Annotated in this window: 94 protein-coding genes, 2 tRNA genes and 1 other RNA gene; 2 read left to right on the plus strand and 95 right to left on the minus strand. The window is 47.2% G+C overall.

What is annotated here, in order from left to right:
- The 56 genes from LZ11_RS05955 to yfmF form a co-directional block, all read right to left on the minus strand.
- Positions 1 to 218 (minus strand): helix-turn-helix domain-containing protein (locus LZ11_RS05955; RefSeq protein ID WP_148866989.1); only part of this gene is annotated, 218 nt, incomplete at its 3' end.
- A gap of 187 nt (positions 219 to 405) precedes the next feature.
- Positions 406 to 1,047 carry a TraR/DksA C4-type zinc finger protein gene (locus tag LZ11_RS05960; protein WP_148866990.1) on the minus strand — a complete coding sequence of 214 codons (642 nt, stop codon included), beginning with the start codon at positions 1,045 to 1,047 and terminating at the stop codon, positions 406 to 408.
- 18 nt (positions 1,048 to 1,065) lie between these two features.
- On the minus strand, positions 1,066 to 1,362 hold the full coding sequence (locus tag LZ11_RS05965; RefSeq protein ID WP_148866991.1) for a DUF5665 domain-containing protein: 297 nt from the start codon (positions 1,360 to 1,362) through the stop codon (positions 1,066 to 1,068).
- Positions 1,363 to 1,383: 21 nt separating this feature from the next.
- Entirely contained in the window at positions 1,384 to 2,112 is a 729-nt protein-coding gene (locus LZ11_RS05970; protein ID WP_342782597.1) for a 5'-methylthioadenosine/adenosylhomocysteine nucleosidase, read from the minus strand.
- Positions 2,113 to 2,140: 28 nt separating this feature from the next.
- Entirely contained in the window at positions 2,141 to 2,395 is a 255-nt protein-coding gene (locus LZ11_RS05975; RefSeq protein ID WP_148866993.1) for a TM1266 family iron-only hydrogenase system putative regulator, read from the minus strand.
- On the minus strand, positions 2,346 to 2,993 hold the full coding sequence (locus LZ11_RS05980; protein ID WP_148866994.1) for a DivIVA domain-containing protein: 648 nt from the start codon (positions 2,991 to 2,993) through the stop codon (positions 2,346 to 2,348). Before LZ11_RS05980 ends, LZ11_RS05975 begins: the two co-directional genes overlap by 50 nt.
- 23 nt (positions 2,994 to 3,016) lie before the next feature.
- The gene (locus LZ11_RS05985; protein ID WP_222927202.1) at positions 3,017 to 3,298 is read right to left on the minus strand and encodes a YggT family protein; all 282 of its coding nucleotides are present in this window, start codon (positions 3,296 to 3,298) and stop codon (positions 3,017 to 3,019) included.
- A 20-nt stretch (positions 3,299 to 3,318) separates the two neighbouring features.
- Positions 3,319 to 3,750, minus strand: coding sequence for a cell division protein SepF (locus tag LZ11_RS05990; protein ID WP_148866995.1), 432 nt, complete (start codon positions 3,748 to 3,750; stop codon positions 3,319 to 3,321).
- 20 nt (positions 3,751 to 3,770) lie between these two features.
- Positions 3,771 to 4,460 (minus strand): YggS family pyridoxal phosphate-dependent enzyme, encoded by a 690-nt coding sequence (locus tag LZ11_RS05995; protein ID WP_148866996.1) that lies wholly within the window; start codon positions 4,458 to 4,460, stop codon positions 3,771 to 3,773.
- On the minus strand, positions 4,436 to 5,644 hold the full coding sequence (locus LZ11_RS06000) for a biotin/lipoyl attachment domain-containing protein (protein ID WP_246110732.1): 1,209 nt from the start codon (positions 5,642 to 5,644) through the stop codon (positions 4,436 to 4,438). The genes LZ11_RS05995 and LZ11_RS06000 overlap by 25 nt, the downstream gene beginning before the upstream one ends.
- Positions 5,645 to 5,727: 83 nt before the next feature.
- Entirely contained in the window at positions 5,728 to 7,143 is a 1,416-nt protein-coding gene (locus LZ11_RS06005) for an MATE family efflux transporter (RefSeq protein ID WP_148866998.1), read from the minus strand.
- Between the two features lie 72 nt (positions 7,144 to 7,215).
- A tRNA-Pro gene (locus LZ11_RS06010) sits at positions 7,216 to 7,292 on the minus strand.
- Between the two features lie 80 nt (positions 7,293 to 7,372).
- On the minus strand, positions 7,373 to 8,266 hold the full coding sequence (thrB, locus tag LZ11_RS06015) for a homoserine kinase (RefSeq protein WP_148866999.1): 894 nt from the start codon (positions 8,264 to 8,266) through the stop codon (positions 7,373 to 7,375).
- Between the two features lie 13 nt (positions 8,267 to 8,279).
- Positions 8,280 to 9,338: a threonine synthase gene (thrC, locus tag LZ11_RS06020; RefSeq protein WP_148867000.1), complete on the minus strand. Its 1,059-nt coding sequence runs from the start codon at positions 9,336 to 9,338 to the stop codon at positions 8,280 to 8,282.
- Entirely contained in the window at positions 9,335 to 10,609 is a 1,275-nt protein-coding gene (locus LZ11_RS06025) for a homoserine dehydrogenase (RefSeq protein ID WP_148867001.1), read from the minus strand. Before LZ11_RS06025 ends, thrC begins: the two co-directional genes overlap by 4 nt.
- Before the next feature lie 25 nt (positions 10,610 to 10,634).
- Entirely contained in the window at positions 10,635 to 11,081 is a 447-nt protein-coding gene (locus LZ11_RS06030; RefSeq protein WP_148867077.1) for an ACT domain-containing protein, read from the minus strand.
- Positions 11,082 to 11,248: 167 nt separating this feature from the next.
- Positions 11,249 to 12,727, minus strand: a complete 1,479-nt coding sequence (gene spoIVA, locus LZ11_RS06035; RefSeq protein WP_148867002.1) for a stage IV sporulation protein A — start codon at positions 12,725 to 12,727, stop codon at positions 11,249 to 11,251.
- Between the two features lie 158 nt (positions 12,728 to 12,885).
- Positions 12,886 to 13,932 carry an NAD(P)H-dependent glycerol-3-phosphate dehydrogenase gene (locus tag LZ11_RS06040; RefSeq protein WP_148867003.1) on the minus strand — a complete coding sequence of 349 codons (1,047 nt, stop codon included), beginning with the start codon at positions 13,930 to 13,932 and terminating at the stop codon, positions 12,886 to 12,888.
- A 17-nt stretch (positions 13,933 to 13,949) separates the two neighbouring features.
- Entirely contained in the window at positions 13,950 to 15,269 is a 1,320-nt protein-coding gene (der, locus tag LZ11_RS06045) for a ribosome biogenesis GTPase Der (RefSeq protein WP_148867004.1), read from the minus strand.
- Complete coding sequence (locus LZ11_RS06050) at positions 15,266 to 16,591, minus strand: DUF512 domain-containing protein (protein WP_148867005.1); 1,326 nt, start codon at positions 16,589 to 16,591, stop codon at positions 15,266 to 15,268. Before LZ11_RS06050 ends, der begins: the two co-directional genes overlap by 4 nt.
- A 77-nt stretch (positions 16,592 to 16,668) precedes the next feature.
- Complete coding sequence (locus LZ11_RS06055) at positions 16,669 to 17,139, minus strand: DUF3189 family protein (RefSeq protein WP_148867006.1); 471 nt, start codon at positions 17,137 to 17,139, stop codon at positions 16,669 to 16,671.
- A gap of 12 nt (positions 17,140 to 17,151) precedes the next feature.
- Entirely contained in the window at positions 17,152 to 17,598 is a 447-nt protein-coding gene (locus LZ11_RS06060) for a DUF3189 family protein (RefSeq protein WP_170240312.1), read from the minus strand.
- A gap of 13 nt (positions 17,599 to 17,611) precedes the next feature.
- Positions 17,612 to 17,806, minus strand: a complete 195-nt coding sequence (locus tag LZ11_RS06065; RefSeq protein ID WP_148867008.1) for a capping complex subunit for YIEGIA — start codon at positions 17,804 to 17,806, stop codon at positions 17,612 to 17,614.
- 9 nt (positions 17,807 to 17,815) lie between these two features.
- Entirely contained in the window at positions 17,816 to 18,709 is an 894-nt protein-coding gene (locus LZ11_RS06070) for a YIEGIA family protein (RefSeq protein ID WP_148867009.1), read from the minus strand.
- Between the two features lie 3 nt (positions 18,710 to 18,712).
- Entirely contained in the window at positions 18,713 to 19,882 is a 1,170-nt protein-coding gene (spoIIP, locus tag LZ11_RS06075; RefSeq protein ID WP_148867010.1) for a stage II sporulation protein P, read from the minus strand.
- The gene (locus LZ11_RS06080; RefSeq protein ID WP_148867011.1) at positions 19,869 to 20,540 is read right to left on the minus strand and encodes a DUF1614 domain-containing protein; all 672 of its coding nucleotides are present in this window, start codon (positions 20,538 to 20,540) and stop codon (positions 19,869 to 19,871) included. The genes spoIIP and LZ11_RS06080 overlap by 14 nt, the downstream gene beginning before the upstream one ends.
- A gap of 99 nt (positions 20,541 to 20,639) precedes the next feature.
- Positions 20,640 to 21,302 carry a phosphate signaling complex protein PhoU gene (phoU, locus tag LZ11_RS06085; RefSeq protein ID WP_148867012.1) on the minus strand — a complete coding sequence of 221 codons (663 nt, stop codon included), beginning with the start codon at positions 21,300 to 21,302 and terminating at the stop codon, positions 20,640 to 20,642.
- Between the two features lie 16 nt (positions 21,303 to 21,318).
- Positions 21,319 to 22,074, minus strand: coding sequence for a phosphate ABC transporter ATP-binding protein PstB (pstB, locus tag LZ11_RS06090; RefSeq protein WP_148867013.1), 756 nt, complete (start codon positions 22,072 to 22,074; stop codon positions 21,319 to 21,321).
- Between the two features lie 91 nt (positions 22,075 to 22,165).
- Positions 22,166 to 23,896 carry a two-component system histidine kinase PnpS gene (pnpS, locus tag LZ11_RS06095; protein ID WP_148867014.1) on the minus strand — a complete coding sequence of 577 codons (1,731 nt, stop codon included), beginning with the start codon at positions 23,894 to 23,896 and terminating at the stop codon, positions 22,166 to 22,168.
- A 5-nt stretch (positions 23,897 to 23,901) separates the two neighbouring features.
- On the minus strand, positions 23,902 to 24,600 hold the full coding sequence (locus LZ11_RS06100) for a response regulator transcription factor (RefSeq protein ID WP_148867015.1): 699 nt from the start codon (positions 24,598 to 24,600) through the stop codon (positions 23,902 to 23,904).
- Between the two features lie 11 nt (positions 24,601 to 24,611).
- Entirely contained in the window at positions 24,612 to 25,424 is an 813-nt protein-coding gene (gene pgeF, locus LZ11_RS06105; RefSeq protein ID WP_222927203.1) for a peptidoglycan editing factor PgeF, read from the minus strand.
- Positions 25,425 to 25,434: 10 nt separating this feature from the next.
- The gene (locus LZ11_RS06110; protein WP_148867016.1) at positions 25,435 to 27,135 is read right to left on the minus strand and encodes a radical SAM protein; all 1,701 of its coding nucleotides are present in this window, start codon (positions 27,133 to 27,135) and stop codon (positions 25,435 to 25,437) included.
- A 76-nt stretch (positions 27,136 to 27,211) separates the two neighbouring features.
- Positions 27,212 to 27,472: a YlmC/YmxH family sporulation protein gene (locus LZ11_RS06115; protein WP_148867017.1), complete on the minus strand. Its 261-nt coding sequence runs from the start codon at positions 27,470 to 27,472 to the stop codon at positions 27,212 to 27,214.
- Positions 27,473 to 27,610: 138 nt separating this feature from the next.
- Positions 27,611 to 27,796, minus strand: a complete 186-nt coding sequence (locus LZ11_RS06120; protein WP_148867018.1) for a hypothetical protein — start codon at positions 27,794 to 27,796, stop codon at positions 27,611 to 27,613.
- Positions 27,797 to 27,812: 16 nt separating this feature from the next.
- On the minus strand, positions 27,813 to 28,586 hold the full coding sequence (gene sigG / locus LZ11_RS06125; protein ID WP_148867019.1) for an RNA polymerase sporulation sigma factor SigG: 774 nt from the start codon (positions 28,584 to 28,586) through the stop codon (positions 27,813 to 27,815).
- A gap of 76 nt (positions 28,587 to 28,662) precedes the next feature.
- A complete protein-coding gene (sigE, locus tag LZ11_RS06130; protein WP_148867020.1) occupies positions 28,663 to 29,382 on the minus strand; it encodes an RNA polymerase sporulation sigma factor SigE in 720 nt (239 codons plus the stop codon).
- Between the two features lie 24 nt (positions 29,383 to 29,406).
- Positions 29,407 to 30,306, minus strand: a complete 900-nt coding sequence (gene spoIIGA / locus LZ11_RS06135) for a sigma-E processing peptidase SpoIIGA (protein WP_148867021.1) — start codon at positions 30,304 to 30,306, stop codon at positions 29,407 to 29,409.
- 143 nt (positions 30,307 to 30,449) lie between these two features.
- Positions 30,450 to 31,478 (minus strand): cell division protein FtsZ, encoded by a 1,029-nt coding sequence (gene ftsZ, locus LZ11_RS06140; RefSeq protein WP_425473435.1) that lies wholly within the window; start codon positions 31,476 to 31,478, stop codon positions 30,450 to 30,452.
- Between the two features lie 43 nt (positions 31,479 to 31,521).
- On the minus strand, positions 31,522 to 32,739 hold the full coding sequence (ftsA, locus tag LZ11_RS06145; protein ID WP_148867023.1) for a cell division protein FtsA: 1,218 nt from the start codon (positions 32,737 to 32,739) through the stop codon (positions 31,522 to 31,524).
- A 90-nt stretch (positions 32,740 to 32,829) separates the two neighbouring features.
- Complete coding sequence (locus tag LZ11_RS06150) at positions 32,830 to 33,174, minus strand: small basic family protein (protein ID WP_148867024.1); 345 nt, start codon at positions 33,172 to 33,174, stop codon at positions 32,830 to 32,832.
- A gap of 1 nt (position 33,175) precedes the next feature.
- Entirely contained in the window at positions 33,176 to 33,904 is a 729-nt protein-coding gene (locus tag LZ11_RS06155) for a DUF881 domain-containing protein (RefSeq protein WP_187695058.1), read from the minus strand.
- A gap of 25 nt (positions 33,905 to 33,929) precedes the next feature.
- Positions 33,930 to 34,595, minus strand: a complete 666-nt coding sequence (locus tag LZ11_RS06160; protein WP_170240313.1) for a cell division protein FtsQ/DivIB — start codon at positions 34,593 to 34,595, stop codon at positions 33,930 to 33,932.
- 135 nt (positions 34,596 to 34,730) lie between these two features.
- The gene (murA, locus tag LZ11_RS06165) at positions 34,731 to 35,993 is read right to left on the minus strand and encodes a UDP-N-acetylglucosamine 1-carboxyvinyltransferase (protein ID WP_148867026.1); all 1,263 of its coding nucleotides are present in this window, start codon (positions 35,991 to 35,993) and stop codon (positions 34,731 to 34,733) included.
- A gap of 26 nt (positions 35,994 to 36,019) precedes the next feature.
- Positions 36,020 to 37,396, minus strand: a complete 1,377-nt coding sequence (gene murC / locus LZ11_RS06170; RefSeq protein WP_148867027.1) for a UDP-N-acetylmuramate--L-alanine ligase — start codon at positions 37,394 to 37,396, stop codon at positions 36,020 to 36,022.
- A gap of 167 nt (positions 37,397 to 37,563) precedes the next feature.
- Complete coding sequence (gene murG, locus LZ11_RS06175) at positions 37,564 to 38,676, minus strand: undecaprenyldiphospho-muramoylpentapeptide beta-N-acetylglucosaminyltransferase (protein ID WP_148867028.1); 1,113 nt, start codon at positions 38,674 to 38,676, stop codon at positions 37,564 to 37,566.
- Position 38,677: 1 nt separating this feature from the next.
- Positions 38,678 to 39,778, minus strand: coding sequence for a stage V sporulation protein E (gene spoVE / locus LZ11_RS06180; protein ID WP_148867029.1), 1,101 nt, complete (start codon positions 39,776 to 39,778; stop codon positions 38,678 to 38,680).
- A 15-nt stretch (positions 39,779 to 39,793) separates the two neighbouring features.
- Positions 39,794 to 41,152: a UDP-N-acetylmuramoyl-L-alanine--D-glutamate ligase gene (gene murD, locus LZ11_RS06185; protein WP_148867030.1), complete on the minus strand. Its 1,359-nt coding sequence runs from the start codon at positions 41,150 to 41,152 to the stop codon at positions 39,794 to 39,796.
- Between the two features lie 17 nt (positions 41,153 to 41,169).
- On the minus strand, positions 41,170 to 42,138 hold the full coding sequence (gene mraY / locus LZ11_RS06190; protein ID WP_148867031.1) for a phospho-N-acetylmuramoyl-pentapeptide-transferase: 969 nt from the start codon (positions 42,136 to 42,138) through the stop codon (positions 41,170 to 41,172).
- Positions 42,139 to 42,140: 2 nt separating this feature from the next.
- On the minus strand, positions 42,141 to 43,526 hold the full coding sequence (locus tag LZ11_RS06195) for a UDP-N-acetylmuramoyl-tripeptide--D-alanyl-D-alanine ligase (protein WP_148867032.1): 1,386 nt from the start codon (positions 43,524 to 43,526) through the stop codon (positions 42,141 to 42,143).
- The gene (locus tag LZ11_RS06200; protein ID WP_148867033.1) at positions 43,523 to 44,980 is read right to left on the minus strand and encodes a UDP-N-acetylmuramoyl-L-alanyl-D-glutamate--2,6-diaminopimelate ligase; all 1,458 of its coding nucleotides are present in this window, start codon (positions 44,978 to 44,980) and stop codon (positions 43,523 to 43,525) included. Before LZ11_RS06200 ends, LZ11_RS06195 begins: the two co-directional genes overlap by 4 nt.
- Before the next feature lie 120 nt (positions 44,981 to 45,100).
- Positions 45,101 to 47,185: a stage V sporulation protein D gene (locus LZ11_RS06205; RefSeq protein WP_148867034.1), complete on the minus strand. Its 2,085-nt coding sequence runs from the start codon at positions 47,183 to 47,185 to the stop codon at positions 45,101 to 45,103.
- 26 nt (positions 47,186 to 47,211) lie between these two features.
- Positions 47,212 to 47,571, minus strand: a complete 360-nt coding sequence (locus tag LZ11_RS06210; protein ID WP_170240314.1) for a cell division protein FtsL — start codon at positions 47,569 to 47,571, stop codon at positions 47,212 to 47,214.
- A 17-nt stretch (positions 47,572 to 47,588) separates the two neighbouring features.
- Positions 47,589 to 48,530, minus strand: coding sequence for a 16S rRNA (cytosine(1402)-N(4))-methyltransferase RsmH (rsmH, locus tag LZ11_RS06215; protein WP_148867036.1), 942 nt, complete (start codon positions 48,528 to 48,530; stop codon positions 47,589 to 47,591).
- 10 nt (positions 48,531 to 48,540) lie between these two features.
- On the minus strand, positions 48,541 to 48,972 hold the full coding sequence (mraZ, locus tag LZ11_RS06220; protein WP_148867037.1) for a division/cell wall cluster transcriptional repressor MraZ: 432 nt from the start codon (positions 48,970 to 48,972) through the stop codon (positions 48,541 to 48,543).
- 165 nt (positions 48,973 to 49,137) lie between these two features.
- Positions 49,138 to 50,409 (minus strand): EF-P 5-aminopentanol modification-associated protein YfmH, encoded by a 1,272-nt coding sequence (yfmH, locus tag LZ11_RS06225; RefSeq protein ID WP_148867038.1) that lies wholly within the window; start codon positions 50,407 to 50,409, stop codon positions 49,138 to 49,140.
- 17 nt (positions 50,410 to 50,426) lie between these two features.
- Complete coding sequence (yfmF, locus tag LZ11_RS06230; protein WP_246110730.1) at positions 50,427 to 51,695, minus strand: EF-P 5-aminopentanol modification-associated protein YfmF; 1,269 nt, start codon at positions 51,693 to 51,695, stop codon at positions 50,427 to 50,429.
- A 174-nt stretch (positions 51,696 to 51,869) separates the two neighbouring features.
- On the opposite strand from yfmF, the gene LZ11_RS06235 reads away from it, so the two are divergent.
- Positions 51,870 to 51,946, plus strand: a tRNA-Pro gene (locus LZ11_RS06235).
- A gap of 297 nt (positions 51,947 to 52,243) precedes the next feature.
- On the opposite strand, the gene LZ11_RS06240 is transcribed toward LZ11_RS06235, so the two are convergent.
- The 3 genes from LZ11_RS06240 to scfB form a co-directional block, all read right to left on the minus strand.
- Positions 52,244 to 53,626 carry an aspartate aminotransferase family protein gene (locus LZ11_RS06240; protein WP_148867040.1) on the minus strand — a complete coding sequence of 461 codons (1,383 nt, stop codon included), beginning with the start codon at positions 53,624 to 53,626 and terminating at the stop codon, positions 52,244 to 52,246.
- A gap of 111 nt (positions 53,627 to 53,737) precedes the next feature.
- The gene (locus LZ11_RS06245; RefSeq protein WP_148867041.1) at positions 53,738 to 53,905 is read right to left on the minus strand and encodes an aspartyl-phosphate phosphatase Spo0E family protein; all 168 of its coding nucleotides are present in this window, start codon (positions 53,903 to 53,905) and stop codon (positions 53,738 to 53,740) included.
- 207 nt (positions 53,906 to 54,112) lie between these two features.
- Positions 54,113 to 55,504, minus strand: a complete 1,392-nt coding sequence (gene scfB, locus LZ11_RS06250) for a thioether cross-link-forming SCIFF peptide maturase (RefSeq protein WP_148867042.1) — start codon at positions 55,502 to 55,504, stop codon at positions 54,113 to 54,115.
- 134 nt (positions 55,505 to 55,638) lie between these two features.
- Between scfB and LZ11_RS06255 the strand changes: the two genes are divergently transcribed.
- Positions 55,639 to 55,884, plus strand: coding sequence for an FmdB family zinc ribbon protein (locus LZ11_RS06255; RefSeq protein ID WP_170240315.1), 246 nt, complete (start codon positions 55,639 to 55,641; stop codon positions 55,882 to 55,884).
- Between the two features lie 106 nt (positions 55,885 to 55,990).
- Here LZ11_RS06255 and rnpB read toward each other — a convergent pair.
- The 36 genes from rnpB to LZ11_RS06435 all read right to left on the minus strand — a co-directional run.
- An RNA gene (gene rnpB / locus LZ11_RS06260) (RNase P RNA component class A) lies at positions 55,991 to 56,342 on the minus strand.
- 39 nt (positions 56,343 to 56,381) lie between these two features.
- Entirely contained in the window at positions 56,382 to 56,810 is a 429-nt protein-coding gene (locus LZ11_RS06265) for a ribonuclease HI family protein (protein ID WP_148867044.1), read from the minus strand.
- 16 nt (positions 56,811 to 56,826) lie between these two features.
- A complete protein-coding gene (locus LZ11_RS06270) occupies positions 56,827 to 57,534 on the minus strand; it encodes a zinc ribbon domain-containing protein (RefSeq protein WP_148867045.1) in 708 nt (235 codons plus the stop codon).
- Positions 57,535 to 57,563: 29 nt separating this feature from the next.
- On the minus strand, positions 57,564 to 58,676 hold the full coding sequence (locus LZ11_RS06275; RefSeq protein WP_222927204.1) for a Nif3-like dinuclear metal center hexameric protein: 1,113 nt from the start codon (positions 58,674 to 58,676) through the stop codon (positions 57,564 to 57,566).
- Entirely contained in the window at positions 58,603 to 59,358 is a 756-nt protein-coding gene (locus LZ11_RS06280) for a tRNA (adenine(22)-N(1))-methyltransferase (RefSeq protein ID WP_148867047.1), read from the minus strand. The genes LZ11_RS06275 and LZ11_RS06280 overlap by 74 nt, the downstream gene beginning before the upstream one ends.
- A 50-nt stretch (positions 59,359 to 59,408) precedes the next feature.
- The gene (gene rpoD, locus LZ11_RS06285; RefSeq protein ID WP_281282717.1) at positions 59,409 to 60,608 is read right to left on the minus strand and encodes an RNA polymerase sigma factor RpoD; all 1,200 of its coding nucleotides are present in this window, start codon (positions 60,606 to 60,608) and stop codon (positions 59,409 to 59,411) included.
- Complete coding sequence (gene dnaG, locus LZ11_RS06290) at positions 60,605 to 62,443, minus strand: DNA primase (RefSeq protein WP_148867048.1); 1,839 nt, start codon at positions 62,441 to 62,443, stop codon at positions 60,605 to 60,607. Before dnaG ends, rpoD begins: the two co-directional genes overlap by 4 nt.
- Positions 62,444 to 62,615: 172 nt before the next feature.
- Positions 62,616 to 63,623 (minus strand): deoxyguanosinetriphosphate triphosphohydrolase, encoded by a 1,008-nt coding sequence (locus tag LZ11_RS06295; RefSeq protein ID WP_148867049.1) that lies wholly within the window; start codon positions 63,621 to 63,623, stop codon positions 62,616 to 62,618.
- Between the two features lie 101 nt (positions 63,624 to 63,724).
- Positions 63,725 to 66,328, minus strand: coding sequence for a pyruvate, phosphate dikinase (gene ppdK, locus LZ11_RS06300; RefSeq protein WP_246110734.1), 2,604 nt, complete (start codon positions 66,326 to 66,328; stop codon positions 63,725 to 63,727).
- 38 nt (positions 66,329 to 66,366) lie between these two features.
- A complete protein-coding gene (locus tag LZ11_RS06305) occupies positions 66,367 to 67,191 on the minus strand; it encodes a pyruvate, water dikinase regulatory protein (protein WP_148867051.1) in 825 nt (274 codons plus the stop codon).
- Positions 67,192 to 67,205: 14 nt separating this feature from the next.
- The gene (ccpN, locus tag LZ11_RS06310; protein WP_148867052.1) at positions 67,206 to 67,817 is read right to left on the minus strand and encodes a transcriptional regulator CcpN; all 612 of its coding nucleotides are present in this window, start codon (positions 67,815 to 67,817) and stop codon (positions 67,206 to 67,208) included.
- 122 nt (positions 67,818 to 67,939) lie between these two features.
- Entirely contained in the window at positions 67,940 to 68,536 is a 597-nt protein-coding gene (locus tag LZ11_RS06315; protein WP_170240316.1) for a stage II sporulation protein M, read from the minus strand.
- Between the two features lie 13 nt (positions 68,537 to 68,549).
- Positions 68,550 to 69,305, minus strand: a complete 756-nt coding sequence (gene recO / locus LZ11_RS06320; RefSeq protein WP_148867054.1) for a DNA repair protein RecO — start codon at positions 69,303 to 69,305, stop codon at positions 68,550 to 68,552.
- 64 nt (positions 69,306 to 69,369) lie between these two features.
- Positions 69,370 to 70,425 carry a DUF3048 domain-containing protein gene (locus LZ11_RS06325; protein ID WP_148867055.1) on the minus strand — a complete coding sequence of 352 codons (1,056 nt, stop codon included), beginning with the start codon at positions 70,423 to 70,425 and terminating at the stop codon, positions 69,370 to 69,372.
- A gap of 25 nt (positions 70,426 to 70,450) precedes the next feature.
- Positions 70,451 to 70,846 (minus strand): diacylglycerol kinase, encoded by a 396-nt coding sequence (locus LZ11_RS06330; protein ID WP_148867056.1) that lies wholly within the window; start codon positions 70,844 to 70,846, stop codon positions 70,451 to 70,453.
- A complete protein-coding gene (gene ybeY / locus LZ11_RS06335) occupies positions 70,843 to 71,331 on the minus strand; it encodes an rRNA maturation RNase YbeY (RefSeq protein WP_148867057.1) in 489 nt (162 codons plus the stop codon). Before ybeY ends, LZ11_RS06330 begins: the two co-directional genes overlap by 4 nt.
- Positions 71,332 to 71,333: 2 nt before the next feature.
- A complete protein-coding gene (locus tag LZ11_RS06340; protein WP_246110731.1) occupies positions 71,334 to 73,319 on the minus strand; it encodes an HD family phosphohydrolase in 1,986 nt (661 codons plus the stop codon).
- A gap of 123 nt (positions 73,320 to 73,442) precedes the next feature.
- Positions 73,443 to 74,369 (minus strand): PhoH family protein, encoded by a 927-nt coding sequence (locus LZ11_RS06345; protein WP_148867081.1) that lies wholly within the window; start codon positions 74,367 to 74,369, stop codon positions 73,443 to 73,445.
- Positions 74,370 to 74,443: 74 nt separating this feature from the next.
- Positions 74,444 to 75,634 carry a sporulation protein YqfD gene (gene yqfD / locus LZ11_RS06350; RefSeq protein ID WP_148867059.1) on the minus strand — a complete coding sequence of 397 codons (1,191 nt, stop codon included), beginning with the start codon at positions 75,632 to 75,634 and terminating at the stop codon, positions 74,444 to 74,446.
- A 16-nt stretch (positions 75,635 to 75,650) separates the two neighbouring features.
- A complete protein-coding gene (gene yqfC / locus LZ11_RS06355; RefSeq protein WP_148867060.1) occupies positions 75,651 to 75,932 on the minus strand; it encodes a sporulation protein YqfC in 282 nt (93 codons plus the stop codon).
- A gap of 108 nt (positions 75,933 to 76,040) precedes the next feature.
- The gene (locus LZ11_RS06360) at positions 76,041 to 76,484 is read right to left on the minus strand and encodes a GatB/YqeY domain-containing protein (protein ID WP_148867061.1); all 444 of its coding nucleotides are present in this window, start codon (positions 76,482 to 76,484) and stop codon (positions 76,041 to 76,043) included.
- A gap of 21 nt (positions 76,485 to 76,505) precedes the next feature.
- Entirely contained in the window at positions 76,506 to 76,682 is a 177-nt protein-coding gene (rpsU, locus tag LZ11_RS06365) for a 30S ribosomal protein S21 (RefSeq protein WP_148867062.1), read from the minus strand.
- Positions 76,683 to 76,750: 68 nt separating this feature from the next.
- Positions 76,751 to 77,092: a histidine triad nucleotide-binding protein gene (locus LZ11_RS06370; protein WP_148867063.1), complete on the minus strand. Its 342-nt coding sequence runs from the start codon at positions 77,090 to 77,092 to the stop codon at positions 76,751 to 76,753.
- A gap of 89 nt (positions 77,093 to 77,181) precedes the next feature.
- Positions 77,182 to 78,486, minus strand: a complete 1,305-nt coding sequence (gene mtaB, locus LZ11_RS06375) for a tRNA (N(6)-L-threonylcarbamoyladenosine(37)-C(2))-methylthiotransferase MtaB (RefSeq protein WP_148867064.1) — start codon at positions 78,484 to 78,486, stop codon at positions 77,182 to 77,184.
- Positions 78,479 to 79,249 (minus strand): 16S rRNA (uracil(1498)-N(3))-methyltransferase, encoded by a 771-nt coding sequence (locus LZ11_RS06380; RefSeq protein WP_148867065.1) that lies wholly within the window; start codon positions 79,247 to 79,249, stop codon positions 78,479 to 78,481. Before LZ11_RS06380 ends, mtaB begins: the two co-directional genes overlap by 8 nt.
- A gap of 12 nt (positions 79,250 to 79,261) precedes the next feature.
- The gene (prmA, locus tag LZ11_RS06385; RefSeq protein WP_148867066.1) at positions 79,262 to 80,206 is read right to left on the minus strand and encodes a 50S ribosomal protein L11 methyltransferase; all 945 of its coding nucleotides are present in this window, start codon (positions 80,204 to 80,206) and stop codon (positions 79,262 to 79,264) included.
- Positions 80,207 to 80,222: 16 nt separating this feature from the next.
- Positions 80,223 to 81,371 carry a molecular chaperone DnaJ gene (gene dnaJ, locus LZ11_RS06390; RefSeq protein WP_148867067.1) on the minus strand — a complete coding sequence of 383 codons (1,149 nt, stop codon included), beginning with the start codon at positions 81,369 to 81,371 and terminating at the stop codon, positions 80,223 to 80,225.
- Positions 81,372 to 81,414: 43 nt separating this feature from the next.
- Complete coding sequence (dnaK, locus tag LZ11_RS06395) at positions 81,415 to 83,271, minus strand: molecular chaperone DnaK (RefSeq protein WP_148867068.1); 1,857 nt, start codon at positions 83,269 to 83,271, stop codon at positions 81,415 to 81,417.
- Positions 83,272 to 83,286: 15 nt separating this feature from the next.
- Positions 83,287 to 83,856: a nucleotide exchange factor GrpE gene (gene grpE, locus LZ11_RS06400; RefSeq protein WP_148867069.1), complete on the minus strand. Its 570-nt coding sequence runs from the start codon at positions 83,854 to 83,856 to the stop codon at positions 83,287 to 83,289.
- Positions 83,857 to 83,871: 15 nt separating this feature from the next.
- Positions 83,872 to 85,458 carry a TCP-1/cpn60 chaperonin family protein gene (locus LZ11_RS06405; RefSeq protein WP_148867070.1) on the minus strand — a complete coding sequence of 529 codons (1,587 nt, stop codon included), beginning with the start codon at positions 85,456 to 85,458 and terminating at the stop codon, positions 83,872 to 83,874.
- Between the two features lie 17 nt (positions 85,459 to 85,475).
- A complete protein-coding gene (hrcA, locus tag LZ11_RS06410; protein WP_148867071.1) occupies positions 85,476 to 86,507 on the minus strand; it encodes a heat-inducible transcriptional repressor HrcA in 1,032 nt (343 codons plus the stop codon).
- A gap of 153 nt (positions 86,508 to 86,660) precedes the next feature.
- Positions 86,661 to 87,530, minus strand: coding sequence for an RluA family pseudouridine synthase (locus LZ11_RS06415; protein WP_148867072.1), 870 nt, complete (start codon positions 87,528 to 87,530; stop codon positions 86,661 to 86,663).
- Positions 87,531 to 87,576: 46 nt separating this feature from the next.
- Positions 87,577 to 88,725, minus strand: a complete 1,149-nt coding sequence (gene hemW, locus LZ11_RS06420; RefSeq protein WP_148867073.1) for a radical SAM family heme chaperone HemW — start codon at positions 88,723 to 88,725, stop codon at positions 87,577 to 87,579.
- 5 nt (positions 88,726 to 88,730) lie between these two features.
- Entirely contained in the window at positions 88,731 to 90,533 is a 1,803-nt protein-coding gene (gene lepA / locus LZ11_RS06425) for a translation elongation factor 4 (protein ID WP_148867074.1), read from the minus strand.
- 41 nt (positions 90,534 to 90,574) lie between these two features.
- Positions 90,575 to 90,928 (minus strand): hypothetical protein, encoded by a 354-nt coding sequence (locus tag LZ11_RS06430; protein ID WP_148867075.1) that lies wholly within the window; start codon positions 90,926 to 90,928, stop codon positions 90,575 to 90,577.
- Positions 90,929 to 91,056: 128 nt separating this feature from the next.
- Positions 91,057 to 91,340, minus strand: a 284-nt coding sequence (locus tag LZ11_RS06435; protein ID WP_187695059.1) for a transposase, incomplete at its 5' end; no start/stop codon positions are given.

A 91,340-nucleotide genomic window follows, 5' to 3' on the forward strand; every position in this document is an offset into this window, starting at 1 on the left:
GGGAAGTAAGTGCTGTATGTAGTTAGATCTGTGCGAAGTTGAGTCGTTGTACCACGCTTGATTTCGCGGTAAATAGTACTGCGATGACGGCCGAGTTTTTTAGCGATTTGAGTTGGTGAGAAACCTTCTTTGAGCAGGGCACAAATTTTACCTCTTTCGTAGGGTGTAAGGTGTTTAAAAGTGGGTGGTGATGTGGTATACTCTTTAGTAAGAACCATAGCTGAAACCCTCCATATGTGTTAGTTTTTTGTCAACCAACATCATATCGGGTTTCATGCTATGGTTCAACTTTTTTTACTGTCGCATTTAATTTTACAATTAACCGATGATTTTTGTACTAGCTTTTGCAAAAAAAGACTGTCGACAGTTACTTTGTCGACAGTCTGAAATACCCAAAACGGGTATTTATCTTCCCAACTCATTTTTATCATCCTCGCCGGGATCTTCCTCATCGATTATCTCATCTGCCCAGTCAACTATTCCCCTCTTTTCATTTCCGTCAGTGTAAACCTCGGTGTAATCCACCGATCCCGGCTCGTCCTGCGGACTGTTGGCCGTGCCGTACCTGGCTACGTCCTGCCAGGCGTCTTCACCGTCGTACTCGTTCTGGTCTGTACCGTCGAGAAAACTCCTCCCAAAAGGATACATCAGCACTTCTTCCTCTACAGGTCTGAACCTCCTCTCAAAAGTTTTTTCATCCTCGTTATTGCAGCGGGCGCACAGGGAGGCATACGGCACTACCTCCAGGCGGTCCTCTTCTATAGGATTACCGCAGTTCTCGCAGACACCGTAACTACCTTCCTCGATTTTTTCCAGCGCCCTGTTGACTTTCATTAACATCCTTTCCGTGTTATCCCTCAACCCCAGATCCTTTTCCCTCTCAAAGGTTTCCGCCGCGAGGTCCGAAGTGTGATTATCATATGAAGACAGCTCCCCCACCGATTCCTTCAACGGATCCGATCCTCTCCTGACGATTGTTGACATTTGGTCTTCCAATTCCCGCTTAAAATCCTGTAATTTACGCTTGTAGTACTCCAAGTTCTTCAAGGGTTATCCTCCTTAAAGTTATTTTACGGAAAGTTCGTCCTGCACTATTCTCACCAATTCTGCGATAAAGTCACCTATAACGGGGAGCTTCAAGATGACAACGCGCTGCAGGATGTATAAAACAAAAGCGCCCAGAAAGGTAAACCCCACCGCCGTTCCGAACCCTCTGGCTACTCCTGCTAAAAAATTTATATAAAGCAATCTTTTGGGGTTGCGCAGCACCTCCAGGTATTCCGCCAGGTTGAGTTTTTCGATCCTTATTGACAGCTCATCGATTTTTTGGCTCAACTCGCGGAAGAGCCTTCCCTCTTCCATAATAGTACCCCTTAATCTAATTTAACCATCTGCAACCGTTTTATACTCCTTTATATAATTTATGATCCCCAGGACTATACCGGAAGAATTCCTGGCCGCTTCATCCGCAAACGTCTCGTATACACTCACTGCCTTACCGTCAGCCCTATCCGAGATAGACCTGATTATCAAAAAGGGAACCTTATTCAAATAGCACACCTGGCCTATAGCTCCACCTTCCATTTCAACACATGCGCCGTCAAAGAAGGACCTTAGAAATTTAACTTTCTCCTCGCTGGTGATAAACTGGTCCCCGGTCAGGATTCTCCCCGTAAGTACCCTCCTGCCTTTTACCAGCTTCCGTGCTACTTCCCGGGCGATTCCTGCCAGGGTTGCGTCGGCGGAAAAAACTTTAACCCCCAGGTTCGGAATTTCACCGAGCTCGTGTCCGAAAGCCGTCCCGTCCACATCGTGCTGAACCACGTCGCTGGAAATTACTATATCGCCTATGTCCAGGTCTTCCCGCAAAGCTCCCGCCACACCGGTGCAAATTATTGCACTAGGGGCAAAATAGTCTATCATCACCTGGGTGCAGACCGCCGCATTGACCTTGCCTACGCCGCTTTTTACGACCACCGTGTCCTTACCTTTCAGCGTCCCCGAAAAAAAGGTTATAGACGCTTTGGTCATGGTTTTTTTATCCTGTAGCTTTTCACAGAATAGGGCTATCTCCCTATCCAAAGCCCCGATTATTCCTATTATAACCATCATCCTTTCCGGTCCGATTTAAGACATTGGCTTAGGCTGTTACAGCAGACTTCACCTTTACTCCCGGCACTCTCCCCAGCTGGCCCGTAAGAGCCCCGAGTTCGTCGGTAGTAGCATCCACTATAAGGGCTATAACCGAAATGCCTCTTTCCCTATAAGGGATCCCCATTCTTCCAATTATCAATTCACTGAACCTGGAAAGTATCTCATTCACCCTAACGGCTGATTTTTCTCTTTCAAACACTATTATCCCCACTACCGAAAGTCTCTTCCCCCCAGTCGTCATTACCGGCTTCACCCCTTAACTCCGCGATCTTTTCAGCCTCAGGATTTTTGGGAATTCCCTCCCCTACGGTCCCCTCATCTTCAAAGTCCCGGCCTGCGGCCGCCTGCTCTATGTATTCCCCGGCCTCGTCAGCCCGTTCCTCGACACCCTCGTCGAGAACCATGGTATTGATCATATCGATCTGTGACTGGAGAAAATTAAGAAATCTCGTCTTGAAAAGCAGAAACTGCCGCTTTATCTCTTCATATTGGTCGTTTATCGCATTGTATCTCGCTTCAGCCCTGCCGATCATCTCCACCGCTTTCGATCGGGCTCCTTTTAATATAAGTTCCTTCTCTTTTTCCGCGTTTCTCCTGAGATCTTCGGCAGCTTTTTCGGCGAGTATTATTGCTTTTTTAAGGGTGGATTCCAGGTCCTGGTATTCCCGAAGCTTTTCTCTTAAAAATTTGATCTCTTCTTTTAAATCCTGATTTTCCCTGTACATTTTCTCATAGCTTTGGGTCACCTTTTCCAGGAAGTCCTTAACCTCCTCTTCGCTGTACCCCCTGAAGGACTTCCGGAATTCTTTTTTCTGGATGTCAAGCGGAGTCAAGATCATCCAGTATCATCTCCTATCTAATTTCAATAAATTATTTGAATTAAAAGACTTATAATCAGTCTCTGGGCGATATCCAGCGAGAAAAGGGCCAGCAGGGGCGAAAAATCCAGATAGTACCCTCCTGCCGGCGGTAGAAACCTAAAAACCAATCTCCTGAAAGGCTCAAGCACCGGTTCCGTTACCCGGTATATAAATCTGTAAACGGGAGAGTAATGGGTACCGGGTATCCATGACATGAAAACCCTGATGAATATCAAAAACTCTATGAATCTAAAAAATAACTCTATTGCCCTGATGAGTAACAAAACAGTTCCTCCTTTTTAACTTACCGCACCGTAAAAAGCGGCTTTTCTCTGCCAGTTTCACCCTCGTCCATGTTGAGGCCCGAAATGTCCACGTTATTTGGGGCAAAAACAAAAGTACCGCTGCCAACCTTTTTGACAGTGCCGTCCAGAACAAAAACGCTGCCGCTTAAAAAATCCAGAATGCGCCTCGCGGCTTCCTTATCCAGGCCCTCCAGATTGACTATAACCGCTCTGCGGCTTTTCAGCTCTTCTGAAATTTCCCGGACTTCATCAAAGCATGAAGGTTTGAAGACCACCACTCTGTTCTTTGGTGCCTGGTGAATGTTAATGATTCTGCCCCTTTCAGGTCTCACAGGTATATGGAGGGATTCCTCCGGTTGATGCACCGCAGGGTCTTCGTCCTCGATTCCAAGAAAATAGAGTATTTTGTTGAACAACCTGTTGTTGGCCATCTCTTAACCTCCCCTTTGCGCTAGACTCTAGGTCCAAAAATTCCAGTCCCTATTCTTATCATGTTTGACCCCTCTTCAATAGCTATATGAAAATCATGTGTCATCCCCATGGATAAAAAACTCATATCAACGTTTTCCAGCTCCTGACTTTTTATATCTGTAAACAATTCGCTCATTTTTCTGAAAAACGGTCTTACATCTTCGGGGTCTTCTTTAAAAGGTGCGATTGCCATCAAACCCCTGACCTTAACGTGGGCAAGGGTTGATATCTTCTTTATCAATTCCGGAGTTTCTTCATATTCTGCACCGAATTTAGTCTTTTCCCTTCCGATATTCACTTGAATCATCACATCCATAACCTTGCCCAGCATTCCAGCTCTTTTATCTATTTCTGCAGCCAGCTCGTAACTATCCACCGATTGGATCATTGAAAACAGCTTTACTGCATATTTCACCTTATTTTTCTGCAAATGACCTATCATGTGCCAGCTGATATCACCTTTTACCAGCCCAATCTTCTGCTGGGCCTCCTGCACCCGGTTTTCTCCTAAGATACTTATCCCGCAGTTAACGGCCACCTGTATTGTTTCAGGTGGGATCGTTTTGGTTACCGCCACTATGTGTATATCCTCCGGACTTCTGCCCGATTTTACAGCCGCGTGTTTGATTTTCAGCTTCAATTTTTCTATGTTCTGCTGAATAGTCTCCATTGAAACCCCCTCTTTATTAAAACCCTGTCGCCGGCCTTCAGGCCTTCTACTATAGTTTTATTATCGTCCCGGGCCACCACCCGTATGGGTTTAAAAACGAGCTCGCCTTTATTGAACAGAAATACACCTTCCTGGCCGTTCGAATTTACGACCGCTGAGTTCGGGACCCCGATACCACGGTGCACTAGCACAACGATTTCAACGTTGACCTTTCTGAGCTCAAGCAGTTCCACGGGGGCCTCTTTTATGGAAAACACACCCGTCTGTTCATCCTCACATATTTCGATCAGATCCGCCTTAACTTCTATGTTTAGCTGGGGAAATCTCAAGTCGTATTTCCTTCCGGGCTGAAAATTCCCTTCCGGTATTTGAGCTATAACGTAAAGGGAAAAATTATCCACGATCTTAAGTACAGCCTGATTGACTTTTACGTTATCGGAAAGCGCGGCACTTTCTTGTCTTGGGACGACACCCTTTATCTCCTCATAATCCAAGCACTTTAGCCTCTCAGATCTGAGGAGGTCTTCGTAACCATCTATGTTAAAACTGACTATTCCCGCCACCGGTGAGAGGACGACTGGTTCCACTTCCTCAAGCTTTTTCTTTTGACTTTCCAGGCTTTTTTCTAAGATTTGTACGGCCTCGTTGTTTTCCGCTATGATCTCTTTTTTCTCTCCCTCCAACCGCAACAATTCTTTTTCAAGCGCCGCAACCCTGTCTGCCTGACCTTTAGACCTCGCTTCCCTAATCTTTCTTTCAATATCATCAATGGATTTATCCAATATCTGAATCGTCAGCGTGCTGCCACTCTGTTCCTTCAACCTATTCAACTTTTCTTCGAGTTCGCCGATGTCTTTATCTAGGGACATTTTACGCTCCACATCGGTCACGACTTTAAAAAGCGGCGAATTTACCCTTACCCTTTCTCCAGCTTTAACAAGAACTTCAAGCCTGCCGCCGGCAGGTGAATTTATAACCTTCTCGTTCTTTACTATCACCGCTTCGGAAGTAAAAAAATCCTCTACTGTCTCTTCCCGCGCTATGTATATATCCCTGGCAGAACTTCGCAGAAAAAGAATTAAAAAGAGAAAAAGCCCCAATAGCAAAGGCAGGAATATGCGCCGTTTTTGTCGCTTTTTCTTCGGCCTGAGATTTATGACCTTTGCACCGGTCCTCTTTTTCATCCTCTTCACCTAATTTATATCTTCTCCATAAAGAAGAAGAATCCTTCCAGGTCAATAATAAAAATAAAAGCAGTTCATAGGCCTCAAATTTTAATGCTCTTCCAGCTACCGCTTTTAAACCTGATCCAGTACAGCAACGACCTAACAGCCCAGTCGAGAAACATAGCAATCCAGGCGCCAATAAGGCCCATATTAAAGAAATTCAAAAAGATGTAAGTAAATCCCAGTCTGATCATCCACATTCCAAGCAGAGTGATATAAACGGTAATCCTGGTATCGCCGGCACCTCTGAGGGCTCCCGGTATAACCATCCCTACGCACTCAGGTATCTGTGTAAAAGCAACGATGCGCAAAAGCACGGCCCCTCTAGCGATTATATCAGGATCATTCGTAAAAATTTTTAAGAACATGACAGGAAATGAAAAAAACATCAACCCCATTGTACCCATAATTGCTGTAGCAATAAGCAAGGATATACTGGTGCTTTTTTGCGCACCCCCGGCATCACCGGCCCCCAAACACTGGCCTACCATAGCAGTAGCTGCGGTTGCAAAACCGATGCCGGGCATATACGACAGGGATTCCACATTAAGACTTATGGAATGGGCCGCATACGCCTCGGTTCCAAGACCAGCAACCTGTCTGGTATAAACTATCTGACCGGTGGAAACGAGAATCCTCTCTACAGCCGCCGGCAACCCTATCCGGAGCATCCTTGAAAACAAAGGCCAATCAAACTTTCCAATTACTTTCTTCCAGTTTACAAAAAGGCGATTATTTGGCTTAGACAACACATAAATTAATGCCACTGCACCCCCTAAACGCGACAGCGAGGACGAGATCCCGGCTCCCACCACTTCCAACCTCGGAAATCCCAGCTCGCCAAAAATAAACACGTAATTAGTAAAAATATGTAATATATTTATGATTGCATTGACTGCCATAGGAGTTCTGGTATCTCCCACACCTCTCATCCCTGCCGCGGCTACGGTGAAAACAAACAAAAACAGCATACCCGGCATCATCGCTCGAAGGTAATTGCTTCCCAGCAGCCTTACTGACGGCTCCGCACCCATGTATATCATTATTCGGTGGGAATTGACGTAACCCAGGTAACTGAGCGTGAGACCGACTAAAAATGCGACTATAATCGACTGTCCGGTAACTTTCCCCGCTTTTTCCAGGTCACCGGAGCCTACCGCCCTTGCCGACAACGCCGTCGTGCCTACCGAAATTCCCATAAAAATAGCGTTCAAAAGAAAAAAGGGTTGCATGCTGAGCCCGACCGCCGCCACCGCCTCGGCCCCGAGCCTTCCAACCATGGCCATATCGGCGACCTGACTGATCATCGCCAGGGCTTGTTCTATAACTACCGGCCATGCCAGCGTCCATGTTTTTCTCAGTACCTTTTTTACTTCATCATCCAGTTTCGGAATCAAACCTGTCAGCCGCAGCCGTGGAACCCGGCCCTCTTTTAGGTCGAACAAGCCCCCTCCCAAAACTATCACACCTCCGTCATTTAAAAAAAAAAATAAAGGATGCTCTGATCTGCATCCCCTACTTGCTTATAATGGTCTGAGTGGGGGGACTTGAACCCCCGACCTCTAGAACCCCATTCTAGCGCGCTACCAAGCTGCGCCACACCCAGACGCTGTTCATTTCACATAAATATTATAAGACATAATGCGGATATTTGCAAGCCCTACAGGTAAATTTTTTAATTACTATTTATTCAATAAAGCTCAAACCTTCCCGGCAGAGCTCCAGCACCAGATAGCGGGCAGATATATTCTTTCGCCGGAAGGCTTCCACCATAAATCTCCCCGCTTCTTCGGCTTTATTCTCGTAAACCAGACCTGCAATGGAAGGTCCGGCTCCGCTCAGAAAACACGCCAGCATCCCCTTCTCCGGCGCATTTTTCAAGATCTCCCGCATCCCCGGAATGAGAGAACTCCTATAAGGCTGGTGCAACATATCCTTGCTTAATACGTCCATATGGGAAAAATCACCCTGGGCTATACCCGCCACGAGCAGGGCTACCCTGCTTATATTAAACACGGCATCGCGAAGTTTTACCCTTTTTGGTATGACTCTTCTCGCGTCTTCGGTTTTAAGTTCGAAATCCGGCACGGCGATTACAAATCTCAAATCCTCGGGCAGCAGCAGCTTTTTATAGATTACGCCGCGTTCACTTAGCATTGACAGCGTAAAGCCGCCGTTTATAGCGGCGACCACGTTGTCGGGGTGACCTTCCATTTCGGTGGCCAAACGAATTATTTCCTCCCGGCTGAGGGGGTCTCCTAAAAGCCGGTTTGCCGCCATCATCCCACCCGCTATGCACGCCGCGCTGCTGCCAAGCCCCCGGGCAAGAGGTATGTGATTTTCCAGCTTTATATAAAGGTTTTTTCTGACGTTCAGCTTCTCCAGCACCGTGCGGGCGGCCCTGTATACCAGATTCTTTTCATTGAGAGGAAGAACGTTGCTGCCCTCTCCGGTCACATGCACTTTTGGCAAAGAGAAAAATTCCACCTCAATATAGTTGTACAGGCGAACAGCGGCACCGATGCAGTCAAAACCCGGACCAAAATTTGCGATGGTGGCAGGCACCTGAACTCTTACCATAAGGCACCGGCCCTCAACCGTAGATCTCCCTTTCCAGGGCGCCGACCTCCGCCGGTATGACCGCCGGTGGAGACCCGGATTTTATGGCGGTGTCCGGGTCTTTCAAGCCATGCCCCGTCAGCACGCAAACCACCCTGCCCCCGTGTTTGAAATAACCCTGCCGCCAGAGTTTTAAAACTCCGGCCAGCGATGCCGCAGAAGCCGGTTCTGCAAAGATACCTTCCTTTTTCGACAAAAGGGAATAAGCCTCCAGTATCTCCTCGTCGGTGACCTTATGGATCACGCCGCCGGATTCCGAAACAGCAGCCACGGCCGTGTGCCAGCTGGCCGGGTTGCCGATTCTTATAGCAGTTGCAATAGTTTGGGGGTTTTCTATGATCCTACCCTCGACAATCGGCGCCGCCCCCGCAGCCTGAAAGCCCAGCATTCTGGGCAGCCCGGATATTATTTTATTGGAATGATATTCTTTAAACCCCTTCCAGTATGCCGATATGTTGCCGGCGTTGCCCACGGGAATGGCAAGGTAATCAGGAGCCTCCAGGAGTTCGTCGCAAATTTCAAAGGCGGCAGTCTTTTGACCTTCGATGCGGTTGGGGTTGATAGAATTGACCAGCGTGATGGGGTGCCTTTTGGAAAGTTCTCTAACGATTTTCAGCGCGGCGTCAAAATTACCCTCCACCGCGATAACCCTGGCACCGTAGGCAACAGCCTGGGCCAGCTTTCCCGTGGCAACGGCGTTGTTTGGAATCAGCACCACACACCTCATCCCTGCCCTCGCAGCATAGGCCGCCGCTGCGGCGGAAGTATTCCCGGTAGATGCGCAGATCACCGCGCTGGAACCGTTCTCCCGGGCGGCGGAAACCGCCACCGTCATACCTCTGTCTTTAAAAGAACCCGTGGGGTTCATCCCTTCATATTTCAGGTATATTTCCAGCGTTATGCCCAGCTGCCTTTCGATATTATGAGCCCTTATGAGAGGCGTATTGCCTTCTTTCAGCGTAATTATATTCGCCCTGTCTTTGATGGGGAGGTGCTCAAAGTACCTATCTATTATGCCGTTATAATTTTTCATATTACCCCCTCCTCAACCCTTATGACATTCGCAATTTCTACCACCTGGTCATATTCTTTTATCTCGTCAAGAGCCCTCTCCAGATCTTTCAAGGGCACTTCATAGGTTACCAGCACAATTTCAGCCACACGGTTTTTTACGTCCTTCTGGATAACCATAGAAAGGCTTATGTTGTTTTTCCCCAGAGCGCCGGATATTTCGGCCAAAACCCCTGGCCTGTCCTGAGCTTTAAGCCTAATGTAAAAACGGCTGACCGCAGCCCCTCTATCAAGTACATCCAGTTCGTTGTAGCATGTGCAGTACATCCTGCCGCCGCTGTCGTTTCTCACCGCATCCATGATATCGGCAATCACGGCGCTGGCGGTGGGCATTTTCCCGGCCCCTCGACCGTAAAACATCACCCTCCCCACGGCATCACCCTCCAGGAGAACGGCGTTAAATACATCCCTGACCGAGCTCAGGGGATGGTCGTATCTTAACATCACGGGCGAAACCAGAAGTTCAACGCTCCGCCCTAATCGACGGCCTGTGGCCACCAGTTTGATCGTATAGCCCAGTTCACGGGCATATTTAATATCCGAAAGCTCAATCCCGTCAATGCCCTGAGTATATATTTTGTCCGGAGTAACCCGCGTATTGAAAGCGATTGACGATAAAATGGCGAGTTTTCTGGCGGCATCCAGGCCCTTAATGTCAGCCGAAGGATCGCTTTCGGCATAACCGTGGATCTGGGCTTCTCTTAAGGCCTCCTCGAAATCCTTATTGGTTTCCTCCATCTGCGTCAAAATATAATTAGTGGTACCGTTTAATATGGCGGAGATCTTATATATATTGTTAGCGGCCAGGCACTGCTTCATGGGGCGAATTATCGGTATTCCACCGCCGACGCTGGCTTCAAAGAGTAGATTCACCCCGACCCGGCCGGCCATTTCCAACAGTTGCCCGCCGTATTTTGAAATTACCTCTTTGTTGGCCGTGACCACATGCTTTTTGTTTTCCAGCGCCCGCATTATAAAGGACAGCGCCGGTTCCTCCCCGCCCATCAGTTCCACCACTATTTTTATTTCTTCATCCTCCAGTATATCTTCGGCTCTTGCGGTTATTTTACCCCGAGCCAGCGGAGTCCTGGCTCTGGACAAATCCCTAACAAGAATCTTTTTGACGTTGATCTGCCTGCCCAATTTTTGGGCTATTAGATCTCCATTGCTTTCGAGCAGTTCTACGACCCCGGTCCCCACCGTTCCTAGACCCAATATCCCGATATTCTCCATAAACCTTTTCCCCTCTTTTTTGTTGTTATTCCCGTGCGACGATCTCTATCTCCCTTACTCCGGGCTTTTCTTCAAGGGCTTCCAGCAGTTCTTCAGGGTTTTTTATCATCTCCCTTGTATCGAAGGATATGGTTACATTTGCCAGCCCCTGTAAGGGAATGTTCTGATTTATAGTCAGGATATTCCCCCGGGCCCGGGCTATTTCATCGAGTATACCCGACAAAACTCCCGGCCTGTGTTCCAGGATTAGAGCGATAGTAATAATTTTACCCACGCTGGCTTCATAAAACGGGAAAATGTAGTCTTTGTATTTGTAGAAGGCGCTCCTGCTCATTCCGACCATTTCCGTTGCTTCGTTTACAGTCTTTACGTCGCCGTTTTTTAAAAGCTCCTTGGCCTTCACCGTTTTTTTTATGATTTCCGGCAGGATTTCCTCCTTGATTATGTAGAGGCCTTTGCTCTCGGTCAACATCATACCTCCTTTGTCTTTCATATAAATACAATTATATTTGAATGGTAGACATTATAGCATACGCCGTTTTAAAAATCAATAACTGTCTAAAAACATTTTAAACAGGGAAACCAAACAAAAAAAAAGCCGGCTATACCGGTCCTTGAAATTGCGCCCTTAAAAAAGGGCTATAGTATTATACATATCAGGCTTCCGCTGCCTTCGTTTACTATACGCGAAAGAGTTTCCTGTAATTTGGCCTGAGCCGATTCTGGCATATGCTGAAGTTTATTTTGTATACCCTCCCGTACCAAATCGCGCAGCGATTTGCCGAATATGTTGGTCTGCCATATCTTCGCGGGATCGTTTTCAAATTCGCTCATTAGATAATTGATGAGTTCCTCGCTCTGCTTTTCAGTTCCAATAATGGGCGAGACCTCCGTCTGAATGTCCGCCCTTATCATATGAATTGAAGGGGCGATGGCTCTTATTCTCACTCCGAATCTCGAACCCTGTCTTATGACCTCGGGCTCTTCCAGGGTCAATTCGTCCAGCTGCGGCGGCACTATTCCATATCCCACCTTCTTCACATCATCGAGAGCCTGTGCCACCTTGTCGTATTCCTTTTTAGCTTTCGTCAAATCCCGCATCAGCATCATGAGGTGGTGGTCGCCTTCAATAGTGAGGCCGGAAAGTTCGCTCAGCACCTTGTAGAACAAATCCTTTTTGGCTTCCAATGTTATATCAGCAGTGCCGCTGCCGAGATTCATCTCCTTAATCTGTACCCTCTCCAAAAAATCACTGGCCCCGAAAGCTGAAACAATCCTTTCGATGTCCCTTACCCGATGTATGTCCTTTACGGTCTCCCTGATGGTTTCTTCAAATTTCTGCCTCAGCCAGTGTTCCTTCTCCAGAACTTCAACCCATTTCGGTATGTGAATGTTGATTTCCATGAGCGGGAATTCGTAAAGGATTTCCTCTAAAATGGCGTAAATATCCTCCTGGGTCATGTCCTGGCAGTTCAGAGGGAGTACCGGCACATCGTATTTCGACTCAAGTATTTCCTTAAGTTCAAGGGTCCTTTCATCCGAAGGCCTTGTGGAATTCAGGACTATAACAAAGGGTTTGCCTATGGCTTTTAACTCGTTTACTACCCTTTCTTCTGCCTGCACGTAGTTTTCTCTAGGAATTTCAGTTATGGTTCCATCGGTAGTCACCACGACGCCAATCGTGGAGTGTTCCTCTATAACCTTACGGGTCCCTATCTCGGCGGCTTCCTGGAAGGGAATCTCTTCGTCAAACCATGGAGTCGATACCATTCTCGGACCGTTTTCGTCCTCATAGCCGATCGCTCCTCTCACCGAAAAGCCCACATTATCAACGAGGCGCACCCGGAACTTGATGTTGTCCTTAAAAGTTATTTCAACGGCCTGACTGGGAATAAATTTGGGCTCTGCCGTGGTTATCATCTTCCCCGCTCCGCTCTGGGGAAGTTCGTCTTTGGCCCTATTTCTGGCGTTTGGGTCCTGGATATTGGGAATAACCAGGAGCTCCATAAACTTTTTCACAAAAGTAGATTTGCCTGCTCTAACGGGGCCCACAACACCTATGTAGATGTCTCCACCGGTTCTCTCTGCAATATCCTTAAATAAATCAAATTTTTCCATCGTTATCCCCTCCTTGTAAACTTACCTTCCCCCCTTCCCGTTCGAAATTTATATGTCCAATGCTTCCCTTAGGAAGGGTAGTTTGTTCGCCTTTGTATTCAATAATATATATATGATGCCGTGTCCCGAATATTACTTAAAAATAAAAAAACGTGGACTTACCACGTTTTTAAATCCTGCCGTTTTTCTTCTTTCTCAACCACTTCTTCCATCTCGTGCTTGCCTTTTCTCATCATGAGAGCATCGACGGCGTCCAGGGGATTTTTCCCTTCATACAGGACGCCAAACGCCTGTTCGGTTATGGGCATTTCAACTCCGTGCCGCCGTGCCAGGTCATAGGCGGCTTTGGTGGTATGTATGCCTTCTATGACCATATTAGTCGATGCCATCACCTCGCCGACGGATTTCCCCCGGCCGATCTCGATACCCGCCCTTCTGTTGCGGCTGAACAGGCTGTTGCAGGTCACTATAACATCGCCGATGCCCGACAGGCCAGAAAATGTTGAAGGATGCGCACCCATTTTGACTCCCAGCCGGGTTATCTCTATTATACCCCGGGTAATAAGGGCTGCTCTGGTATTATCACCGAAGCCCAGCCCCTCAGCTATGCCCGCGCATATCGCTATTATGTTTTTCAGAGCCCCTCCCATTTCAACTCCTATGATATCCGGATTTGTATAAACCCTGAAGTAGGAATTCATAAAAAGGTCCTGGACCTCTTCGGCCACTTCCTTTTTTTCCGCTGCAACAACCACAGCCGTAGGAAGGCGCCTTGCCACTTCTTCGGCATGGCTTGGTCCGGAGAGTACTGCAATATTAGTCCTGCATTCAGACGGCAGTTCCTCTTTCATCACCTGAGACATTCTGAGAAGAGTGCCTATTTCAATGCCTTTTGCAGCGTTCACAATGACGCAATGGCTTTTTATGTATTTCCCGGCCTCCCGGATAATAGAGCGCATCGACTGTGAAGGAACCGCCATAACCACAAATTCAGCATCATAAAGGGCTTCTTCCAGGTCTGACGTGACCAAAATCTTATCGGATATTCCAACCCCCGGGAGGTATGATCTATTTTCGCGCCACCGCCTTATTTCTTCGGCCAGCTGGGGTCTTCTCGCCCATAAACTGACTCTTGCTCCGTTATCAGTGAGAAGATGAGCGATCGCGGTGCCCCAGCTGCCAGCACCGATAACAGCTGATTTCATAAGAGATGACCTCCTAATCAATTGCCTTCTTTTTTGTTTCGGCCTTTGATTACCACAGGGGTGCCTTCCAGGCCAAATCGCTCTCTCATTTTATTTTCCAAATATCTTACATAAGAGAAATGCAACAGTTCGGTATCGTTTACTGTGAGAACAAAAGTCGGGGGCTTTACGCCGGTCTGGGCTGCGGAATATATCTTCAATTTCCGCCCTTTTATGGTCGGCGGCGCCACCATAGCGGTGGCCTCTTCCACCAGTTCATTAAGTGCGCCCTTCTCTATCCTGAAGGTGTACTGGTCCATGACAAATCGAATCAGTTCCAGGATTTTGTTGACCCTCTTTTTTGTCTTCGCCGACACGAATACAATAGGCGCATACTGAATAAAAGCGAATTCCTTTCTTATGTTCTCGGTATACCTGTAAATGGTTTTATCGTCTTTTTCCACCAGGTCCCACTTATTGACGACTATGATAACGGCTTTCCCAGCTTCATGGGCTATACCGGCTATTTTCTTGTCCTGTTCTGATATCTCCCGGGTGGCATCTAGAACCACCAGCGCTATATCCGCCCTTTCCACAGCGCCGAGCGCCCTGATATTGCTGTAAAACTCTATATTTTCCTTAACCCTGCTCTTTCGCCTCATGCCTGCGGTGTCTATCAGTACCATTTTCTGCCCCTCGTACTCAAAGGGCGTATCAATGGCATCACGGGTGGTACCGGGAATGTCGCTGACTATAACTCTCTCTTCGCCCAGGATGGCATTGACCAGGGATGATTTTCCCACATTTGGTTTACCCACCACCGCCACCTTTATTACGCCCTCATCGTAGGCAGGCTCCTCGTGTTCATCGATAAAGCCCACTATTTGGTCCAGTAAGTCACCCACATTTGAGCCGTGGATTGCCGAAATAAAAACGGGTTCGCCTAGTCCCAGTTTGTAAAATTCGTAAAGCTCGGGTTTTACAGCGTAATCGTCAACTTTGTTTACTACCGGTATTATGGGCTTTCCGCTTTTTCGAAGGAGCGCGACCACCTCCTGATCGGTAGTCAAGAGCCCCTCTTTTGAATCCATTAGGAAAAGGATGAGATCTGAGCTGTCAATGGCAAATTCCACCTGGCGCCTTACCTGGCTTGTCATCACATCGACGCCCTCAGGTTCAATACCGCCGGTATCCACGAGGGTGAATTTCTTTCCCCTCCATTCCACCTGGCCGTAAATTCTATCCCGGGTTACTCCGGGCTTATCATCGACAATGGAAATCCTTTTGCCTATAATCCGATTAAACAACGTGGATTTGCCTACATTCGGCCTTCCAACTATGGCAACAGTAAAACTCATGGCTTTACCCCCAAATTCATTCCCGTTAATTTTTCAAGAAAGTCTTTTCCGTCTATCCCGACGACAACCACCCTGGTGCCGAGACTTCGCTCTACATCGCTAACGGTAAATCCGTCCAGAAACACTTTTCTCTCTTTTAGCATCACTTCCGGCACCAGCAGCACATCTTTTTGCCCCAGGTCCTTTAACTGATCTATCAAATCTCTTCCCGTTATCAGTCCAGCAACGGTGACTGATTCTCCGAAGAAGTTATTTTTTATAGGGTATATTTCAAAATCCAGGTTCTTAATGTTGCGCAAAGGCAACAATGCCCCCTGAAGGAACCTGAAGGCCGATACTCCGGTGGCTATCACCACCCGCCTACCTTTGGGCAGTTCGGCCGGGACACTTTCAATGTACTTTGCAAGTTGTTTTCTTAATAAGGCAACCATACCCACGCCGTTTTCCCACTGGGGAAAATCTTCGTAGGAGTCAAAAGAGGGAAATTCCCTCTTTGCAATTTCGTAGAATTCGTCGGCCAAAAACACCAAGCGGGTGCCGAAACGTCCCAGGTTTTCGCGCTGTAAGGATTCCACGCGGTCAATAATTTCCTCCGCCTCTTCACGACTGAATCGCCTGAGAGGGTAAAGGCCGTCGCGGTACTTCGTTACACCCACAGGAACCACAGCCACCGACAGAATCGAGGGCTGAAGGGAGATCAGGTCCTTTAAAGTGCGATTCAGCTCCTCTTTATCGTTTACCCCCGGGCAAAGTACGATCTGGCAATGAAAAAAAATACCGTTCTCTTTCAGAAAGCTCAAGTCGTCCATTATCCGGGCTGCAGCCGGATTTTTGAGCATGAATTCCCTCACGGCTCCAGATGTGGCGTGGACGGATATATATAGCGGACTTAACCTCATTGACACGATCCTGTTCAGGTCTTCGGCCGTCAGGTTTGTAAGCGTTATAAAAGTGCCTTCCAGGACGGATAAGCGGTAATCGTCATCCTTTACGTAAAGAGATGGCCTGAGGCCCTTTGGCATCTGGTCCACGAAACAAAAGATGCACCGGTTTTTGCAGCGCTTGATACCGTCTATCAACGGATTTTCGAATTCGATTCCCAAATCCTCATCAAAATCCTTTTCAATGGTTAATAACCTTTTTCTACCTTCTTTTGACTTTACATGTAAACACAATGTTTCGTCAGTGGTAAGAAATTTATAGTCAAGTATATCCTTTATGTTTTGACCGTTTATCATCAATATTTCATCGCCTTTTTTAAGGCCGGCTCTTTCTGCCAGGCTCCCCCGTTTTACCCTTTTTATTAAAGCTCTCTTCAACATCGACTGCCCCTTTAAAATATAATAGCTACTTTTATTACCAGCTATCAATAATATTATTGCTGAAATGTGCGGGCAAGTCAAGCTTTTGTTGAAATCTCAACCCTTTTCTTTACAATTTCCACTAGTTTCACGAACTCAAAGTACCTTTCCTGAATCCCTTTTATCGTGAGAGGCCTGCCCAGAAACACGAGACCTAAGCGCCGCGAAAGAATACCCCCAACTTTTGTCTTGAAGTTTACCAGGGGTAGGGTATCTATAAAAAACAGGTTATCTGTGTTAACTCCGCTGTGCTCAAGAAAACTTACAATGGCCCTTTTAACCAGTTTTCGCTGGCTTGTCATGCCTATTATATAAACCTCAATTCCTCTTTCATCCCTGCCCATAAAAAAAGGATATCCTATTTCAAAGGAATTGGTTTTATCATAATGGGGCAGCCTCTTGAATTCTTCAGTATCCGGCAACCTGTCCGAGGGCAGCCAGCCCAGGTGTATGGCGGCGGCCACCACCGATGAGTGCGCGCTCCCGTAACAGCAGTAAAAAATCTTCATCTTCCCACCTTTTCATACAGATTTTTCTTTCACTTCCTCAACGAAGCGCTTTATTTTTTCAAAACTTTTTTTCAGCCCCAGGATTAAAAATGCGTTGCCGGCTGTTTTTAAATTAAGCCTTCGGATTATAAAGCATCCGATGGAATAAAATGCGTTGCCGTAAGGTAAGAGGTCGGCGAAAGCCACTGAATTTTCACCCATATCATATATGCGAGCTATACCTTTCAGCGCCCTCTCGACAACCCCGCCTGCTTTTCTCGAACCCATGATGTAAACCCTGCGGCCCATGTCATCAGTCCCCATATAGTATATCCTGCCCAGTTCGTCTTCCGGTAATTTGCCGAAATATGGCAGCTGAAGTATGCTTCTACGATCGAATTCCTCTATGAGCCCGAGATGTAAGGAAGCAGCCACCACTGCCAGGTAGCTGCCCCAGTAACAGGAATATATTATTCTCAATACCATTCCCCCATCAGTGCCTTACTATAATATACGACCCGTTTTCCAGGTCGTGGACCATGCCTGAAAGGATCCTGGCAAGATGTGCGGCTATCCTGTCCCTTTCCGCTTCATCCCTGGCGTAGAACACGGGGACGCCGGAGGCCGGCTGGTTTCCGTTTAAAGTTACCACTGCAAGTATGACTTCTTTTACTCCTATATTTTCCACCCTACCACCTCAATCCGAAGCGCTCCTTCCGGCCTTCGATTTCAACGGCTTTCTCCTGGCGCTCTCCAGCACGGGCACCATTTTCACGGCTTCTATCAAGCTTTCCATATCCTTTTCCATCGGCACGATAACCAGCCCCACCCTCCCGGTGTCCAGTTCAATCCTTACCAGCGGCATGAAGTCTACCTCGTTCACATCCCTTTTTACGCCCAGGAGCGCCGCTACATCGTGGGCTATCGCCTGCCTCTGCCCTATATTTGCCAGCGTTGCCCTTGCGTCGTCGTCTTTGGGTTCTATCATTACCGCGAGGCCTTTTTCTATGAAAATTTTCCTGGAATCGGGATGACCCACGTTCATAACCTTGATGTTTTCGATGCACAAAATGGAACCCTGAAAATGGATCTTTGCCGGCCTGACCGTCGCGATATCCTGGATTCGCTTCCTCCTGGTAAAGTAGCTCAACAATAATATCAGCGCTCCACCTGTAAAAATACCCAATACTGAGTTTTTGAAAAATTGCACCGCCGCGCTGGTTACCAGAGCCGTCAGCATAGCCAGATAGTTCCTGGACTCAAAAGCTTTGGCTATGTCTTCCACATAAGCCGCCCCCCTGGGGACCAGCTCCGTATCTTCGATATGCTTAAGGCTCTCCCGTTCCATGTCCCTTATTTCTCTGAACTGCTGGGCGGCTAGGGCCAGGAACGTGACCGCCGTATATTCCTTCGCAACCAGAGCCGGTATCGCTACAGCCCCCAGAAAGGCTGCTATAAACCCGAGGGCCAGGTGAACCATGTAGCCCTGGGGATAGCTCGGATATTGTCTGTAGTCAACGCGCAGCAGGTACAGCCTGCCCAGGGTTCCCATAGCAAGACCTACGGATACCACCACAAGATAGTCCTGCATACATCAGCCCTCGTCCCCTGCCCGGTCGCCCCGATTGCCGCCTCTTTCCTTTGACTTTAAACTGCCCAGGAAATTTGTGAACTCGGAGCCCATAAAACGCCCCAGCTTGCTCGAAAGTTCTTTCCAGCCGCCGGTACTTACAAGCAAGTAGGCTATGAAGCCGATTGCACCAAAGATTATTATCCAGAGGATATTCTTAACAGCACTGCCGCCCTCTCCAGGAACTTGTGTAGTACCTCCTGTTCCCGGTGCAGCCTTTTTCTGGTAATCGGAACCGTACAGGGTAGTCGCTATGACGTCAGCAAGGATTTCCACCCCTTCCTGGGCTTTATCTCTGTGATTGGTATAAGTTCCCGCCTCGACGAGTATCGTCCTGGGGAAAAGATCCTGATTATAACTGCCTTTGCCGTAAAAAATACCTTTCATCAGCCCCGGATATTTTTTGTCGGCAACGGCCTTTAACTGCCATGCGAAATTATTAATAGACTGTATTTGCGGATTCTGGCGTCCTACAACAAGTCGAATTTTAGCTATGGGCTGGCCGTTTACATGACCGGAATACTCCTCCGCCGGTACTGCATCTCTGTGAATGTCGATGAGTGCATCGGGACCCTTCTTTAGAAGCTCCATGGCTGTACGGCGTGATCTCTGGTATGCCGCCGCATCGTGAGGATCATGGGGCTGATTGGAATGGATGACAGTTATGCCCCTTCGTTCAAGTGCTTCTTTCAAGGCTTCACCTACTTTAAAAATTCCTCCCTTGTAGGGTATGCTGGCTTTGCCGTCTGTGGGCACATAGGACTCATCGCTGTGGGTATGGTATATTGCCACTAATCGCTTCCCTTGAAGCCTCGATGTTTTTAAAGCGCTTTCATCCTCAACGTCCTGTAACGCGCTTAACGCCTTTTCGATATCCACCTTTTCTTTAAACCGGGCGTAGCCCCTATCGCCTTCGACTTTGAAAATTTCGTAAAGGTTATTATCCTCGTCCAGGTACTCATCCCCCACGTTCACAACCCTGGCGGTGGTGAATATCTTTTTATTGGTCTTTTCCTCATAGACGGTAAAGTATCCATCCTTTTTCTCTTCTTCGGCGAAAGAGATTCTGGAAAAAACGAGGCCCAAAATCATATACAACACGAAAAACGCCATAAAGGCTTTACCTGTCCTCATTTTTTTCACCTTCTTCATTCATTAAGGAACTCGCCATATTCCGGTTCTTTTCGGCCTTGGCTGTACCTCCCTGGAGCTTTTCTCTGGTCTCACCCACAAATTCGCAAAGGGCTACTCCTATAACTCCCGCGATAACCGCCGCATCGAAGACACCTGCACCCCCTATGGCGGTACCTACCGGCCTGCCAGCAACGCCAAAAGCATAGATTATATCGGAAATTAATATACCCATCACTCCTGCAATAAAAGCGCCGCGCCTTGACCTGCCGAAAATATAAGCTATTACGCCTGCCAGTAGAGAAAAAACTAAAAGCGGGTCCAGATATGTAGTTTCCGGTTCTGCGGGCAGGAGCCTGCCCCCCGCGTAGACCGCAAGCCCCGTTATTGCAGCAGCAATTATGGAGCGAACTTTTTCCTCTCCGCTATCAGCGGTAACGATGAGGTAAGCGGCAAGCGCTATCGGCACCAGACCGCCGCCGATATTTATGGATAACCCCCTGCCAAGAGGTATGTTGGGCAAGAAAGTACCAACTATCATTGCTCCTATGAAAATAAGGGCGGTTTTGTCTGACATGTGCATCCTATCCACTACTCTCTGTAAAAGCCCGAAGTATATTAATACTGCCAGTACAAGAAGTAGAGTTACCCCCACGGGCATCAAATTCACCTCTTATTGCAAATTTTTCTTTTTTATCTTTACCCAAGGCCTTGCAATTTATTCGAAACAAAAATGCAGCCCCGCTGGGGCTGCCTGTAATCAATTGTTAAGCTCTTTCTTTTCACCGGTGACAACGTATATTATCCATTCTCCCAGATTTGTGGCGTGATCGGCGATGCGCTCGAGAAACCTGCCTACAAACAGGAGCTGGGTGGCCTGGGAGATCGTTCTGGGGTCCTCTATCATTATAACCAGAAGCTCCCTGAAAATTTGAGAGTAAAGACTGTCAATTTTATCGTCGGCATCGCATACCTTCTGGGCCGCCACCACATCCTGATTAATATAGGCGTCCAGTGCATTTCTAACCATTTCACGGGTGAGCTGAGCCATCCTGGGTATGTCGATGAGCGGCTTTATATACTGCTGGTCCAGCAATCTTATGGTTGTCTTGGCTATATCCACGGCGTTGTCAGACATTCTCTCCAAATCGGTGGCTATCTTCACTCCGGTGAAAATCACTCTAAGGTCCTTCGCCAGGGGATGCTGCCTGGCTATGAGTTTAACACACTTGTCTTCGATCTGGTGCTGCATATTATCGACTATATCGTCATCTTCGATCACCTTTTGAGCCAGCTTTTCATCTTTCTTTACCAGCGACTCTACGGCGTTGTAAATCTGCTGTTCCACCATGCTGCCCATTTTTAGAATATCCTGCTGGAGTTCTTCCAGTTCCCTGTCAAAACCAGGTCTCATCGTCGTCATTTTTTCTTTCCTCCCATTAACCAAAACGGCCGGTAATATATTCTTCGGTTTTCTCATTTTTAGGATTGTAAAAAAGCTCTTCCGTGGAACCGAATTCCACCAATTCACCGCTCAAAAAGAAAGCTGTGAAATCAGATATCCTTCCCGCCTGCTGCATATTGTGGGTCACTATTACTATGGTATACTTTTCTTTCAGCTGTTCGATTAATTCCTCTATCTTCATCGTCGATATGGGGTCCAACGCCGAACAGGGTTCATCCATCAGAACCACCTCGGGCTCCACCGCCAGCACCCTGGCTATACAAAGCCGCTGCTGCTGCCCTCCGGACAACCCCAGTGCCGAATCCTTAAGCCTATTCTTTACTTCGTCCCAGAGGGCCGCCCCCCGCAGGCTTTGCTCCACTATTTCATCCAACCTGTTCTTATCCCTTATACCGTGAATCCTGGGGCCGTATGCCACATTGTCGTATATGGACATAGGAAACGGATTCGGTTTCTGAAATACCATACCGACCCTCTTACGCAGTTCAACCACATCCACATCCGAATCGTATACATTCTCATCATCCAGATATACCCTGCCGGTTAGACGAGAATTTTCGATAAGGTCGTTCATCCGGTTTAAAGACCTCAAGAAAGTAGATTTGCCGCATCCCGATGGTCCTATCAGTGCGGTCACCTTTTTTTCTTTTATTTCAATATTAATGTCTTTCAGTACCCGGAATTCGCCGTAGTAAATGTTTAAATTTTCTGTGTAAATCTTGTTTTTTATGGTTGTTCGCCTCCCCGTTGCCTGTTAAACTTATTTTAACTTTTATTTGTTAAAAAAACTTTGACGTGCCGTTAAATAATTGTAAAGTAACTTACTGCGATCTTTTAAGTGTGAATATGAATTTACTGCCTTGATTTACTTTGCTTTCGACCCTGATTTCTCCGCCGAAGGCCTTGACTAAGTGCTTGACAATGGCCAGACCGAGTCCGCTGCCGCCCATGTCTGGAGATCGGGCTTTGTCAACTCTGTAAAACCTCTCAAAAACTCTAGGAAGGTCCTCCTCCGGGATGCCTATACCCGTGTCGCATACTCTAAATTCCACCACATCGCCTTTCGGTTCAGCTTCAATCCATACTTTTCCACCATCCCGGGTATATTTAATGGCATTGTCCAGGAGGTTAATAAAGACCTGCCTGAGCCAGTCCGGATCGGCTTTCACTTTAGGGAGATCTCCGGGAATATCCGCGGAAAACATTAAACCCTTTTCTTTTAACCGATTTTCAAAGATGAGTATCACTTCTTTTATCAATTCCGCCGCAGATACATCTTCAATCCTTAGCTTCAGCTGGTTTGTCTCTATTCTGGAAAGATCCAGCAGATTGTTTATCAGTCTGTAAAGCCTTCCCGCCTCTGCATCGATTATGTTTAAAAACCTTTTTGAGAGTACGGGGTCCTGATAGGCACCCTCCAGCAGGGTTTCCACAAAGCCTTTTATCGATGTAAGGGGGGTCCTCAATTCATGAGATACATTGGCTATAAATTCGGAACGCAGCTTTTCGAGATGCTTGAGTTCCGTAACGTCTCTCATCACAATGACGCTGCCCGAAATCCTTCCCACCTTATCTTTGAGCGGAGTTATATGAACTTTCAAAATCTGCTCCCGGGGCAGCAATACTATTTCTTTAAAATAAGGAGAACCGCTTCTTAGAGTCTTTTTCACCGCTTCATCCAGTTCGTAATTGCGGATAATGCTGATCAGGTTTTTGCCGATTGCTGTTTCGGAGCCTGTGCCAACAAGTTTGCCGGCCGCGGGGTTGATGAGCATTACCCTTCTTTGAACGTCTACCACGACAACACCATCAACTATGCCCGCCAGCAGATCCTCCATCCTGGCCGTTTTTTCGTCTAATTCTTCAAGAGTAATTCTCAACTTTTTGGCCAGCAGGTTTAATTCCTTGCTGAGCTGCCCCACCTCATCGCGGGAATTAACATGGACTGTCCGGGTAAAGTTACCAGCCGCAAAATTTCTGGTTACCTCAACCATAGAACTAATTGGCTTTATTATACCGGCATAAGCCTTCCTCAACATTAAAGTGGAGCTGAAAATACCTAAAAAAGCAGCAACGAAGAACAACAGTTTTATCCGGAGTATTTTATTAACTTCATCCGGGGGCAGCCCCACCACAACAGCCCCGAGTATGTTATTTTCAAACAAAACAGGCACCGCCGCGCAAAAACGGCGGGAAATCATGATTTTAATTACGTTTTTATCAACGTAATTTTCGCCCTTAAGGATGCCCTCCAGCGGTAAATCTCGCGCCTGAAATTCCCCCACCACCGCTATCCTGTCGCCGGAGGTGTTGAAAACAGCGATACTTTTGCGGAACTGCCTGGATAGGTCCTTCACCATACTGACGACTTCCTGGTATTTACCGGCCGCCATGGGGGTTTTTACGGCCGAAGCGAAAAAAGCTGCATCGACTGCCAAATCGTGTTCTATGCTTTTTAAGTAAAGATTCTGCAGGGAGGCAAACAGCATTAATAGAATAATAAAAATTGTAACGGTAATTATCCAATTTTTTCTGAAGTGATCCTTCAGCAAAAAAATCACTCCGGCTCATTAAACTTGTACCCGATACCCCTTACCGTCTCGATAAATTGAGGCGCCTCAGAATTCCTTTCGATTTTCTGCCTCAGGTGCCTGATGTGAACGTCCACCGTCCTGGTATCTCCTAGATAATCATAGCCCCATATGTTTTCCAAGAGATATTCCCGCGAAAAAACCTTGCCAGGATTGGAAGCCAGGAGCCTTAAAAGTTCAAACTCCTTTGGTGTAAAATCCTTCCTTTCTCCGTTTACAAACACCTCGTGCCTTTCTACGTCTATCGTTACTGGACCTGCTTTGATAATTTTCTCAGATCTTTCAACCTTGTCGGTTCTTCTCAACACCGCTTTTACCCTTGCCGCCAGTTCGCGGGGGCTGAACGGTTTTGTGATGTAATCATCGGCTCCCATTTCAAGTCCCAGCACCTTATCGATTTCTTCCGTCTTGGCCGTCAACAGTATAACGGGGATATCCCTGGTAGTCCGCTGCCGTCGAAGAATACGGCAAACCTCCATCCCGTCTATGCCCGGCAGCATTATATCCAAAATTACAAGATCGGGCTGTTCCTCTTGAACCAGATCCAGGGCCTGTTGACCGTCCGCTGCGGTTATTACTTTAAAACCGCTGTTTTCAAGGTTGAATTTCACCAGCTCCAGTATATTAGGCTCGTCGTCGACGACGAGTATTTTTTCCTTCGCCATAAGCACACCCCTTATATTAATTCAATTACCGCTGCCAGGCTGCCGGTTTTTCCTCTATCCCGCCTGTATGAGTAGAAAAGATCAGGTCTGCAGTGGGTGCAAAATCCGCTCAAAGTAATATTTTCGGCTTTAACTCCCGCATCCATAAGCTGTCTCTTATTGGCCTTCACCAGGTCCAGCAACCAGCGCCCGTTACCCTTGTATTCCACGAGCTCCTCCCAATATTCGAAAGCCTCTTTGAATTTTTCGATAACCGGTTCGTCTACTTCGTAACAGCTGCCGGCTATACATGGTCCTATGCCGGCAATTAGTTTCTCCACGGGAGTACCGAATTCTTCTCTCATTTTCTCTACTGTTCTGGCTCCTATCTTTTTGACCGTACCTCTCCAACCCGCATGAGCAAGGCCCACCGCCGGAGTTGCCGGATCGAGGAAAAACAGGGGAACGCAATCCGCATAATAAGTTATTAGGGCTACATTTCTTTCCTTTGTTATCAGGGCGTCTTTCTCTTTGATATCCGATTTCCTTACAATACCCTTGCCCCTGTCCTTTTCTCCGACCACGTATACATCATTCTCATGCACCTGGTGGGAGGCCACGAGATTTTCCATCTTGATACCGGTGGCATCGCAGAAAGTCTGGTAATTTTTAAGCACCGTGTCTTTATCGTCGCCTTTGTTGAATCCCAGGTTTAAAGCCTCACAATGACCCGTGCTGTATCCTCCGGTACGCGTGGAAAAAGCGTGCCTCACCAGCCCTGTAGCCTCGAAAGACGGAATAACAAGGAACTTTACCCCGCTTTTTTGCCTCAATTCGAAACCCATTCGCATCACCTTATTTCCTGCATATTTTACACACATTGCATATTTCTTCCGTACACCTTCGCGTAACCTGGCCCTTCAGCGCTCTTTTATATTCTTCAACAAAGTACTCCCTGCCCAGCCCGATATCTATATGGTCCCAAGGCAGCATATCATCGAGGTCGAATTCCCTGTGGGCGTAATATTCCACGTTTTTCCCCTCCATCTCGACGCGCTTGAAACGGGATAAATCTCCTCCCTCGAGGTGAACTTTATAAAGCATCATGGCGGTGGTACGGTCCCCCCTGGCCAGGGCAGCCTGTATCTGGGAAACCCTGGGGCTCTCGTACAACACCTTTATACCCTTGGGCTTCAGGTTGCTCTGAAGCTTCTTTATCTTTTCCTCGAGGGATAGCACGGACTCCATTCCCAACCACTGAAAGGGAGTAAAGGGCTTGGGAATAAAGGGATTGATGCTAACCGTAAGAAGCCCGGTCTTATTGCCGCCGGCTACCATCTTTTCTTTGACTCTCGTTAAGAAATCGATCATTTCTTCTATATCACCGGAAGTCTCCGTAGGCAGCCCTATGATATAATAGAGCTTGAAATTTTTTATGCCGAACTTCTGCGCCAGATCTATGGAATCCAGGACGTGGTCCTCGGTTATGCCTTTGTTTATAACATCTCGAAGCCGCTGAGAACCTGCTTCGGGAGCTATGGTGAGAGTCTTGTGCCCGCTCAAAGAAAGCCCTCGCAATAGCGGCTCTCTTAAAGTATCGGCCCGCAGTGATGAAACGGAAAATTTTATATCCCTTTTCGCCAGCTCTTCCGATAATTCATCTATTTTTGGGTAATCGGATACGGCCGCCCCAACTAATCCCACCCTTTTCCCGTATTTTGCCGCAAATTCCGCCCTCTCGATTATCTTCTCAAGCGCCCTGACCCTCGGCACGCGGTAACAGTAACCGGCCATACAGAACCTGCAGTTTCTGCCGCATCCCCTGGAAACCTCAACGAGAAACATGTCTTTAAACTCCGTATTCGGGGTAAGTACGGCGGTTTCGGTATTGAAGGCGTCCAGGTTTTTTACCCATCGCCTCCTGACCTTTGGTGGGGCGGGGGGTTTGACCTCGAATTTATCAACGCCTCCCCTTTCATTATACTCTATATCGTAAAACCGGGGTACGTAAACGCCCTCGATTTGGGCCAGCTTTTCAAGGATGGTTTCCTTTGGCGATCCCTTGTTATCACGATATGTGTCTATTATCTCGTGGATTACTTCCTCGCCTTCTCCGATCACAAAAAAATCCACAAAGGGAAACAGTGGCTCGGGATTAAAAGTGGCTGCAGGTCCTCCCGCCATTACAAGGAGGTCTTCCCTGTCTCGGGTGAAAAGAGGTATATTGGCATCCTGCAGAATTTTCAACAGATTAACATAATCCAGTTCGAAGGATACCGAAAACCCTACAATGTCGTAATTCCCCAGCGGCTGTATAGCTTCGATGGTGTGGGCTGGAAAGCCTCTGAACAAAAATGCCCTGTGGCAGAGGGAATCCGGCCTGGAATTGATTTGGCGGTATATCGCCTGAAATCCCAGATTGGACATCCCCAATTCATATGCGTTTGGGAAAACTAGAGCCACGTTTACCGGTACTGAACCGAAGCTCTTTACGGGGAGAAGAGTAGTTTCTTCCTCCCGCAGCCTTTCGATCTTCTGCCGCATCTTCCAGTGCATCTAATTTCCCCCTCTCATCATATTATAATGTTTTTCACGCAAAATAAAAAGGCTTTTAGCAAGCCTGTCTTTGACTTTACATTCCTTTTTTTGGTTCGGCAAAATCTGAAAGCTCTATCAGAATCACATCACTGCCTATTTTTTTTATTTTTTCCCAGGGGATTACATAGTCTCCACCCTTGCCGAACACACTCAAAATTTTAGCCGGCGCCGGAACTATAATGGCCCGAATTCGCCCCTCTTCCACATCGATATCCAGGTCACTGATAAATCCAAGTTTTTTCCCGTCGGTTATATTTATTATCTCTCTCTGTCTTAAATCTGAGGCCTTGATCACCGGCATCACCCCTTTTCCTATAAAATATACCGGTAACATCCGTTATAATGTTTCGGTTCGAGGATGCTTTTATTACTATAATTTATATTCGTACACCTAAAAAAATATAAAAAAATAAGGCCTTCAAAAGGCCGTGTATCAGTTTCCCTTCATTATCATCCTTTCGATTTTCGCCTCCTCCATCACTATTTTTAGCGGCGTCTCCTGCCTTGCATAAACCAGGTTTCTTGTATTATAGGCTACTATGGCTCTCGATCCCGCGTAAAAGCTGAAAAGAGACGCTACAGTCAGCAAAACTACCAGCACTTTTTTGATCGACTCCATAAGGCTCACCTCGAACTTAGATGTATTTTTTCAGATGTTTTAACGCGGCTTTTTCCAGTCTAGAAACCTGAGCCTGCGAAATCCCGATCTCCTGAGCAACCTCCATTTGAGTCTTCCCTTCAAAAAACCTCAGCGTCAGTATCATCTTCTCCCTTTCGTTGAGTTTTTGCATAGCTTCTTTTATTGAAATGCTCCTGAGCCAGTTCTCGTCGTTATTTTTATCGTCGCTGATCTGATCCATAACAAAAATCGGGTCTCCGCCGTCATGGTAGATAGGCTCAAATAGCGATATAGGTTCCTGAATGGCATCTAAGGCCATTACAATTTCTTCGGCGGGAATATTCATTTCCCTGGCTATTTCGTCGATTGAAGGCTCCCTCGAATTCTTATTTACCAGCGAATCTCTGATCTGCAAAGCTTTATAGGCTATATCTCGTAAAGATCTGCTGACTCTTATGGGATTATTGTCCCTCAGATATCTTCTGATCTCGCCTATAATCATAGGCACCGCATAGGTTGAAAACTTGACGTTTTGATTTAAATCAAAATTATCTATAGCCTTCATCAGGCCGATGCATCCCACCTGAAAAAGATCGTCGACATACTCGCCCCTGTTGTTAAACCTCTGTATTACGCTGAGAACCAGTCTCAGATTTCCGTGGATAAGTTTTTCCCTGGCTTCTTTGTCTCCCTGCTTGACTTTTAGAAACAGTTCCTTCATTTTGCTGTTGGACAGCACCGGAAGTTTTGAGGTGTTAACACCGCAGATCTCTACTTTGTTCAAATTCATAAAATTTCCCCCTGTCTTTCCAGTACCTCATTTAAATTTTTGCCACAGGGGGAAGTTTTTATTCGCTTTTTTAAAATTACATCATTCTTACTATTTCCTTTCTCAGCCTCTTTATAATTCTCTTTTCAAGCCTGGAAATGTAAGACTGAGAAATCCCCAGAAGTTCGGCTACTTCCTTCTGAGTCTTTTCTTTTCCATCGTTCAGGCCGAATCTGAGCTCCATAATGCACCTTTCTCTTTTTGACAGGCGTTTCATCGCCGCATCCAGAAGTTCTTTCTCCACCTCTTCTTCTATGCATTTATAAATCATATCACTATCGGTGCCCAGAATATCCGAGAGCAGAAGTTCGTTCCCATCCCAGTCTATATTCAAGGGCTCGTCGAAAGATACTTCCACGCGATTCCTGTTGTTCCTCCTGAGATACATCAGTATCTCGTTTTCGATACATCTTGAAGCATAGGTGGCAAGTTTGATCTTTTTATGGGGATCAAAGGTATTAATCGCTTTTATAAGTCCGATAGTACCAATAGATATAAGGTCTTCAATACCGGCTCCAGTGTTTTCAAATTTGCGCGCGATGTAGACTACCAACCGCAAATTCCGCTCTATAAGAACATTTTTTACCCCACTGTCTCCCATTTCCAGTTTGCCCAACAACATGGCTTCTTCTTCACTGGAAAGCGGGGGCGGTAAAGTCTCGCTACCGCCTATATAGTATATAACTGTTTTTTTCCACCTTCCCAGTCTTTGCCGGATGTACAAAATTAAAATTTTTAAATTTAATTTTTTAAACATTTAAATCCCCCCCAGTTAAAATTTTTATCCGATTAAAAGTTCCGGATTCAATAAAGCCCTGTAAGTGCCCTGCGGCGACAGGACCTTGTGGTAAATCCCCAGCACCGCGTTTTTTATCTCATAAACTTTGTTGTCAAAATTGATTATAACTCTATCAGGTTTAAAACCCACCATCAAACCCTTGTTCTTTCCGATCGAGCTAAACGGAATAATTCTAATCCTTGCTGCCCAGTAGGAGTTGGAGACCGCTCTTGTTATATCCTCAAGATTTTCTCCCGGTTCTTTCATCATCAACGTCCTTATTTCTTGAGGAAAAAAATCCTCTAATACTGAAAATTCTACTATTATGACGGGATAATTGGAAATTGGGTCCCGCAGGTCGTTGCCTGTATCAATCAGAGCCTTTATTTTGAACTGGCGTTCGCCGAATAAAATCGTCATCGGGACGATAAATGAATCCCGTGACAGTATCCTGTAAATCAGCGGCCACATAAATTTGAAAAAAACAAACAAAAACGCAGAAGAAACGAGTAATATCCACCATGGTACTGAAATATTATTTACTAGTAGGCTCCCGGTAAACGCTCTTTCGGCGTTAATTAAGTAAAATAAAGCAAAAGCGCCGCCCCCGACCATAAAAGAAACAAAATAAAAGAAGCCTAGGGCTTTGATAAACTCAGAAAAACTTAGAGGATAAAAGGCTATGAGCACCATCAAAATCGATACGATTATCTTGCCTGGAATCGTTTGTAACAACGCGCCGGTGGGAAAAAACACCTCCAGGAGAAACAGATTGCCTAAGAGGGCACCTGCTACGAACCTTAGATTCCCAGCATTCAGTTTCAGTATTAATTTTACCAGCCAGAGTATTGTAAAATTCATGAGAAAATTTATTATAAACACCACGTCAAAGTAAATTACCATAACCTGCCTCCGGACTAACACCCAGTCTAAAAAATTTATATTCGTCTGCTTTGTCCGTTATGATATATTTTAACACCGGTAATTACAAAAAAATGTCAATTCGTGATGCGCGGCAATAAAAAAAGAGCGCCATTTTGCGCTCTTTATCTCCTTTTACTTTTTCGAAGGAATGCCGGTATGTCAATATCTCCGTCGTCGAAGGGCTCGATCTCGAAATCCTCTTCCTTTACCGGCTTTTCTTTTTGTTCGAAACCTGTAGCAATCACGGTTATTCTTATCTCATCCTGTAACTTTTCGTCGATAACGGCGCCAAATATTATGTTAGCATCAGGATCGGCAGCAGCGGATATGAACTCCGCGGCCTCGTTTACCTCCAGGAGGCCCAGATTCGAGCTGCCGGTGATATTCAAGAGCACACCTTTTGCGCCCTCGATCGATGTTTCAAGCAGAGGGCTGGAGACGGCCTGTTTGGCAGCTTCTATAGCCCGGTTTTCTCCGCTGCCGCGGCCTATTCCCATATGGGCCAAGCCCGTTTCCATCATTATGGTCCTGACATCGGCGAAATCAAGGTTGATCAACCCGGGGACCGCAATCAAGTCTGAAATGCCCTGAACGCCCTGCCTTAAAATATCATCGGCGATACGGAAGGCATCCAGAATAGAGGTCTTTTTTTCCGCGATAGAAAGCAACCTGTCGTTAGGAATCGTTATCAGAGTATCTACACAGTTTTTAAGATTGGATATGCCCATTTCTGCGTGGGTCATGCGCTTTTTGCCTTCAAAGCTGAAAGGCTTTGTCACGACACCCACAGTGAGTATGCCGAGATTTTTTGATATTTCGGCTACCACCGGCGCAGCTCCCGTACCTGTTCCGCCTCCCATGCCGGCGGTTATGAATATCATGTCTGCTCCTTTCAATGCTTCTTCAATTTCAGTTCTACTTTCTTCCGCAGCCTTCTTACCGATTTCAGGGTTGGCACCGGCCCCCAGACCTTTTGTCAGTTTCTCACCTATCTGTATTTTTTTATCGGCTTTCGATAAAAAGAGGGCCTGAGCATCTGTATTAACGGCTATGAATTCTACACCTCTCAATCCTGCGTCTATCATACGATTTACGGCGTTATTACCGCCTCCACCTATGCCGATAACTTTTATATTGGCGAATTGTTCCATGGCAACGTCAATGTCTAGCACCTTACTACCCCCTTACACTAACCTAAAAATACTCCCTCAGGATACGCTTTGCTTTTTCAAGAAAGCTGAAGGTGTTTTTCTCCCTGGCTCCGTCTCTTTCCGTAAAAGACCTCTGTTTGTAACCGTAATAAAGCAGGCCCAGGGCGACGGTGAACGTATGGTCATAACCGTACATGTCGGTTCTTGCGGCTCTTACGGGAATTCCCAGCATTTTTTGCGCCATTTCCAGGGCCCCTCGCATATGTAAAAGGCCACCGCCGGACAAAACGGCTCCGGCGGCCAGTACGGCCCTGTAATTCATGTTCTTCAGTTCCTTGTAGATCAGAGATATAATTTCTTGCACCCTCGGCTCTATAATGGCTGCCAGTTCTTTCTGGGAGATTTTCCTGGTGGTGGATTCTCCGATGCTCTGTATCTCAATATCGGGCTTATCCGATGCCAGGCTGACCATTGCGCAGGCATATCTTCTCTTTATCGCTTCCGCCTGCGAATAGGGCAAGCGAAGGCCGATCGCTATATCGTTGGTTATATAGTCTCCGCCAAGAGGGATAAGGCTGTATAAAGCGATATTGTCTCCGCGAAATACTGTGATCTCCGTGGTTCCAGCTCCTACGTCGACCAGGGCGACGCCCATATCCAGCTCATCATCGCTCAAAAGTATCTCCCTTGCAGCCAGCGATTTCAAAACGACTCCTTCTACTTCCAGGCCAGCCTTCTGTACACATCTTACAACGTTTTGAATTGCTGTAAGCTGACCGGTTATAATGCTCGCCTCAACCTCCAGCCTGGTTCCTACCATTCCTACAGGGTCTCTTATGCCGTCACATCCGTCAACTATAAACTGCTTGGGTAGTACTTCGATGATTTCCCGGTCCGGCGGTATCGCGACTATTCTTGCGACCTGGAGCACCCTTTCCACATCCTGAAGGGTAATTTCTCTGTCGCTCCGCGGTATAGCCACGACTCCACGGTTATTGATAATGGTCACGTTGTTTCCCGAAATCCCAACCAGAACGCCGCTCACTTTAGCATTGGACATCTGTTCCGCCTGTTCCACGGCTTCGACGATACTGCGGACCATGGCCTCGATATTTACTATGTTTCCCTTTTTAATACCGGTAGTCGGAGCCATACCGTAACCGATTATATCTATCTCACCGCTTCGGGAAATTTCACCGATCATACAGCATACTTTGGAACTGCCCAAATCCAGGCTGGCCATAATGCTGCTTCTCCCCAAGACTCCACCTCCCCTCTGATGGGCAGGTCCTGATTTATAAATTCCACATCTAAAATAATATTCCTTCCTTTTTTTTCAATAAATTTTTGACTAGTTCCTCTTAAATAATCGATCCAGCATATGCCTGCGAATTATTGCAAGATTCTGGAATATCCTTACTCCGAAGGCAAATATCGCAGCCATATATATGGGTATGCCCAATTTATCTCCCAGGAACGCCAGAAAACCGGCCAGGAGGGCGTTGGAGAAAAAGCCCGTTATAAAAATATTTACGTTAAAGTGCCCTTCCCCCATTGCCCTGAGACCGCCAAAGACCGAATCCAGGGCTGCGAGGACGGCTATAGAGGCATACGGCGCATAGCTCAAAGGTATATTTATGGGGAACACAAGCCCCGCCAGAATACCTAATATTAGCCCTATTAATGGAAACAGCATGCTACTCACCTGCCTTCACAGGCTCGAAATATTGGAATCTAACCGGACCTTCATAAGCTGGCATAATTATTTTGTCATGTTTTTTTATGGTTACCTGGATACCGAATACCTCCAGAGACTCGATTATGCCACCTCTCATTTTCATGGAACTTTCCAGATTTTCAGGGTTTCCTATGGCCTGAATCACGAAAGGCGGCGCCATCCTCACGGAATTTACCATGATCGTGGGACCGACGCATCTTATCTCTGTAGTTGCTATGATTCTCTGGCCGTTCACCGATACGGCCTCAGCTCCCGCCGCGAAAAGTTCATTTACAACTTTCAAAATATCCTCATCATGGATTAAAAACAGGTTGGGGTCTTCTCCAGGCTGTTTTGGTACATTGCTGTCGTCCAGGGTGATGATTATACCCGGTCCCGTGCCCTCCACAAGGCCCGCCACCATACGGGCTTTTTCCAGTTCTTTTTTCATAGCTTCCGTAACCTGGCTGATATTCGCAGCCGAATTTTCATACTCGTTCAACCTTTTTCTCAGATCAGATACCTCGGTTCTCAACCTTTCTCGCTCATCTATAACGGTTTTTAATTGTGTCGTTAGCTCTTGAATCCTCTGTAAAGACGTCATGGCGCTGCCGCTTTTTTGAGTGCTCCTGAACTGTGCGACCAGCATGAGCCCCAGTACAAAACAAACGATCGCTATCAGAATCTGACCCTTAAATTTATTGTTCAATGACTAATTCCCCCCTTCCCCCGATTTAATATGGCCTGAATACCGGCATATCCTGGCTTAAATCTATTAAACCTTTACCTCTCCCATTTTTCCTCAGGTCTTCCAGCACCTCTCTTAACATGGCGAATTTTCTTTCTTCGATACCGGTTTCTTCAAAGTACACCTGATATCCATCCAAGGTATAAATAAAAAAAGATACTCCTTCCCGGTTCTTTTCTATATGGATCTCGGACAGCTCCGCATTCATTGGTGAAAGAAATTTCATAACTTCCTTCAGCTTTTCTAATAAGCTCTGATCTCCACTAATAACAAGGGGTTTTGCCTTTTCAGCGCGGGATATTTCAAGACCCGTTATTACCGGAACCATTAGCCCTTTTAACTCCGGCCCAATCCTCACCACAACGCCGTTCGAATCAATCAAAACAAAACCCCCCAGATAAGACAATGCAGCTGCTATTTTCCTTTCTTCTACACTAATTACCATTGTTCCGGGAAGTTTTAATTTTACCTTGACTTCTTTGACGGGGACAGATTGTTTAATCTCTTCATTTATCAATGCCGGTTTGATCATAAATATATTTTCACCCAGATGATGGTTTACCGAATTCAAAATTTCAGAATCTGGTATGCTGACGTTGCCTTCAATCTCTATTTTTTCCAGCTTGAATAAAGAACTGGTGACAGTCAGCATTATTGTAATTATACATAAAAGGACCAGTAATCTCAATAGTATTTTAATATCAATTCTCCTTTTGTTTCTATTGCGACGATACATTTTTATTTTAATAAGGCGGCATGTCCTCCCTTCCCTCATAAAAAAGGAGCGTCAATTTGTTTTTTCAATTTTTGCTCCAAGGGCCTGCAGATTCCTGTCAAACCACTCGTATCCTCTCTCAATATAAGAAGTACCCTCCACTATGGTCTTTCCATCAGCCGCAAGGCCGGCTATGACCAGGGCTGCACCTGCCCTAAGATCTTTTGCTTCAACAACGGCTCCCGTTAATCTTTTAATACCTTTTATTATGGCGGTATTGCCGTTTATCTTAATATTGGCGCCCATCCGTCTCAGTTCTTCTGCATGTTTAAATCGGTTTTCAAAAACAGTCTCAGTAATAATTGAAGTGCCCTCCACCGTGGCCAGCAGCGCCATCATAGGGGCCTGCATATCCGTAGGAAATCCCGGATAAGGAAGGGTTCTGAGACTGTCCAGGGCTCTTAAGGGCGTTTCCACCCACAATTCAACCCTGTCGTCTTCGGTTTTTATCCTGCAGCCCATCTCCCGCAATTTTGCCAGTATGGGCTCAATATGTTCCAGGATAACGTTTTCCAGCACGATGTTTCCTCTGGTGGCGGCAGCCGCGACCAGATAGGTTCCCGCCGCAATCCTATCCGGGATAACCGTGTAATCTTCCACGGGTTTTAAATCTGCAATAGAACAACCCTCTATTTTAATGGTGTCTGTACCCGCACCCTTCACCCGGCATCCCATTTTGTTTAAAAAGTTTTGAAGGTCAACTATCTCGGGTTCTTTCGCCGCATTCCTGATAATGGTCCTGCCTTCCGCCAGAACCGCAGCCAGCATTAGATTTTCGGTAGCACCCACACTGGGAAAATCCAGGTGTATATTTGCACCCTTCAACTTTCCCGCCTCGGCATAGATAAAGCCGTGGCTCTCGCTCATCTTTACGCCCAGCGCTGCAAAGCCCTTTAAATGCAGGTCAATGGGCCGCGGACCTATCTCGCAACCTCCCGGGTACGATACTTTAACTCTTCCGAACCTCCCGAGTAAAGGCCCCATTAAAACTATGGAAGACCTCATCTTTCTCATCAGCTGTTCGGGCACTTCCCAGGTATTCACCGCGCTCGTATCTATTGTCAATTCATTGCCGTTTTGGGTAATGTCAGCCCCCAACATGGTCAATATACTTATCATTACTTGGACGTCTTTTATCTCCGGCACATTTTTTACGCGGCTCTTCTGACAATTAAGAATTGTGGCTGCAAGAATCGGAAGACTGGCATTTTTAGAGCCCTGCACCCTGATCTTGCCTGAAAGTTTGGAGCCCCCCGTAATTACATAAGCCCCCACATAATTCACCTCCGGTATTTACCGGGTCAGCCGTACAGCACCTCCAGCTTTCTGACCGTATCAAAAGCTACTGCATATATATCTCCCGCACCGATGGTAAACACGCAGTCACCAGATATAACCCTTTTTGCTATATAATCGGGTATTTCTTCCTTATCGTCGATATAGGTGACATTCTTGCCCTTGCGTTTCAGAGCTTCGACGATCAGCATTGATGAAACTCCATCTATTGGTTTTTCACCGGCGCTGTAAAGACGCGTGATTATTACTTCGTCGGCATCTTTAAAAGCATCGCCGAATTCTTCCGCCAGCATTTTGGTCCTGGTATACCTGTGAGGCTGAAAAATCACGTACAGCTTTCTTGGATTAAGTAATTTTGCAGCCTTGAGGGTAGCTTTAATTTCTGTGGGATGGTGAGCGTAATCATCTATGACCCTGACGCCGCCCACCTCGCCGATAAGCTGGAACCGGCGCTGCACTCCTCTAAAGGCCTTAAGGGCACCGGCTATATCCTCCATCCTTAATCCGAGCCTGTGCCCTACGGCGACGGCGGCCGTTGCATTATATATATTATGCATTCCGGGCACGTGGAGTTCCAACTCTCCCAAGCGCTCATCCCTGTAATATACTTCGAATCTTGAATTCACTCCCTCTATTCGCACGTTTTTCGGCATGTAATCCGCTGGATAATTAATTCCGTAGGTAATGCAGGGGACATCTACGCGCTTCATCACATCTCTTACGTTTTCATTATCGGTACCGAGCAAGGCAAAGCCCTCTTCTTTAATGCTCGTTATAAATTTCCTGTAGGCTTCTTTCATCCTATCCATGTCTTTATAATGATCCAGGTGATCGTTTTCGATATTGGTTACAACGGCTATATAAGGAGTAAGTTTTAAAAAAGACCCGTCGCTCTCGTCGGCTTCAGCTACCATATACTCCCCTTTCCCGAGAGTTGCGTTTCCGCCTATGTCGTTGAGTTCTCCTCCGATAACTACCGTGGGATCCATTCCGCTTTTCTCAAGGACCAGAGAAATCATCGACGTCGTAGTGGTCTTTCCGTGGGCACCCGTAACGGCTATTCCCTTCCTGGGAGCCATCAGCATGCTCAACATGTCTGCCCGGTGGATAACCGGTATATTGTTCTTTATTGCTTCCACGTATTCGGGATTTGTCGGTGGAATAGCAGAAGATATTACCACCAGGTCGGCTCCTCTTATATTTGCAGCATCATGTCCTATAAAAACTCTGGCGCCTTCTTCTTTTAACCGGTTCAACGCCTCGGAAAACTTGAGGTCGGAGCCGGAAACTTCATATCCCAGTTCCATGACGATTTTTGCTATTCCGCTCATTCCGGTGCCGCCGATACCTATAAAATGAATGCGTTTAAAATTGCCCAGCAAATTAGTTCTCTCCTTCCACCAGATCCAGTCCTCAGGTTTAAAATATGAATACTATATACTATGCTGAGGGTTTACCATGTGTTACACTCCGGCTTTGTACAAAAATGTGGTAATTTAATATTACCACAGGTATGTAACACTATAAATAGGCTTATATCCGGAAAATTTTAGTTCATTAGTAGGACAATTTCATCCAAAATTCTATCCAGTGCATCAGGTTTACCTAAATTTTTGCTGGCTGTCGACATCTTTTGAAGGCGTTTCCTGTCGAATACCAGATCCCGGATTATGCCGTAAAGCTTTGCGCCGCTGAGATCCCAATCCTTCACAACAACGGCAGCGCCGTTTTTCTCCATGAGGTTGGCGTTATAATCCTGATGCCGGTCGGCCGCCGTGGGCAACGGCACGAGTATGGCGGGTTTTCCGGCTGCAGTTATTTCAGCGATGGTTATGGCTCCTGCCCTTGAAATTACCAGATCTGCCGCCGCTATGGTGTTATGCATCTCGTAAACATAGGGCCTTAATTTAATATGCCCAAGAGTTTGGAGATTTATTCCTTTATTTTCCAGCTTATGGATGAACTCTTCGTAATTTTTTCGACCGGTAATGTGGAAAAGTTGAAAAGTGTTTTCGTCTTTTATTCTGTCTATAAGGTCCATTACGGCCTCATTAAGTCTTCGCGCTCCCTGGCTTCCCCCAAAGGAAAGTACGACGGGTTTACCTGCATCCAAATCAAGCTCTTTTAGCGCTTTCATCCGGTCGGCAGAAATAATTTCGGGCCTTATCGGATTGCCGGTTACCACCACTTTTTTTCGGGGGAAGAATTTTATGGAATCTGAAAAACTTACGGCGATCCTGTCTACAAATCTAGAAAGAATCCTGTTCGTGACTCCCGGCTTTACGTTCTGTTCATGGATAAACGTTGGAATATTAAGCAGGGCGGCAAAAAAAACTACGGGGCCTGCCACGTAACCTCCGGTGCCGATAACCAGGTCCGGTTTTTCCTTTTTCAAAAGCATAAGGGATTCCATTCCGCCCAGAATCATTTCTTTTATTGTTATAAGGTTATCCAGGGATAATTTTCTTTTAAACCCCTTCGCCCTGATTTTTTTCAGCGTAAAACCGGCCTTGGGCACAAGATCGCTTTCCAGACCCCTCTCGGTGCCAACAAAAAGTATTTCCGCATCGGGGAACCTGTTTTTCAACCCCCGGCCTATCGCTATCGCCGGGTATATATGCCCCCCCGTTCCTCCTCCTGCAATTATTACCTTTTTCGGCATATTATTTTGCCTCCGAGTACCTAGTTATATTTAACAAGATGCCCACCTCAGCCAGTGTTATTGTCAGTGAAGAACCTCCGTAACTTATAAAGGGCAGAGGCATACCGGTGACGGGTATAGATGCGGTTACAACTGCCACATGTATTAAAAACTGAAGAGCGATGAGGCTTGTTATACCCGTAGCCATAAACTTTCCGAAGAGATCGGGAGCAAGCAAAGCTGTCTTATATCCCCGCCAGATGAAAATCGTGAACATCAATATTACAAAAACCGCACCTAAAAACCCCAGTTCCTCTCCTATTATAGCAAAAATAAAATCCGTTTGGGGCTCGGGCAGATAAAAAAATTTCTGCCTGCTCTGTCCCAGCCCCACTCCAATCAATCCTCCAGCTCCCAGAGCGTACAGCGACTGAACAATATTATAACCCTTTCCCCGGATGTCTTCCCAGGGGTTGAGGAAAGACAGAAACCTCACCATCCTGTATGGCTCGGTAAAAATCAGCACCAGCACGCCGATAAAGCCTATTGCTCCCAGTGAGAGCAAGTGCGACATGCTGGCTCCTGCCACGAATATCATAACCATGGAAATCATACCGATGAGCACAGTCGCACTAAGGTGAGGTTCTACGACCACCAACCCGCAGGTAATTCCGGTAACGACCAAAACGGGTAATACACCCCTAAAAAAACTTTTCAGATCTTCCTGCTTGCGCTCAAGTGCACAGGAAAGGTACACCACCATGCCCAGTTTGGCTATTTCTGAAGGCTGGATACTGAAGGAACCAACTCCTATCCAGCGCCTCGCTTCATTGATCTTCATGCCGATTCCGGGGATCAGAACCAGTACGAGAAGCAGGTACATGACGACGAGCATCGTTCTCTCATATTTTTTTATCTTCCAGTAATCGTAGTTCATGAAATATACCATAGCAATGAGACCCAGCAAGGCAGCTACTAACTGCCTCTTTAAAAAATACAGGCTGTCTTTATGGATATAATAAGCCCATACGCTGCTGGAACTGAAGACCATTACTATTCCGAAACATAAAAGCACAAGAACGGCGAACAGTATAGCAAAATCAGGAGGTTTGCGGTATCTCACGGTTCTCACCTCTTGTCACGCCTTTAGCGAACGTACCGCCTCTTTAAAAACCCGCCCGCGCTCTTCAAAGTTAGCAAACATATCCCAGCTGGCACACGCCGGCGAAAGAAGCACTGTATCACCAGGTTCGGCGGACCTTTTTGCAATTTCCACCGCTTCACGCATGGATGCCGCCTTCTCTACCTCGAAAAAGCCCTCCTCTCTGGCAGTTCTTTCGATCTGATCGGCTGTGGCCCCTAAAAGGATAACTTTCTTCACCCTGCCGAAAAACGACCTGACAAAGGGCCTGAAATCCACCTTTTTGTCGTAACCTCCGGCTATAAGGATTATAGGACCATCCACGGCTTCCAGGGCTTTTTGGGCCGCATCCGGATTTGTTCCTTTTGAGTCGTTAATGAACTTTACGCCGTCGATAGTATCCACATATTCCATGCGGTGTTCCACCCCGCGAAAATCCTTAAGGGTCTCAGCGAGGTTGTTCAAATTCGTCTTTGTTATCCATGCAACCGCTACGGCGGCCAGGGCGTTTTCCAAGTTATGCGAACCCTTAATCCCCAGTTCCTTTGCCTTTAAAATGGGGTATATATCACCGTTTTCTCTTATGACAATTACGCCGTTTTTCACAGAAATGCCTCTTGGAAGTTCCTGTTTCCGGCTGAAAAACACAACCCGACTCCTTGCCCTTTCCGCCAGGGATGCTACAATCGGATCATCGTAATTTAAAACCGCGAAATCTTCTTCATCCTGATTTTCCAAAATTCTGGCTTTGGCTTCTATGTAGTTTTCGAAAGTCTTGTGCCGGTTCAGGTGGTCTTCAGTTATGTTTAAAATTACGCTTATCTTTGGCTTGAAGTGTACTATGTTTTCAAGCTGGAAGCTGCTTACTTCCACAACAATGTAATCCTTACTCCCGTTTTTATCCGCTTCCTGTATCAGCGGCGTCCCAATATTTCCCGCCACCGAAATGTTTTTGCCGTCGTTTTTCAGTATCTCGCCTATGAGAGTGGTCGTCGTCGTTTTCCCGTTGGTTCCCGTAACCGCAATTACCGGTGCCTTTGTAAACCAGTATCCCACTTCCAGCTCGCTTACGACAGGTATGTCCCTTTTTTTAGCTTCGTTCAAGAGCGGAATATCGCTGGGTACCCCCGGGCTGACCACGATAAGATCGGTATCATCCAGCAACGTCAAAGGGTGACCCCCAAGGACAAGTTTTATACCCTTTGAACTTAGCTTCTCCACGGTTTCCTCCATCTCTTTTTCCGGCCTTATATCGTTGGCTGTAACTCTTGCTCCCATTCCCGACAGTTCCACTGCCGCAGCCACACCGCTTCTTGCAAGTCCTACTATTAAAACGTTCGTACCCCTTAATTCCATCGTTTACCCTCCCTAATCTAGTAGACCCCGGTTAAGTAAAAGAGTGCAATACCTAATAAGGCTGAGACTCCTGTAAAAATCCAGAACACAGTGACCACCTTTACCTCGCTCCAGCCTCCGAGTTCAAAATGGTGGTGAAGAGGGCTCATTCTGAAAATTCTTTTTCCCGTAGTCCTGAAAAAAAACACCTGCAGTATTACGGAAAGCGTTTCGAGTATAAATATCAGGCCTATAAACGCCAGGTAAAAATGAGTTCCGCTTAACACTGTGAGAGCAGATATCGCTCCTCCCAACCCTAGAGAACCGGTATCGCCCATAAATACCCTGGCGGGATAGCGGTTGTAAAGCAGGAATCCAAGGCAGGCGCCGCTGACGGCGGCACTGAACAAAGCCAAATCATCTTTACCAAGAAAAAAAGAAATCAGCGTGAATGCAAAGCCCACTACCACAACAATGCCCGACACGAGACCGTCTAAACCATCAGTCAAATTAACGCTGTTTACCGTTCCCAGCACCACAAATATGGTGAACGGTATGTAGAGCAGACCCAGATCAATTCCCCCTTTTATAAAGGGGAAGAAGACTTTTGTAGTGCCGGGGTAAATGGTAAAAGCAAAAAAGGCGAGTATGATTGAAAGTATCACCTGAAAAAGCAACTTTTGACTGGCTCTTAACCCCAAAGACCTTTTCTTTACCACCTTAATGTAATCGTCGGCAAATCCTATCAGGGCAAAACCCGCGGTTGCTAAAAGGGCCATCAATGTGTAATAAGCCCCTTTATAAAAAAACAGGGTAGAGAGTATAATAGCCGGTATTATCATTATACCCCCCATGGTGGGAGTACCGGTTTTTTTAAGATGCCTTTTGGGCCCGTCGCTCCTTACCGTTTGACCGAATTTGAGCACAGCTAGCATTGGAATTACGAATATACCAAGTAATGCCACCAATGTAAACGCGGCCGCTGCTGCAAGGAATGCGGTCTTCATTGTTATGACCCCCTAATTAAAAAATCTACTATTTCCTCCATCTTCATAGCTCTAGATGCCTTTACTAAAATTATATCACAGTCTTCAACGAGTTCTCCGAGCCAATCCATTGCTTCTTTATTGGTGTTGAAAGTGTTGATAAAACGGGGGCTTAAGCCCGCTTCAGCAGCACCCCTTGCCAGGTCCTCTGCGTGGTTTCCTATGCATATCAGCATATCGGTCCTGCTTGCAGCATACCTTCCTATATCCTCGTGGGCAGTTACGGCGTAATCGCCCAATTCAAGCATATCGCCCAGTATTGCGGCTTTTCTTTTGCCTTCTCCCAGTTCCCGCAAAACATCCAGAGCCGCTTTCATGGAATCGGGACTAGCGTTATAGGAATCGTCGATCACGATCGCTCCGGAATGCGATTTTTTAAACTCCAGCCTCATTTTGTTGGGTTTTAAATCCATAAGCCCACGCCGTATTTCGTCAACGCTCAGGCCGAATTCCAACCCCACCGCGATGGCGGCTAGCGCGTTATACACGTTATGAGTCCCCGCCAGTGGTATTTCAACCGAAAACTCCGGTATATCGCCTGTTACTTTGAAGCTTACCCCTCCCCGCCCCATCGATACAATATCCGTCGCCCTGAGATCGCCCTTTTCTATGCCGAAGTACACAGTCCTCGGCGTCAGCGTCCCCCTTTTCGCGTAAAGTTCCGGGCTGTCGGCGTTGAGCACCACCAGGTCATCTTTTGATAGGGGCTCAGTGATCTCGAGTTTCGCCCTGGCTATATTCTCCCTGCTTCCCAGCTTTTCTATGTGAGAGACTCCGATGTTGGTAATAACACCAACACGCGGCTTTACAATGGCAGAAAGACGGCTTATCTCACCGAAACCGCTCATGCCCATTTCTACGACTCCGACCTGGTGGTCCTCCAAACGAAAAAGGGTAAGCGGAAGACCGATTTCGTTATTTAAATTTCCTTCGTTTTTCAATACCCGGTAGCGTATCTTTAAAACCGCCGCTATCATCTCTTTCGTGGTCGTCTTTCCAACGCTGCCCGTAATTGCAACAAACGGGACAGAAAAGAGAGATCGGTAAAATCCAGCCAGCCTGAGTAGAGCTTTTTGAGTATCGTCTACGAAAATCACCGGTTTTTCAAGGCCTATGTTCAGAACCCTGTCCCTTTTATCTTCAGCGCATAAGGTAGCCGAAGCTCCGGCCTCAAAGGCGTTTTTTATAAAATCATGGCCGTCGAATTTTGTACCTACCAGCGGAACAAAAAGATCTCCCTGCTTTACGGACCTGGAATCGGTTGAAACGCCCAAGATTTCCCCTGAAAACGACTTCCCCATCCGGCCGCCGGTAGCCTTAGCCACTGCTTCGTATGTTAGAGGTTTCACCGCTTTCTCCCCTTTTGCCTTAAAAATTCCCTGACTACCTCTCTGTCGTCGAAGGGCAATATTTTATCCCCAATTATCTGATAATCTTCATGGCCCTTCCCCGCAATCAGGATAACATCACCGCCGGAAGCCATCTCAATAGCTCTTTTAATGGCTTCCCTTCTATCGGTTACCTTTTCGTATTTGCTCTTTTCCATTATCCCCTTCTCTATATCATCTATAATCGCTTGCGGGTCTTCGGTCCTGGGGTTATCTGAGGTTATTATAAAGTAATCCGAGTGTTCGGAAACCACTCTTCCCATAAGGGGTCTTTTTCCCCGATCCCGGTCTCCACCCGCTCCAAAAACCGTAATTATTCTACCTCTGGCAAAAGTTTTAATCGCGTTCAGCACATTTTCCAGACCGTCGGGAGTATGGGCATAATCGACGATAACTGTAAAATTCTGACCTTCATCTACGGGTTCAAACCTCCCGGGAACACCTCTTACCTTTTCCAGAGCTTTTGTCATGGTATCCAGGTCGATGCCCAGAAATAGACAGGCGGAAATGGCGGCCAGGGAATTATAGACGCTGAACCGGCCCGGCACCCTGTATACTATTTTCCTTCTTTTACCGCCGGCACATACGTCGTAAGAAACTCCGTCCGAACTAATTGCGACGTTTTCCGCCCTCACATCAGCGTTTTTCTCGACGGCATAGGTCAGCACGGGGATATTCAATTCTCGACAAAGGCGCTCGCCGCTCTCGTCGTCCACGTTGATCACGGCTTTTCGCGAGAGATCGAACAGCTTCTTTTTGGAAGCGTAGTAATCTTCAAAACTTGCATGGAAGTCCAGGTGATCCTGAGTCAGGTTTGTGAAAACCCCCACCTCGAACTTTATGTGATCCACCCTGTGCAGCTTGAGGGAGTGAGATGAGACTTCCATAGCCACGTATTCCACTCCCTCTTTTAACATTTCCGAAAAAATCTGGTTCAATTCCAGCGATTCGGGCGTGGTGCGTTCGGCCGGCAACAGCCTATCCTTGATCCTTATGCCTATGGTGCCTACAACCCCAGTGGAATATCCCGCCTCGTCGAGGATGGCCTTAATCAGGTATGTTGTAGTGGTCTTACCGTTGGTGCCGGTAACACCGATCACATTCAACCTCTCAGCCGGTTTTCCGAAAAACAGCGACGATACCTCCGACAGGGCCTTTCGGCTGTTTTTCACTTTTATGTAAAGTACGTCTTCAGATAGATCAACTTCTTTTTCCCCTATAACCGCAACCGCTCCATTGCTGACCGCCTCACGTATATAATCGTGCCCGTCAAGTTTAAACCCTTGAATCGCTATGAAAAGACTGCCTTTTTCGACCTTTCGCGAATCATAAGCAATGCTGCTGATTTCGATATCCGTCGAACCCCTCACGTCTACAATTTCGCTGAGGGTTTTTAAAAACTGACCAACCTTCATCGATAATATTCCCTTCCTAATTTTAATTTCACCGAAAATCCTGTTTATGGCGGGCAGAGCCTTTCTGTGCTTCTACCCGCCTTTTTTCTGAATAATTATTGTACTCTTCCGGAGTAATACTTATTCTTCCGTTTTAGTGGGTGGTTCAAAAAACACCTTGACGACCGTGCCGAGATCCACTTCAGCACCGGGCGGAGGATTCTGGCGTACCGCGAAGCCGCTGCCGTTTATATCTATTTTAAGGCCGACGGCGTTTAATATTTCGCTGGCTTCTCTTATAGTCCTCCCCGTTAAATCGGGCACGGTGGCAGGGTTCTTGTCAGTTTTGGAGTCGGAAACCTTCAGAATGACGGTAGATCCGGGCCTTATCTCAGAACCGGGGGCTGGCACCTGGTCGTATACCACAAATCCGTCTCCTTCAATCCTCACCGCGAGTTTATGCTGGGTGAGAATCCTCCGGGCATCCTCAACGTAAAGGTTTCTGACATCCGGGACTTTCACCGTCTCCTTTTGTTCGCCCTGCAACGCCGGCTTTATTCCCTTATATTTCAATACGTCGGCCATAACCTTCTGGAACACCGGGGCGGCTATTTGTCCACCGTAGTAAACGCCGGTGGACGGTTCGTCTATGACGACCAGAACTGCAAACTTGGGATCATCCGCCGGTGCGAAACCTACGAAGGACGCCACGTACTTCCCGTCGGCGTATTTTTCCGCCGTGCCGGTTTTTCCAGCCACTCTGTAACCTTCGATTTTTGCCCTCCCGCCCGTTCCGTTTTCAACGACGCTTTCCAGGAGCTTTTTCACTTCCGCGGCAGTCTCTTCCGATATAACCTGCCTCACAACCCTGGGCTTGAACTCGTAGACCACCCTACCATCCTTACCCACAAGAGCTTTTGCGATATGAGGTTCCGGCATCTTTCCGTCGTTGGCCACGGTGGCTACGGCCGTTATCAACTGGATAGGGGTCACTGAGATTCCCTGACCGAAGGAAACGGTAGCCAGTTCGACGGGACCGATTTTTGCCGGGTTAAATATACCCTTTGCCTCTCCCGGAAGATCTATACCCGTGGCTTCCCCAAAACCGAATCCTTTGATGTACTTTATAAATCTATCCTTCCCCAACCTTGAGGCCACTTCCACGAAACCCGGGTTGCACGAATTTTGCACCACCTGGGCAAAAGTCTGGCTTCCGTGCCCTCCCGCCCTCCAGCATTTTATCCTGACACCGGCAACCACTACGTATCCCGGATCGTAAAATCTGTCGTCGGGCCGTACCACTCCTTCTTCCAGGCCCGCCGCCGCAGTTACGATCTTAAAAGTCGAACCGGGCTCGTAAACATCGGACACTGCACTATTTCTCCACAGGGATGAAGGGTAGTTTTTATAATCGTTAGGGTCGTAATCGGGCTTATTGGCCATGGCAAGAATCTCCCCGGTTTTCGGGTCCATTATTATGATAGTGCCTTTTTTTGCGTTATGTTCGGCGAGGGCTTTTTCAAGTTCTCTTTCGGCGATATGCTGGATTACTTTGTCAATTGTCAGCACCAGATTCAGGCCTTCCTCCGGGGGTATATATTTCTCTAGTCCGAAGGGCAGTTCCCGGCTCAGCGCATCCCTCTCGGAAATGATCCTGCCCGGGACACCCCTGAGGTATTTGTCGTATACCAGTTCAATTCCATCCAGTCCCTGGCTGTCTATCCCGGTAAAGCCTAGCACGTGTGAAGCTAGATTTTTTTCGGGGTAAAATCTTTTGCTCTCCTCGGTAAAATAAATGCCCTTTAAGTTCAGCTTCCTCACAGCCTCGGCTTCTTCATCCGTGATTTTTCTTTTGATAAATATAGAACCCTTTTTTTTGGCTTTGGCATCTTTAAGGGTTTTTACCAGCACCTCTTTGTCTATATTCAAGACCGGCGATAGGAGAGAGGCGGTTTTTTCTACATCCTTAATGTCCGGGGGACTTGCCATAACGGAATTCACGCTGGCGCTTATGGCGAGGGGGTTCATGTTTCTGTCGTATATGGTACCTCTTTTCGGTTCTACCGGCGAATCTCTTGTCCACTGTTCTCTGGCTCTCTGCCTCAGCTCATCACCGCGGACAAACTGAATCCAGAAGACCCTTCCTATGAGTGCGGTGCTTAATATCAGACAAATCAGCAGTAGAAATACGAGCCTTCTCTTAATTATTGACCCGCTGTAGGTCATGCAAAATCCCCCTGAAAAAATTCTGCTTATCTATCCAGATAGATTACTTGATCATCGCCGGGTTCCTGCATTTTTAAATTAGCTTTGGCTATCCTTTCTATCCTTGCCGTTGATTTGAGGTTGGCCACCTCAACCTTCAATCTCTCGTTTTCGCTGGCGATTTTTGAAACCTCCGCCTTCATTTTTTCAACCCTGTATTGACTCTCTATTATAAAGGCAAACCTGGTAAGGAGCACAATGACCGCAAATGTCACTAGAACCACGCTCAAAATGTAACGGCCCTTTTTCCTGGGTAGCGCCTTCGTCCCCGTTCTGGTGCTTCCGATATGTCGCGGTAGGTACTGTTCGTTCACTCTTTGATAGACGGTTTTTGGAGCTACTACCACTTTATTCACTCTCCTTCTTATTTAGAACTCAGCTTCTCACCGGCTCTCAATTTAGCGCTTCGGGCTCGGGGGTTGGCATGGATTTCACCCTGCGTAGGACATACGGGTTTAGGTGTAAGTATCTTCAGAGCCCTTTCGCTTTTGCACGTGCACAGGGGACTATCTTTAGGGCATGTACAGCCCTTTGCCAGTTCCCTGAAAGTATGTTTTACGATCCTGTCTTCCAGCGAATGGAAGGTAATAACGCATATCCTGCCGCCGGGATTCAAAATGTCTACAGCATCCTTCAGGCTGGCTGAAAGTATCTCAAGTTCGTCATTCACGTAAATCCTCAATGCCTGAAATGTCCTCTTGGCAGGATGAGGACCTTCTCTGCGGGCTCTCGCGGGAATAGCCGCCTTTATTATTTCTACCAGCTCGCCGGTGGTTTCAATGGATTTGATCTTTCTTTTTTCGCATATGAATTCAGCTATTCTATCAGCCCATCTTTCTTCGCCGTATTCCTTGATTATTCTTGCGAGCTCTGATTTAGCCATTTTATTGACCACATCTTTTGCAGTAAGGTCCTGGTTCCTGTCCATTCTCATATCAAGAGGAGCGTCCTTCATATAAGAAAATCCCCGGGATTCCTCATCGAGCTGATAAGAGGACACGCCCAGGTCGAATATTACGCCGTCAATGTTCTGTAAACCGAGACTGTAGATAATATGCTTTATATTTTTGAAATTATCGTGGACGATGACCGCACCAGGAGATTGAGAGAATTTTCCTCTCGCGTTTTGCACCGCGTCTTCATCTCTGTCTATTCCTATGACCTTACCGTTATCGCCTACCCTTTTCAGGATTTCAGAAAAATGACCCCCGCCTCCCAGGGTAGCATCGACGTAAACACCGCCTGGTTTTGGGTCGAGTAGTTTTATAGTTTCTTCGAGCAACACCGGTTTATGATAAAATCCCATCCTGCATCACCTATATCCCTAAATCCACCATATTTTCGGCTATTTCCTCGTAAGAACTTTCGGCTTCTTTGCTGTAAACTTCCCATTCTTTCCGGCTCCAAATTTCAGCCCTGTTTGAAACTCCTATTATTACCACATCTTTTTCTATGCGGGCGTATTCCCTAAGCATAGGTGGGATCAAAATTCTTCCCTGTTTGTCAATCTCGACTTCTACAGCCCCCGAAAAGAAAAACCTGATGAAAGCCCTGGCATCCTTTTTGGTAAGCGGCAGTGTTTTTAGTTTCTGCTCCAGCAGGCTCCACTCATCTTTAGGATAAACAAACAGACAGCGGTCTAAACCCTTGGTGAGAATAAAACTGTCCCCAAGGAGTTCCCTGAACTTTGATGGAATGATTAGTCTTCCCTTCGGGTCCAGCGAATGCTGGAACTGACCCATGAACATTTTTATGCGCTCCCTTTCGGAGGCTTTTCCTCCACTTCCCCCCACTTTATACCACTTTTACTATTCTACGGAGGACTTTTAAAATCCTTCCTGGCGACAAAAAAATTAACAAAAAAGAGGTAGGGCTTTTGCCCTACCTTTTTCGTCAAAAAGTGCTATATTTATTCATTCTTTTGGATAAACTGTCGACGAGGCCATCCTGTTAAAATCAAAGAAGTCATATAACCTCCTGCTAACTTCTTCAAAGGTAATCTGTTTTAAAAATCTGGGATAATCGAATATGTTTATATTCTTGTGGTAATAGGATATAAAAGAATTGGCTATAAAATCTAGGGAATTAAGCCCCTGAATAAAATCTCCCAGGTACTTCTTTTTTACCCTCTCAAAATCCTCCCGGCTGAGGCCTTTTTCCTTCACCTCGCTGATGCTTTTTATTAGTTCTTCGCGCAGCTTTACCGGGTCCCTGGTCTCTCCCCCGATTGTGCAGAAACCATAATCTTTTTGACCCTCATAGCTGAAACCGAAGCGGTCGTCAATCAGGCCCTCTTCATAAAGCCTCTCATAGACAACCGAGCTCCTTCCAAAAATAACCTCGAGCAAAAGGCTTACGGTAATTTCTTTTTTCAGAAGCTCCACCCCGTCGTAACCCACGTCCGCATCTTTAAAACCCATGAGGAAGATGGGCTGGCTTACCGAAAGCTTTACATCGATTTTAGGCTTACATATCGTGTCGGGCTCTTCCGGATAAATCCTCATGATTTCATCCTGAGGAGCCAGGTCTTTATTCTTTTCATGTTCCATTATGAGATCAAAAACCTTTTCGGGCTCTACCGCCCCGGCCACGAAAATTACCATGTTGCTGGGGTGATAAAAGGTATTGTAGCACTTATACAGGGTGTCAACGTCGATTTTTTGAATCGATTCCACAGTGCCGCCTATATCATCCCTCACGGGATGGCGGTGGTAAAGGGCTTTTAGCAGGTTGAGCAGAACCTGCCATTCGGGGTCATCTTCGTACATCCTGAGTTCCTGGGTGATGATGCCCTTTTCTTTTTCCACGCTTTCCTCGGTAAAATATGGGGTTTCGACAAACTCCAGCAAAAGCCGCATGCTCTCTTCGAAGGCTGTTGTGGTAGAGAAAAGATAGGTCGTATTTGTATAGTTGGTATACGCATTCGACGAAGTTCCAAGCTCCGCAAATTTATCGAACACGTTACCGTAAGACATTTCAAACATTTTGTGTTCGAGAAAATGAGCTATACCCTCCGGGACTTTCAAGCGCTCCCCGGTACCGGGCACCACGAACTCGCTGTCGATGGACCCATACCGGGTGGAATAAACTGCGTAAACTTTGTTGTAATTTTTTTTGGGCAGCACGTATGCCTTGAGACCGTTGTCAAACTTCCGGTAGAATAGATTTTCTCCGATTAAATCCATGTACGTTCACCTTCCGATTATTTTTTGTTGAGAAAATACACAGTGTCCAGGGTTACCTTCCCGGCTACCCGGACCACGTCTTCTTTCGTAACGCGCTGAATTTTTGCAATAATTTCTTCTATGGACTCTTCGACGCCGTTTATAATGCCGTCGAGGTAAAGGCTGATAATCATGGGCGGGCTGTCGGCGGCTTCACGGTAAGAATTGATCAGGGATTTCCTGGAGCTTTCGAATTCGTAATCGGAAATCCGTCCTTCCTTTATATCCTTTATCTGCTTTTTTATTATATCTATCGTTTTTCCCAGTTTATTAAAATCAATACCGCAGCTTACTAACATTAAGCCCTTATTTTTTTCCAAGCGGGAAAAGGCGTAATACGCGAGACTTTCCTTTTCCCTGACATTCTGAAACAGTTTGGAATGAGGACCTCCCCCAAGGATGCTGTTAAACACCATTAGAGCGTAAAAATCCTCGTCGCCGTAACGGGTGCCCGTCCTGAACCCCATAGAAAGCTTCCCCTGGTTTACGTCCTGCTTTTCTTCCACAAATCTTTCCCGCTCAACATCCTTTATTACAATACTTGTGGAAATCTTCTTTTCCTGGCGCTCGAAAGAAAAGAGGCGGTTGAACTTTTCACAAATTTGCTCTTCATCCACTTCGCCCAGGACGAAAATATCCATCGGGCTGCTGCTCATTACCGTTTTATAATATCCGTACAGGTTTTCGCCGTCTATCTCCGGCAGGTCGGAGACGCTGCCGTACTTATATATACTGAAGGGCTCGTCCTTGCACATCTCCTGAAAACAGCGCTCGATGGCGTAATTAAATTTATCGTTGAAGAGGGACTCGATATTTCTCCTCAGCACATCCTTTTCCTGTTCAACGTAAACTTCTCTGAAACCGGAACCTTCCGTTACCGGATTCAGGACGACGTCTTTGAAAAGTTTCAAGCCTTCATCCAGGATTTTATCTTCCGCACCCGCGTGCCTGGGATTTACCATCTCGATAAAAAACTGAATTATCTGCCTTTCGCCTTTTTTTATGATATCGCCTCCAAAATCGGCGCCGTAGAGCTCTTCCAGGTGACGGTTGATGAGCCTTGAACTTGGAAAACCGCAGCTGCCTCGCTTCAGGACAAAGGGCAAAAGGGCTGTCTTCGTGGCGGTGTCTTTTTCTAGATTCTGATGAATGAAGGCGCAGATTGTAATCGTTTTAAACTTGTCGGTGGAACAGGTGTAAAGATTGATCCCGTTGTCTAAGGTCTTACGGGTGAAAAGATTATTCAAACTGCCTACCTCCTCTATATAGATTCGCATCATTTTATTTCTCCTTTTGTTGAAAAATTCCTCCTAAACGTTAAAATCCGTGCGCTACTTTTAGTTTATGCCGTAATTTTGCAAGTTAGTGATCGTGAAAAAAGGTTTGAAAAAAATTATGGTTTGTAGTATAATATTTTCTGTCGGGACGTAGCGCAGTTTGGTAGCGCGTTCGGTTCGGGTCCGAAAGGTCGTGGGTTCAAGTCCCGCCGTCCCGACCATTTTTATTTTTTAGAAAAAAGGGGATTTTGACTAAATATACATAATGACCGGAGGATACTATGTTCAATATAAGAGCATATATCCTCTTTTTTCATGCTTATTAGATTCGGGCAAGTCTAAAATAAGAACCTTAACTTATTGCTTATATAGGTGAAGGACTTTACGAATTTTTTTCAGGAGCGCTAACAATAATTACAAACTTTCATGTTGAATAGCCGCACTTTAAAAAAAACAAAAGGTAAGCAAACATATTAAATTAAGACAATATGTGCTTACCTTATATTTTTTATTTTATTTTACCTTGACAGTATTGAACTAGCGGCGGTTTTTACGGCATTCAAAGTCATTCCCATAAATCCCCTGTACCTGCTGAATATGTCCTCGAGGGCGTTTAACACCTCATCGATATCCTCTTTTGAAACAACCAGAGGCGGCTCCAACCTTATAACGTTCGGATTGTTGAGGGTATAAGCGGTGATTACCCGGTGTTTGTTCAACAACTCACCGGCCACAAGGGCCCCGGTGAATTCTTCGTAAAATTTATTGATAATTCCACCGGTTATTTTACTGATAAACCCTTTTACCGGCGGCTCGAACTCGATGCCTATCATCAGTCCCCTTCCCCGGACCTCTTTAATAATTCCAAACTTCTCCTGTAAATTTTTCAGCCTGGAAAGGAAATAATCGCCCAGTTCACCGGCCCTCTCGGCCAGTTTTTTCTCTACAATGGCATTGATAGATGCTATGCCTGCGGCGCAGGCTAAAGTGTTTCCACCGAAAGTCGAGGTATGCAGCAGGCATTTATCCATCCCCGAATAGGCCCTGTCCCATACTTCGTCGGTGGTGATGAAGGCGCCGATGGGCACCACACCGCCTCCCAGGGATTTGGCCACGCACATTATATCAGGCCTTACACCTTCTTCTTCGCAGGCAAACATCCTGCCGGTCCGGCCGAATCCCGTCTGAATTTCGTCCACTATCAATAGTGCTCCGTACCTATCGCAGAGTTCCCGGGCGCCTTTCAGAAAACCTTTCGGCGGTACTATTATTCCACCCTCTCCCTGGATCGGCTCCACTATGAACGCAGCCACATTGCCCTCTTTTAATTTTACCTCAAGAGCCTCCAGGTCTCCGTATGGGATGCTCTCAAACCCCGGAACCAGGGGTAAGAAGGGACCCTTGTATTTGTCTCTGCCGGTAGCCGATAGAGCTCCAAAAGTCTTTCCGTGAAAAGACCCTTCACAGGATATTATTTTTTGTTTTCCTGTGGCGGCCCTGGCTGTTTTCAATGCTCCTTCCACCGCTTCGGCACCGCTGTTACAGAAAAAGCTGTGTTTTAGGCCCTCCGGTGCTATCCTCGAAAGATTGTGAGCCAGAACCGCCGCATACGGGTTTATAGTAGCCTGCAGCAAATTGGGTTTCCGGCTTACTGTTTTCAAAGCTTCCAAGACTTCAGGGGGATTGTGCCCCAGGTTAAGGGCGCCGTACGCTCCTAAAAAATCCAAATATTTTTGCCCTTCCGCATCCCATACATAGCATCCCTCGGCTTTTATGTAAGTCCTGTCAAAATTTAAAAGACCCAGTATAGAAGCGAGTCCCGGATTTACGTATTCAGAATAAAGTTTTTTTATATCAGCGCGGCTTAAAGTCTCCACATCCTCGATTTTAAAAAGTTTCATAATAACACCCCGCAAATATTTCTTTAAAAACAATTATATTAGACCGTAGAAAAGATGTCAAAATAAAAATGCTGCACAATAATGCAGCACCCCCAGTAAATCCGGCGTTTGCTATTCTGCCTTGAGAGCAGACCTCTGGTAATCCAAAATCAGCTTATCGAGCTTTAAGCTCAGGGCATATACCTCCTGGGCAAGCAGATTCTTCTTCTCCAGCTTCTCGTTTAGCTCCTTCTTCAAATTCCCTATTTCCCGGCTGAGATTAAGCAATGATGTCGCCATGGAAATTCCCCTTCAACCAACATTTTTTACAGGGCAGATTCTACCATAAATCTCACCCGGATTCAACGACCGTATGTGCCATTTATTCCCATTGTTCATGTATTATTTTAGCATTATTACCATCTTTCGGCTATTTTTACATCTATCACCATATTGCGTTTTTGTTTTTATATAAATTGTATGAAAATTGTCGCTTATTGGTCGATTTTAGCACAGGACCCTTTTAGTCCCTTTTTCCTCCCCAGCTTTCACGCTGAGATAAATCGCATATTCGATTCTCTTTTTCTGGAGCCTGCAGGCTATATCGTAAGGCTCGTTCAGGTCCCCGTTCACCTGATAATTATTTGCGGTGCAACCACCGCTGCAAAAAAACCTGGCCCAACACGACGCGCACTCGGATTTTGCAAGTACATGGGTGTTGTTTAATTTATCGATTACTCCAGCGTTCAATTTTTTTTCAAATACGCTTCCCATAAGGAATTCCCCGTAGCCTATGAACTGGTGGCACGGATATATGTCACCGCCGGGGGTGACAGCGAGGTATTCTCTACCGGCCCCGCAGGCGGAAAGCCTTTTATAGATGCAGGGACCATGGTAAATGTCGATATTAAAGTGGTAGAATCTAAAGGGGTTTTTGCCGGATCTTTTTCTGTTTAGGTATTCTCTCGCTATTCTGTCGTATTGCTGGTATATAACCTCCAGATCGTCATATCCAATGAGATAATCCTCTTCCGATCCAACGACGGGTTCTATAGATATTTCTTTAAACCCAAGATCAGCCATGTGAAAGACGTCTTCGGCAAAGTCCAAATTGTATCTGGTGAACGTCCCCCGGACGTAATAATCTTTGCCGTCCCTTTTCCTGAGCTCGACTATCCTCTTTATATTTGGTATCACCTGGTCGTAACTCCCCGATCCATCGGCCTTTACGCGGATCTCATCGTTTACTCGCTTTCTTCCGTCGAGACTCATAACGATGTTGTCCATATTTTCGTGAAGGAAATCGATTACCTCATCGTTGAGTATCGTGCAGTTGGTCGTGACGGTAAAATGAAATCTTTTGCCGCACTTGTCCTCAAGGCTCCTAGCATATGAAATCACGTATTTGATCGTATCAAAGGCCATCAGAGGCTCACCGCCGAAAAAATCCACTTCCAAGTTTTTCAGATCCCCTGAGTGTTCTATTAAAAAATCTACGGCATTCCGGGCTACCTCTTTGTCCATCAGTTGCCTTTTCCCGTTATAGTGGCCTTTGGACGCAAAACAGTATCTGCATCTTAGATTACAGTCGTGGGCTACGTTAAGACAGAGGGCTTTTACGTTTTTCTTCTGTCTCAAAGCATCAAGGGCTGGGGTAAGATCCGCCTCTGCAAAAAGGAGACCCTTTACCTTCAAGTCGTCCAGCTCTTTTATCGCTTCTATTATATCTGATTCTTCGTATTTCCCCTTTAACCTGTAAACTATCTCCTGCAGCGGTTTTTCTCCGTAAAATTCCAGCACGTCGTAGACCAGGTCGTCAACCTCGAAAACGGAACCACTGTTTACGTCAAAAACCATTTTCGTATCCCATACTTTGAATCTATGTATCTGAGCCTTCAACCAGATCCTCTCCCTTCAGCATTAATTTTATCGCAAAACCCTTTTGCAATAAGCAGGCTTGACAAACTGGAAAAACCGTTGTATATAATCTTTTGTAAACGACTGTAAACGACGCTGACGAGGGGGTGCAAATGATGCCGCTATACGAGTACAGGTGTACAAATTGTGGGGATTTTGAAAAAGAACAGGCAATAACTGAATCTCCTTTGGAAAGCTGCCCCACATGCGGAAGTCCGGTAAAACGCCTGATAAGCCGCAATGTCGGTTTGGTTTTTAAAGGTTCTGGATTTCACATAACCGATTACGTCCATAAGAGTTCTTCTGCTAGTGCATCGGAAAATAAATCGTCTGATGAAGCTTCCGAAAAAAAGGCAGTGTAAATCGAAGGGAGGTTCGAATCCCGCAGGGATTCGGACCCTTCTTTTATTTTGTTTATTGTTATAAACTTAAAAACTCAAGGCTAAAAGCCTTGAGTTTCATGCAGTATGAATGAGTAGGTCTGTAAGCCGAGTTCTGTCGTGGATGGTCATCTATCTCGGATGCCAGTTGCCTGACACCTCTAGCGACCACACCCGGGAGCGCGGCGGGCCACCGCATGTGCTCCCCTATTTGGTCTTGCTCCAGGTGGGGTTTACAGAGCCGGCCAGTCGCCTGACCGCTGGTGAGCTCTTACCTCACCTTTCCACCCTTACCCGGTGAGAAGCGGTAGCTTCCCAACAGGCGGTATATTTCTGTTGCACTTTCCTTGAGGTCGCCCTCACTGGGTATTACCCAGCACCCTGCCCTGTGGAGCTCGGACTTTCCTCGGGCACAAGCCCGCGACCATCCGACCTACTCACCATCATTTCGCCGGATTATAAGTATAGCACCATTCTATTTAAATGTCAATAATCTCTTCTTCACTGACGGCAAGATCTATACCTTCGTTGGCGAGCTCATCAGCCCTCTTATTTTGCTCCCGCCTTATGTGATTTATGCTGAACTTCTTAAATTCTTTTAATAATCCCATGACCTGGGTATGCAGGCGCTTTATTCCCTCGTTTTTAATCTGGTATTCACCGTTTATCTGTTTGACCATGAGCTCGCTGTCGGAAAAAATGTCTATCTCTTCGCAGCCCATTTCGAGCGCCTCTTTTAAAGCAGTGACCAGAGCTGTATATTCGGCAATGTTATTTGTGGTTTGTCCGATGTAATCGCTTACTTCCTTTAGAGTGTTGCCGTTTTCATCGAGCATAACTATGCCGATTCCTGCATCTCCCGGGTTTCCCCGAGAAGCGCCATCCGTGTATACCGTAAGCCTTTTCATAATACCTCCTGTAAATTTAGATGAGAATTCTCCCGCAATTTTCGCAATACACTATGCTCCTGTGGGCGCTCACCTCCTGAATCGTAGCCAAGGACACCGCCATGCGGCAACCACCGCATTTGCCATTGTAAAGTTTTGCTACAGGATTCTTATAGCCTTTTTTAAGTCTTGAATATTTCTCCAGGAGCTCCTTAGAGATAATCCTGGAAATCTTTTGCTTTTTAGCCTTTACTTCTGCCAATTCACTTTTTATTTTATCAATTTCTGTTATATTTTTCAATCTCAATTGATTGTAATCTTTTTTCATTTTTCTGATTTGATCATATATTTCCCCTGCGTTTTTACCCAGGCGTTCCATTTGTTCCATTAAACTGAAAGCCCTGTTGTCAATGTCCCCGGATTTTCTTCTAAGGCTCTCCTGTTTTTCTTGAAGGCCCTGGAGCTCTTTAAACGACTTCACTGCCCCGCTGTAAATTCTATTCTCCAGTTGTTTAATCTGTGAGTCTATCTCTTCGGATTCCGCCTCCACCATGTCAAGATCTCTCTTCATCCCATCGATGGCTTTTGCGCAGTTCTCATAATCAGCCGAGGCTCTTCCCAGCGCCTCCTTTAATGAGATCAATTCCGGCAGGCTGAGGCAGTGCTTCAGCTGTTGTTTCAGGTACTCCTCCCGGTTCTCCAGTTCTTGAAATTGGTAAATAAGGTCCAGTTCCGCAGCGTTCACGGGCAAAACTCCCTTCCTCGTCACTTTTCTCAAACGATCGCAAAGGGTTCGCCTTCGTCGTACACCTCTACACAGACATCTTCGCCCAGCGCGGAAAGCTCCTTTTTTAAATGATCGGCTATAAAGTTTAAAATCAACTTTTCTGTCGAGTAATGGCCGGCGTCTATTAAAGCCATACCGGTGATCCTCGCTTCTTCGGCCTCATGGTACTTAACGTCTCCGGTGATGTAGACATCGGCCCCCAGAAAAGCCGCCTTTGAGACGAGATTTCCCCCGGCGCCCCCGCAGACCGCGACTTTTGAAACCTTTTTAGTAAGATCTCCAACCACCCTGAGGGAATTAACTCCAAGTTTTTGCTTTATGTTCTCGCATAAATCCTTGAGAGTCAGAGGAGATTTAAGATATCCGATGCGGCCCAAACCGAAGACGCCTCCTTTGTTTTCTACCGGGTACAGATCATAAGCCACCTCCTCATAAGGATGAGCTTTTAGCATAGCGCTTACTATCTTTTTTACTAAAGACTCAGGAGCGATTGTCTCGATCCTCACCTCTTCCACCCGCTCCAGCCGCCCTGCCTCTCCTATGAACGGTCTGGCTTTCTCGAGAGGCCTGAAAGTGCCAATACCGGCCACATTAAAGGTGCAGTGGCTGTAATTACCTATATGGCCGGCGCCCGCATCCCCCATCGCATCTCTTACGGCATCTTCATATCCCCTAGGCACGAATACCACGATTTTTTTCAGCGGCTCTTCCCTGGTCGGCTCCAAAACCTCAACACCCTCCAGATCCAGGCATCCGGCTAATAAGTCGTTGACCCCGCCGGAAGCTACATCCAGGTTGGTATGAGCCGAGTAAATCACTATATCGTGTTTTACGGCATCATAAATCATCCTCCCCGAGGGCAAGTCCCGCTTTATTGATTTTAGGGGTTTGAATAAAAAAGGATGGTGCGATATTATCATATCCATTTTGTGTTCTATAGCGTAATTCATAACGCCGGGGGTAACCGTTAAAGCGACAAGAATTCTGTCGACCTTTGCCGAATAATCCCCGACCATCAGCCCTACGTTATCCCATTCCAGGGCTAGTTTCCTTGGCGCCAGCCTCTCTATGATATTTATCACCGTCTGGCAGGCCGGCATTTTCATACACCTCCCTCAGTAATTCGATCTCTCTCATAAGAGATTCTCTGGCGTTAGCGGCCGATATCGTATTCCGGCCTTCTAATTCCTTTAACCGGTAAAAGAGCCTGTCCAGGCGCGCCTTAATGTAGCCCAGGACCTCCGGCGTCTTCTTTTTTTTCAACACAGGTCCCACCAGCACATCGATTTCGTCGTAGGAAACCGGATCCCCCTTCCTGACCACGATTATCTCGTAGAACCGGTCTTCGCTCTTCACCACGCGCTCTTCAATGAAATTAAAGCCGTGGTCCATGAGAGCTTTTCTGAGCTTAGGCTGGTATCTCATGGGTTGAACTATGACGGCGGACAGAGAGTTTACAATATCGGGGGATTTTTCTATTATGCTCCATATGGTCTCCCCTCCCATCCCGGCGATTACCGCCACCTCCGCCTCGCCGGGCCTTAAGGGAGTCAGGCCGTAGCCCAGGCGAACTTCGATAAATTCCTCCAGGCCGGCTTTTTTGACGTTTGCCCTAGCCCTCTCAAAGGGCCCTTCCCTGACTTCGGTGGCGATAACCTTACGGGAAATCCCGTTTCTCACAAGGTATATAGGGAGATATGCGTGATCGGTGCCCACGTCGGCGACAGCGGTTCCCGGAGGGATTAAATGAGCTATTGCCGTCAACCTCTCGCTTAACTTCATTTCTGACACCTTGTAACAAAAGTAGCAAAAAAGCGGGATATCCCCGCTTTTTATTCAAGAAAATCCTTCAGTTTTTTGCTCCTGCTCGGATGGCGCAGTTTTCTCAAGGCCTTGGCCTCTATCTGTCGAATCCTCTCCCGGGTAACGCCGAAAACCTGTCCAACCTCTTCTAGGGTCCTGGGTTTGCCGTCATCGAGCCCGAAACGAAGCCTCAACACCTTTTCCTCCCGTGGAGTTAGGGTTTCCAGTACGTCTTCCAGTTGTTCCCTCAAAAGCCTGTAAGCAGCGGCATCAGCGGGAGCCTGCGCTTCTTCGTCGGGGATAAAATCCCCCAGATGGCTGTCTTCTTCTTCTCCTATCGGCGTCTCCAGAGAAACCGGCTCCTGGGCGATCTTCATGATCTCCCTTACCTTTTCCACCGGCATCTCCATTTCTTCCGCAATCTCTTCCGGCGTAGGGTCCCTGCCCAGCTCCTGCAGCAACTGGCGCGACACTCTTATTAGTTTATTTATAGTTTCAACCATGTGGACAGGAATTCTGATCGTCCTGGCCTGGTCGGCGATAGCGCGGGTTATGGCTTGTCTTATCCACCAGGTGGCATAGGTACTGAATTTGTACCCCTTGCGGTAATCGAATTTCTCCACAGCTTTTATGAGACCCAGATTGCCCTCCTGGATGAGGTCCAGGAATAACATTCCCCTCCCCACATACCTTTTAGCGATGCTCACTACGAGCCTCAGGTTAGCCTCAGCCAGACGCCTTTTTGCTTCTTTGTCTCCCTTCTCTATGCGCTTTGCCAATTCTATTTCTTCTTCCGGAGTCAGGAGCGGTATTTTGCCGATCTCCTTGAGGTACATTCTCACGGGATCGTCGATGGCCACTCCCTCAGGGATAGAAAGGTCCAGCTCTTCTTCTGGAATCTCTTCCAAAAGGGAATCGGGTATATCGTCGGTGTCATTTATAATTTCGATGCCCATCTCCTCGAAGGATTCATATATCTTATCAATCTGTTCGGCATCCAAGTCCTCAATATCTCCCAACGTTTCCATTATTTCCTTGTAAGTAAGAACTCCAGTCTTCTTGCCTTTTTCTATAAGTTCCTTTACTGCTTTCATCTTATCGATCTTTTTCTCCCGGTTTTTTTCTGATCTCGATTTTTTTTCGGGTTCTCTTTCTTCTTTTGTGGCTTTTTCAGCTTCCTTTTCCACCTCTACCGTCACCTTTTCAACTTCCTTTTCTCCCTTTGTCATCGGGTTCCCCCCTTCCTAGAAGAGTCTCTCTTTAGTTGCTCTATTTCAAGCTTAAGCCTGTGATAGGTGCTTAGAAGGCTGAAAGCTTTCTTAACCTCGCCGATTTTCTCCGCCTGATGGATCTCGTTTCTTATTTTTTTAATGGCGAACTTCAAATAATTTTCTTTTACCCTGTTTATCAGGGCGTCTACCATGCCATTATCGATGTTGCCGGGTTCCATGAGTATGTTTGCGAGCTCCGCGGCGGCGGCCTGATCGTCTTTTAATTTAAGAGAAATTCCGCGGGGCGTAACGGCTTCGTTTCTTTTAACCATTTCGAATATCATCTCTGCGATTTTTCTGCGCTTTGCATTCACGAAATTGTGGGCAGTTAGGTTCTTCATGATTTTATCCCGTGCCGAATCGTCCTCTATCATCATCCTCAGGATATCCCTTTCCGCCTTATGAAATCCCGACAGCGCTTTTAATCTTGTCAATTCTTTATTATTATCCCTTAATTGGCTATTTTTATACTTTAAGCCAATGTTTGGCAATGTGGTTTTATTTATGGTCTTATTTATTTCTTCATGCAGGGCCTGTCTGGGAATGCTTAGTTCTTCTGAAAGCTTCTGAACATAAAGTTCTCTCTCCACCCGGCTTTCTATGCCCGCAATAACGGAAACAGCTTTTTTTATAAACTTTATTTTTCCGTCTCGAGTCCGCAAGTCAAGGCCCCTTCCAGCCAAGTCCAGCTTATAGTCCACAAAATCGAGCGCTGATGATAGTTGCTCGGCGAAGGCATCCTTGCCCCTGGTGCGGATAAATTCATCGGGGTCCTTACCTTCAGGTAAACTCAGAACTCTGACTTTCAACCCTTCTTTCACCAGAATCTCGATCCCCCGAAGGGTTGCGGATTGTCCCGCCGTATCGGCGTCATATGCTATGATAACCTCTTCGGAGTATCTTTTAAGGATTTTGGCCTGCTGTTCGGTCAGCGAAGTTCCAAGGGAGGCCACGGTTTGCGTAAAGCCGTTCTGGTGCAGGGAAATACAGTCCATATATCCTTCTACTAGAATGATACTTGCGCCCCCTTTTTTTATCACCACCGGCAGGCCGTAAAGCTGCTCCCTTTTGGTAAACACGGCGGTCTCCGGAGAATTCAGGTACTTGGGCTCGCCCTTATCCAAAATCCTCCCGCCAAAACCTACTGTACCGCCGGTTATATCTTTTATAGGGAAAATGACCCTATCTCTAAATCTATCGTAGTAACCCTTCCCGTCCCTGCGAGGGATGATCAGACCGGCCTTTAAAAGGGCATCATCTCCTACGCCTTTCGAACGCATAAATCTTATCAAGCCGTCCCAGCAGGGGAGTGCGTATCCCAGAAAAAACTTCTCCACGGTTTCCGAAATAATACCCCGGTTCGCCAGATACTCCCGGGCTCTTTTCCCTTCTGCCGTATTTATAAGGTTATGGTGAAAAAATTCAGCCGCCAGCTTATTAATTTCAAGAATTTCTCGTTTTAGCTTGAAAGCCTCTGATACCTTGCCCCAGGTTCCTTCTTCCGGCAGCCGGACACCTACCCTTTCCGCCAGCCACCTCAAAGCCTCTGGGAAAGTCCAGTTTTCTTTTTTCATAAGAAAGGAGAATATATTACCACCTGCACCACAACCAAAACAGTAGAAAAGTTGTTTTTTCGGGTTTATGGTAAAAGAGGGAGTTTTCTCCGAGTGAAAAGGGCACAACCCCACGTAATTTTCGCCGCTTCTTTTCAAGGAAACGTAATCAGACACGATTTCTACAATATCTGCTCTGTTCTGAACTTCCCTTATGAGTTCTTCGGAGTAGAGGCCCATTGTGCCCACCTGCCCAATCCAAAAAAAATCTCCCCTTGTCGTTTGGCAACTAGAATTAGGGGTAAGACCTTTGCCTCTTATTCAAAATAATACAAACTTGACTATCGCATAATGATTATTCTACATTAACCATAAATATTCCTTCTTTTTCTCTAAAAATTAATTTCCGCACTCATTTCACGCTTATCGGCCATGGCGAAGGCACGAAGATTTCCCTGAACTTATGCTCCGCAAAGCTGTCGGTCATACCCGCGATGTAATCGCACACACCTCTTTCCACACCCTCTCTTTCGACGATCTTGATAAACTCAGCCGGCAGGGAATCCAGATTTTTTACAAAGTATTCGAACAGCAGCTCCACCATTCTCTGGGCTTTAATTTCCTGGGATTTGGCACTGGAACCGATGTAAACCCGTTCGAACATGAACTCCCTTAATTCCACCGTCGCCGCATAAACCTCCTGGCTCATTCTGACGAAAGGGTTTTGGAAACTTTCAGTAATTATATCTTTTATCATCGCATCTATACGCCTGGCGTGTTTATCGCCGAGGATTTTTATGGGGGTTGCCGGCAGGTCGGTTTCCTTAAGTATACCCGCCCTTATTGCGTCGTCTATATCGTGATTTATATACGCTATCCAATCTGCCATTTTGACGACCTGCCCTTCCAACGTACTGGGGTTACCGCGGCTGGTATGATTCAGGATGCCGTCTCTCACTTCCCACGTAAGGTTCAAACCATTCCCCTGTTCGAGGACTTCCACAACCCTGAGGCTCTGTTCCTCATGCCTGAAGCCGTTCTTCATGAGCCTGTTCAGAACGTCTTCACCCGTGTGGCCGAAGGGCGTATGACCGAGATCATGCCCCAGTGCAATGGCTTCGGTGAGGTCCTCATTGAGTCTCAGCGCTCTTGAAATCGTCCTCGCTATCTGCGCCACCTCCAGGGTGTGGGTTAACCTTGTCCTGTAATGATCACCTTCGGGCGAGATGAAAACCTGGGTCTTGTGTTTCAGGCGCCTGAAAGCCTTTGAGTGGAGAATTCTGTCTCTATCCCGTTGGAATTCGGTCCTGACGGTACACTTTTCCTCCGCCACTTTCCTGCCTTTTGTTTCGCTGCTCAGCATCGCATAAGGAGACAGCGTCCGCCTTTCCAGTTCTTCAGTCATTTCCCTGAAATTCATAAAAGGCCCTCCATTGCGCAGAAATATTTTACAGTTGGAATCATATTTTTTATTATACTAAAAAATTCCGAAAAAAAAGAGAGGCTGATCAATAGCCTCTCTCAAGAGTTCTGTTCGCTTTTCAGGGCGGCCTGAGCTGCGGCAAGCCTCGCTATCGGAACCCGGTAGGGTGAACAGCTCACATAGTCGAGGCCTATTTCATGGCAGAACTCCACGGAACTCGGTTCTCCTCCGTGTTCGCCGCATATACCTATGGTAAGGTTTTCTTTGACCCCTCTCCCCAGGTTGACGGCGGTTTTCATAAGATGTCCTACACCCCTCCGGTCCAGAACTATAAAGGGATCTTCCGTCAGGATCTTGCGGTTTATATAATACGGTAGGAACTTGGCTTCAGCGTCGTCGCGGCTGAACCCGTAAGTGGTCTGGGTGAGGTCGTTGGTGCCGAAGGAGAAAAAGTCTGCGAAATGCGCCAGTTCATCGGCGGTTATGCACGCCCTGGGTATTTCAATCATTGTACCTATACTATACTCAACCTTTATCCCCTCGTCGTTCATTACCTGAGCCGCGGTGCTTTCCACAAGTTCTCTAAGCTGCTTCAGTTCGTTGGCGTTGCTCACCAGCGGGATTTCCACTTCCGGATGCACCCTAATGCCCCTTTTAGCCAGGCTGCACGCTGCCATAAAGATTGCCCTGACCTGCATTTCGTAAATTTCCGGGTACAATATCCCCAAACGGCATCCTCTCAGGCCAAGCATCGGATTGAACTCGCTGAGAGCCCTTACTCTTTTGAGGATTTCCTGCTTTTTCTTCAGGTTTTCCGCATCGCCCTTTGCCTTAAACTCCGCAATTTCCTGGATAAGCTCTTCGGCGTCAGGCAGGAACTCGTGAAGCGGCGGATCCAAAAGCCTTATCGTCACCGGCAGGTCCCGCATGGCTTCAAGAATGCCTTCAAAATCCCGCCGCTGGAAAGCCAGTAATTTAGCCAGAGCCTTCTCCCTTTCTTCCTTGGTCTCGGCCATTATCATTTCCTGGACTACGGGCAGGCGGTCCTGTCCCATAAACATGTGCTCGGTCCGGCACAGGCCGATTCCTTCAGCGCCGAAATCCCTGGCGATTCTTGCGTCCTCCGGCGTATCAGCGTTGGCCCGCACGGAAAGAACCCTGAATTCATCGGCCCATTCCAGGAGTTCCCTGAATTCCGACGAGAGGTCGGGGTCTATCATAGGCACCTTCCCTAATATAACATTACCCGTGGACCCGTCTATCGAGATTACATCCCCCTTCTTAACCACCAGGTCTCCGGTTTTGAATTCCCCTTTTTCGTAGTCGATTGAGATGGTGTCGCACCCGCACACGCAGGGTTTACCCATACCCCTGGCCACTACAGCGGCATGGCTGGTCATACCGCCGCGACTGGTCAGCACCCCCTGGGCCATGACTATGCCGTGAATGTCATCGGGAGTGGTCTCGGTCCTCACGAGGATGACCTTCCGGCCCTGCTGTCCCAGGGTCTCGGCTTCGTCGGGGTCAAAGACCACATGACCCCAGGCCGCTCCAGGCGAAGCAGGCAAACCCTTTGCAATGACCTCCATTCTGGCTTCGGAGTCTATCCTCCTGTGCAGCAGAGAAACCACATGCTCGGGCGACACCCTCAGCACGGCCTCCTCTTTGGAAATCAGGCCTTCCTTTACCATATCTACCGCTATTTTAACGGCAGCTGCCGCCGTTCTTTTCCCATTGCGGGTCTGCAGCAGGTACAGTTTGCCTTTTTCTACGGTGAATTCGATGTCCTGCATATCCTTATAGTGCTTTTCTAAAAGATCGGAAACAGCCGTCAGCTGCCGGTAAACGTCGGGCATAAGGGCAGCCAGCTCTTTTATATTTCTCGGAGTTCTGATCCCCGCCACCACGTCTTCGCCCTGAGCATTGATCAGAAACTCACCGTAAATTTCCTTTTCTCCCGTCGAGGGATTTCTCGTAAAGGCTACACCAGTTCCGGAATCTTCTCCCATGTTCCCGAACACCATGACCTGGACGTTTACCGCAGTTCCCAGTTCGTCGGGTATTTTGTTTATTTTCCTGTAAACGATAGCTCTATGGTTGTTCCAGGAACGAAATACCGCTTCCATCGCCATCACGAGCTGCTCTCTAGGGTCCTGTGGGAATTCCCGGCCGGTATGCTTCATTACCAGATCCTTGTAAGACTTTATCACTTCCTGCCAGTCTTCGGCGCTCAGCTCCGTATCACTGGTAAAGCTCCTTCTCCTCTTAATATCGTTTATTATATCCTCGAATCTCCCGTGCTCTATGTTCAGCACCACATTTCCGAACATCTGTATAAACCTGCGGTAGCAGTCATAGGCAAAACGTCTGTCACCCGTTGAACGGGCGAGACCCTCTACCGTTTCGTCGTTTAACCCTAGATTTAGTATAGTATCCATCATGCCCGGCATGGACACCGGCGCTCCGGACCTGACGGAGACCAGCAGCGGGTTACCGGGACTCCCCAGCGTTTTACCGGTCTCCCTCTCCAGATCTCCAAGGACGTCGAAAGTCTGCTGGAGGATATCCTCGGCAATTTTTTCTCCTTCTGAGTAGTATCGCGTACAAGCCTCGGTGGTCACGGTAAATCCCGGAGGTACCGGCAGACCTATATGGATCATTTCCGCCAGGTTGGCTCCTTTGCCGCCCAGCAGGTTTTTCATTGAAGCTCTTCCCTCATTAAACTTAAAAACGTATTTTTTCACCAGTCTTCTCCCCTCCTGATGATCTCCAGGATTCTGGCAGCAACTTCCTCAACTGCCTTATTAGAAACGTCAATCCTGGGGCAGCTGATTTTTTTCATTATACCGTCGGCGTACTCTAGCTCCTTTAAAATTCTATCCATACTGGCATACGTGGCATCGCTGCTCAGCCCTAAAGCTTTCAGCCTTTCCTGCCGAATCTTATAAAGGATTTCGGGGCTTATTGTAAGGCCCACGACGGTCCCGGGAGGTAGTTGAAACAGCTCCTCGGGGGGAGAAACTTCGGGTACAAGAGGCAGATTGGCCACCTTAAGCCTCTTATGGGCAAGGTACATAGACAGCGGAGTTTTAGACGTCCTGGACACCCCTATTAGCACCACATCGGCTTTGGCAAGGCCCCTCGGGTCCTTACCGTCGTCGTATTTTACCGCAAATTCTATCGCCTCTATTTTTTTGAAATAGTCTTCGTCGATCTTCCTCACCAGACCGGGTTCGAGTTTCGGCTTGATGCTCGTTATTTTAGAAACTATATCAATCATAGGTCCCATTATGTCTATAATGGGGATATTGTTGGCTTCGGCGAGCTCTACCAGGCTTTTCCTGATTTCAGGCAGTACTATGGTACAAATTATTGCGCAATTTTTTAATTTCCTGGCTTCCTCGATTACTTCCTTGACATACTCTATGTCGGTTACAAATGGATATCTTCTGATCTCCACATGCCCTGAATTGAACTGCACCGTAGCGGCCCGAGCAACCAGCTCAGCCGTTTCCCCTATAGAATCTGATACGGCAAAAATTACGGATTCGCCTAAGCTAACTATTTTGAATCCCCCCTTTAAACTCTTCCTAGTTCAACAAAGAGCTTGGTTATTGTGGTTTTGGTGACCTTACCTACAACTTCGTATTTTACTTTCCCTTCAGCCTCTTTCAGCTTAACCACCGGTAGGGCATCCACCTGATGTTCGACTATTTTGCGCGCCGCATCAAAAGCGCTTTCCTCCATCGTTACCGTGACCAGATTCGGCATCCTGGTCATAATTACGCTCACGGGTATCTGCCTTATATCGGCGTTTCCTATCGCTATCTTGAGCAGGTCCTTTCGCGAAACCACACCGCACAGGCTGCCGTCCTCTTGGACGACGAAAAGCGTGCCGACGTCCTCCAGAAACAGCGTCACAATAGCATCGTATACTGATGTTTCTTCTTTTATCACAACAGGTACAGCCTTAATCTCGCTGACCTTTATGCTCCTTACCTTTTCCGCTAGCAGGCTCTTTGTGTTCTTGCCGGCAAAAAAGTAACCTACCCGCGGCCTGGCTTCGAGGATGCCCGCCATGGTAAGTATAGAGAGGTCGGGTCTTAAAGCGGCTCTTGTGATATTGAGCTTTGCCGCTATTTCTTCACTGGTTATGGGTTCGTGTTTTTTTACAATATCAATTATTAACATTTGCCTGGGTGTTAATTCTATTGGTCCTCCCTCCCTTCCAGAACATGCCTTCAAAAAGTGCGGTAAAATTGGCTATTCAAGTAATAAGTATATCACAATTACTCAAAAAAGTATACTATATTTCATAAAAACGACCTGGCGATCAGAGGCGTAATCACAGCTTCTATCAAGGCGGCCAGGAAAAGGACAGGGATTAGAATTCCGAGGGCGAGAACACCCTCTTTTAAGTTTTCCTTTAGCGCTTCAAACCGGGTTTTACCGCGAGGTGAAAAAAGTTCGAATCCTATTTTAAAACCGAAAGCAGCGCCCACCAGAATTGCCGGCAGTTCCAGAATACCATGGGGAAGCAAAGCGGCCAGGAAAAAGGAAAGAGACTGCCCGGAATAAAAATTGAGGGCTAGTATCAGCCCTACGACGAAACCGTTGAACAGTACCGCAAACAGCGGCACCAGTCCGAAGGCGACGCCACCGAATACCATTACGAGTAAAGCCCTCAAATTGTTCTGAAATATCAAGCCTAAGACGTAAAGCTTATTCGCATTCTCTACCGCATCGCTGATCTTTAGTATGTTCCCCAGGATCCTATCCAGGTTCGACAGGATTACCTTGGGGTTCTGCCAAAACACTGCATAACCCAGAACCGCCCCAGCCGCGAACAGAACTGTCGAGAAGAATATATATTTACTCTTGCCCCTAAACGAATCTAAAATGGCTTGCAAATTTCTTCCTCCTTCATTTATACGATATTTTGACGATGTCCTCCAGGAAACGCAGGGTCCGAGGCATGCGTTCCATGTGGTGCAGTACAAAACCTGTAAGCGCTGCTTTGAGTTCCCCCTTCAAGCCATCTTCCACCTTTAGGTTCGCAAGGTCTTCGAATTTCCCTTTGAGCATTCTCCTCATCATCATCAGAGCCGCCCGTGAAATTACAACGGACTTTTCATCGCTTCCCCTGCATTTTTCACACAAAATTCCTCCCAAAGCGTGGCTGAACCGGATTTCTTTCAACTCATCATTCCTGCAATTTACGCAATATAAAATCTGGGGCGTATATCCTTGAAGGGCCATCAACTTTAACTCGAATATGCGAGCCATAAAGTCCAGATCTTCCCACACCTGTAGCAGATACAGCACCTTCATGAAAAAGCGGAAAAGTTCCTCGCTTTTATCGGATTCACGGGTTGAAATGCGCAAAAGCTCGGCAAAGTAAGATCCGTAAGCCATCCTATCCAGGTCTTCCCTTATTCTAAAAAAGGATTCCTTAAGCTCACACTGGCTTATGGAATCCAAATTTCTACCCTCCACCAGGAGAAATTTACTGTAGGAAAAAAGCTGTGTGCCGGCCATCAGAGGACTCCTGGGCCGCCGGACGCCTCTCGCCACCGCATGGATCTTACCCCTTTCGGGCGAAAAAAGCGTCAGTATTCTATCGGCTTCTCCCAGATCCCTGTAGCCAAGCACCACGGCTTCTGTCGTATAAAGTCCCATGTGCAATAATACCTCACTTAACCGGAAAAGGATTTGTCACAACCGAAAATATATGGCGCAAGCTCTAATCGCTTATTTTAAATTTATCCTGAGACGGCAGTATCTGAATCCAGGTATTTCCCGGATTTAACTTTAATTGGCCGCCCCCTTCAACGGTGTACTCGGTCTTTTCGAAACGCCCAGGTTTCTGCCATTTAATACGGGTATAGCTTCCGTTGCTTATATAATAACCGGTGCCGGACCCGGTGGTCTTTATGGCAAGCCTGCCTTCCGAATCGATCACCCGGGTGTCCATGAATTGAAGGATGATATTTTTTACAACGATGGGATCCCCGGTCTTTCTGTCGGTATGGGGTTTTTCGTTTATGTACCTTACATAAGCCTCTTTGTCTTCATCGTAGACGTACTTTACCGTATAATTTTTGAAGTAGACCAGCTCAAATTCCTTAAGGGACTCGCCGGGAAGCGAATCTCCTCCTTCGTTAAATTCCCACCTTTTGAGGTCAATTGGTTTAAGGTACCCGCGCTTTTGGGCGGTTTCCAGGATATTTTCGGTGCTGGTGTAAGCGTTGTGAGGCGCTTTTCGGGTTTTGTCCCTCCAGAAGGTGACGCGGTCGTATATGCCATCTATAGCGTGTATATTCCTGTTTTTCTGAAGGTCCGAATAGGCCGACTGGCTTGCCCCATAATGGACGTAAACGGGATCGTATTCCATGGCAAAGTCTATGAAGTAAGGCCTAGCACTCCTCACGGGTCCTATCTCACCGGCATCTTCCCCCAGGTAAACGGCAAGGAACCTGGTAATACCTCCCTCGGCCAGGGCTTCATATACCACATCGGCCTTGTTTAAACCCGACTGAGGTCTTGCGCTCGTTTCGTTTTCTATCATTACGGCCAGAGGTCTCCTGCCCCCCCTGTCTTTATCCATACCCAGACCTGTCAGAGGGTTTTTAACCATAAGCTCCTCTATCGCCGGTTCGCTCTGCTCGCTCGGGGTCAAGACCGGTGTTTCGGCTGTGGGCGTTTTATCACCGCCAGTTCTCCCGCAGCCGGCGGTCAAAAGGAAAAAAAACGCCAGTATCGCAATATAATTAATATAATTTTTCTTCAAGACCTGCACCCCCACTTCTCAATGTAAACCGGTTTTACCTGCCGAACAGCGCTTTTTGCAGCGGGAAGAGCAGCGGCCGGATCCTGTCAAAAAAAATCAGGTAACCGATTACAACGGCGTTCAGGGCCGCGACCAGCACAGCACCGGCCGCCACATTTTTGGCTATTCTGGCCAGCGGGTGGTATCTTTCGGTTATCATGTCAACCGTAGTCTCCACGGCCGTATTTATCATTTCGGTGATTATCACAAGAGATACGGCGAAAAACACTGCCGCCAGCTCCAGGGGGCTCAAACCGAAATATCTGCTTGCTGCCATTACCAAAAAAGCAGTAAGAAAGTGGATCCTGAGGTTTCGCTGAGTCTTTAGAGAGTAAAGAACCCCCGAAACAGCGTAGACAAAACTTTCGAGAAGCGTCCTAGCTTTCTTCATAGCTGAAATTCCTCACGAGTAAGCCTGAAGGCTCGGAGCACCTCTTCCTCCTTTTCTCTCATTATTTTTTTATCCCGTTCCTCCTCGTGGTCGTATCCCAGAAGATGCAGAACTCCGTGAACGACAAGATATCCTACTTCCCTTTCAAAGGAGTGACCGAAGGCGTCCGCCTGTTCCCGGGCTTTTTCCAGGGAAATTACTATATCCCCGAGCAAGCGCTCCACTTCCTCATTGCCGTCAAAGAGTTCGTCAGTGCTGGTTTCCCTCATGGGAAAAGACAGCACATCCGTCGGTAAATCTTTTCCCCTGTAAGACCTGTTCAATTCACGTATATAAGCATTGTCCACGAAGACCACGCCCACTTCCACCTCGGCTACTGCCCCCTCGAAGTCCAATGCGAACTCAACGATCTTTCTGACCACTTCCTCTAATTTTTCGTCGACGGCAATCCTGTCCTGCAGATTGCTTATCACCACTGTAGCCAAAATCAACCCTTCCTTTCCAATTCCCTTAGCTTTTCCGGGTACTCAATGCGAGTGTGGAATATGCCCATCAGCACCCTCGAAAAGGCCGCGGCTATTTTGTCGAGATCCTTTAACGTCAGATTGCTCTCGTCAAGCTGACCGTCGGCCAGTTTTTCCCTAATTATCTGCCTTACGAGCCCCTCAATCTTACCTGGTGTGGGCTTGGTCATTGACCTCACCGCTGCCTCGGCGGAATCGGCCAGCATCACTATGGCGACTTCCTTGGTCTGCGGTTTTGGCCCTTCATAGCGGAAGCTGTTCTCTTCCAGCCTTTTCTCAGCGTCGCCGTCCAATGCTTTTTTATAGAAAAACGTAAGCAGCGAGGTGCCGTGGTGCTGGATGATGAAGTCCTGGATTATAGGAGGCAGGTTGTACTGCCGCGCTATATCGATACCGTCCTTTACGTGGGAGGTGATTATCAGCGCACTCAGTGTGGGGTTCAGTTTGTCATGGGGATTATCGGAAGTCAGCTGGTTTTCGATAAAAAAATACGGCCGCTTTAGTTTTCCTATATCGTGGTAACTGGCACCCACCCGCGCCAGCAGTGAATCTCCACCCACGGCTTCGGCTGCAGCTTCGGCGAGATTCCCCACGATTATGGAATGATGGTAAGTTCCCGGAGCTTCCAGCAGCAACCGGCGCAACAAAGGCTGATTTGGGTTGGAGAGTTCCAGAAGCTTGACGGAAGTTGTTATGCCAAAGGTGTTTTCCAGAAAAGGCAATATGCCTACCGTTAAAATCGAAGATAAAAACCCGTTGGCTATACCCCAAAAGCTCTGCCTGGCCATGTCCCACATAGAACTGTTGTTTAACAGCCCCAGGCTGAGGATTACGAGGAAGTTCACCACGCCTACAAGGCCGCCCGCCTTGGTTAAATCGCTTCTCTGGGAGACTTTGTTAGTATAAAACACTCCCGTGAGCCCGCCGAGCAAGGCTACAAGGGCGCTTATAAAATCATTACCCAGGATTACCCCCACGGCTATCGACATTATAAAGCTGGAAATGATAGCCATAGATGGGTTTATGAGTATGGAAATCAGCATACTCCCGGCTGCCAGAGGTATTAAAAAGTTCGATATGGTCTTAAAAGCGGTGGAGATGAAAAGAGTTGATACTATGACCAGAGCCAGCAATCCCAGGTATGATACGTTTTCGTAGAGGTCCCGGTGGAACAAGTACACGTCAAGAATCAACATAACCTCTAAAATCGCCACAAGGAGGATAACGCCTAGGATCATCGTAAAGTACGAAGAATTGTCCAGGGCCAGAAGCCCTAATTCCTTTAAGAGTTCTATCTGTTCGGCCGTCACCGGTTTCCCCTTTTCGACCAGCACCTGCCCCTTTGTGATCTTGACGGGATCTACTGCCTCCATGGCCGCCTTTTGCTCCCTCTGGGTGGCTTCCTTATCGAATATCATATTAGGTCTGATTACGGCAAAAGCGATATCCTCACCCGCGTTTTTCACGGACTGGGAGAGGCTGACACCCTTAAATTCCTCTATTATAAAGGCTTTCGCCCTGTCTATGGATTCTTCCTTGACCCCGTCGTCCATCACGGTTTCTATAACTGCTTTGGTAACTGTTTCCAGCTCTTTTAAACCGGGGCCGCTCATATTTAACAGCACCGAGTAAGTTTCGTCGGACAGCTCGCCGGGGATCATGAGCTTTAAAGTCTTTATTTTGGCGGCATTGTCCATAAAATCCCTGGACTGAACGTCTCTAACCGTATTGAAAATTTCCGTTACCTTATTCTTAACTTCCCTGGTGATGTTCTGGTCGAGGGTGTACTTTTCGGGGACAGATTTAGCGGCAGCCATCTGCAATTTGCGGGTCGCAACGGTATCTATAGCGTCTTTCCGCGCAACGATGTCTTCCTGGACTATATCTCCCACATTCAGATCGTATTTTCTTGGTAGTGTATTCGCCAGAATAAGAGCTGTTATCGCCAAAAAAAACGCGGCCCCCACCATAGATTTCTGGAAGGCGCGATTAGATAAGAGTTTTTTATTCGTTTTTATCATTTTTATTTTTGACCAGCCGCGTCCAAGAATAATAGACACAGCACCAGCTCCTCATTGGGTTTTTCGGGTTTCTTCGTACCTTTCGTAGGCTTTTATTATTTTTTGAACAACTTCGTGGCGCACCACATCTTTGTCGCTCAGGTAGATAAATTCAATGCCCTCGATGCCTTTCAGTATAACCTGGACCTCTTCGAGGCCTGAGTATATCCCCTTGGGGAGATCCACCTGGGTTATATCGCCGGTAATCACCGCCTTTGAGCCGAACCCCAGGCGGGTCAGAAACATTTTCATTTGTTCGGATGTAGTGTTCTGGGCCTCATCCAGAATTATAAAGGAATCGTCAAGGGTTCTTCCCCTCATGTAGGCCAGGGGAGCCACTTCTATTATTCCCTTTTCCATATATCGCTGGAAGGTCTCCACACCGAGTATATCGTAGAGGGCGTCGTAAAGGGGTCTGAGATAGGGGTCCACTTTTTCCTGCAGATCCCCCGGCAGAAATCCGAGTTTTTCTCCTGCTTCCACGGCTGGGCGTGTAAGTATAATACGGCTAACCTCCTTTTCTTTAAAGGCGTTAACCGCCAGAGCCATGGCGAGATAAGTTTTACCTGTGCCCGCCGGGCCTATACAGAATACGATGTCATTTTGTTTGATCGCCTTTACGTACAACTTCTGCCCTATCGTTTTCGGTTTAATCGGTTTTCCCCTGTGGGTGATGCATATCACGTCGTCATAAAGGTCGGTGATTTTTCCTTCCTGCCCCTCTTTGGTAAGCTTGGAGATATACCTGATATCCGATGAAGTCAAAGAATTTCCTCCATTTAAGACATTTATCAGTTGGTAAAGAAGCCTTTCAGCCGCTACCACATTCTCCTTGTCGCCAAGTATAAGGATTTCTCCGCCCCTTGTTATTATCCTGACGTCAAACTCTTTTTCTATAAATTTAATATTCTCATCCCGGCTTCCGAACAGATTAACCATATTCTTAATATTATCGATGCACACCTTGGCTTCCGCCAAATTTTTGCTCAATAAAAACTTCCTCCCTGTTTCGCTTAGTCAATCTTTTGCTCCACCCCGATGTCCTCTATAACCTCCAACATCAGGGTACCTATAACGGACTGTTTATCCGGGTTCAAAGTAAATTCCATTTTCTTCTGAACAACCTGAAGATCCTCAGGCAAATCCCGAAGTTCTTCTGACAGCTTTTTCCTCGCCTCTTCCGCAGCCCCCTCCACACCTAGAAACCGTCTTTCTTCCTTTATCTCCCGGTAGAGGACCACATTGAACCTCACATTCCCTAAACCAGGAGGCAGGATGTGCCTTTCCGGCAGGTTTTCTTCAACATAGGCGGGGAATTTCAGGTCTCCCCACTGGATATCGATTTCGTGGTTCCCCAGCTTGAGCCTGTACGCTTTTTTTACCCTTCCGGTATAAGACTTTCTAAATTCGACCAGTGGAACTTCTACCGATTTTCGGTACCATACCCTTGCCTTCACAATACCTCTTGCCCGGACGAGCATCCGGTCTTCCGTATTATCCCTTCCAGCTAGGGTGACGCTGCCCGAAATCAGCACATCCCCCTTACTTACCGTGTCTCCCGGCTTTACAACAGCCTCACCCCTGAAAGGAATCACTTCTTCGATTACTCCATCTTTTGAAGCTACTATGTTGCACGGAGTGTCGTCTTCGATCCGGGGCGGCATCTCTTTATTGACCAGGTCTATTATTACCCTGGCGCCCCTTATTTCAAGTTCTGCCCAGGCAATATTTTTATAATTAAGAAGTATTTTATCAAGATAATATTTTTTGTCAATATTATGTTTAAAAACCCCCGGCTTTAACCCCCACTCCTCCAGGTCTTTGAGAATCGAAAGTTTCAAGGTGTCATCCTGGGTATTTACCTGCACGCTCCATACGATCGACGAAAGGATGTACATTACTGCTATAAAAAGCAGGGCCCCCAGTATGAACGCCTGACGCCTTCTCATCCTGTATAAGTGGAAAAATAGACCTCTCCTCTGTACTATAAAAATTCTGCACCTGGCTTTTCTCGCAAGGGGGCGAAGCTCGAAAAATCCTCGCACGCTGATCTTTGCTAAAAGTGCGTCTTTATCGACCCTTTTTACATCCCAGAGGTAAAGGCCGTGCAATGCGGCCTGGTTTATAAGCCTTTCACCGTACGGCCCTACTATCTTAATAATAACATATCCCCGTAAACAATTCCATAGTTTAATGAGCAACACCCTGTTTCCCCCCGGGTTATTCTTCAAACTCGAGGCTCCTGATCTTCCCCTCGACGACAATCTCATCGGCTACAACCGACTTTATAATGAGGTCCTGCCCTTTTATCACAAGAGGCCCTAGTTTGGTATTTATGCACACCCTGTCAGAACTGTATTCCAATATGCCCTTGTGGTTTTCAATAAATGCGCCGACCTTTCCGGTGACGGTTATGCGGGGAAGATCCAGGACGATATCCTTGGGTAGTTCAAGGGCATCGAAAATCCTTGCCTTTAAACCCTCCTGGTTGGTCCTTTTCATAATGATCCTTCTCCCAACTGAGTTCTTTCTTAAAATTTATTCCCGAAAACGCAATTTCATTACAAAAAGGCTCCAAATAACAAAGCCCGGCAAATGCCGAGCTTTTTCTTACTGAAGTAGTTTTTTTACAATGGCGTTGACCGCCCTGCCGTCAGCCCTGCCCTTGACTCTGGGAAGGACTGCGCTCATAACTCTGCCCATATCCTTTATGCTGTTTGCGCCGACCTCGAATATGGTCTGGCGTACGATTTCTTCCAGCTCTTCCTCGGTAAGTTGCTGAGGGAGGTAACTCAACAGGATGTTAATCTCCCTTTCCAACTCCTCTGCTACATCCCTGCGGCCAAGGCGTTCGTATTCCTCCTTAGCATCCCTGCGCTTTTTCACTTCTCTGGACAGAACCTCAATCACTTCTTCGTCGCTCAGTTCGTGCATGCGGTCCTTTTCTTCGTTAACTATTGCCGCCCTAGCCATCCGGATTACGGAAAGCCGTTCTTTCTGGCCTTCTTTTAAAGCCCTTTTCATATCTTCATTCAAGACGTCCTTAATGGACAACTGCTATACCTCCTTAGGCCCTTACCTGTACTTTCTACGACGCGCTGCTTCGGACTTTTTCTTTCTTCTTACGCTGGGCTTTTCATAGTGTTCTCTCTTGCGAAGTTCAGAGAGCACGCCGGCTTTCTGACACTGGCGCTTGAACCTTTTTATGGCACTGTCTATCGACTCGTTCTCCCCAACGCGCACTTCTGCCATCACTATTCCCTCCCCCCGCTTCTACTTTTAATGTGACAAATATATCTAAATTACGTCATTGGCAAGCATCATCCGGGAGGCCATGTCATAAACCTGCCGCCCAACAGGTGAAAATGAAGGTGATGCACTGTCTGGCCTCCATCATTTCCCGTGTTGACGACCAGTCTAAAGCCTTTGTTATCTATATTATTCTCCCGGGCGAGATTTTTTGCCACTTTTATTATCTTTTTCACTATGTCGCCGTTGCTGTCGTCGATATCCATTATGGAAGTCAGGTGCTGTTTCGGGATAATAAGGAGATGGATGGGGGCCTGGGGATTAATATCCTTAAAAGCCAGGATATCACCGTCTTCGTAAACTACCGCAGCCGGTACTTCCTTGCGTGCAATCCTGCAGAATATGCAGTCCACTTTTTCCACCTCCTTCTTTACGCCTAAAGATATTTTTCGAAAGTTTATTAGATTTAATTCCACACAAGGCAGAGATTTTCCTGCTTGAGTTAAAATTTTTTAGTTTCCCCCAGAATGTATTCGTCCCTATTTTCGACCAGGCGCACCGGCAGTAGTAGGTTTCGAAGATCCAGGTCGGACCGCACCGCCACCCTTATGTAGTTGCCCGTCAGACCATGGTACAGTCCGCGACTATCCCTTTCTTCAAAAAGCACGTCCATTACTCTTCCAGTAAAGCCCTCTCTAAAGTTCCACTCCAGCCGGCGGCTCAACTTTATAAGCTCGCGACTCCGTAGTTCTTTTACAGCAGCGGGGACTTGCTCAGGCATTTCAGCTGCCGGTGTGCCTTTTCGGGGTGAAAATTTGAATACGTGAAGCCTGCTGAAGCCCGATCTTTTAATTAATTCACGGGTCATTTCGAAATCCTCGTCGGTTTCACCGGGAAAACCGACTATTACATCGGTGGTTATGCCTACATTGGGCATAACATCCCTGATGAATTGGAGCCTCTCTTCGAATTCCGCCGTAGTGTAACGGCGGTTCATGAGCTTCAATATCCTGTCGCTGCCGCTCTGAAGGGGGATGTGAAAGTGATGGCAGAAGCTGTCGATGGAGGCGAGCTTTTTTATAAAGTCATTGTTCAGTTCCATGGCTTCGATGGAACTCAGGCGGATCCTCTTAACGCCCTCTATCCTGGATAACCGTTCAATCACGTCGTAAAGCGTGGGGCCGCCTTTAAAATCCGCCCCGTAAAGCCCCAGGTGTATTCCGGTGAGCACAATTTCCTGGAATCCGTCCCCCGCCAGGTTTTCAGCTTCCCTGATGATACCCTCCAGCGTTCTGCTGCGAACCGGCCCGCGCACGTAAGGTATTATACAGTAGGAACAGAACATGTTGCAACCTTCCTGAATTTTTAAAAAGGCCCTGGTACGCTGCCTGTGTCCTCTGAAGGCTATTTCCTCAAAGTTCTTTGTATGCATAATATCTTCCACTTCTATGATTTTCCCGTCGTTTTTCCCGGCCTGTTCTACCAGATCCACTATCTTATGGCGATCTTTTGTTCCCACCACTACGTCAACGCCGGGTATGCACGAAACCTCTTCCGCCTCCAGCTGCGCATAGCATCCTACCACCGCTACCTTGGCCTCAGGATTCTTTCTAATAGCCTGCCTTATTATTTGCCTCGATTTCCTGGCACCTTCGTTGGTCACCGTACAGGTATTGATGACGTAAACATCGGCTACATCGTCAAAATCGACGAGTTCATAACCCCTTTTTTTAAAGAGTTCCGCCATTGCATCGGATTCATACTGATTGACCTTGCAACCCAGGGTGTAAAAAGCTACTTTAGGCATAATGGCTTCCCCGATCACCTCCCAGATCACCTAATTCGTACATCAATACAGCAGTTACCACGAAACCGGCGGTTTCAGTCCTGAGTATCCTCGGACCCAGACTTACCGTAACAGCCCCGGATTTTCTGGCCTTTTCTATCTCTTCCACGGAAAACCCTCCTTCGGGTCCGATTAGAACGGCTATATCCGGCACATCCGGGGGAACATTAGCCAAAATGGATTTTAAAAATATTCCCCTTTCCCCTTCCCAGGGGACCAGCACCATCCGGTAATTCTTTAACAATTCAAGGCATTCATCAAAATCCACCGGCTCCCTGACGACGGGTAAATCCGGCCGCCGGCATTGTTTTGCGGCTTCTTTGGTTATCTTCTGCCAGCGCTCAGCCTTTTTTGATTTGCTCTCCCCCTTGATCTCCACCACTGTCCGCTCAGTGATGACCGGAACGAACTCGGATACACCCAGTTCGGTATTTTTCTGCAATATCAGGTCAAATTTTTGCCCTTTTGGAACACCCTGAAATAAAGTTATGCGCGGGCGTCTCGGTTCAAATTTATTTTTTTCAATTACCTTTACTTTTATTTTGCGATCTTTAGGGATCAATTCCAGTATCTGACCGGTGCCCAGTGCGTCCACACCGTTGGATAAACTCACTAAATCGCCTTTCTCCATCCTCAAAACCCTGGCGATATGGTGGGCGTCTTCACCGGAAATCTCCATCACATCGCCGGGATTCATCTTCCCCTGAACAAAAAAAATGGGCATACGGCATCACCTTCATCCATCGCCCGATAGCGTTTTCCGTGATACCAGCGCCAGCCAGTCTCCCTTTTCGGCTTCCTCTATTACAACCAGCCCGGCCCTGTCAAGGGCACGATAGACAGATTCTTTCCTACTCTTTATTATACCGGACGAAATGAATAAGCCTTCGTTCTTTAATTTCGACGCCGCGGCTCCGGCCAAATCTATGATCACATCGGCGATTATATTGGCGACTATGATATCGGCTTTAATATCCACACCATCCAGTCCTTCTCCCTTTATAACCTCAACCGCCTGCGTCGCGTCATTTCTCTTGATATTCTCCCGGGCTACCTTTACCGCCACCTCATCCTTGTCGACGGCCAGCACTTTTCCGGCACCCAGTTTTGCCGCTGCTATGGAGAGTATACCCGATCCACACCCCACGTCGATTACCGTCTCACCGCCCTCGATATATTTTTCCAGAAATTCGAGGCACATAGCCGTGGTTTCATGGGTTCCGGTGCCGAAGGCCATCCCGGGATCGAGCTCGATAACCACTTCTTCTCGTTCAGGTTCGTAATCCAACCATGAGGGTTTTATAACCAGCCTCTTTCCTATGTGTATAGTGTCGTAGTAAGCTTTCCACGCATTGGCCCAGTCGTTTTCATCGACGAATGATACCTCCATCTCGCCGCTGCCCACGTCAAGGCCGAATCGCGGAAGATCCGCTATTCTCTGTCCGATTTCCCGTAGAATGTCATTTAGTCGCGCGGATTCAGGCAGGTAGCCGGTAACCACGGCCTGCTCAAAGTCGATGTCCTCGGGTATATCCACGTATTCCCAGGTTTCTCCGTCCCGGTTCAGCAGGTCTTTTGGGTCCTCTATAACCACTCCTGCGGCTCCCGCTTCATAGAGTATATTGGATATGGCTTCTATGGCTTCGGTAGACGTTTTTACCTTAATCTCTATCCATTTCATTTTTTCCTCCCGCCGTTCATACGCCGAAGGCGTCTCTCATTTTATCAAAAAATCCCTTGGGTTGTTGTTTTATATCCTCACCGCTGATCTCCGCAAACTTTTTCAACAATTCTCTCTGCCTGTCGCTCAGTTTTCTGGGAATTACCACATTAACTTTGACATGTAAATCGCCACGCCCGTAACCCTTAAGGTGGGGCATTCCTTTGCCCTTGATTCGGAACTTTGTACCCGGCTGTGTTCCTTCGGGTATTTTTAATTTTATACGACCGTCAAGGGTGGGGACTTCTATCTCATCGCCGAGAGCCGCCTGGACAAAAGATACTGGAGCTTCATAAATAAGATCGTCCCCCTGGCGCACAAAAAGCCGGTGGGGTTTCACGTGAATGATTACATAGAGGTCCCCGGCCGGACCGCCCCTGACCCCGGGCTCGCCCTCGCCGTTCAACCTGAGGCGTGAGCCCGTATCGACTCCCGGAGGTATTTTTACTTTTATCTTGCGCGCAGCTCTAACATGGCCCGACCCGCGGCATCCAGGACAGGGCTCTTCTATCACAGTACCGCTGCCGCCGCACCGCCCGCAGGTAGTTATGCTGATATACCTGCCGAAAGGCGTGTTCTGCATCTGCTTAACCTGCCCCGTTCCGCCGCAGGCGGGACAGGTCCTGGAGCCGGTCCCCGGCTTTGCCCCGCTGCCGCCGCACCTGGGGCAGGTTTCGGTACGGAATACCTCAATCTCTTTTTCGACTCCAAAGGCGGCCTCTTCCAGCGTTATTTCAAGGTCGTATCTCACGTCGGCTCCGCGCACCGGACCCTTTTTCCGGGTCTCGCCGAAACCGCCGCCGAAAAAGCTCTCAAATATATCGCCGAAAATGTCCCTGCCGAAATCGAAATCGCTGAAGTCTCCGAAGCCTCCGCCACTGAACCCCCCTTGAGCAGCATTCGGGTCTACGCCCGCGTGGCCGAATTTATCGTACATGGCCCTTTTCTGCGGATCGCTCAGCACTTCGTAAGCTTCGTTAATTTCCTTAAACTTTTCGGCGGCATCGGGGCTTTTGTTCACGTCTGGATGGTACTGCCGGGCGAGTTTTCTGTATGCTTTTTTAATCTCGTCTTCCGTGGCTTCCCTGCTTACCCCGAGAATCTCGTAGTAATCCTTCTTGCTCAACAGGCATCACTCCAATAAAAGTCAGCCCTAAAGGGCTGACTGCCTATTTTTTATCGTCCTCGTTTACGAACCTGTAATCGGCGTCCACCACTTTTTCGTCCTTCTCGCCGCCCGCGGCCGTTCCCGCCTGAAAACCGCCGGTGCCGGGGCCGGGGTTGCCCTGGGCTCCCTGAGACCCGTAAAGCCTTGAAGAAATGTCATAGAACGCTTTGGTAAGGTCATCAGTGGCTTTCTTAATCTTTTCTACATCGTCACTTTCTATAGCCTTTTTCACGTTTTCGATTTCTTTTCTCACCTTTTCAGCTTCTTCCGGTTTTATCTTATCCTTAAGTTCATCGAGCATTTTCTCCGACTGGTAGATAAGCGAGTCGGCGTGATTCTTTGCTTCAACTTTTTCCTTTCTCTTCCTGTCTTCTTCGGCGTATTTTTCAGCGTCCTTGATCATTCTCTGTATTTCTTCTTCTTTTAAATTGGTGGAAGAGGTGATGGTGATCTTCTGCTCCTTCCCGGTGCCCAGATCCTTTGCCGAAACGTGCACTATACCGTTTACGTCGATGTCAAACTTGACCTCTATGCGCGGGACCCCTCTGGGGGCCGGCGGGATACCCGTAAGCTGGAACCTGCCCAGAGTTACATTATCGGCCGCCATAGGCCTTTCGCCCTGTAACACGTGGATATCCACTGTAGTCTGACCGTCGGCGGCTGTCGTGAAGATCTGGCTTCTGGACACCGGAATCGTGGTGTTTCTCTCGATTATCTTCGTAAATACACCGCCGAGAGTTTCTATGCCGAGCGAGAGGGGCGTCACGTCGAGGAGAACCACGTCGCGCACTTCCCCGGCCAGCACGCCCGCTTGGATGGCGGCGCCCATTGCGACTACTTCGTCGGGATTAACGCCCTTATGTGGTTCTTTACCTAGGAATTTCTTAATAGCTTCTTGCACTGCCGGTATGCGCGTTGAACCACCCACCAGGATAACCTTATCTATATCCTCCGGTCTCAATCCGGCATCCTTGAGAGCTTGTTCCGTGGGGCCCATAGTCGCCTCGACCAGATCCCTGGTAAGCTCTTCGAATTTGGCCCTGGTAAGCGTCATTTCAATATGCTTGGGACCACTGGCGTCAGCTGTAATGAAGGGCAGGCTGATGGTGGTCTCAAACATACTGGAAAGCTCTATTTTAGCCTTTTCGGCCGCCTCTTTCAGTCTTTGCAGCGCCATGCGGTCTTTCCGCAGATCTATACCATGTTCTTTGTAAAACTCGCCGGCTATATAATCTATTATCCTCTGATCGAAATCGTCGCCTCCCAGACGGTTGTTCCCGCTGGTGGCCTTTACTTCGAAAACTCCGTCCCCGAGTTCGAGGATGGAAACATCGAAAGTACCGCCGCCCAGATCGAAGACCAGAATAGTTTGGTCTTCCCCTTTATCCAGGCCATAGGCTAAAGCGGCCGCTGTGGGTTCATTTATTATTCTCAACACTTCGAGGCCGGCTATTCTCCCTGCGTCTTTGGTAGCCTGCCGCTGGCTGTCGGTAAAATATGCCGGCACTGTAATTACCGCCTGGGTTATCTTTTCCCCCAGGTATGCTTCCGCATCCTGTTTTATTTTCTGCAAAATCATAGCTGAAATCTCCTGGGGGGTATAGAGCTTGCCGTCTATGTTTACCTTGTAATCGGTGCCCATTTGCCTTTTTATCGATATCACGGTTCTATCCGGATTAAGTATCGCCTGCCTTTTGGCCATCTGACCAACCAGCCGCTGGCCGTCCTTGGTGAAAGCGACGACCGACGGGGTGGTCCTCGAACCCTCGGTATTGGGTATTACCACCGGCTGGCCGCCTTCCATGTATGCAGCCACAGAGTTGGTCGTACCAAGATCTATGCCAATTATCCTACCCATAAGACGCCACCTCCGTTATTTTTTTGCTACTTTGACCAGACAGGGTCTTATAACCTTTGAATGATAAGTATAACCCTTCTGCAGCACTTCTACAACGGTATCGCTTTCGTATTTGTCGCTTTCAACCGTCATTATTACCTCGTGGAAGTGCGGGTCGAAGGGCTTGCCTTCGGCCTCTATCTCCCGGACCCCAAACTTGTTCAAAACATTTTTCATCTGATTGTATATGAGTTTTACGCCCTCGTAAGTGGCACTTTCGGTATCCTCAACGGAATTAAGGGCCCTTTCAAAGTTGTCCAATATGGGGAGAATATCCTTTATCAGTTGCTCTCCTGCATAAAGGTATATGTCTTGGATCTCCTTCTGGGTTCGCTTCTTGAAATTATCGTAATCGGCCAGGGCCCTCAACCATCGCTCTTTATAGTCAGCTGCCTCCTTTTCCTTTTCTTCCAGGGCTCTTTTCAGTTCTTCGGTTTCCGAAACATTTTCATGCGCCGAACTCGAATTCGCAATTTCTTCGCTTTTTGGCTCATCGTTTTCAGGTATGCCTTCGCGTTCCATGTTTTCATTGGATTTCTCAGTCAAAGGAATCACCTCGCATCAAAAATCCACTTCTCCCATGCCGGCCACCGATTCTGAAGGTCCCTTTGCGGCAGGTCCCTCGTCCCGTTTTTTGATAATCGTGTCGATCCTCAGTATGGCTTGTGCTATTTCGCCCGCCGCTTTAACGGCATGGGTTTTGACCAGAGTTGGATCAATAACGCCGAGTTGCACCATGTCCGCAAGCTCCCCGGTATCGCAATTAATGCCTATTACATCACTACCTTTTTCCGCCTGGGTATAAATTACCTCTTCCAGCTTTTCCAGCGGGTTAAAACCCGCATTGTAAACTATCTGAGCCAGCGGGCGCTTGAGAGCTGCGATAACGCAATCGATGCCATAGGAGGCCATTCCCTTTATCTTCTCCCTCTCTCTTTCCAGCTCCCTAGCAACGGCCACTTCCACAGCTCCACCTCCCGGCACTACGCCGCCTTTCACGGCCGCTTGTAGAGAAGAGGCCGCATCCTTGGCAATCCTCTCCCGTTCGCCGACTATTTCGGCGGTGGCTGCACCCACCAAGATGGTAGCCATGGGTTTGCCCTTGCCTCCCTCGATCCTTATGTGCTCCAGTTTTTCGTCTTCGTAGGCCCTCTCCGCCGCCCCTATGTAATTTCTTATCTCTTCGACAGGCTTTTTAAGGCCCATGCGTTTCATTATTCTGGCCCCGGTATGCTCAGCCACCTTTTCCAGGTCTCTGGTCGATACCCTCTCCAGAGCTAGAACGCCTGCGTCGGTCAGCATCTCCTCGGCTTCATCGCAGATCCCCTTACCCACCAGGATCAGGTTAACCTTAAGGTCTATAAGCTTTTTTAGATTTTGTTTGAACTCTTCCTTGAGGGCCAGGTATCGGGCAAAACCGGCTTCCGTGCCCAGGGCTTCCTCCTCTATCTGCTCCGGCTCCAGGGCATCGTCTATAACCATTACCCGAACGTCGTTAATCTCCCCGGGCATCTGTTTATTGACCTTTTCCTTGTCTACGATAATGCCGAGAAAAACTTCATTCTCGGCACCTTCCCGCGCCATTACGATGTCTCTCAGTTTGAAGTTCTTCTCCTTTAACTTTTCTTCGCCGATGAGTTTCGCTGCCTGAGTGACCAGCTCCGCAATGTCTTCGTGTTCCCTGCCGGCAATAAAGGCTATATTCTTAAGCGCAGGATCACCTATGCTTTTTACAGGAATGGATTTAGACTGGAGAATTTCTTGGGCCCTCCTTACCCCGTATTTTATCCCCTCGATGACCCTGGCTACAGGAACTCCTCTTATGATCTGATTGACTCCCTCCGAGACCATAGTACCGGCCATGATCGTAGCGGTGGTGGTCCCGTCCCCGACTTCTTCCTGCTGGGCTTTGGCTATGTTTATCAGCATTCTTGCAGCGGGGTGGTTTATATCCATGAGTTTCAATATGGTTACACCATCGTTGGTTATAGTAACCTCTCCGAACCGATCCACCAGCATTATGTCCAGGCCTTTAGGGCCTATGGTGCCTTCCACTGCCGAAGATACCGCTCTTATAGCGTTGGAATTCGTCAAAAAAGCGGCGAACTTTTCGTCGATTTCCTGGCTGTTGTTGTTTTTAAAGCTCAATATAACTACCTCCCCGGTTAAATCATAGTAGAAAGAGTTTCATTGAGGTAAACCGCCACTTTGTTCAGGATGGATACGACTTTTGAGTAGTCCATCCTGGTCGGACCTATAACGCCGAAAATGCCGAGATTCTTGCCGCCGACATTAAAATTGGTGGTTATAATACTGAACTCCTGGAGCTCCTTCCATGGGTTTTCGTTGCCTATGCTAATAGTGATTTGGTCCGGCTTTGAGGTGGATTTTAACACCCTTATTATGAAGTCTTCCTCTTCGATGAGAGACAGGAAGTTCCTCGCTTTTTCCACGTCTTTAAATTCAGGGAAGTCCAGCATTCTTGAGCTCCCGCTGGAAAACACTTTGCCGTTCTCTTTGACCTCCTGGAGTCTCTCAATCAGAACGTGGATAAAGGTGTTCAGTGTTTCCTCATACTCCCTCATCTCGTTTTTTATGCGCTCCATGTAATCCGGGGTTATTTCTTCCACGGTCTTTTCCACCAGGTACTTGTTAAAAAGATTGGAAATACGGGTAAGGTCGGAATCCCTCAGGTTTTTGGGCAATTCAATAATCTGGTGGACGATGGCGCCGAAATTGGTCACCATAATCAAAAGGCCCTTTCCTTTTTCCAGCTTGAGGATCTCAACGTGCTTTAACCGGCTGGCGTGCAGTTGAGGACCGAGTATGACCGTGGTGTAATTGGTTAGGTTTGATATAACCCGGCTGGCTTCCTCTATTAAATCTTCCAGTTCCTTTATCCTCTTTTTGAATATCTGATGTATTATATTGAGTTCATTTTCGTTTAGATTAACTACAGGCATCAAAAAATCCACATAAAACCTGTATCCTTTATCGGACGGAATCCTCCCCGCCGATGTATACGGCTGAGCTATATAGCCGAGTTCTTCCAGATCTGCCATTTCGTTTCTTATAGTAGCCGGACTGATTCCCATATGGTATTTTCGGGCGATAGTTCTTGACCCTACGGGCTCGGCGGTGGCGATATAATCGACCACTATAGCCCTCAGGATCTTTATTTTCCTATCGTCCAGCATATGAAAAGCACCTCTTTAAATTAGCACTCTCGGGTCGAGAGTGCTAAAATCCTACTTTAATAAATATCACTTCACATTTTCTTTGTCAAGAGAAGCGGAAAAACCACCCAATCCCATTATACCAAAAATTAAAGCTTCCGGGTATTCCCCTGGCTATTTCCAATCTTGACTTCGACTTATGAGATAAACCATATCTTCAGGTATAGGAGCCTTAAAGGATAAATAGGTCCCCTTTACAGGATAAAAGAAAGTCATCTCAGTACAGTGAAGGGCTTGCCTCTTTATTATATCGTTTTTACCTCCATAAAGAGTATCCCCCGCTACTGGATGACCTTTATAGCTTAAATGCACTCTTATCTGATGTGTTCGGCCGGTAACCGGTTCTATATCTAATACAGTCAAATTTTTTAGTCTCCTCACTACTTTAAAACGCGTTACAGCTTTTTGGCCTCTTTCAGAAACACACCTCTCTATTAGACTTCCTTCCCTCCGCGCAATTCGTTCATCAATCACTCCTTCGTCCTCTTTTATAACACCCTCCACAACGGCGGTATATCTTTTTTTCATCCGGCCATGGGTTTGTATGAGGTTGTGTATATGCTGGTTGAGGGCTATTATTAAAACCCCCGTAGTATCCCTGTCCAAACGATTTACTGGATGAAAGCCTCCCCTTTTGCCTTTTTGGTGTAAGTAATAAATTACGCCGTTGGCAATTGTATCGTCGTAATGGAATGCCGTTGGATGTACAACAACGCCGGGTTGTTTATTCAATACAATTATATGATCATCCTCGTATAAAATATTTATTAGTACCGGTGAAGGCACTATACCGGATTCTTCAGCCAAATCTATTTCTATTACATCATTACAACATATTCTCGTATTTGTATATGCGGAAACACCGTTCAGTGAAATTTTTCCCCCAAGTTTTAACCTTCTCATGGTTCTGCTGGAAAACCCGTTGACTTTGAGAAATTCTCCAACCGTTAACCCTTGTGATGTTTCATCCACTATAAATTTCATGTCGAGTCCCTCTTACCTGTCATTGTTTTTAACAGAAATCCTCCCTTCACTGGCGGTCGGCAGGTCTCTCCGGCAAAAATTCCACAAAGGCTTCGTTGGCCAGGTCAAGGCCCTTTTCGGTGAGTCTTACATATTCTCCATCTTCGGCGATAAGTTCCTTCTCCTTTAATACCTCCAGAACCCTGCCGTAAACCATATCCAGATCTTTTCTGAATCTTTTGTAAAATTCCGCCTTACTCACGCCCTTTATCAACCTCAGCCCGAGGATCATGAATTCCGCCTGCTGTTCTTCAGGTAAAAGCGGCTCCTCTCCTTCCACCGACCTGCCCCGGCTTTTTATTCTCCCGGCATAATCTCGGATGCCGTAAGCGTTATAAAACCTTACGCCATCCATGAAAGAATGGGCCCCGGCGCCGAGTCCCAGGTATTCGCCGTAAGTCCAGTACACTAAATTATGCCGGCACTCCCTGCCCGGTCTTGCAAAATTGGAGATTTCGTAATGCAGATATCCCCGTTCCCCCAGGATCTCTCTGGCCATACGGTACATCATCCTCTCCTCGTCCTCGGGAGGCATGGGGAGCAGGCCCTCTTTTTGCAACTTATAAAACTCTGTGCCCTCCTCCACGGTGAGCCCGTAACAAGACACATGTTCCGGGGATAAATCCGCCAGTTTTTCCAGCGAATATCGGAAGTCATCCACACTCTGACGGGGCAGCCCGAAAATCAAATCCACGTTTATGTTGTCGAACCCCTCTTCCCTGGCCATGAAAAACTTTTCCTCAAAACCCTTGGCCGTGTGAATCCTGCCTATCATTTTTAAAAGCTCGTCTTGAAAAGCCTGCAAGCCCAAGCTCAGCCGGTTGACCCCTGCATCCCTCAATACCGCCAGTTTCCTCCGCGACAGAGTCTCAGGGTTGGCCTCTACGGTAAATTCGGCGGAGGGACTTATATTAAAAGCCCCGTAGATGGCTTCTATGATGGAGGCCAGATCCCCTTCACTTAAAACGGTGGGAGTCCCCCCGCCTATATAAATACTGGTCACGCTCCGGTTCATGCCGGCGTAAAAAGAAATTTCCCTTTTCAGGGAATCCACATAAAGAGGTATGGATTCTGTTTCAGCATAAGAATTGAAATCGCAGTAGGCACATTTTTTTATACAGAAAGGAATGTGGATGTAAAGACCCAATTTTTTCATAGCCTTTACCCCATTTTTAACACCGACATAAAGGCCTCCTGCGGCACTTCTACCTTGCCCAGCTGCCGCATCCTCTTTTTGCCTTCCTTCTGCTTTTCCAAAAGCTTTTTCTTCCGCGTGACATCCCCGCCGTAACACTTGGCAAGCACATTCTTCCTTAGGGCTTTTATTGTCTCCCGCGCGATTATCCGGCCGCCGATGGCTGCCTGTATCGGAATCTCAAACAGCTGTCTGGGAATCACCTCGCGCAGTTTTTCCACCAGCTGCCTAGCCCTGGCGTAGGCTTTATCTTTATGGACTATAAAAGACAGGGCATCCACGATCTCTCCGTTTATAAGTACATCCACCTTGCAGAGCTCGGATTTTGTATAACCGGTAAACTCGTAATCCAGGGATGCGTATCCCCTGGTGCGGGATTTAAGCTGATTGAAGAAATCGTAAATTATTTCGGCCAGTGGCATATCATAGCGCAGTATAACCCTTTTCTCGCTTATATACTGCATATCTTTAAAATTCCCGCGCTTTTCCTGGCAGAGTTCCATAACCGCCCCCACATATTCCGAGGGCAGCATTATGGAAGCCTCTACGTACGGTTCTTCGATGTACTCTATCTTCGACGGATCGGGAAAATTCGTGGGGTTGTCAACCATTATCTCTTGGCCGTCGGTTTTCTTTATCCTGTATATGACGCTCGGAGCCGTTGTGATAAGATTTATACCGTACTCCCTCTCCAGGCGCTCCTGAATGATCTCCATGTGGAGTAACCCCAGAAATCCGCAACGGAAACCAAAACCCAGGGCCGCCGAAGTCTCGGGCTCGAAAAACATGGCTGCATCGTTGAGCTGCAGCTTTTCAAAGGCCTCTCTCAGCTTTTCGTAATCCTCTCCGTCGGCCGGATAAACGCCGCAGAAAACCATGGGCACAGCCTTCTTATACCCGGGTAACGGTTTTTCCGCAGGATTTTCCGCGTCAGTGATGGTGTCTCCAACGCGAGTGTCCTTTACATTTTTTATGCCCGCCACCACGTACCCCACTTCACCGGCCCGCAGGCTATCGGTGCTCACCATCTCGGGGCTGAATATACCCACCTCGGTAACTTCAAAGGTCCTGCCTGTAGACATCATCTTAATCTTCTGCCCGGGTTTTATTCTGCCTTCCATGATCCGCACGAAAGCTATGGCTCCTTTATAGGAGTCGTACAGGGAATCGAAGATCAATGCCCTGAGCGGTTCATCTTCCGACCCACTGGGCGGAGGAATTCTCTTGACGACCGCCTCCAGAACCTCCTTTACACCTATGCCTTCTTTGGCAGAAACAAGAAGCGCGTCATCGGCCGGAAGACCTATTATATCTTCTATCTCCCGTTTGACGCTATCCGGATTGGCACTGGGAAGATCTATTTTATTTATTACGGGCACTATCTCCAGGTCATGCTCAAGGGCAAGATAGGTATTCGCAAGAGTCTGAGCCTCTATTCCCTGAGAAGCGTCTACCACCAGCAGGGCGCCTTCACAGGCGGCCAGGCTCCTGGATACCTCGTAATTGAAATCCACGTGGCCCGGGGTATCTATCAAATTTAAAAGGTAATCCTGACCGTCTTCAGCTCGATAGATCATCCGGACCGCCTTAGCTTTTATGGTTATGCCGCGTTCCCTTTCCAGGTCCATCATATCGAGTATCTGATCTTCCATCTTTCTCTGCGGGATAGCGCCTGTGTATTCCAGAAGCCTGTCGGCCAGGGTGGATTTGCCATGATCTATATGAGCGATAATACAGAAATTTCTGATCCTGTCCTGCGGTATTGTCATGGAGGTTCCTCCTCTTTAAATGCGAAAGCTTTTCGATAAGTTTAATTATACATTCTGCAATATTTTTTATCAAGATAAATCCGCAGGTGGGAGAAATTCGCAGGATCGTAAACACGGACCATATTCGGCACACTGATATTCAAACCTGCTATCCGTATATCCACCTTTCGCCGATCGGCGTAAAAGTCGCTCACTCTTAGCAATTGCCTGAGAGAAAATCGCCTGCCGAGTATGAAGAAATCGTAAGTCCCATCGGGCAAAATTTTTAAATTAAAGGTCATGGGGGTGATATCCAGCCCCATTGTGGAATAAACCCCTTCCTCGGCGAAGCGTAGTCCCAAGACGAGAACCACTGCGAATATTAAAAAAAGCGTAAAGAGATCTTTGATATACATAGAATACTCCTTTTTTCACTCCTGAATTTAGCTGCAGGGAGGAAAGCCCTGATCAAGTCCAATTTTTTGTGTAAAATTCCCTCTGGCTAGAATCAGGTTATAAAAGTTTAACTTATCGAAACCACTTTTTATCTTACTTTTTTCGAGTTTTCTTTCTGCCACTCAAAGTATTCGGCCATATCCAAGTATTTTTTGCCAGAAGTCCATTTTTCGTCCTGTTCCATAAGCAATGCCCCAATTAGACGAATGGCTGATTCACGGTTGGGAAATATCCTAATAACCCTTTCACGTCGGCGTATTTCTTCGTTTAGCCGCTCTAAACCGTTTGTAGTTCGAAGTCTTTTCCTATACCGCTCGGGAAACTCTAATACCGCTATAGCATCTTCAAATCCAGATTCTAATACATCCATGG

The organism is Thermosediminibacter litoriperuensis (assembly GCF_008124715.1).
Classification (GTDB): Bacteria; Bacillota; Thermosediminibacteria; order Thermosediminibacterales; family Thermosediminibacteraceae; genus Thermosediminibacter; species Thermosediminibacter litoriperuensis.

Coding starts and splice junctions, on each gene's coding strand:
- LZ11_RS05975 (WP_148866993.1), bottom strand. CDS start 2,395: ATGACGACTGGGGGGAAGAGACTTTCGGTAGTGGGGATAATAGTGTTT.
- LZ11_RS06295 (WP_148867049.1), bottom strand. CDS start 63,623: ATGAATTTCAGGGAAATGACTGAAGAACTGGAAAGGCGGACGCTGTCT.
- LZ11_RS06070 (WP_148867009.1), bottom strand. CDS start 18,709: ATGCAGGACTATCTTGTGGTGGTATCCGTAGGTCTTGCTATGGGAACC.
- LZ11_RS06345 (WP_148867081.1), bottom strand. CDS start 74,369: ATGGTTAATCTGTTCGGAAGCCGGGATGAGAATATTAAATTTATAGAA.
- LZ11_RS06265 (WP_148867044.1), bottom strand. CDS start 56,810: ATGAAAAGGCTTACGGTATACACGGATGGCGCTTCTCGGGGAAACCCG.
- LZ11_RS06000 (WP_246110732.1), bottom strand. CDS start 5,644: ATGAAAAAGAGGACCGGTGCAAAGGTCATAAATCTCAGGCCGAAGAAA.
- LZ11_RS06055 (WP_148867006.1), bottom strand. CDS start 17,139: ATGAAGATTTTTTACTGCTGTTACGGGAGCGCGCACTCATCGGTGGTG.
- LZ11_RS05970 (WP_342782597.1), bottom strand. CDS start 2,112: ATGATGGTTATAATAGGAATAATCGGGGCTTTGGATAGGGAGATAGCC.
- mraZ (WP_148867037.1), bottom strand. CDS start 48,972: ATGTTCATGGGTCAGTTCCAGCATTCGCTGGACCCGAAGGGAAGACTA.
- sigG (WP_148867019.1), bottom strand. CDS start 28,586: ATGAATTTGAACAAAGTAGAGATCTGCGGTGTTAACACCTCAAAACTT.
- murG (WP_148867028.1), bottom strand. CDS start 38,676: ATGCCGAAAAAGGTAATAATTGCAGGAGGAGGAACGGGGGGGCATATA.
- LZ11_RS06150 (WP_148867024.1), bottom strand. CDS start 33,174: ATGCTGTTTCCATTAATAGGGCTAATATTAGGTATTCTGGCGGGGCTT.
- mraY (WP_148867031.1), bottom strand. CDS start 42,138: ATGAAGACCGCATTCCTTGCAGCAGCGGCCGCGTTTACATTGGTGGCA.
- LZ11_RS06110 (WP_148867016.1), bottom strand. CDS start 27,135: ATGCACTGGAAGATGCGGCAGAAGATCGAAAGGCTGCGGGAGGAAGAA.
- LZ11_RS06160 (WP_170240313.1), bottom strand. CDS start 34,595: ATGCTGACTGTCACCAGTTCTTTATTCAAGCTGGAAAAAATAGAGATT.
- dnaK (WP_148867068.1), bottom strand. CDS start 83,271: ATGGGTAGGATAATTGGCATAGATCTTGGTACGACCAACTCTGTGGCT.
- mtaB (WP_148867064.1), bottom strand. CDS start 78,486: ATGCCTAAAGTAGCTTTTTACACCCTGGGTTGCAAGGTCAATCAGTAT.
- yqfC (WP_148867060.1), bottom strand. CDS start 75,932: ATGAAAAGGACCAACCAGGAGGGTTTAAAGGCAAGGATTTTCGATGCC.
- LZ11_RS05995 (WP_148866996.1), bottom strand. CDS start 4,460: ATGGAGACTATTCAGCAGAACATAGAAAAATTGAAGCTGAAAATCAAA.
- LZ11_RS05990 (WP_148866995.1), bottom strand. CDS start 3,750: ATGGCCAACAACAGGTTGTTCAACAAAATACTCTATTTTCTTGGAATC.
- ftsZ (WP_425473435.1), bottom strand. CDS start 31,478: ATGGAACAATTCGCCAATATAAAAGTTATCGGCATAGGTGGAGGCGGT.
- rpoD (WP_281282717.1), bottom strand. CDS start 60,608: ATGACAAAGGGAGAAAAGGAAGTTGAAAAGGTGACGGTAGAGGTGGAA.
- LZ11_RS06430 (WP_148867075.1), bottom strand. CDS start 90,928: ATGTATATCAAAGATCTCTTTACGCTTTTTTTAATATTCGCAGTGGTT.
- LZ11_RS05965 (WP_148866991.1), bottom strand. CDS start 1,362: ATGGAAGAGGGAAGGCTCTTCCGCGAGTTGAGCCAAAAAATCGATGAG.
- lepA (WP_148867074.1), bottom strand. CDS start 90,533: ATGACAATACCGCAGGACAGGATCAGAAATTTCTGTATTATCGCTCAT.
- ppdK (WP_246110734.1), bottom strand. CDS start 66,328: ATGAAAAACCTGCTGGGCGGCAAAGGAGCCAACCTGGCGGAAATGATC.
- LZ11_RS06040 (WP_148867003.1), bottom strand. CDS start 13,932: ATGAAATCAGCTGTTATCGGTGCTGGCAGCTGGGGCACCGCGATCGCT.
- LZ11_RS06030 (WP_148867077.1), bottom strand. CDS start 11,081: ATGTTGACCGAGAGCAAAGGCCTCTACATAATCAAGGAGGAAATCCTG.
- spoIIP (WP_148867010.1), bottom strand. CDS start 19,882: ATGAGGACAGGTAAAGCCTTTATGGCGTTTTTCGTGTTGTATATGATT.
- thrC (WP_148867000.1), bottom strand. CDS start 9,338: ATGAAAAATTATAACGGCATAATAGATAGGTACTTTGAGCACCTCCCC.
- der (WP_148867004.1), bottom strand. CDS start 15,269: ATGAGTTTTACTGTTGCCATAGTTGGAAGGCCGAATGTAGGCAAATCC.
- rpsU (WP_148867062.1), bottom strand. CDS start 76,682: ATGGCAGAAGTGCGCGTTGGGGAGAACGAGTCGATAGACAGTGCCATA.
- dnaG (WP_148867048.1), bottom strand. CDS start 62,443: ATGGGCCTCTACTCCGAAGAACTCATAAGGGAAGTTCAGAACAGAGCA.
- LZ11_RS06330 (WP_148867056.1), bottom strand. CDS start 70,846: ATGAAGAAAGCTAGGACGCTTCTCGAAAGTTTTGTCTACGCTGTTTCG.
- phoU (WP_148867012.1), bottom strand. CDS start 21,302: ATGACGACGATGAGACCTGGTTTTGACAGGGAACTGGAAGAACTCCAG.
- LZ11_RS06205 (WP_148867034.1), bottom strand. CDS start 47,185: ATGACCTACAGCGGGTCAATAATTAAGAGAAGGCTCGTATTTCTACTG.
- hrcA (WP_148867071.1), bottom strand. CDS start 86,507: ATGCTGGACGATAGGAAAATAAAGATCCTGAGGGCTATAGTGGTCGAT.
- murD (WP_148867030.1), bottom strand. CDS start 41,152: ATGGAATTAAGGGGTACGAACGTTTTAATAGTAGGACTTGCAAGAAGC.
- spoIIGA (WP_148867021.1), bottom strand. CDS start 30,306: ATGGTAATTTACTTTGACGTGGTGTTTATAATAAATTTTCTCATGAAT.
- LZ11_RS06100 (WP_148867015.1), bottom strand. CDS start 24,600: ATGGCGAAGGAAAAAATACTCGTCGTCGACGACGAGCCTAATATACTG.
- LZ11_RS06280 (WP_148867047.1), bottom strand. CDS start 59,358: ATGAAGTTAAGCGAGAGGTTGACGGCAATAGCTCATTTAATCCCTCCG.
- LZ11_RS06380 (WP_148867065.1), bottom strand. CDS start 79,249: ATGCCCATTTTTTTTGTTCAGGGGAAGATGAATCCCGGCGATGTGATG.
- yfmH (WP_148867038.1), bottom strand. CDS start 50,409: ATGGATTTAATCGGAGAAAATCTATTCTACCGGAAGTTTGACAACGGT.
- LZ11_RS06415 (WP_148867072.1), bottom strand. CDS start 87,530: ATGAAATTTATAGTGGATGAAACATCACAAGGGTTAACGGTTGGAGAA.
- LZ11_RS06255 (WP_170240315.1), top strand. CDS start 55,639: ATGCCGCTATACGAGTACAGGTGTACAAATTGTGGGGATTTTGAAAAA.
- thrB (WP_148866999.1), bottom strand. CDS start 8,266: ATGGTAAGAGTTCAGGTGCCTGCCACCATCGCAAATTTTGGTCCGGGT.
- LZ11_RS06025 (WP_148867001.1), bottom strand. CDS start 10,609: ATGGAGAATATCGGGATATTGGGTCTAGGAACGGTGGGGACCGGGGTC.
- LZ11_RS06080 (WP_148867011.1), bottom strand. CDS start 20,540: ATGCCCGTGGGGGTAACTCTACTTCTTGTACTGGCAGTATTAATATAC.
- LZ11_RS06200 (WP_148867033.1), bottom strand. CDS start 44,980: ATGAAGGTTGGTCAGTTTTTAAAAACCCTCAGCGAAATTGTAGACGTG.
- recO (WP_148867054.1), bottom strand. CDS start 69,305: ATGGGACTTTATACGACAGAAGCCGTGGTGCTTGGCTACAGGGATCTG.
- LZ11_RS05980 (WP_148866994.1), bottom strand. CDS start 2,993: ATGATCTTGACTCCGCTTGACATCCAGAAAAAAGAATTCCGGAAGTCC.
- LZ11_RS06240 (WP_148867040.1), bottom strand. CDS start 53,626: ATGAAACTTTTTAAAATCGAGGATGTGGAGACTTTAAGCCGCGCTGAT.
- LZ11_RS06245 (WP_148867041.1), bottom strand. CDS start 53,905: ATGGCGACATCATTGCTTAATCTCAGCCGGGAAATAGGGAATTTGAAG.
- ccpN (WP_148867052.1), bottom strand. CDS start 67,817: ATGTTAATAATTGATATTGTAAAAAAACACGAACCCATAACCAGTGAA.
- LZ11_RS06050 (WP_148867005.1), bottom strand. CDS start 16,591: ATGTTGAAGAGAGCTTTAATAAAAAGGGTAAAACGGGGGAGCCTGGCA.
- prmA (WP_148867066.1), bottom strand. CDS start 80,206: ATGAAATGGATAGAGATTAAGGTAAAAACGTCTACCGAAGCCATAGAA.
- LZ11_RS06120 (WP_148867018.1), bottom strand. CDS start 27,796: ATGGAGTCGATCAAAAAAGTGCTGGTAGTTTTGCTGACTGTAGCGTCT.
- hemW (WP_148867073.1), bottom strand. CDS start 88,725: ATGAAAAAATTGGGTCTTTACATCCACATTCCTTTCTGTATAAAAAAA.
- LZ11_RS06275 (WP_222927204.1), bottom strand. CDS start 58,676: ATGCCGGCCTGCCAGACGGTGATAAATATCATAGAGAGGCTGGCGCCA.
- pgeF (WP_222927203.1), bottom strand. CDS start 25,424: ATGGGTTTCGAATTGAGGCAAAAAAGCGGGGTAAAGTTCCTTGTTATT.
- rsmH (WP_148867036.1), bottom strand. CDS start 48,530: ATGGGATTTTATCATAAACCGGTGTTGCTCGAAGAAACTATAAAACTA.
- spoIVA (WP_148867002.1), bottom strand. CDS start 12,727: ATGGAAAAATTTGATTTATTTAAGGATATTGCAGAGAGAACCGGTGGA.
- sigE (WP_148867020.1), bottom strand. CDS start 29,382: ATGTTTAAAAAATTAAATTTAAAAATTTTAATTTTGTACATCCGGCAA.